Raw genomic sequence first — 92,177 nt, 5'->3', positions numbered from 1 at the left:
CACCCGGTATCCGAGGTCGCGCAGCAGACGCCGCAATGCCAACGTCGATCCGTCACCGGCCAACAGACCGGGCAGCACCAACACCGGATGCCCGTCGCCGGTCGGCAACATCCGCCGCAGTGGGAGCGACGTGAGCAGCAGCCCGAACTCGACCGCCGCACGGGCAGGATCGGTCAGCGACAGTGACCACGGCGGAGCGCCGGAGCGCCGCGGGCGCTCGACGGGTTCGAACATCGGCTCAGACATAACTGCGCTGCTCCTCCTCATCGCTTCGTCCCCAGCTTCGCAAGGACCCCCTGCATCGTCGCCAGCGCGGCGCATGACCGTCAGCCTGCCACTACTTCACCGATTCGCACCGCCGGTTCGCCACAGGTTGCCACGCTGATCGGCGTCACCCGGATAGGACTGACTTTTTCTGGGTATGCCGCCGCGATGAGCAGCGACGTACAGACCGGCACCATCACCACGCAGGTGCCGGCGCGGCTAGACCGACTGCCCTGGTCGCGCTTCCACTGGCGGGTGGTCATCGGGTTGGGCGGGGTGTGGATCCTCGACGGCCTGGAAGTCACCATGGTGGGCAATGTGGCGGCCCGGCTCACCGAGCCCGGCAGCGGGATCACGATCAGCGCCGCGCAGATCGGGGTTGCCGCAGCTTTCTACATTGCCGGAGCGTGCACCGGCGCGTTGTTCTTCGGTCAGCTGACCGACCGCTTCGGCCGGAAGAAACTGTTCGTCCTCACGCTGGTGATCTATCTGGCGGCCACTGCGGCGACGGCCTTCTCGTTCGCACCGTGGTACTTCTTCGCAACGCGGTTCTTCGCCGGCACCGGTATCGGCGGCGAGTATGCCGCGATCAATTCGGCGATCGACGAGCTGATCCCTGCGCGGGTTCGTGGCCGGGTCGATTTGGCGATCAACGGCTCGTTTTGGCTGGGGTCGGCGCTGGGCGCCGCCGGCGCGTTGCTGCTGCTGAACGAATCTCTGTTCCCGGCCAACATCGGGTGGCGAATCTCGTTCGGCATCGGCGCGGTGTTCGGGTTAGCCGTGCTGCTGGTGCGCCGCAGCGTTCCGGAAAGCCCGCGCTGGCTCTTCATCCACGGCCGGGAAGAGGAGGCCGAGCGCATCGTCGGCGGCATCGAGGAGGACATCGAGCGCCAACAGAACGAACCGCTGCCAGAGCCGGAAGGATCGCTGACCGTCCGCCAGCGCAAGACGATTTCTGTCGCAGAGATCGCGAAGGTGGCCCTCAAGCTCTATCCCCGCCGGGCGATCCTGGGCCTTGCGCTCTTCATCGGGCAGGCCTTCATGTACAACGGGGTCACCTTCAACCTCGGCACGCTGTTGCACGGGTTCTACTCGGTGAGTTCCAGCATGGTTCCGGTGTTTTTCATCCTGTGGGCACTGTCCAACTTCGCCGGGCCCGTGCTGCTCGGGCCGCTCTTCGACACCGTCGGGCGCAAACCGATGATCTCGCTGTGCTATCTGGGCTCCGCGGTGCTGGCGACGGTCCTGGCGGCGGTGTTCGTGAGCCAACTCGGCGGCGTCTGGACCTTTCTGGCCGTGCTGATGGCGTGCTTCTTTCTGGCCGGCTCCGGCGCCAGCGCCGCATACCTGACCGTCAGTGAGATCTTCCCGATGGAGACCCGCGCGCTAGCGATCGCGTTCTTCTATGCCGTCGGAACAGCCATCGGCGGCATCAGCGGCCCAGTGCTGTTCGGACAACTCATCGGATCCGGCGAGCGCCACCTGGCTGTCCTGTCATTTCTGATCGGCGCGGTCGTCATGGCGATCGCAGGCGTGGTCGAACTGTTCCTCGGCGTCAAGGCCGAAGGCCAGAAACTGGAGGACCTTGCGCAGCCGCTGACCGCTGCGGACGCGTGACGACGATGTCGTGGGCGTGCCGACTGATGGGCCACAGACCGCGCTTCCATGTCGAGGGCCGCACCATGCATTGGGCATGCGAGCGTGACTGCGGCCACGCCAGCGGCTGTAAGACCTACCCGACCGCCGAGCAGGCGCGCCGATATGCCACGGCCTTTGACCGCCGCAACGAGTTGGGCAAGCGGGCGCCGTTGGTCGGGTTGCTGCCACTTCGGTTATGGCGCGCTATTGCCTTTGCGAGCAAACGTAAAAGGCCCCAAAACCCTAAGTTTTAGGGGACTTTTGCGTCTGCTCGCGGGAGCTGAGCGTCCGTAGGAAAAACATCAGGTTGGCCGGGCGCTCGGCCAGCCGTCGCATGAAGTACCCGTACCACTGGGTGCCGAACGGCACGTAGACCCGGACCCGGTTACCGGTCCGAGCCAGCCGGAGCTGCTCGCCCTCACAGATGCCATAAAGCATCTGATACTCGAAATCGTCGACGCCCCGGCCGGATTCGCGTGCCAGCAGCGGAACCCTCTCGACGATCGCGGGGTCGTGGGACGCGACCATGGGGTAGCCCGATCCTGCCATCAGCACCTGCAGGCAACGCAGATACGAGTCGGTGACCGTAGCGCGGTCCCGGTAAGCCACCGACGCCGGCTCGTCATAGGCGCCCTTGCACAACCGAACCCGGGCCCCGACGGCCGCGCAGTCTCGGCAGTCACCCAGCGTTCGCCGCAGATATGCCTGTAAAACCACGCCCAGCCAAGGGAAGTCAGCCCGCAGGCCAGCCACGATCGACAACGTCGACTCGGTGGTGGTGTGGTCTTCGGCGTCCACCGTCACCCAGCCACCGACCCGTTGAGCCCGTGCGCAGATCGTGTGCAGATTTTCCCGTGCGATCTTCTCGCCGTTGCGCTCCAGGGCCTGCCCGAGCGCCGACAGCTTGACTGACACCTCCAGCGGTCGCACACCGCCGCGCGTCGCGTCGAATCGCCTGCCCAGCGCGTCGAGCAGATCAAGGTAGGCCTGCATGGTCGCGGTGGCAGCGTCGGCGTCGGCGACGTCCTCACCCAGATAGTCGACTGTGACCATGCGCCCCGAAGCCCGCAGTCCGGCAACACTGTCCAGCGCCTGCTCCAGCGTCTCCCCCGGTACAAACCGGTGCACCACCGCGCGGGTAAGCGGTAACCGCTCGATGCTGCGGCGCAACCCATCTGACCTACTGGCCGCCAGGATCACCGGGCGCACCGACTTGGCGAACAGAGCGGACATCACTGCCCCGCCATGTGCGGATAGTTGTGGTCGGTTGCTGTGACGAAGGTCTCTTTGATCGTGCGTGCCGATGTCCAGCGCAGCAGGTTCAGCGCGGAGCCGGCCTTGTCGTTGGTCCCCGATCCGCGGGATCCACCGAACGGCTGGCGCCCCACGACTGCCCCGGTCGGCTTGTCGTTGACGTAGAAGTTGCCGGCGGCGAACCGGAGCCGACGCTGCGCAGCCAGCACGGCGTCACGGTCGTCGGCGATCACCGCACCGGTCAGCGCGTAGCGAGAATCGCTGTCGATCACGTCGAGGATCCGTTCGTATGCGTCGTCGGGATAGACGTGGACGGATAGCAGCGGGCCGAAGTATTCCGTGGTAAACGCCTCGTCGGTCGGGTCGTCGGACAGCAGCACGGTCGGACGTACGAAATACCCGACGCTGTCGTCGTATTCGCCGCCGACCGCGATCGTGACAGCGGCCGCGCCTTTGGCCCGCTCGACAGCCTTGACGTTCTTGGTGAAGGCCCGCCGGTCGATCAGGGCACCGCCGTAGTTAGAGAAGTCGGTGATATCGCCGTAGCGCAAATCAGCGGTCGCGCCCAGGAAGTCGTCGCCGATCTTCTGCCACACCGAGTGGGCGATGAACGCCCGCGACGCAGCCGAGCATTTCTGGCCCTGATAGTCGAACGCCCCACGGATCAAGGCGGTGCGCAGCACGTCGGGTCGCGCCGAGGCGTGCGCGACGATGAAGTCCTTGCCGCCGGTCTCGCCAACCAGCCGAGGATAGCTACGGTAGCGCTCGATGTTGGTCCCGACCTCGCGCCACAGCCGCTGGAAGGTGGCCGTCGACCCGGTGAAGTGGATGCCGGCCAGCCGCGAGTCAGCCAGTGCCACATCGGAAACCGAGTAGCCGTCACCGGTGAGCAGATTGATCACGCCCGGTGGCAATCCGGCGGCCTCCAATAGCTGCATGGTCAGATACGCCGCCAAGGACTGGGTGATCGACGGCTTCCACACCACGGTGTTTCCCATCAGCGCCGGCGCGGTGGGCAGGTTGCCCGCGATCGACGAGAAGTTGAATGGCGTGATCGCGTAGACGAATCCGTCCAACGGCCGATAGTCGGTGCGGTTCCATTCCCCGTGTCCGCTGATCGGCTGCTGCGCCAAGATCTGGCGGGCAAATGCGACGTTGAACCGCCAGAAGTCGATCAGCTCGCAGGGCGCATCGATCTCGGCCTGATAAGCGCTCTTGGATTGGCCGAGCATGGTTGCGGCGGCTATCTTTTCCCGCCACGGCCCGGCCAGCAGGTCGGCCGCCCGCAGGAAGATTGCCGCCCGCTCGTCGAACGGGGTTGCCGCCCAATGTGTCCGGGCTGCCATGGCCGCATCGATTGCCGCCGCGGCATCGGCATGGGTGGCGTTGGTCAGTGTGCCAAGCCTGGCCGTGTGCCGGTGCGGTTGGACGACGTCGATTTGCTCGCCGGCGCCTTGCCGGTGTGTGCCGCCGATGACATGCGGCAACTCGATGGGGTCGGCGGCCAGCGAGGTCAGTGCGGCGCGCAGTCGCGCCCGTTCAGGGGAATTCGGCGCATAGTCGTGGACCGGTTCGTTGGCGGGCAGCGGAACATCGGTGATCGCGTCCATGGTCTCAGGATGCTCGCCGTACGGCCCGCGGTACTTGGCTGATCAGACAGGACAGATGGCACCGAATAGTAGAATCGGACAATATGCGGGTGCCCGGCGTGGGGCTGGGCCAGCTACTGCTGGCGCTGGACGCGACCATGGTGAGCCTGGTCGACGCTCCGCGCGGGCTCGACCTGCCGGTGGCCTCGGCCGCGCTGATCGATTCCGACGATGTCCGGCTGGGATTGGCGACCGACGCGGATCGGGCCCACGTGTTCTTGTTGCTCGGCATCGGCGACGAGGACGCACGGCGATGGCTGGACGGGCAAGTACAGCAGGCGAGTGCGCCGGTGGCCGTCTTTGCCAAGGAGCCGTCCGCGGCCCTAGTGACCCATGCCGTCCGGTTGGGGACGGCGGTGGTGGCGGTGGACCCGCGGGCGCGCTGGGAACGGTTGTACCGCTTGGTCAACCACGTTTTCGAACACCATGGTCCTTCGTCAGCCGATCCACACTATGGCTCGGGCACCGACTTGTTCGGGTTGGCGCAAGCGGTCGCCGACCGCATCCACGGCATGGTCAGCATCGAAGACGCGCAGTCGCACGTGCTCGCCTATTCGGCGTCCAATGCCGAGGCCGACGAGCTGCGACGGCTCTCCATCCTCGGCCGTGCCGGCCCGCCCGAACATCTGGAGTGGATCAGCCGATGGGGCATCTTCGACGCGCTGCGAACCAGCGGACACGTGGTTCACGTCGCCGAACGTCCCGAGTTGGGGCTGCGGTCACGGCTGGCGATCGGAATTCACCAGCCGCCTGCCGACACTCGGCGGGCACCCCGATTCGTCGGTGCCATCTGGGTGCAGCGGGGTTCGAGCGCGTTGGCCGACGACGCCGAGGAGGTACTGCGCGGTGCGGCCGTGATGGCCGCGGGCATCATGTCGCGACTGGCGGCCCGGCCGTCGGCGCATGCTCTGCGGGTGCAGCAATTGCTGAGCCTGGTTGACACGGAGCGGCTCGATACCGGCGACCTCGCCCGCGAGCTGGGCATCGCCGCAGACGGCAACGCCGCGCTCGTCGGGCTGGATGCCGCGGACCGCCACGCCCGGCTGACCGAGATAGTAGCGTTGAGCGCCAACGCTTTTCGGGCCGACGCCCAAGTCACCTCGAGTGCCGCACGAATCTATGTGTTGTTTCCGCACATCGCGAAGCCGACGTCGCTGGCCTCGTGGATTCGCGGCATGATCGGCACCCTGCGTAGCGAGCTGGGCCTACAGCTGCGGGCTGTGGTCGCAGCGCCGCTCGGCGGACTGGCCGAGGCGGCCGCGGCACGCGCCGACGTGGACCGGGTGCTGGATAGCGCTGAGCGCCACCCGGATTCGATCGGTTCGGTCACCTCGCTTGCCGAAGCGCGTACTACGGTGCTGCTCGACGAGATCGTCACGATGGTCCGCGCCGATGACCGGCTCGTCGACGCACGGGTACGCAATCTGCGCGCCCGCCAGCCGGCGATGGCTGAAACACTGCGGATTTACCTCGACGCGTTCGGCGATGTGGGCGCCGCGGCGGGGCAGCTACACGTGCATCCCAACACCGTGCGCTACCGAATCCGCCGGATTGAACAGCTGCTGTCGGCGTCGCTGGCCGATCCCGATGTGCGGCTGGTTCTTTCGCTGAGCCTGCGGGCCACCGAGCACTCGGGTTGATCGTGCGGTCAGCCGCTCACGCGTGGGGAGGGCGCCTCCGGCCGGCCGGCGACTTGTGCGTCATGCCCCGCGCCGGCAGCCATGCTGGCCGCCTCGCCGCGCGCCAGAGCCACCGTCGCGACGATCACCAGCACCGCCGACGCCACCAACAAAAGCCACTCGGGCCCGTCAGCTTCCAGCGTCTCCTTGAGCACGATGATGCCCAGTGTGGTGGCCACCACCGGCTTTGCGACGGTCATCGTCGGCAGTGACGCGGTCAGCGCACCGGCACGAAACGCCGACTGCTGAAAGATCATCCCGGCCACTCCCGCGAGCACCCAGGCGTACAGCTCCGGTGTTCGCACCAACTCGCCGGCACCGTGTTCGAGCACGTCGACGACACCCTTGGTCAGCACCGCGAACAACGCCAACGACGACCCCGACACCGCCGCGAGCAGCACCGCCGCGGCCGGGCGATCCGACCAAATCCGGGCGGCCAGCACACACAACGCCAACGCCGGACCCATCACGACGGCCACCAAAATCCACGTTTCCATTGGGCCACGGGACTGGCCTTCCGTCGGATCCGCGACCGTGACGAGGACCGCCAACGCTACGGCCAGCACTACCGCCCAGATCCACTCCCGGCGGGTTATCCGATGCCGACTGAACCGCGCATAGATGGGTAGGGCGAACAGCAGCACCGTCACCTGCAGCGCCGTGACCAACATGACCGAGCCCTTGTCCAGGGCCGCAGCAAGCAGACAGTAGCTGGCGATGTCGCCAACGCCGCCCAGCCACCACCGACCGTCGCGGACCAGCATGCCGAACAGCTCCAGGTGCCCAACCTGTTTATCGGTGATCTCCTGCGCGCACCGCTGACGCACCACGCTGCCGATCGCGGCTGCCAGTGCGGCGCAGAGGGCGAGAAAGCCCGCGATATCCGTATTCGACATGGGGTGACCTCCTCGCCGACGCTCAGCCCGGAAGCCGCTACGCCCACGCGCTGTTCACCTGGGCTGTTTCGTCCGCGGTAACCCTCGTGTGCACAGAATGCTCAACAGGTCTCGCGCCGAAACCACCCCAAATACTTACCTGAACAATCTAGACGTGGGACCGCGTCGAGTTGCGGCTGTCCGGTCGAGCGGCCGCCGGGTGGCTGCTCAAAGCGGAAATTTGGTGCCGGTGAGCTGCTCGGAAAGCTCCCATAGCGCCTCGGCAGTGGTTGCGCTTTTGGCCGGCCAGTTGCGCCAGGTCGGCTGGGTGCGGCCGTACAGACCGAAGCGCGGGCCGACGAAGGTGTTGCCCGGCAGGTCTTGCGATACCGCATAGAGCGTCTGGCGGGCGCCGAAGTCGGCGTCGGTGGACACCACACGATCGACGGCCAGGACCGCCGCGTCGCCCAGCTTGCGACCGGAGTTGCCCTGCAGGTTGGTGTGCGACCACCCGGGGTGGGCGGCCAGCGCGCGCAACGAGCTGCCGACGGCGTCGAGGCGGCGCTGCAGCTCGCGGGTGAACAGCAGATTGGCCAGCTTCGACTGGCTGTAGGCCAGCCACGCCGAATACGGCCGGGACTGCCAGTTCAGGTCTTTGAGACTGATGTAGCCGAAGTGGTGCATCAGCGAGGACAGCGTCACCACCCGGTCGGTGAGCTTGGGCAACAACAGGTTGGTCAGCGCGAAGTGACCGAGGTGATTGGTGCCGATCTGACCCTCGAAACCATCTTCGGTCAGCGCGTATTTGGTGGCCATGATGCCGGCGTTGTTGACCAGGACGTCGACTCGGTCGATCCCGTCGGCGAAGCGCCGCACCGACGACAGATCCTGAAGGTCGAGTTGCCGAACCTCGACATCACCCTCCATGCGCCCGGCGGCCTCGTCGCCCTTTCCGGTGTTGCGTACCGCCAGGATGACGTGGGCTCCGACCCGGGCCAGCTCGCGGGCCGTCACTTCCCCCAGCCCGGCATTGGCACCGGTCACGACGACGGTGCGTCCGACGAACGACGGCAGGTCTGCTGCGCTCCAGTCAGGCATGGCAGCCACCCTAATCCGAGAGTTGTGCGGGGCTTCGTCGACGGATCGGTCTGTGACACCGGTCATGGGCTCGTCTGAGCCTGAGATACCGCGGGTATCGTGCTGGGATGGCGCGCGAAGGCCCACATGGGCGGATGTATCTCGGCGTCATCGTCAATCCGCAAGCACGCAGGAATCGCGCTGCGCCAGCCGACCGCAGCGCCGAACTGCGTCGCATCGTCGGCCCCTGGGGCGAGGTGCACGAAACCGCGTCGCTGGAGGATCTCCACAAGACCATCGCGGAGCTTCATCCACGGGTCACCCATCTCGTGGGCGACGGCGGTGACGGCGCGCTGCACTGGTTGATCAACGAAATCCAGGACTGCATCCCCGACCCCGAACGCTGGCCGACGTTCGTGCCCACCAACGGCGGCAGTGTCAACGCCGTCGCGCGCAAGGCGCGGGTGCGAGGGCAGGCCGATGCGATTGTCCGGGCACTGGCGGCGGCCGCCGCGAAGGATCAGCCGCCGCCGGAAGGCCGGCTCGACACGCTGCAACTCGACGGTGAGACCGAGGACGGCGCGGCGTTTCATCGGCTGTGCTTCGGGCTGGCCGCCGGAGGTGTGGGCAATCGGTTCTACGACAAGTACTACGCCAATCCGGACCACAACCGGACCGCCGTCGCGCGAACGATCGCTCACACCTTCGGCGACTACGTGACCTCCAAGGTTTCGCCTGGCCACTCCGACCGGACCAACTGGGCGTCGCACCTGTTCGCTCCCACCCAAGCCCGCGTCGTGATCGACGGCGAGGAGGTTCCGACGCGGACGCACCGGTTGCTGCATGCCGGCGCGATCGACCTTCGGATCGCCGGTCCGTTCCGGCTCTTTCCCAAGGCCGCCGCACCCGGTGCGTTGCATTTCCAAGCCGGGGAGACGTCGCCGTCCAGGATCATCGCGCAGCTCCCCGCGGCGCTGACCAACGGCGGGATCAGAGGGAGCCGGGTACGCGATGTCAACGGTCGAGAGATGATCATCGAGGCCGAAGGCGAACCGCTGTCACCGATCATCGACGGCGAGCGCTTCACCGGGATCGTCAAGCTGGTGGCCCATGCCGGCCCCAAGATCCGGGTCCCTCAGGTCACGACCAAGGCATGACGCGCCGCTAGTTCGTGAGGGTCACCGCCGGGTCCGGATCGTGCGGATGATCTGGGAAGCGAGCTTGGGGTCGGCCAGCAGTTGGTCGACGAGGGCGGCGAGGACCTCTTGACCGGTGACGCGCGCCAAGCCGAGTCGGTCGGCGGCGTCGCGCTGCCAAAGGTCGAGGGCCCGGTGCTGGGCGGGCGACAGGTCGACCGTTCGGCGGGTCTTTTGAACGCGGGTACGTCCGACGGAGAACGGTTCGGTGGGCGCGGCCGCGACCGCGGGCGTCAACCGCGGGTGGGACCGCTCGCCGTCAGCGTGGTTGCGGTCGACGTTGCTCATCATGGCGCCCCTACCCTCGGCTGGAGATTTCAGTATGTCAGTATATCAGTCTCAGTAGATGCGGAGATGCTGTTGGCCGTCTCAACCCAAGACGCTGTGGTCCCGGCCACGCCCCGATGCCGGACGACTCGTCGCCGACGGCTCACAGAACGTTGCTGGCAAACGCACCGATTGAGGTAAACGGGCCCGTTGTCGACGCATTTGATGTTTGCCTGTGAGCTAGTTGAAACCCCTGCAGATTAATTGCGCATTACGGCAGCTCAGCACCAAGGTTCCCGCGGTGTCATGGAATACGGATGTCCGCAAACGCGTATCTCAGTATCTACGTGCTGACTATTTGCACTGTTCAGAGCGATATCATGGTTTACTGAAGTACTGATCGCAGTACCTACGGATGTCCGCCCCATTCGCCGCGCCGTCGCCAGATGCCGGGCGGCCACGGGTGGCCTCGAATACAAATTCTTTCGGTAGCTGTATGCATCCTGTGAAGTTGTTGTGCAAAGATGAAAAGGGCGTCTGGAGCTTTGCTTGAGATCCGTCGTACGCGCTACGATCGGGCTTACCGATTCCGGTAAAAGCAGTTGTTCTGTTGATTTCGGCTAGGACTGACGTGGAGAGGGGTGCTCCTACGATGGAGACGCTTATCGACTATCTGGACATGTGGGAAGCACGCAAACCAGACCAAACCCTCTATCGGTTCGTCGACGTCGACGGTCGCGAACTCGAGCAGTACAGCTACCACAGCTTCGCTGAGCGCACGCGCGAGCTGGCCGCCTACCTGTACGCAGAGGCCGGCCTTCGGAAGGGCGACCGGGCGCTGCTGGTCTACCCGCCAGGTTTGGAGATGGTGGCAGCGTTGTACGCCTGCGCGCGGATCGGCGTGATCGCCGTCCCGGTCAGCCCTCCACTGCCGATGGCGTTCGAGGCCGGGCTCGCCAAGCTCAGTTACATCGCGCGCGACTGCCAGGCCAAGGCGGTGCTGTCGACGAAGGAGTTCGAGTACAACTTCCGCCTGCTGCTCGGCCAAGGGCAGGGAGCGTCGGCTTGGCCCGAGGCCGTGCAACCCCCGGAACTGCCGTGGTACGCGACGGATGGCACGCAGGACTTCGGTGGCGGGCCCGTCCCGAATACACCGAACCCGGTTTTGTTCCTGCAGTACACCTCCGGCTCCACCAACGATCCCAAGGGCGTGATCGTCAGCCACGCGAACGCCATCGCCAACAGCGCGGGCTTCGACAACGACGAACTGGTTTGCGTCAGCTGGCTCCCCCAACACCACGACATGGGCTTGATCTCGGCGTACTTCTTCGTCCTTGTCCTCGGCGGCACCACCCACGCAATGTCGCCGGCTGACTTCCTCGTGCGGCCGTCGTCGTGGCTGCGGCTCATCAGTCAGGTGCGCGCCACGCACACGCCGGCGCCGAATTTCGCGCTGGAGTACTGCCTGCGTGAAGACAAGCTGCCCACCTCCGAGCTGGAGGGAGTCGACCTGAGCAGCCTCGAATGCATCGTGGTCGGGGCAGAGCCGCTGCGAGCCAAGAGCTTCACCCGCTTCCGGGAGCGTTTCGCGCCCTACGGGCTGGAGCCCAGCGCGCTGACCGGCGCCCACGGCTTGGCGGAAAACACTCTCTGCGTGTCGCTCAAGGGGCGCCAGACACTGGCGCTGAACAAGCGCGCACTGGACAAGAACCTGGTGCGGGTGGAAAAGGCACTGCCCGAGAACAGCAACCAGGCTCCGGTGGTCAGCTGCGGCAAGCCGCTGGCCAGCAACATCGTCCGCATCGTCGACCCCGAATCGCGTCAGGACCTGGGCGAAGGGCGGATCGGCGAGATCTGGGTGGACGGCCCGTCCAAAGGAGGCGGCTATTGGCGCCGCCCCGACAAGTCCGTCGAAACGTTCGGAGCTCGCATCGTCGGCGACGCCGAACACACCTACTTGCGCACCGGCGACCTCGGCTTCCTGTATGAAGGCGAGCTGTTCTGCTGCGGCCGGACCAAGGACCTGATCATCGTCCGCGGCGTCAACTCCTACCCCAGCGACATTGAGGTCGTCGTCGAACAGGCGGCCGAGATCCGCACCGGCTGCGTCGCCGCCTTCTCGATGGAGCGCGACGACGAAGAGGTGTTGGCCGTGGTCGCCGAGGTGCGCGATGAGAACGTGCTTCCGGACGGTAAGGCCATGGCGCGCGCGATCCGCAGGCAATGCCACATCGATCCGCACACCATCGTGTTCGTCCCGCAGCGCAGCGTTCCCAAGACAACGTCGGGGAAGATCAGGCGGGCCGAGACCCGCAAGCTTTGGCGCAGCGGCGAGTTGCGCGTATTGGCCACCTACACCAACCCGGCCCAGGAGGGCCTGGATGCCGACGCGGGTCCGCTGGATCGTTTCCGCTATCTCGTCGAGAGCTACGACCTCACCGGCGACGAGGATTGCTCGTTCGCCGATCTCGGTATCGACTCGTTGACGCTGGCGGAGCTCCGCACTGACCTGCAACGTCTTCTGGAAGAGCACGGCGCGGGCGAATTGGCCGACGAGGTCAACACGCGCCTGCTTCAGCGCCTGACGGTCGCCGAGTTCTTCCAGCTCATGCGGCAGTTCGGGGAGGGGTCCGAACTGCCGCTCCAAGCCGTGCGGGAACAGCTGGATCAGATTTCCGCTGAGTACGAGGCGTACGAGGCCCAGCAGATGCGCGCCGACGCGCAGCTGTCGTTGCCGGAGCTTCCGCCGGCACGGGCCGGCGCGCCCACCGACATCCTGTTCACCGGCGCCACGGGGTTCCTGGGACCGTTCCTGCTGAGCAACTTGCTCGGCCAAACGGGCTACACGGTCCACGCACTGGTCCGCGCTACCGATGCGGCGCACGGACTGGACCGAATCCTGGCGTCGTTGCGTCGAGCTCAACTGTGGTCACCGGAGCTCGAAGCCGACGTCCGGTCGCGGGTGAACGTGGTCTGCGGGAACCTCGCCGAACCCAACCTGGGGATCGGCGAGGCGGCGTTCGCTGAACTGGCCGACACCGTCCACGCGGTCGTGCACAACGGCGCGTTGGTCGACTATGTGCGGACTTACGACGGCCTGCGGCCCGCCAACGTGCTCGGCACCCGCGACCTGCTTCGGCTGGCCATGACGACCCATCGCAAGGCCTTCCACCTGGTCTCCAGCACGTTCATCTACGGCTGGAGCACGCTGCCGGTGGTCGGCGAGTGGGACGCGAACACGGAGATGAAGGGGCTGGACTTTGGTTACTCGCAGACCAAGTGGGTCGCCGAGCAGCTGACACTGGCTGCCCAGCAGAAGGGCCTCGACGTGCGCATCTACCGGCCATCGCTGATCTCGCCGACCAGCGCGGGGTTCGGCAGCCAGGAGGACATCTTGGTGCGCCTCACCGCGTTCATGATCCAGCACGGCATCGCCGCTGAGGCGTACAACCAGATCAGCCTGCTGCCGGCCGACCTGATCGGCGAACACATCGTCGCGCTGATGGCCCTGCCGGCCGAGGCGGGCACGATATTTAATATGACCGCGGACGGCTACTACAACCTGATGGACGTCACGCGGATCCTGTCCGAGCGGTACGGCTACCGGTTCGACTACCACGACATCCCGTCCTTCACCGAGCAGGTGAATCAGCGGTGCGGCCCACGCGATGCGCTGTATCCGCTGGCCGATTTCCTCACCCGCTCGGCCGACAAGATCTCGGCGATGCGCGACAAGCGCTACGACAACGCCCAGTACCGGTACGCCCGCGCACTGGCCAGGGCCCGGCTGCGGGAGCTGGCGCTGACCGAGACGGTCGACCACCTCGTGCAGTTCCTGCGGCACGAGCGCCTGATCACCGAGTCGGAGGCCGAGGCGCAGTGCAGCGCCTGACCCGCGGCGATCGCAAGCGCGGCGAAGCCGGGCGCAGCGGGTCGGTGCGCAAAGACTGCGGGCGTCTAGATTTGGGTATCAGGATGTCAAGTCAAGGGGTTCACGATGTTCACTGTCGATGACCAGGCAGCCGGTCCGCACGATACGTCGCTCGACCACGAGCGACTCGTGCTTCAGCCTCGTGACGTCGAGTTCGACTGGGCGAAGCTGCCGTTCTACTACGTCCCCAACGAGCCCTTCGCCACCCACTTCTGCAACGTGCTGCACCTGCTGCTGCCGGCGGGCGAGGAGTGGATCGTCGACGTGTTCAAAAAGTCGTTGCCGCTGATCCGCGACGACCAACTGCGGCTGGACGTGCAGGGCTTCATCAGCCAGGAGGCCATGCACTCCCAGGCACACTCGGGGGTGGCCGAGCACTTCGCAGCCAAAGGCGTCGACCTGACCCCGTACACGGACCAAATCCGCTGGCTATTCGGCAAACTCGTCGGCGACCGGCCCAAGTGGAGCCGACGGCGCCAGCAGAGCTGGCTGGTAGAGCGGGTGTCGATCGTGGCAGCCCTCGAGCACTACACCGCGATCCTGGGCGAATGGATTCTCGACACGCCCCAGCACGACGCGCTCGGCACCGATCCGGTGATGTTGGATCTGCTGCGCTGGCACGGCGCCGAAGAAGTCGAGCACAAAGCGGTCGCGTTCGACACGATGAAGCATTTGCGCGGCGGGTACTGGCGGCAGGTGCGCACCCAACTGTTGGTGACGCCGGCGATGTTGTGGTTGTTCGTTCGCGGCGTGCGGTTCATGTATTCGGTCGACCCGTACATGCCCCCCGGAAGCAAGCCACGCTGGCGCGACTACTTCACCGCGGCGCGCCGGGGTTTGGTGCCAGGACCGTTCGAATTCCTGCGCGTCATCCTCGCCTACTACACGCCGAGTTTCCATCCGTCCCAGTTGGGCGGCGTCGGTCGCGCGGTCGACTACTTGGCTCGATCACCTGCTGCCCGCGCGTCGCACTGATGACTCTGATGACTCACACCGTTGCGGCCTCGGACGGCGTTTCGCTGGCGGTGCACGCCTACACCGAGATCGACCAGCGTCGCCCGACCATCCTGGCGATTCACGGCTACCCGGACAACCACCACGTCTGGGACGGCGTAGCCGGAAACCTCAGTGGCCGATACAACTTCGTGGCCTACGACGTGCGCGGCATCGGTGAATCGTCCGCGCCGGATGACCGATCGGGATATCGGCTGCCCCAACTGGTTTCTGATACCGGCGCGGTGATCGACAGTCTCGGGGTCGACGAGGTTCATCTGCTGGCCCACGACTGGGGGTCGATCCAGGCCTGGGCGGCGGTCACCGACGAGTCGGTGATGGGCAAGATCGCCTCGTTCACGTCGATCTCGGGACCGCACCTGAATTACGCAGGCAGGTTTTTGCGGTCGGCGCGCACACCACGGGGCGTCGCCGATGTCGCCAGGCAATTCCTGGCCTCCACCTACATCTGGTTCTTCTTGTGCCCGGGCGCGCCGGAACTGGCGATCCAGTCTCGGGCGACAGCGAAAGTGTTTGAGGCGGTTGCGCGTATCGGCCGATCAAGCACCCGCAGCCAACGTGGTGCGGTGCCCCGCTCGACGCACGACTACCTCAATGGCCTAAACCTGTACCGCGCCAACATGCCCGGACCGCTGTTGTCGCCCGGCGAGCAGCTGCCCCAAACCCGCGTCCCGGTGCAGGTACTCGTGCCGCGCAAGGACTATTTCGTGTCGCCTCCCCTGCAGCGGTTCACCGGCGCGATTCCCGACGGCAGCCGGGTCGTCACTATCGAGGGCGGACACTGGGTGGTCAACTCGCGTCCCGACGTCATCGCCCGGCTGACCAGCGAGTGGATCGACCTTGTCACCGAGGGCGCAGCGCCGACGGGCAAGTCTTCCGTCGTGACCGGCGCTCGTGACGTGCGCGGCAAACTTGCACTGGTGACCGGGGCGGGCTCCGGAATCGGGCGGGCCACCGCAATCGAGTTCGCCCGTCAGGGCGCAGCTACCGTGGTGCTGGTCGACCGAGATCACGCTACGGCCAACGAGACTGCAGAGATGGTCCGGGCGGCTGGCGCCGAGGCCGCGGTCTATCCGCTCGACGTCACCGACGAAGCGGCGATGGAAGACCTTGCGGCCCAAGTACACAACAAGCACGGCGTGGTCGACATCCTGGTCAACAATGCCGGTATCGCGATGGCGGGCCGGTTTTTGGAGACATCATCGGAGCAGTGGGACGCCATCATCGCAGTCAACGTGCGCGGCGTCATCAACGGCAGCCGGGCATTCGGCGGCCAGATGGTCGAACGTGGCCAGGGCGGCACCATCATCAACGTCGCATCAGCCGCGGCGTTTCTGCCGTCGAAATCCATGGTGGCCTACGGAACCACCAAGGCCGCGGTGTTGGCGTTGAGCGAGTCGATGCGCGCGGACCTGGCCGACGAGGGCATCACGGTCACTGCGGTGTGTCCGGGCTTCGTGAACACCAACATCGCCAAAAGCACCATCTACGCCGGTATGTCGGCCGAGGCACAAGAGCGGGCCCGGCAGAGGGCCGACGCGGCTTATCGGCGGCGCAACTACACGCCGGAGGCCGTCGCGAAAGCGATCGTGAAGTCGGTGCGGACCGGGTCGCCGGTACTGCCGATCGCGGCCGAGTCCCGCGTCGGTTACGCGATGCGACGAATCAGTCCCTCGCTGGTCCGGCTGGTCGCGCGGTTCGACATCAGGCAGACATGAGAGACAAAGCGACGCAAAGTATTTGGGCCAGTAGACCGCAAGACCTCTACGGCCGTCGCAAACGCGACCGGATCTACAGTGCGCTGGTCGGCGTGGGCGCACTGTTCGGCGGCTTCGCGTCGGCGTCGCGCTGGACGCCGTCGCGGGTATCGCCGGTGCAGCGCGCCAATACCGCGGTCATCACCAAACGCGAACTGCTGTCACCCGATGTCGTCGGTTTGACGTTGGCTGATCCCGACGGCGGGTTGCTGCCGTCGTGGACGCCCGGCGCGCACATCGACGTTCGGCTGTCCGCGGAGCGCCGCCGCCAGTACTCGCTGTGCGGGCCGCCCGGGCGGCGCACCGACTACCGGATCGCTGTGCGGCGGATCGCCGACGGCGGCGGCGGTTCGATCGAGATGCATGACGGTTTCGACGTCGGCGACACGCTGGTTTTCGAAGGCCCGCGCAACGCGTTCTACCTTGTCACCGACGAACGCGAGGTGTTGTTCGTGATCGGCGGCATCGGAGTGACGCCGATCCTGCCCATGATCCAACTGGCGCACCAGCATGGAATCAATTGGCGCGCCGTCTATGCCGGCAGGAGCCGCCAGTACATGCCGCTGCTCGACGAAGTGGTGGCGGTGGCGCCGGATCGAGTCACGGTGTGGGCCGACGACGAGCGCGGCCGGTTCGCCACCGCGGAGGAGTTGCTTGCCGACGCCGGATCAGAGACCGCCGTCTACGTGTGCGGTCCGACGGGCATGCTTGACTCGGTGCGCACTGCACGCGACAAACACGTCAACGCGGCACTGCACTACGAGCGGTTCAGCCCGCCGCCGGTCGTCAACGGCGTCCCGTTCGAGCTCGAACTCGCGCGCTCGCAGCGGGTGCTCAGCATTCCGGGCAACCGGTCGGCCCTCGACGTCATGCTCGACCACGATCGCACGACCGCATATTCGTGCCAGCAAGGGTTTTGCGGGACCTGCAAGGTCAAGGTGCTCGCCGGAGAGGTCGATCGGCGCGGGCGCACCGTCGAAGACGATGGCGAGATGCTGGTCTGCGTGTCACGGGCGAAAAGCGATCGCGTAGTGATCGACGCCTAGCGGCGATCGCAAGCGCGGCGACGATGCAGTAGGGCGCCCCAGGCGCGCAGCGGCGAGGGGACGCGCAGCGCGATGAGGAGCCGCGCAATCAAACCAAGCACGGCGACGCCGGGCGCCGGGTTCCCGCCGACGCCTGAGTTAACCTGCTTGCCGGATTTCCGCGCGGCTATAGATTTCCGCGAGGAACTGCTCGACGGCCACCGCAGCATGTGCGGCGCGCGTGGATCCGAAGATATCGAAAGCGTGCTGCGCGAACGGTAATTCGGCGTAGACCACCGGGTTGCGACTGACTTCCCGCAGCCGTGCGCTGAAGGCGCGCGCCTGCTCGACCGGGATCAGCGAGTCATTGCGTCCGTGCAGCACGAAAAACGGTGGCGCGTCCTGGGAAACGTAGCTGATCGGTGAGGCGGCACGGAAGGCGTCGGCAGTCTCGGTGCGCGACAGCTTGAACACGTACTTCGCCAGCGACGGCACCATCAGTGGGTGCATCGACGAATCGGTTGCGGTGAAATCGTAGACGCCATAGAACGGGACCGCTGCCCGCACGCTGGTATCGGCACTCTCGAAACCGGGTTGAAACTGCGGATCGTTCGCCGTCACCGCCGCGAGCGCGGACAGGTGCCCACCCGCGGAGCCGCCGGTGATCGCGATCCAATCGGGGTCACCGCCGTATTCGGCGATGTGCTCCCTGGTCCAGGCCAGCGCGCGTTTGACATCGATCAAATGGTCGGGCCACGTCGAGCGCGGACTGAGGCGATAGTTGATCGCCACACACACCCAGCCCAGCTCAGCCAGATGACTCATCAACGGATACGCCTGTTGGCGTTTGCTGCCCACCATCCAAGCGCCGCCGGGAACCTGCAAGAGCACGGGCGCCCGCCCGCCCCGATCCAGATCGGGGCGCCGCCAGATGTCGAGGTGGTTGCGCGAGCCATACGGGCCGTAGCTGATGTCGGTGTCGTGCGCATAGTCGCCGTAGATCCGCATCATCCGGACAACGCCGGGGGTTTTGGCGGTGCCCGCGCCGGCCGGAAGCTTCCACAAGCCACGCGAGTCGGTGCGACGGCCCACGCCCAGCCCCGCGTCCAAGGCGGCGGTCAGTGGCCCGTCGGCCTGACGGCCGATGCGATACAGCCCCACCAGGCCCAGCCATGACAACCCGGATACCAGCCAGGCGAACCAACGCAGCCGCGGGGTGAGCCAACGGGTGATTGCCGCAAGTGTTGCCGCCTGGCTGCCCACCATCGGCAGCGGGAGCTCCGACGCGAACACTCCATAGGCGAACGCCAAAATCGAGGGATAGCCCCGCTTGCTCAGCGGCTGGTAGCCATTGAGGGTGAATGCCAGTCCGGTGAGGGGAGCCAGTATGGCCAGCAATCGCTTCACGATGGCCACTTAACCATCCGCTGGACTGTGCATTCATGAGTGGGGGCCGTGGCCGCAGGCCTCCGCCGAAATCACTTCTGCCACTTTAGCTTCAGTGGTCACACGGCGGCCGTTGTTGTCGGTGTCCGTCGATAGAATTCGAACATGCGTGCGAGTAGTCGTGAGGAGATCGATGAGGTCTTCGATGGGCTGACCGCATACCTCAAGCGGGCCTTGGACTTGTGCTTTGACGGGCTGACCACCCCTGAGCGGCTGGTCATGCTGCAGCGCTGTGAGACGCTGCGCCGCCAGCTGCCCGCCGTCGAACATCCGCTGATTAACCAGCTCGCCGAGCAGGCCGATGAAGCCGAGCTGGGTGGCAAGCTGGGGTTTGCGTTGGCCGAGCGGTTACAGATCACCCGCGCCGACGCCGCCCGGCGCATCGGCGAGGCCGCCGATCTGGGGTCGCGCCGCGCGATCACCGGCGAACCGCTCGAACCGCTCCTGCCCGCGACGGCCGCCGCGCAGCGTGCCGGGACCCTCGGGGCCGGGCATGTGGCGGTGATCCGCAGTTTTTTTCACCGGCTACCCGACACCGTGGACGTGGAGACCCGCGAACGCGCCGAAGCCCACCTGGCCCAGCTGGCCGGCGAGCATCGCCCCGATGACTTGGCCAAGCTCGCCGCCCGCCTCACCGACTGTCTCAATCCCGACGGGGATTTCACCGACACCGACCGGGCCCGACGCCGCGGCTTGGCCCTGGGCAATCAGCACCCCGATGCGATGTCGCAGCTGACCGGCTGTATGAGCCCTGAGCTGCGGGCGGCCATCGAAGCGATATGGGCCAAGCTGGCCGCCCCCGGCATGTGCAACCCTGAGGACCCCACCCCGTGTGTCAGCGGCACCCCGTCCCAAGAGGCCATCGACCGTGACACCCGCAGCACCGCCCAGCGCAACCATGACGCGCTGCTCGCCGCCGCCCGCGCCCTGCTGGCCTCCGGCCAGTTAGGTCAACACAATGGGCTGCCGGCCACCATCATCGTGTCTACCACCCTGACCGAACTGGAATCCGGCACCGGCAAAGCCCGCACCGCCGGCGGCACCCTGCTACCGATGTCCGATGTGATCCGGCTGGCCTCACACGCCCATCACTATCTGTCGATTTTCGACAACGGCAAAGCCATCGGGCTCTATCACACCAAGCGGTTGGCCTGCCCCGGTCAACGGATCGTGCTGCACGCTAAAGACCGTGGCTGCACGTTTCCCCACTGTGATGTGCCTGGCTATCTCACCGAAGTCCACCACGTCACCGACTACGCCCAATGCCGCGACACCAACGTCGACGATCTCACCCTGGCCTGCGGCCCCCACCACAAACTGGTCACCTCCGGTGGCTGGACCACCCGCAAACTCAAAAACGGCGACACCCAATGGATCCCACCCCCACACCTCGACCACGGCCAACCCCGCACCAACACCTACCACCACCCCGAAAAACTCCTCCGCGAGGAAGACGACGACGTGCCCTAGCCGGAACCGAACTAGGGTTGCGGGCTGAGTTCCGGCAAGCATAGGGTTCGAATACCCAAGCGCAGTACTAGTCCGCATTGTGTCCGGAGCAGCGTGATGGCCCAAGCTCCCCAACGGGAACCTCGCATCGCGATCATCGGGGCCGGCATGGCGGGGATCGCTGTCGCCCACACCTTCAAGCAAGCCGGGTTCAGCGACTTCGTGATCTTGGAAAAGGGTTCCGATGTCGGCGGGGTTTGGCATTGGAACCGCTACCCCGGCTTGCGGTGCGATGTGATGTCACATGGCTACCAGTTTGCGTTCGCGCCGAAGCCCGACTGGAAGGACTTCTGGGCTACCGGCGAGGAGATCCAGCAGTATCACCGCGACGTTGTTGGAAGCCTTCAACTCGACGAACACCTCAGGTTGGATTGCGAAGTCATCTCGGCGGCTTTTGGTGACAACCGGTGGCGGCTGACGACCGCCGGCGGTGATGAGATCGACGCCGACTTCGTCGTGGCTGCCACCGGTGTGCTGCACCACCCGTTCATCCCTGACATTCCCGGCATGGACTCCTTCAACGGACCGGTTGTGCACACAGCGCGTTGGACCGACGTCGATACTGCGGGCAAGCGCGTGGCGGTGGTGGGTACGGGATCGACAGGGGTGCAGATCTTTTCGGCACTGCAACCCGGCGCGGCACACATCACACATTTCGTCCGCACCCCACAGTGGGTGATGTGGTTGCCGACAGGGCTACGGCAACCAGGTGTGCTTGACCGACTGCTCGGCGCATTGCCAGGCCTCGGCCGGGTGGTGGGTCTGCTGCAGCGCGGCGGTTCCGATCTCGCCGTCGACATGGTGACCCGGCCGACGTGGCGCCGACGGCTGGCACAGGGCTATGCGCGGTTGTGTTTGCGAGTTCAAGTGCCGGATAAAGAGCTTCGCGCGCGACTCACTCCCGACTATCAACCGTTCTGCAAGCGCCAGGTGATCTCCGGCAGCTATTACCGCGCGATTGCCAAGCCGAACGCCAGTTTTGTCACCGAGCCCATTACAGCAGTCACCCCGACCGGGATACGAACGGCCGACGGGGTCCAGCGCGATCTCGATGTCATCGTGCTCGCTACCGGTTTCCAAGCGCACAACTACATGCGTCCGATGAACCTGCGCGGCCGCGACGGACTCTCCATCGACGATGCGTGGGAAAAAGGGCCTCGCGCCTGGGCGATGACGGCCATCCCCGGATTCCCTAACCTGTTCACGGTCCTGGGCCCCAACTCCCCGACCGGGTCGATCTCACTGCAACTCGTCGCGGAGTTGACGGCCCGCTACATCACCGAGTGGCTGCGGCGGTTCCGCGCCGGAGAAATCAGCACGGTCGAAATCACCGAGGAAGCCACCACCCGGTTCGCCGACGACGTCGCCGAGGCAATGGTGCCGACCGTGTGGAACACCGGTTGCAACTCTTGGTATTTCGCCGACGACAACCACATCGATCTGTGGCCGTTCACCCGCAGACGTCTCACCCGGATGCTGGCCCAGCCTCGCGACGAGGATTACCTCTTCACCAGATGACCGCGGCTAGTGCACTTCCTCGGGCTGTTCCAGCACGACGTACGTCGGGTCGACCATCGACACCGGCCCGTTGCCGCTCTGCCGCGCTTTCCCGGTGATCCGCAGCAGTTGTCCCGGCTGAATGTCGGCGCCCCCTCCCCCGGGGCGGAACGTGACGCGGACGTCGCCGCTGTCGTCGCCAACGACGATCCATCGCAACGTCCGTCGCCGCTTGGCGATGTCTTCAACTTGGCTGACTCGTCCTTCGATCGTGGCGCGTTGCCCGGGAATCAAGCCCTCAACAGCGATCACCGCCGACGGCCGCTCCGGATGCTCGTAGTCGTCGACGTTCTTCTGCTCACCGCGCGACACCCGTGTCTGCAGCTTGTCGACTTCGCGCGCGATGCGCTGCTCGAGCGAGTCGGGAAAGGCTTCCCGGATCCGGGATTGCACGTCGTACGGGACGATCGTCGCGGCAGCGTCCGGGATGCGGCTGACAGCTCGGGCGATCTTGTCGGCGGTGCGGTCATGCAACAGTCGTCCCAGCAGCGGCGCATACGTCCGGCGCGGCAACAGCACCGTCACGTTGGTGTCGGGGTGTTCGCTACCGGCCTTGGCAACCAGTACCTGTGCGGCGCGGGTGATTTGCCGGTCGGGGCAGTCCACCACCCGGAGTCGGGTGTCGAGATCGAAGTGTTCCCACCGTTTTCGTAGCTGCGCGGCAAGAGCAGCGTCGACCATGAAATGCACCGCGATCAGCTCGTCGGACCGCAGTCCCCGCCCGTATCGCAGCGCCTCGATGACCGCCAGGTCGACGGAGTTGACGAAGACGAACACCCGGTGGCGCGCGTACTTGACCAATTCCGGCCGGTCGGTGCGGAACATCTCGAGAATGGCTGCCTCGGCCCGGTATTCGCGGTTCAGCCGGGTCAACGCGACCACCAGCAGCGGGAAAATCACCACCACCAACCAGGCGCCCTCGGTGAACTTCGCCACCGCAAAGATACCGACCACCACCGTCGAAAGAATCCCCGCGGAAAGATTGATCGCCAGCTTGTGACGCCAACCGGTCTGCCGGTGCGTCAGGTGGTGTTTGGTCATTCCGTATCCGGCCATCGAAAACCCGGTGAACACCCCGATCGCGTAAAACGGCACCAGTGCGTTGACCGAGCCGCCGGTCACGATCAACAGCGCCACCGACAGCGCGGTGAGCGCGATGATGCCGTTGGAGAACACCAGACGGTGACCCCGTTTCATCAACTGCCGCGGCAGAAAGCGGTCCTCGGCAACGAAACTGGCCAGCGCGGGAAATCCGTTGAAGCTGGTGTTGGCGCCGGTGAACAAGATGGCCGCCGTCGCCGACTGCACGAGCAGATAAAGGCTGTGCCCGACCAACCCATTGCCGAATACCGCCTGAGCCACCTCCGAGAGCACCGACGGATACTCGTCGAGATAGGGAGTGGCATGCGTGGCGTGCGCGAGATAGGCGACGCCGGCCAGTAAGAAACCGAGGATGCAGGCCATCGTGGTGAGCACCCGACGTGCGTTCTGGCCTTGGGGCTTACGAAAGACATTGACCGTGTTGGAAATCGCCTCCACTCCGGTCAACGACGACCCGCCGTTGGCGAATGCGCGGAGCACCACCAGAATCGTCGCACCCATCACCAGCCCATTGGTGTGGTGCACCGGCACCGCCCCAACAAGATGTTCGGAGTCGTAAACGGGCAGTCCCCAGAAGATCTTTCGCACGACACCGGTGACAATCATCAGCGTGATCATGATGACGAAGGAGTAGGTGGCCGCCGCGAAAGGCAGTCCTGCTTCCCGTAATCCGCGCAGATTCGCATAACAGATGGCGAGCACCACACCGACGGTGATCTCCAGACTGTAGGGGCCAAGAGACGGGATCGCCGAGACCACCGCGACGGTTCCCGCCGCGGACTGCACCGCCACCGTGACCACGTAGTCGATCAGCAGTGCGGCGGCGGCGATCTGCGCCACCCGCGGGCCGAAGTTCTCCCGGGCCACCACGTAAGAGCCGCCGGCCCGGGTGTAGGCCATCACCACCTGGCGGTACGACGCGGCCACCAGCACCAGAATCAGCAGGATGACACCGGTGATCGGGAGCAGCAAAATGAAGGCGGCCAGGCCGGCATGCGGGAGCAACTCCACCAGAATCTGCTCTGGGCCGTAGGCCGTCGACGAGATCGCGTCCGGCGAAAGCGCGCCGAGCGCAACGGGATTCGATAGCCGCTCGGAGCTCAGCTCCTCGGTGATCAAGGGTTTGCCGAGGAAGATGCGCTTGCACACATCGCCGAGGGACATCGGGATGCGCAGCGGACGGGCCGGTGTCGTCACGTGACCAGCGCGCCGTCGACGAGCTCGTCGAACCGCTCGATCGCCTCATCCCCGTCGGCGTCGATCCCGCGCAGCGGACCACGCTCGGCCAAATAGCGCTGGGCGTACAACCGGGCCACCAGTGCTTTGCGTACCGCCCCACGGGATTCCCGCTCCCAGGCCGCCTGCTCGACGAGCAGGGCGCCCGCGTAGACATCGCCCATGAACTGGGTGAGCGCGAACAACCGTGCTTCGGCCACTCCGCCGTCCAGTTTGGTCCAGGCAGTGATCGCCGCCTCGAGGTCTTCGACGCGGCGTGATACCAACCGCGTCGTGTCGTCGTCGTCGGATACCGACACCGCATCATGCAACCGTTCGAGCAGCGGTTTCTGGGCTTCGATGCGCTCGATGCCGCGCCGCACGTCCAGGCACAAAATGTTGTCCGGGCCTTCCCAGATGGTGTTGACCTGTGCGTCGCGGAGCAGCCGTGCCACCGGCCAGGACTCGATATAGCCGTTGCCGCCGTGGATTTCGATCGCGTCCGAGGCCATGGTGATGCCGAGCCGGCACACCTTGAGTTTGGTCACCGGCACCGCGATGCGCTGTCGCACCGGTCTGGGCTGGCGATGGTTGACCGCACCGGTGCCGTCGAACACCAGCGCCTGCGCGGCTTCCGCGTCGACGATCATCTCGGCCAGCTTGCGGCGCATCAGCGGCTTGTCGATGAGCGCGTCGCCGAACGCCTGTCTTCGCCGGGCATAACAGAGCGACTCGACCAGCGCGCGCCGCGCATTGCCCACCGCGAACAACGCGATGCCCAGCCGCGCGGCGTTGGTCAGCTCCATCATCCGGCCCAGCCCCTTGCCGTCGTGGGGGCCTTCGTCAGAAGGTTCACCGGAAAGCAAAAATGCTTCGGCGTCGACGAATTCGACTTCGCCGGAGGCCACCGAGCGGGTGCCGAGCTTGTCCTTCAGCCGACGGATGCGCACGCCGTTGCGCGTCCCGTCGCGCCGGGTTCGCAACACCAGGAAGGTGGCCACCCCGCGGCTGGAGTCGGGCGCCCCCTCGGGTTTGGCCAACACCACGAAAACCTGGCCGTCGCAGTTGGATGCGAACCACTTGAATCCGTTAAGAAGCCAGCCGTCGCCGTGGCGCGTTGCCGTCGTCTCCAGCGCGCCGAGGTCCGAGCCGCCGGTGCGTTCGGTCAACAGTTGCGCGGTCTCGCCCTCCCACTCGCCGGTCTCGAACTTGGCCAGCACGTGCTCACGCACATCGGCGGGCGCGTACGCGGCAACCAGCGACTTGACCATCCCGCCGCCGGTGCCCAGCGCACAGCCCATCCCGATGTCGGCCTGGTTGAGCAGGTAGTTGGCCGCGAACAACGGCAGTGACGGGTTGACACCGGCTTGCCGAGCGTCGTCTTTGAGAGCCCGGTTTGCGTCCAGGACCGCCCGTTTGGACTCGAGGAACGACGTCGGCTGGATCACTTTGCTGACGTCATGTCCCCAGCGGTCGTAACGCTCGAGCCGCGCCGGGTTGCGGTCGGTCTCCTCGGCCCACCGCGCCACCGGCCCGCCCATCAGTTCGCCGATGCGTGTCAGGTGCTTCTCGGCGACGGCCAACGCATCGGGCTGCAAGTAGTAGGCCATGGTGAACTGCAGGCTCGGATCGCTTTGGTACCAGTTGAGTCCGACGGCGCCCTGGTAGTTCTCCGTGCGGTACCGTTCGGACTTCTCGGGCGTGGCGAACGGCAACCGGTCCACGGCCTCCAGGTCGTACTGGGTCATGGTGTGACGGTATTACACGACGCTGGGAATTGAGCCGCGCAACAACCACGAACTGATAGCCTCCGCCACGATCCCTCGACGTGATTAGAGAGGCTGCTGTGGTTGAACGGGCGCATCCGGTCAAGGCTGCCGGAGCATTCGTCGGTGCGCTGACCGTGCTGGGCCTCGTCATGCTCGGCAACGCATCCAGCCCCTCGGTGATGGCGCTGCCGTCGACGGAGGTGCCGTCGCCCGCTCCGAACCGGCCCGCCGGGATTCCCGTGGTCGAAGCAGACACCCTGGCCAAGCTGGACGCGTTGGCCATCAAGGGGCGCGCGCCCAAGACCGGCTACAGCCGCGACCTGTTCGGACAGAGGTGGAGCGACGACGTCACGGTGGCCGACGGCCACAACGGCTGCGACACTCGCAACGACATCTTGCGCCGCGACTTGGTGGACATCACGATCAAACCGGGAACGTCTGGATGCGTCGTGCTGACCGGGACGCTGAACGATCCCTACACCGGCACGACGATCGAGTTCCAACGTGGGCAGGGCACCTCCCGGCAAGTGCAGATCGATCACATCGTGGCGTTGTCGGATGCGTGGCAGAAGGGCGCCCAGCAATGGGACGAGGACAAGCGCCGCAACTTCGCCAACGACCCGCGCAATCTGCAGGCCACCGACGGGCCGGCCAACGAGCAGAAGGGCGACGGCGACGCCGCAACCTGGTTGCCGCCCAACAAGTCCTACCGATGCACCTACGTGACGCGGATCGTCGACGTGAAAGCCGCCTACGGGGTTTGGGTCACCCAGGCCGAGCACGACGCCATCGATCGGATTCTTCGGAGCGGCTGTGGGCCCGCGCTCGAGTAATTCGGCGCCGAGTGTGGACTTAATGCACGCCGCGGGCGATTTCGCGTGACACAAGTCCACACTCGGCGCTAGAGCCGCGCGACGGCAGCGGCGATCCGCTCATCGGTCGCCGTCAGCGCCACCCGCACGTGATGGGTGCCGCCGGGGCCGTAGAACTCGCCGGGCGCGACCAGGATGCCGCGCTGCGCCAGCCATGCCACGGTGTCCCGGCACGGCTCGCCGCGGGTCACCCACAGATACAGCCCGGCCTCGGAATGGTCGACAGTGAAACCGGCCGAGCGGAACGCCGGCAGCAGCGCGGTGCGGCGACGCTGGTAGCAGTCGCGCTGCTTGCGCTCGTGGCCGTCGTCGTCGAGCGCCGCGACCATCGCGGCCTGCACCGGTGTGGGCACCATCATCCCGGCGTGTTTGCGCACGGCCAGCAGTTCGCCGACCACCAGCGGATCCCCAGCGACGAAACCGGCCCGGTAACCGGCCAGCGAGGAACTCTTGGACAGCGAATGCAGCGCCAGCAGACCGGTGTGGTCGCCGTCGCACACCGAGGGATGAAGGATCGACAGCGGCGCGGCGTCCCAGCCCAGACCGAGGTAGCACTCGTCGGACGCCACCAGCGCGCCGCGTTCCCGCGCCCACTCGACGACGGCGCGCAGCTGGTCTGCGGCGAGCACCCGGCCGGTCGGGTTGCTCGGCGAGTTCACATACACCAGCGCCGGCGACTGCGAACCCAGTTGAGACACCGAGTCGGCGTGCAGCACTTCCGTCCCGGCCAGCCGAGCACCGACGTCATAGGTGGGATAAGCCAGTTCGGGCACCACGACCAGATCGGCGGCACCCAGTCCCAGCAGCGTGGGCAGCCAGGAGATGAGCTCTTTGGTGCCGATCACCGGCAGCACGCCCGCCTCCGCCAGTCCGGTGACGCCGAAGCGGCGGCTCAGCGCGTCGATGGCCGATCGCCGCAGCTGGGGAGTACCGGCGGTGGTGGGGTAGCCCGGCGCCGCGCTGGCCGCGGCCAGTGCCTCGCGGATCAGTGGCGCGACCGGGTCGACGGGGGTGCCGACGGACAAGTCGACGATGCCGTCGGGGTGAGCGTTGGCCAGCGCCCGCGCCTCATCGAGGGTGTCCCAGGGGAACACCGGCAACGACGCCGACACGGGCCGCCGGCGGGTGATCTCGCTCAGGCGTCCTCGCCCTGGGGTGGCAGATCTTTGACCACCTGCGGGTCGTTCTCGGTCATGCCGACCTTGGCCGCGCCGCCCGGTGAGCCGAGCTCTGCGAAGAAGTCGGCGTTGAGCTGCGTGTAGTTGCTCCACTGCTCGGGCACATCGTCTTCGTAGTAGATGGCCTCGACGGGGCAGACCGGCTCGCAGGCGCCGCAGTCCACGCATTCGTCAGGGTGGATGTACAGCATCCGGGCACCCTCATAGATGCAGTCGACCGGGCACTCCTCGACGCATGCCTTGTCTTTGATGTCGACGCAGGGCTCGGCGATCGTGTAGGTCACGAAGGTCTCCTCCATGTGCTGTTCAATGACGCGGATCTGTTGGTTACTGATACTAGACGTTGCATATACAAAGCAACTACCGCCACCCCGGTATGCGCCTCAGTGCAGTGCAACTAGTTGCATATGGTGGCGTGTCGTCCCTATGCTGCCCGGGTGGCGTTGCCGCACGCGATCCTGGTGTCCCTGTCCGAACAGTCCGGCTCCGGCTACGAGTTGGCCCGCCGGTTCGATCGCTCGATCGGGTATTTCTGGACCGCCACCCATCAGCAGATCTACCGCACTCTGCGGGCGATGGAGGACGACGACTGGGTGCGCGTGACGCCGGTGGCCCAGCAGGGGCGGCCGGACAAGAAGGTATACACGGTCTCCGACGCCGGGCGCGCGGAGTTGGCCCGCTGGATCGCCGAACCGCTGACGGGGCGGGGCAGTGCGTTGTCCGACACCCGAACCCGTGATGTCGCCGTCAAACTGCGCGGCGCGGCCTATGGCGACGTGACGGCGTTGCGGGCCCAGATCACAGCGCTGCGCGCCGAGCATGCCGAATTGTTGGACACCTACCGCGGTTTCGAGAAATCGCAGTTTCCCGATCCGTCGGCGTTGTCCGGCACCGCCCTGCATCAGTACCTGGTGCTGCGCGGCGGCATCCGGGCCGAGGAAAGCGCGATCGAGTGGCTCGACGAGGTGACCGCGGCACTATGACGTATCCAAACCTGTTGTCGCCGTTGGATCTCGGCTTCACGACGCTGCGCAACCGGGTCGTCATGGGCTCGATGCACACCGGGTTGGAAGACCGCTCCCACGACATCGACCGGCTCGCCGAGTACTTCGCCGAGCGTGCCCGCGGCGGTGTCGGTCTGATCGTCACCGGCGGGTACGCACCAAACCGGACCGGGTGGTTATTGCCGTTCGCCTCGGAGTTGGTTTCGGGTGCGCAGGCGCGCCGCCACCGTCGTATCACCAGTGCCGTGCATGACGCCGGCGGCAAGATCCTGCTGCAGATCCTGCACGCCGGACGCTATGCGTACCACCCGCTGTCGGTGAGCGCCTCGTCGATCAAGGCGCCGATCAATCCATTTCGACCGCGTGCGTTATCGTCGCGCGGCGTCCAGAGCACGATCGCAGATTTCGTCCGCTGCGCTGCGTTGGCGCGCGAAGCCGGCTACGACGGCGTGGAAATCATGGGTAGCGAAGGCTATTTGGTCAACCAGTTCCTGGCGCCACGGACCAACAAGCGCAGCGACGACTGGGGCGGCACTGCTGCGAACAGACGTCGCTTCCCGGTGGAGATCGTGCGTCGGACCCGCGCGGCCGTCGGCCCCGATTCCATCATCTGCTACCGCATGTCGCTGGCCGACTACGTCGAGAACGGTCAGAGCTGGGACGAAATCCTCGCGCTGGCAACCGAAGTCGAAGCCGCCGGCGCCACCCTGATCAACTCGGGTTTCGGATGGCACGAGGCGCGCGTGCCGACGATCGTCACCTCGGTGCCGTCCGGCGCGTTCGTCGACATCAGCCATGCCCTGGCCGGTCATGTCAGCATTCCGGTGGTGGCGTCCAATCGGATCAACATGCCGCAGTCCGCCGAGCAGATCCTGGCCGACACCGACGTAGCGCTGATCTCGATGGCGCGACCGTTGCTGAGCGACCCGGAGTGGGTGGTCAAAGCCGCTGCCGATCGCGCCGACGAGATCAACACCTGCATCGCGTGCAACCAGGCCTGTCTGGATCACGCGTTCGTGCACAAAAAGGTATCGTGCCTGCTGAATCCGCGGGCCGGCCATGAGACGCAGTTGGTGCTGTCGCCGACGCGGCGCGCCCGTTCGGTGGCGGTGGTCGGGGCCGGCCCGGCCGGGCTGGCCACCGCCGTCAACGCCGCGCAGCGCGGGCATGCGGTGACGCTGTTCGAGGCCGGTGACGTCATCGGTGGCCAATTCGACCTCGCCCGGCGGATTCCCGGCAAGGAAGAATTCAACGAAAGCATCCGCTATTTCACGACAATGTTGGACCGGCACGGCGTCACGGTGCGACTGGGCACCCGGGTGTCGGCCGACGAACTGGCCGGCTATGACGACGTCGTACTGGCAACCGGTGTGGCGCCAAGGATCCCGGCGATCCCCGGCATCGACCATCCGATGGTGCTGACGTATGCCGAGGCCATCACGGGCGCCAAACCGGTCGGCGGGCGCGTCGCGGTGATCGGCGCCGGCGGTATCGGCTTCGACGTCAGCGAGTTCCTGGTCACCGACTCCTCCCCCACGCTCAACCTCAAGGACTGGAAGGCCGAATGGGGCGTGGCCGACTCGCGGGACAGCCGCGGCGGGTTGACCACACCGATTCCCGCGCCGCCGGTGCGCGAGGTCTACCTGCTGCAGCGCAGCAAGGGCCCGCAGGGCAAAGGGCTGGGCAAGACGAGCGGTTGGGTACACCGGGCGTCGCTGAAATCCAAAGGTGTGCAGCAACTCTGCGAGGTCAACTACGAACGCATCACCGACGAAGGCCTGCACATCAGCTTCGGTCCCGACCGGCGGCGCCCGCAGTTGCTGGCGGTGGACAATGTCGTCGTTTGCGCGGGTCAGGAGCCGGTCCGTGACCTCGAAGAGGGGTTACGGGACCGCGGGATGAACGTGCACATCATCGGCGGCGCCGCCCTGGCCGTCGAGCTCGATGCCAAGCGCGCGATCCGCCAGGGCACCGAGCTGGCCGCGCGGTTGTAGCCGCTGCCCCGCTTTGCGACGAGCGTGCGTGTTCCCGTCTTGCGCGAGCGTGCGTCCCGTCTGGCGCGAGCGTGCGTGTTCCCGGCCCTCAGCCCGGCGTGTCGCCCGGGGACACGCACGCTCGCGCAGAAACGGGGAGGTGCGCGGAAACGGGGAGGTACGTCGTGGTGCGCTGGCGGGCGGGGCGGCCGATGCCCTCGGCGATCGCCTCTAGCTCTGACACGGTTTTCGCCGACCCGTATTCCGAGCCGGCCATCCGCGAGATGGTCTCCTCCATCAGCGTGCCGCCCAGGTCGTTGGCACCGCCGTTGAGCATGACCTGCGTGCGCTCCACACCAAGCTTCACCCAGCTGGTTTGGATGTGAGAAATACGACCGTGCAGCATGATTCGGGCCAGCGCATGCACAGCGCGGTTGTCCCGATGGCTGGGCCCGGGCCGCGCCGCGCCCGCCAGATACAACGGCGAACTCTGATGCACGAACGGCAGCGGTACGAACTCGGTGAAGCCGCCGGTCCGATCTTGGATGTCGCGCAACACATTCAGGTGTGCGATCCAATGCCGGGGATTGTCGACGTGGCCGTACATCATCGTCGACGACGATCGCAGCCCCACCTGATGGGCGGTCGTCACGATGTCGATCCACTCCGAGGTCGGCAACTTTCCCTTGGTGAGCACCCAGCGCACGTCGTCGTCGAGGATCTCGGCGGCCGTCCCCGGAATGGTGTCCAGGCCGGCCTCCCGCAGACTGATCAGCCACTCCTTGGTCGAAAGCCCGCTCTTGGTCACCCCGTTGGCGATCTCCATCGGCGAGAACGCATGCACGTGCATCGAGGGCACCCGCGCTTTGACGGCCCGCACCAGGTCGGCGTAGCCGGTGACCGGCAGCTCGGGGTCGATACCGCCCTGCATGCACACTTCGGTGGCGCCCGCGACGTGGGCCTCCCAGGCCCGGTCGGCGACCTCGGCCGTCGACAGCGAATAGGCATCGGCGTCGCCCTTGCGCTGGGCGAACGCGCAGAACCGGCACCCGGTGTAGCAGATGTTGGTGAAGTTGATATTGCGGTTCACCACGAACGTCACGTCGTCGCCGACGGCGTCGCGACGCAGCGAATCTGCCAGTGCGGCAACAGCATCCAAGGCGGGGCCGTCGGCATTCGCCAGCGCCAGATACTCGGCGTCGGTGCAACCGGCAGGATCGCGCTCGGCAGCGCGCAGGGCGGCCAGCACGTCGGTGTCGATGCGCTCGGGCGCGCGGGCAGCCAGCTCGTCCACATGCGCACGGATTGCATCCCAATCGCCGAACGCGCTGTCGAGGTCACTGCGGGCCTCGGTGTTGCGGCCCTCGCTGTCGATCGCCGCGTTCAAATCCACCCGGCCCGAGGATCCCACGTCGTCGGGCTCCTGCCACGGCATGCCGGCCGGCTTGAGGTCGCGGGCCAGTCCGGTATCTGAATCGGCCAGCGCCGCAACGTGTCCACGAACCCGGGGATCGATCCACGCCGCGCCGGCCTGGATGTATTTGGGCTGCGCGGTCAGCCGCTCCACCAGGTCGTAACCGGCTTCGGCGGTGACGGCGGCGAGCTCGTCCAGAGCAGGCCAGGGCCGCTCCGGGTTGACGTGGTCGGGGGTCAGCGGGGAGACGCCACCCCAGTCGTCGACACCCGCGGCGAGCAGAGCCAGGCATTCGGCCCGCGACACCAGGTTCGGCGGCGCCTGGATCCGCATACCCGGTCCGAGCACCAGCCGGGCGACCGCCACGGTGGCCAAGAAGTCTTCGATGCCCGCGTCGGGCGCCAACGCCATCGCGGTGTGTTCCTTGGCCCGGAAGTTCTGCACGATCACTTCTTGGATATGGCCGAACTCCTTGTGCGACTTGCGGATCGCGTGCAAGGTGTCGGCGCGCTCGACCAGTGTCTCGCCGATGCCCACCAGCAGACCGGTGGTGAACGGAATCGACAGCCGGCCGGCGTCAGTCAGCGTGCGCAGCCGGACCACCGGATCTTTGTCGGGGCTGCCGTAATGGGCCAGCCCCCGCGTTTCGAACAGCCGCCGCGACGTCGTCTCCAGCATCATGCCCATCGACGGCGCTACCGGCTTCAGCCGGGACAGCTCTGACCAGCTCATGACGCCCGGATTCAGATGCGGCAGCAGCCCCGTTTCCTCCAGCACCCGGATCGCCATCGCCCGCACATAGGACAGCGTGCTGTCATACCCGCGTTCGTCGAGCCACTGACGCGCCTCCTGCCAGCGCTGCTCGGGGCGGTCGCCGAGGGTGAATAGTGCTTCTTTGCAACCCAGTTCGCCGCCGCGGCGAGCGATGTCGAGAATCTCGTCGGGCTCCAGATACATGCCGGCGCCGTGCGCCCGCAGCTTGCCCGGCACAGTCACGAATGTGCAGTAATGGCAGGTGTCTCGGCACAGATGCGTGACCGGAATGAACACCTTGCGTGAGTAGCTGACCGGCAGCCGGCCGTGCGCACCGCGTCGCCCTGCCGATTGCAAGCCCGCGTCGCGTACCCGCGCCGCGCTGCGGCACAACTCAGCCAGATCCTCACCGCGGGCGGTCATCGCGATGGCCACTTCGTCGACGTTCAGCGCCACCCCGTCGCGCGCCCGCCGCAACACGCGGCGCAGCGCAGACGCGCTCGATTTCGGCGGCACTACGGGACTGGGCAGCACGGTCGGCTCGTCGCCGGAGATCAGCGGCACGGTGGTGTAACTTCCCTCCGGCCGGATTTCATCCACGCCCAGCAATCCGAGACCGCGGCATATGCCATACGCGCAACAGTAGCGGCAGCCGGCGCCGCTAAGTCTGGTCCCCTGAGCGACCAGTTCGCTGTCGCCACAGCACCCAGCCCGGCGGCAGCACACCCAGCACAATCAGCAGCAGCGGGCGCACGAACCTCCCGGTGCAGGTGTCCAGAATGCAATCGTCCCCGGGGCCGCCCAACGACATCGCCGCGACCGTCAACAACCACATCCACAGCGGCAATGCCGCTACCTGCGCCGACTTGGTCCACCGGCGGGCCGCCCACACCAGAGCGGCATTGACCAGACCACTGATCAATGCGCTGATGGGAAACGGGATCGAGCCGATATAGGCGGGCAGCAGCAGCGCCCCGACGATTGCGGAGAGGACGCCGTCGACGGCCAGCAGCGTCAGGACGACAATCCGGATAGCGGGATCCGTCGCGCCGGTGTCCTCCGTGGGACCGGCGCTGGGCTCGGTAGCGATCAGGTGGGAACGCTATCCAGCTGAGCGACCAGCGAACCGATCACCCACTGGAAGCTGTCGAGCCGGTCCTGCCAGTGCTGCTGGTTGTAGTCCAGGTCGGGATCCATCTCAGTTCCTTCCGCGGCGGCCTCGCCGGAAAGCCTACCGCGTGGCCGTCTCGCTCACTGAAAGTCCGGCCAGCAGGTCGGTTTCCCAGCCGCGCTCGTCGCGGTCTCCCGCGGTGCCGGCGGCCAGAACGTAGTGCTCCTGCCCCAAAACGGGCAGCGCCAGGTTGTTCGACAGCGCGCATGCCCGCCCGGTGGGCCCGACGGTGACCTGGGTGGCGTGCGCGGCCAGCGCAGCTCGCTTGGCGGGCAGCGCGTCATGGGCATCGACGACGGCGTCGATCTGGTCGTCGGAGTAGACGAGCGCGTCAAATTCATCGCTGTTTGTCGGCACGGCCCATTCGGGTCGCAAATCGTCGGGCTCGAGTGCGGCGACTCCCGCCGCGATGGCGCTCTTGGCCAGCACCGTCCAGTACACCTTCGGAACGGACCAGGGGGTGCCGCCATAGTCCGCGGTGGCGGCGGCCCGCACGGCCGCGGTGGTGACGACATGGACGTGGACGTGGTCGGGGTGCCCATAGCCACCGTTGGGGTCGTAGGTCACCACGACGTGTGGGCGCAGTTGGCGAATGAGCGTGACCAGCGCACCGACCGACTCGCGTTCGTCGGCGTCGATGAACCGTTGCCAGTGCCGCGGCGCGGTCCCGGCCATGCCCGAATCACGCCAGCGTCCCGCGCCGCCGAGAAAGATCGGCGCGCCGACGCCCAGGGCCTGCAGCGCCGCGGTGAGCTCGCCGATGCGGTAGCCACCGAGTTGGTCGGCGTGGTCGACGGCGAGGTGGGCCCAGCGCTCGCCGATGACTTCGCCCTCCTCGCCCAGCGTGCATGTGACGACATGGACCTGCGCTCCTCGAGCCGCGTAGTGGGCGATCGTGGCGCCGGTGGTGAGGCTTTCGTCGTCGGGGTGGGCATGCACGAACAGCAGCCGCGGCGTCTCCTGCATGCACGCACGATACCCACGGAGCGCCGCGTCGTGAATATGTAGTAGACGCTGCCGACGCGCCGGCCGTGTAAGCCCGCGGTGGAATCGCGGAAATGGTTGGGCCGCATGGACAGCCGAACCTACTGGCGCCGCTGAGAAACGCTGGTGACTACTATCAGAGCATGGTTCAGCAGCCCGTCGCCGTCCGCAGCCGGCGGCGTGGCCGAGAACTCGAGCGCGCGTTGTACGACGCGGCACTGGCCGAGCTGGCGGCGGTCGGCTACGGCGGGCTGACGATGGAAGGCATCGCCGCGCGCGCCCGGACCGGCAAGGCCGCGCTGTATCGACGCTGGTCCAACAAACATGACTTGGTGCAGGCCGCGATGCAGTACGCGTTGCCGCCGCTGGCCGAGCCGCGCCCGGACCGGTCGGCACGCGAGAACCTGCTGGCGGTCTTCACCGCGCATTGCGACGTGCTGGCGGGTAAGACGGCGTTTCCCAGCCTGGCCATCATCGGCCAGCTCATTCACGAACCCGAACTGCGGGCCATCTTCGCCGACGCCGTTGTGGAGCCCCGGCTGCAGATCATCGAATCCATTCTGCGGGCCGGCGAACGCAACGGCGACGTCGACCCAGACACGCTCACGCCGCTGACGGCCCGCGTCGGACCGGCGTTGATCAACCATCATCTGCTGCTCACCGGTGCTCCGCCGAACAAGCGCCAGCTGATGCGGATCGTCGATACCGTGATGCCGCTGCGTAGCGAATAACCCTGTGGTACAGGATTATTGGGGTTTTTTCACCCACTCGCCGGCGTCGCCGACGATTCCCACCGGCACCGAACCGGACAGGCTCACGTTTTGCACGCTGGGTCCGGCTGCGACGATCGTGGTGTCCTGAAGGATCGGCAGCACCGCAGACATGTTCCACAGCCGCGGCTCGACCGCATTGATCACGTCGTTGATGTTCTTGGTGCCGTTGAGCGCGGCGTCGATGTTGGACTGGATGCTGCGGTCGCAGATCCCGGTGATGTTCGACGGCGCCTGCACCAGTGCGCCCGGCTCCGGCGCCCGACTCGGTGTCGTCGGCGTCGGCGTCGGGGTCCCCGGCGCCGCCTTGGCTGTCGTGGACTCGTCAGCGTTGGCCGTCGGCGCCGCCGCAGTCGACACCGCCGTCGCCTCCAGGGCAGGGCAGCCATACCGCGAGGCCAGCAGCGTCGCCAAATTCCCGCCGGCCTGACGCCACCCGACAATGGCGTCCACCCGGTTGTCGACCAACGCCTCGCGGTAGAGCGCCACCGGATCCAGCCCCAGCACCGTCGCGGCGATGCCGACGTTGCGTAGCTGGTCGGCGGCGGTGTTGGCCACGGCCACCGACGTCGGGTCGTTGGAGGCCACCCCGATAACCAGTGACAGCTGCTTGCCGTCCTTGCTGACCCGGCCGCGGGTGACCTCCGGCGGCCCGGCGCTCAGCGGTGTGGTCGGCGAATCCGCGTCCGGCGGCGGCACGGCCGCTGACGCGTCGCTTTCGATCTGGTACCCGGCGCTCTGCAGCAGCCCCAACGCCGCGGCATTGCTCATTGCCGGCGGCGCCGTCGGCACGTAGCCGGGGTCGCTGGGCGAGCGGATCTGCGCCTGATCCAGGGTGACGGTGTTGTCGCTGCCGGCCCCCACCGCGGCCAGCAGGTCGACGTCGAGCAGGCCCAGAATCGCCTTGCGCACTTGGGAATCGGCCAGCTTGGGCACATTGGCGCGCAACGTGAGCTGCATGACGCGCGGCGTCACGATCCGGGCGGTCCGCACATCCGGGATCGCCGACAGTTGCGCGAACGCCGCCGACCCGCCGTGCACCTGAGCCACCTGCGTGTCGCCGTTGCGGATGGAGTCGGCCAGCGCAGCGGGCGCACCGGCCCGCCGGAACAGGATCAGGTCGGGTTTGGCCGGCGGCCCCCAATAGCGGTCGTTGCGGGCGAGCAGGATCTCGTCGCGCTGCGGATCGATGGTTTCCACCCGGAACTGGCCGCCGGTCACCGGTAGCGCGCGTACCAGCCCGGCCGGGAAGCCGCCTGGCACATCCTTGACGATGTGGGCGGGCAGGATGTTGCTGAACAACTCCTTCCACGCCGGATACGGCTGGGCGAACGTGACGACGGCCTGCTTGCCGCCGTAGATCGACTGCACACCGGTGATCAGGTCGTAGCCGGCCGGATCCACCACACCGGGCTGGCCGACCATCTGCCGCCACAGATACCAGAAGTCGTCGGCGGCAATCGGCGCGTTATCGGTCCACTGTGCCTCCGGCCGGATCTTGTAGGTGACGGTGAAGGGGTCTTCGCTGGTCACCTCGGCCGACACCAGCAGCGTCGGATCCATCTCCCAGCGCGACCCGGTCGGGGTGTTGGGGTCGGGCACCGGCCGAAAGGCACTCGGCAGTACCAGTGCGCTGATCGCGGCGTTGACCGCCGACAGATCCGACAGCAGGTGCGGGTTGAACCCCGCGCCGATCGAGTCGATACCCATGATGATCTGCGTGACGCGCGGGGGCGGCGGCAAAGCGCTCTTCGACGTCTCGGTGCTCTGCGGCGCCGGCGGTGGGCTCACGGTGCAGCTGGCCAGCACGATTACCAGCGCGGCGATCGCCAGGCGGGCGCGACGGGCTGGTTTCGGCACGCCCAACAGGGTATCGGCTTGCGCCGCGCGTGAAGCTGCTGCGAGATTCCCGGCGATTCTTCGCAATGACTTCACGTTCGGCGACGATTGACGGTCAGGCCCGGGCCTTGGCGCGGGCGCGGCTGCGGGCCCGGCTGGTGGCGTCGAGTTCCACCTTGCGCACCCGCACCACCTCCGGCGTCACCTCGACGCACTCGTCGCTCGCACAGAACTCCATGGCCTGCTCGAGGTCGAGTTCGATGGGCTTGGCCAGCGTTTCGATCACGTCGGCGGTCGACGACCGCATGTTGGTGAGCTTCTTCTCCCGGGTGACGTTGATGTCGAGATCCTCGGCGCGCGGGTTGATGCCGACAACCATGCCCTCGTAGGTGTCCTGTCCGGGTTCGACGAAGAACTGCCCGCGATCGGCCAGCTGAATCAACGCGAACGGGGTGATGACCCCGGACCGGTCGGAGACCAGTGAGCCGGTGTGCCGGGACCGGATCTCACCGGCCCACGGCTTGTAGCCGTCGAACACCGCGTTGCCGATGCCGGTGCCGCGGGTCTCGGTGAGGAAATCGGTGCGCCACCCGATCAGGCCGCGGCTGGGGACCACGAAATCCATTCGCACCCAACCGGTTGCGTGGTTGGCCATCTCGGCCATCCGCCCCTTACGGGCCGCCATCAACTGGGTGATCGCGCCGACGTACTCTTCGGGGCAATCGACGGTGAGCGCCTCGAACGGCTCGTGCAGTTTGCCGTCGATGGTTTTGGTCACCACCTGGGGCTTGCCGACGGTCAGCTCGAAACCCTCTCGGCGCATCTGCTCGACCAGCACCGCCAGCGCCAACTCGCCGCGGCCCTGGACTTCCCAGGCGTCGGGCCGGCCGATGTCGAGCACCCGGATCGACACATTGCCGACCAGCTCGGTGTCCAGCCGCGATTTGACCATCCGCGCGGTCAGCTTGTGCCCGGCCACCTTGCCCGCCAACGGCGAGGTGTTGGTGCCGACGGTCACCGAGATCGCCGGCTCGTCGACGGTAATCCGCGGCAGCGCAATAGGGTTCGCGGGGTCGGCCAGGGTATCGCCGATCATGATCTCCGGGATGCCGGCAACCGCGACGATATCGCCCGCGGTGGCTTCCTCGGTCGGTGACCGCTCGACGCCCTCGGTGGCCAGCAGCTCGGTGATCTTCGCGGACGCGACGACGGGCTCACCGTCGACCTCGCGCAGCCACGCCACCTGGTGGCCCTTGCGTAGCCGGCCGTTGTAGATCCGGATCAGCGCGAGCCGGCCCAAGAACGCCGACGCGTCGAGGTTGGTCACCAGCGCCTGCAGCGGGGCATCCGGGTTGCCGGTGGGTGGTGGAATGTGTTGCAGCAGAACGTCGAACAGCGGGTCGAGGTTGTCGCCGTCGGGTACCTGGCCGTCGTCGGGTTGCACCGTGCTGGCCACCCCGGCACGGCCGGACGCATACAGCGTCGGCAAGCCGAGGGCTTCTTCGGCGGCCTTGGCGGCTTCGTCGTCCAAATCGGCGGCGACGTCGAGCAGCAGGTCGTGGCTGGCGTCGACGACTTCGGCGATGCGCGCGTCGGGCCGGTCGGTTTTGTTGACGACGAGGATCACCGGCAGGTGCGCGGCCAGCGCCTTGCGCAGCACGAAGCGGGTCTGCGGCAGCGGCCCCTCCGACGCGTCGACCAACAGCAGCACGCCGTCGACCATCGACAGCCCGCGTTCGACCTCGCCGCCGAAGTCCGCGTGGCCCGGCGTGTCGATGACGTTGATCACGGTGACGCTGCCGTCGCTGTGATGGCGGTGCACGGCGGTGTTCTTGGCCAGGATCGTGATGCCCTTTTCCCGCTCCAGGTCGCCGGTATCCATGATGCGGTCTTTGGCATCGTCGCCGCGTTCGTGCAGCGCGCCGGACTGCCGCAGCATCGCGTCGACCAGCGTGGTTTTGCCGTGGTCGACGTGCGCGACGATGGCGACGTTACGGAACTGCACCGGGTGATTCTGGCAGTGTGGGGGCCGCTGGCGGAAATCGAGCAGCCCAGCCTGTGGCCCCCGTCACCGCGGTTTCGAGCGCTCAGCGCCCCAGCGAGGCGATGCTGAGCCGTTCCAGCTCTTCGAGGTGTATCGCGGTCAGCGCTTCCAGCCGACCGGAGCCCGCGTCGGTCAGCTGTAGCCGGATCACCCGGTGATCGTCGCTGTCGCGGACGCGCCGGACCAGCCCCGCGGCCTCGGCTCGCTGGGTCAGTTCGCCGGCGCTGTGATGGCGGAGCAGCAGGTAATCGGCGACTTCCCCGATCGTGGGTCCACGGCGGTCGGCGTGTCCACGGATGGCGAGCAGCAACTGGTGCTGCATGGGCGTCAGACCGGCCGCGCGGGCCTGCTCGGCGCTCCACCGCTCGAAGCGGCGCAAATCGGTCCGCAGCCGCAACAACCGTGCGTAGACGTCATCGGGCAGACCCATGTCTGCCACGATATGACGATCGTCGGCCTACCAGCCGCGGCGACGGGGCGCCGACCCCACCAGTTCGTTCTTGTCGCCCGCGTCGCGGGTGCGAACCGCGTCGCGGCTGCGGTAGACCACGTAGGGCCGGAACAAATATCCGATCGGTGCGCTGAACGCGTGGACCAATCGGGTGAACGGCCACAAACAGAACAGCACCATCCCGATGGCTGCGTGCAGTTGGTAGTCCAGCGGTGCGCCGACCATGTTCTCTCCGCCCGGCCGGAAGATGAAGATGCCGCGGAACCATACGCCGACGGTGTTGCGGTAGTGGTACACGTGGGCATGGCCTTCGATTCCGGTGCCCTGCAAGGTGCAGTACAAGCCGACGACGAGGGCCAGCATCAGCACCACGTACATCACTTTGTCGCTGCGGGCGGTGGCCATCCGCACCGGCCCGCGGGTGGTGCGGCGGTAGATGAGCAGCCCGATGCCGGCCAATGTCGACAGCCCGGCGATAAGCCCGAATACGACCGCCTGGACGTGGTAGGTCTCCTCGCCGACCCCCAATGCTTTGGTTGCCGTCGGCGGGACGACCAAACCGATGACGTGCCCGGCGAAAACCGTCAGGATGCCGAAATGAAAGATCGGGCTGGCGATCTGCAGCAGCCGCGACTCGTAGAGCTGCGACGAGCGTGACGTCCAGCCGAACTTGTCATAGCGGTAGCGCCACCAGGTGCCCACGATCAGGATCGCCAAGGTGACATACGGCGAGATGTCCCAGAAAATTGCGGCGCGGTCCAACTCAGCCGCCTCCTTCGCGTCGCGGTGGCACGGTCAATGTGAAGGGTTGCAGTCCAACGGATTCGGCGGGCGGTCCCGCTTCGGCCAGCCGGTGCGCCCGCTGCACTTCCTGGTCGGTGACCGGCGGCAGCGTTTCACACACCGCGGCGACGGCGTGGGCGTACGGGGACTGCGCGCGGGTCAACGCGCCCAACAGCACGTCGATCGGTATCCGGTGCTCGATTAGCAGCCGGCGGCCTGCTTCGGGGTCGACGGTGGCGGCGAATTCGAGCACGACCGGCAGGTGGTCGGGGGCCTCGCTGCGCGGCGGCTCCACCCCCGACTGCCGGTAGGCGCTGGCGAACGCCAGCATTTCGCGGCCGCGGTTGCGGGTGTCTCCGGCGGTCCAGTACGTCAGGTACATCGTCGAACGTCGGCGCATATCAAAGGTTTCGACGTACTCGGTGGCCGCGGTCAACGCATCGGTGGCTCGCAACGCCGCGACGGTGCGCCTCAGCAACTGCGCCGCGGTCCCGTCGACATGGCCCAGCAGCGCCTCAGCGGTGTCGAGGCGCTCGTCGCGCTGTTCGTCGGGATAGGCCAGCAGCAGCGAGGCCGCCTGCCAGATCAATCGATCGGTAAGAGCCGGCCCGCGTGATCTGGTCAGCAGCTTCATTGCTTCTGCTCTTCGGGGAACAGTTGCGGCGACGCATCTTTGCCGTCCCAATTCAGCAGGTTCACCTGCGATCGCGGACGCGTTGCATGGAACGATTCCACCGCGACGGGCACCGGGCCATCGCCGGGTTGGGCGAACGGACCGCCCTCGTACATTCCCGGGCCGCCGTCACCCGACAACGAACATTCCATGTCGTGCGCCGCCGCGGGGATGTCGCCGGTGTAGGCGGTCGGGATCACATAGCGTTCTTCGTATTTCGCGATGGCCAGCAGCCGATACATTTCGTAGATCTGTTCCTCGGTCATCCCGACTGCCGCCGGGATGTGGGGCTGGGTCTCGCGTCCGAGATTGATGTCACGCATATAGGACCGCATCGCGGCCAGCCGCTGCAGCACCTCGTCGACGACTTGGGTGTCGCCGGCGGTGAACAGCTCGGCCAGGTACTGAATCGGGATGCGCAGCGCTTCGATAGCGCCGAACAGGTTGCCGACGTCTTCGCCGTCGTGTCCGTCGCGGCTGACGGCATCGACCACCGGAGACAGCGGCGGGATGTACCACACCATCGGCATGGTGCGGTATTCCGGATGCAACGGCAGCGCCACCTTGTAGGTGTTGATCAGCGCGTAAATCGGCGACCGCTGCGCGGCCTCGATCCACTCGTCGGAGATACCTTCGCTGCGCGCAGCGGTGATGACCTCGGGATCGTTGGGGTCCAGCAGGATTCGCCGCTGCGCCTCGTAGAGATCGGTATCCCGCTCCACCGACGCCGCCTCCAGCACCCGGTCGGCGTCGTAGAGCACCAGCCCCAGATAGCGCAGCCGCCCCACGCAGGTTTCCGAGCAGATCGTGGGCAACCCGACCTCGATGCGCGGATAGCAGAACGTGCACTTTTCGGCCTTGCCTGTCTTGTGGTTGAAATACACCTTCTTGTAGGGGCATCCCGACACGCACATCCGCCAGCCGCGGCAGCGGTCCTGGTCGACCAGCACGATGCCGTCCTCGCTGCGCTTGTACATCGCGCCCGACGGGCAGGACGCCACGCACGACGGGTTGAGGCAGTGCTCGCAGATCCGCGGCAGGTAGAACATGAAGGTTTCTTCGAGCTTGAGCTTGATCTCGTCGCTGACCTTCTTCAGCACCGGGTCGTCGCGCAGCGTTTCCGTTGAGCCGGCGAGGTTGTCGTCCCAGTTGACGCCCCACTCGATCTTCATCGGTTCGCCGCTGATCTGGCTGCGCGGTTGCGCAACCGGGAAGGTGTCGCCCAGCGGCGCCGACGTGAGGTTTTCGTAGTCGTAGGTCCACGGCTCGTAGTAGTCGCCGATGCCGGGCAGTTTCGGGTTGGCGAAGATCCGCAACAGCTTGTGAATGCGGCCGCCGTCGCGTAGCCGCAGCCGGCCCTTCTTGTCGCGGATCCAGCCGCCGCGCCAGCGGTCCTGATCCTCATACGTGCGGGGGTAGCCCACGCCGGGGCGGGTTTCGACGTTGTTGAACCAGACGTATTCGGTGCCGGATCGGTTCGTCCAGGCCTGCTTACAGGTCACCGAACAGGTATGGCAGCCAATGCATTTGTCGAGGTTCATCACCATCGCCATCTGCGCCATTACCTTCACTGGTACTTCACCTCCTGGCTGCGTCGGCGCACCACGGTCACCTCGTCGCGCTGGTTGCCGGTCGGGCCCAGGTAGTTGAACGCGAACGCATGCTGGCCGTAGCCGCCGGCCAGATGACTCGCCTTGATTCGCACCCGAGTCAGCGCGTTGTGGTTACCGCCACGCTTGCCGGTGGTCTCGGTGCGCGGAACGTCGACGGTGCGTTCCTGCACGTGGTAGACGAACACCACGCCGTCGGGCATCCGGTGCGACACGATCGCGCGGCACACGAAGACACCGTTGGCGTTGACCGCCTCGACCCAATCATTGTCCCGCACACTGATTTTGGCTGCGTCAGCCGGACTCATCCACATGGTTGGGCCACCGCGCGACAGCGACAGCATGTACAGGTTGTCCTGATACGTCGAATGGAACGACCACTTGGAGTGCGGGGTCAGATACCGCACGGTCAGGCCGATGCCATCATCCGTCGGGCCGAGCTCGGGGGCGCCGAACAGCCGCGCCATGTCCAGCGGCGGGCGGTACACCGGCAAATGCTCGCCCAGCTCCTCGATCCAGTCATGCGCCAGATAGAAGTGCATCCGCCCGGTCAGCGTGTGGAACGGCTTGAGGTGTTCGATGTTGATCGTGAACGGCGCGTAGCGACGGCCGCCGGTCTCGCTGCCGGACCACTCCGGGCTGGTGATCACCGGGACGGGACGGGCCTGCGTGTCGGCGTAGGTGATTCGGCGCTCCTCGCTGCCTTCGGCCAAGTGGGCCAACTGCTGGCCGGTGCGCTTCTCCAGTTCCCGGAAGCCCTCGACGGCGAGCCGGCCATTGGATGTCCCAGACAGCGCCAGGATCACGTCGACCATCCGATCGGCTTTGGTGATCGCCGGACGGCCCGCTCCCGCACCGGAATTCATCACACCGAATTTGGCGGCCAGTTGCTTGACCTCCTCGAAGGGATGCACGGTGTATCCCTTCACCGTCAAGCCGAACTTGTCGACCAGCGGGCCCAGCGTCGTCCACTTGTCGTAGATCGCGGTGTAGTCGCGCTCCACCACCGTGAGCTTGCCCATGGTCTTGCCCGGTACCGGCGTCTCACCGGTTTGCAGCCAATCACGTTCGGTGCCATCGGGATAGGCCATCGCGTCCGCGGTGTCATGCTGCAGTGCGGTGAGCACCACGTCGCTGCGGGTGCCCAGATGCCGCTTGGCCAGCGTGCTGAAGGTGCGGGCGATTGCGCCGAAAGCGTCGTAGTCGCTGCGGGTTTCCCATGGCGGGTCGACCGCGGCACTGAAAGCATGCACGTAGGGGTGCATGTCGGTGCTGGATATGTCGGCCTTCTCGTACCAGGTGGCCGCCGGCAGCACCACGTCGGAGACCAGCGTTGTCGACGTCATCCGGAAGTCGATCGACATCATCAGGTCGAGCTTGCCCTCGGGGATGTCGTCGCTCGGCGCATCGGCCAGCACGTTGGAGTCGGTGCCCAGCAGGTGGCGCAGGAAGTACTCGCCGCCCTTACCCGACGAGCCGATCAGGTTGGCCCGCCACACGGTGAGCACCCGTGGCCAGTTCACCGGATTGTCCGGGTCGGTGACCGAGAGCTTCAGCTTCCGCTGGGCCAGCTGCTCGGCCACGTACTCGCCGGGATCCTTCCCGGCGGCCCGTGCTTCGTCGGCGACGTCGAGGCTGGACCGGTCGAACTGCGGGTAGAACGGGCTCCAGCCCATCGCCGTCGCCGAGCTCAACACGTCCATCGTGTGCTTGTCGGCGAATCGGCCCCGGCCCACGGGGCTGGACAGTTTGTCGGCGCCGTAGTTGTCGTAACGCCATTGGTCGGTGTGGGCATACCAGTAGGAGGCGCCGGGCACCTGTCGCGGCGGGCGCGACCAGTCGGTGGCCATCGCCATCGTCTGCCAGCCGGTCAGCGGACGCACCTTCTCCTGGCCGACATAGTGGGCCCAGCCACCGCCGTTGCGTCCCATCGACCCGGTCAGCATCAGCAGCGCCAGCACGGATCGGTAGATGGCGTCACTGTGGAACCAGTGGCAGATGCCGCCGCCCATGATGATCATCGAGCGTCCACCGGATTCCTCTGCGCTGCGCGCGAATTCACGGGCGACCCGAACAGCCTGCGCGGCCGACACCCCAGTGATCGGCTCCTGCCAGGCCGGCGTGTTCTGGATGGTGGCGTCGTCGTAGCCGGTCGGCCATTCTCCCGGCAGTCCCGGCCGTGCCACCGCGTAGTGGGCCAGCATCAGGTCAAAGACCGTGCACACCAGGTGGTTTCCCACCCGTCGCACCGGCACGCCGCGCGCCACCATCTCACCGTGGCCGTCGGTGGTGTCAAAACTGGGCAGTGAGACCAGCGCGCTGGTGCGATCACCGTTCAGAGCGTGTGGACGATCCACGCTCAGGGCCGGCACCACGTCACCGAGGTCGAGATTCCACTTGCCGACGCCCTCTTCGCCATAGCGGAAACCCAGCGACCCGTGCGGCACGACGACGGTGTCGGTGACCTCGTCGAGCAAAACCGGTTTGAACGCTGAGTTTTCGACATGCTGACCGATATCGGCGGCCGTCAGGTTCTTGCCCGGCACCAGCGTGTCGCCGCGCTCCTCCAGCTTGATCAAGAACGGCAAGTCGGTGTAGCGGCGCGAATAGTCGATGAAGAACGGAACCTGTTTTTGCACATAGCATTCGGACAGGATCACGTGGCCCATCGCCATCGCCAGCGCCGCGTCGGTACCGGCCGCGCACGGCATCCACTCGTCGGCGAACTTGGTGTTGTCGGCGTAGTCGGGGCTGACCGTCACCACTTTGGTGCCGCGGTAACGCGCCTCGGCCATCCAGTGCGCGTCCGGGGTGCGGGTGATCGGGACGTTGGAGCCCCACATCACCAGGTATGCCGCATCCCACCAGTCGCCGGATTCCGGCACGTCGGTCTGGTCGCCGAACACCTGCGGCGAAGCCACCGGAAGGTCGGCGTACCAGTCGTAAAACGACGTCATCACACCGCCGAGCAGCTCGACGAACCGCGACCCCGCGGCGAACGACACCATCGACATCGCCGGGATCGGCGAGAACCCGGCGACGCGGTCGGGACCGTATTCCTTGATGGTGTGCACGTGCGCGGCGGCGATCATCTCGGTGGCTTCAGCCCAGCTGACCCGCACCAACCCGCCTTTGCCGCGGGCCTGCTGGTAGCGGCGACGGCGCTCGGGATCGGCCTGGATGTCGGCCCAGGCAAGTACCGGGTCGCCGAGCCGAGACTTGGCTTCCCGGAACATCTCGACCAGCACACCGCGCGCATACGGGTAGCGCACCCGGGTCGGGGAATAGCTGTACCAGGAAAACGACGCGCCACGGGGACAGCCGCGGGGCTCGTACTCCGGCCGATCCGGGCCTACCGACGGGTAGTCGGTCTGCTGCGTTTCCCAGGTGATGATGCCGTCTTTGACGTAGATCTTCCACGAGCACGACCCGGTGCAGTTGACCCCGTGCGTCGAACGCACCACCTTGTCGTGGCTCCACCGGTCGCGATAGAACACGTCGGCCTCCCGGCCGCCCCGGCGGGTGACCGTGCGCAGGTCCGCGGAGAAGTCACCGGGTGTGAAGAAGCGACCGCTGCGCTCCAACAACTCCTCGAGAGGACCTCCGACTCGCGGCGTCACAGTCAACGCGAAGACCTCCTCATCAGTGCCGTATGCGGGCAGCCCCAGCGCCGCGTATTTGGGATTGGCCAGCGCCCCGACGGCGATCTCGCCGACCCGTTCGACCAGCGCCGACGAGGCCATCACCATCGGCGGCCCACGCGCTGGTCAGCAACCGCTCATAAGCATAAGTGCTCGCGAGCGCGCCGAGCACGCCGACAACCGGCGGGTTGTTGATAGGCGGTGCCCGGTGGCCGACCCGGCGCCCACCGTTGTCGACCGAAAACGCCATATCCACGGGTTACACGAAACCATTCAGGCTGGCAGCAGCATGACAGGCGCACGTTAATATCCCGTTTAGCTTTGTAAAAACCCGATTACGACGCGTTCCTTCGACAGTTCTGTGGCTTTCCTGGCAAACGGCTGTGCGCGTTTCGGGGCAGCTCTTTGCCGAGCCCGGCCAGACCCCTTCAGTGCCCTTCGAGCACCCGAATCAACGCCGGTAACCACTGCCGATCGGCGGGGACCCAGTCGATGCCGGGCAACTCGACTGCGGTCACCCAACGCAGCGCGCGATGGTCGTGCGGATGGGGTTCGCCGCGCAGCAGACTGACGCGATATGCGCGCAGCGTGGTCGTGGCGTTCAGGGCGATGTCGGCGCCCAGGCGTTGGCCGACCGCGACGGCGTCCGCCTCGACGCCCAGTTCCTCGGCCAGTTCCCGGGCCAGCGCGTCGGGCTCGGTTTCACCGTCCGTCACCTTGCCGCCGGGCAACTCCCACCGGCCGGCCAGTTCGGGCGGCCGCCAGCGCTGGGCTACCAGCAGCGTCGCATCCGAGATGACGGCCCCGGCGACCACGATCTGGTGCGACATCGCGAGTGACGGTATACCGTCGGAAGTATGGCTGTGTTAACCGATGAGCAAGTCGACGCCGCACTGCCCGAACTCACTGGCTGGCAACGTTCCGACGGTGCCCTGCGGCGGTCGGTCAAGTTTCCGGCGTTTCTCGCCGGCATCGACGCCGTACGCCGAGTCGCCGAGCACGCTGAGTCCAAAGATCACCATCCCGATATCGATATCCGTTGGCGTACCGTGTCTTTCGCGTTGGTGACGCATTCCGAAGGCGGGATCACGCAGAACGACATCGCGATGGCTCGCGACATCAACGGAATTATCGGCGAGTAACCCGACCCGGCTCGGCGAGCGTCACGCCAGCGTGACCCTGCTCGCCGAGTGTCACGCCAGCGTGAGGCTCGCTTCGGCGGCCGGCCGCGACGACCCACGCCAGCGTCGCCAGCGTGGCGACGATGTAGACCAGCCCGGCCCAGGCCAGATACCAGGGCCGGTCGCTTTGCCAGATCGTCGGCTGGGCGAAGCTCAGCAGCCACGGCACGCCGATGAGGGTCAGTACCAGCCAGCCCCATCCGAGCAGCCGGGCGCCGCGCTGCCGGCAGAGCGGCCCGTGGATCAGCCAGATCATCAACGGCACCAGCCACACCCAGTGATGGGTCCAGGAAATCGGCGAGAGCAGCAACCCGAACAACTCGACCACCAGCAGTCGGCCGAGCCGGTCGTCGTTCAGCGCTCGCCACGCCAGGATGGCCAGCAAGGCGGTGACGGCGAGCCCGGCCAACACCAGCGGGCCGTAGCCGGCGTCGTGGCCGACGAGACGTGAGATGGCGCCCCGCCACGATTGGTTGAACGACGTCGCGATCGGCCCGACCCGCCGGGTGTCGCGCAGCAAAACGGTGAAGTAGTAGCGAGTTTGATCGCCGACGACCAGCCAGGACACGGCCACAGTGGCGACAAACACGACCGCCGAGAACACCGCCGCGCCCCACCGCCGGACTCCGACGAAGTACAGGCCGGTGATCGCCGGGGTCAGCTTCACTCCCGCGGCCACCCCAACCAGCAGGCCCGACAGCCACCACCGCGTGGTGTAGACCGCGAGCAGGCCGGCCAGCACCAACAGCACGTTGACCTGTCCGTAGTCGAAGGTGCTGCGCAACGGTTCGATCCAGATGGCGACCGCGGTCCAGCACATCGCGACACGATGCCCTGCACCGGCCGGCACGCCGAGCAACCGCTGGCTGATCCGCACCACGCCGTAGAGGGCGGCCATGGTGCCGAGCTGCCAGAAGAACGCGACCAGTCCGAACGGCAGTAGGTGCAGCGGGTAGAACACGACCGCGGCGAATGGTGGATAGGTGAACGGCAGCGGGAAATCCGGGGTCTGGTCGGCGTAGACGTAGCTGTACAGCGTGCCCGGGTGGTCGATGGCGGCTGCGCCGCCGATGTAGACGTGCAGGTCGACGAAGTTGGCGCCGTTGGGCACCAGATAGGTCCAGGCCAGCCGTGCGGCGACGCTCACGATCAACAGCGCCGGCGCGACAGTGGTCAACGAGATCGCGCGCCGGCGGATAGTCGGTGCCGCCGGGGCGGCCGGGGTCGTGTCTATCCGCCCGACTCTAGCGACGGCGCTGTCGAACCGTCAGCACCAGCTGGCCGGATAACCGCAACCGCTCGGGTGCGTAACGATCGAATAACCGCCACACGTGTCACTTGAGTCACTTTGGCATCACGCGAACGATCGGCGTCGACCAGTCGTCGAAACCAGGGAGAACCATGACCATTTGGACGTTGTTACGCGCGGCCGCCGTCGTCGCCGGCGGGTCGGCCGCGTTGCTGGCCGGCGGTATCGCCCACGCCGACCCAGCCGTGCCAGTGCCGGCTCCCAACATCGGGGAGCAGCTCGTCAACACGGCAACTCATGCACCGCAGATGCTGCAGACCCTGGCGACGGCGCTCGGCGCCACCCCGCCGGCGCCGTCCACTCCGCCGCCGCTGGCGGGCGCCACGATCAGGGCGCCGCAGCAGCCCGGCGGCGCGCCCAATGCGGCGTCGAGCGTGCCCGGCGTGAACTCGCTTCTGCCCGGCACCACTACGGGCACCCCGGCGACCGCTCCAGGAGCGTCCACCGGCATCCCGGGGCTCACGCCGACGGCGCCCGCGGCGCCGGCCAGCCCTGCGCAGCTGATGCCGACAGCGCAGCTGGATATGCCGCAGGTGCCGTTCCTGCCGGTGCCGCTGCCGCAGCAGGTGTCGCTGCCCGGCGACCTGGCGTCGCTGGCTCCCGGTGGCCTCCCGGTTCCGCACGGTATGCAAGCGGGCACGCCCGCGGTGTCGGCTCCGGCGGCTACCGCGCCGAGCAATCCGCTGCTGATACCGCTCTCCGCCCTGCCCTGACACGCACGGTTAGCCGGCCAACCCACGTTGGCCGGCTAACCCCACAACCGAGGATCGGGAGAACACCGTGGCACGCACTTCGAAACTGACCATTGGTTTGGCCGCTGGGGCCATCGCCTCAACCACTATGTTCGGGCTCTGCCCGAACGCGGCTGCCGACCCGGCGCCGACGCCACCGCTGCCGTCTCAGCAGTTGCCCGGCCTGCCGGCGCTCAACCAGCTGAGTCCGATCATCCAGCAGGCTGCCGGCGACCCGCAGCAGGCGTCGCAGCTGCTGATGGCCGCGGCGTCGGCGTTTTCGCACAATCCCTCGGTGCCCACGGAATCGAAAAACGTTGCGTCGTCGGTGAATCAGTTCGTGCAGGACCCAACGGCGCATATTCCGCCGGTCGGTGTGGAACCGGGCTTGCAGGCACATCTGCCCACCGGTATCGACCCTGCGCACGCCGCCGGCCCGGGCCCCGTCGCCGCGCCGGCATCAGCCCCGGCCATCGCGCCCGTCGCCGCACCGGTGCCTGCTCCGGCACCGCCCGCCGGCGCACCGGCGCCGTCGGCCGAGGCGCCGGCGCCTACCGCGGCCCCGGCGTACAACCCCGACACTCCGCCCACGCAGGACTTCATGTATCCCTCGATCGGCACCAACTGCCTGGCCGACGGCGGCAATGCCATCGCGACCGCCCTGTCGGTCGCGGGACCGGCCAAGATCCCGACACCGGGCCCGAAACCCGGCCAGACCGCCTACGTGTTCACCGCGGTAGGCACGCCCGGACCCGCGGACGTGCAGAAGCTGCCGCTGAATGTCACCTGGGTCAACCTGACCACCGGCAAGTCGGGCAGTGCCACGCTCAAGCCGCAGGCAGACATCAACCCCGAGGGGCCGACTACGTTGACCGCGATCGCCGACACCGGTTCGGGCAGCATCATGTCGACCATCTTCGGGCAGGTCACCACCAAGGACAAGCAGTGCCAGTTCATGCCCACCATCGGTTCGACGGTGGTGCCGTAGGGCGGCTCAGATCTCGCGCGCGCAGATCTCGCGCGAGCGGGCGCAGTTGTACGGTTGTCTCGGCGTGTCGCTGTACAGACACGCACGCTCGCGCCGGAGCTCAGCCGTCAGTAGGCCATGAACAGGATCGCGTCGCGGTCATACTCCAGACCGGGATGAACGCTGGCAAGGTGCGCCTGGGTCAGTTCGACCAGTTCGTCTTCGTCCTTGCCGACGATGGCCTCTCCGCATGGACACGTCAGATGTGTCTTCACGTTGCCGCCTTTCCCTTCATCCGCTTCTTGTAGGACCGCACCTGGTCGAGTGACCGGGCGTCGACGATGTCGGCAACCGACATGTGTGTACCGGCCTTGCCGTACTCGCCGGCCGCCGCCCGCCATCCGGTCGGGGTCACGCCGTATTGCTTGCCGAGCAGCGCCAGAAAGATGCGTGCTTTCTGCTCGCCGAAACCGGGTAGCGCCTTGAGCCGACGCAGCAACTCCGCCCCGTCCGGGTCGCCGGCCGTCCACAACGCGGTGGCGTCACCCTGGTAGCGATCCACGATGATCTGCGCCAGCGCCTGGATGCGCTTGGCCATCGATCCCGGAAAACGGTGTATCGCAGGCCTTTCCGAGCACAGGGCGGCGAACTTGTCCGGGTCGTAATCGGCGATCTCGGCGGCGTCGAGACTACCGATCCGGTCGGCGATCTTCTTGGGGCCCGCGAATGCGGTTTCGATCGTCACCTGCTGGTCGAGCAGCATGCCGACGAGTAGCGCGAACGGGTTGGCCGTCAGCAGCGCGTCGGCGGCCGGGTCTTGGGCAAGCTGCAGGTTGGGCACTCGCACAGTTTAAAGCCGCGCCGGTAGCACCGCGTCGAGGGCGTCGATAATCCTGGCGGATAGCGACCGCGCGGCAGCAAAAAACCTTGTGACGCAGTAATTATCCGCTCTTACGGCGGAATTCGCGGCGACTTTCGAGGGGACCGTGTGCTCGCGACTGTTTGGCGCCGCCGTCCTTGTGCGCCGACCCGCCTGCTGACTTCGCCTTCTTGCGGTCCAGGGCTTCGCGGAACTTGCGCTTGGTTTCGTCCTCCGACGTCGAATCCGGCTCGGAGTTGGATGCTGCCATGCACGGCAGCCTAGCCGCGACGAGCCTGCGCGACTACCGCATTCCCGGCGGCATGCCGTACACGTGGGCGATCGGCATGGTCAGCACCACGCGCCGGTCGGTGACCATCGCCTGGCGGTACTCGTCCCAGTCCGGGTGTTCGCCTGCGATGTTGCGGTACAAGGCGATCAGCGCCGCGACGGTGTCGTCGTCGGGGGCGCCCGCCGGCGGGGTCAGTTCCGCGGTGCCCTCGGCCACCGCATACGACCAGCCATCGTCGGAGCTGACCAGAAGCGAAGCCCGCGGGTCGCGCCGCAAGTTGCGTGTTTTTGCCCGTGGCTCGGTGATCGGGACCTGAATGGCGTTGCGGCGGGCGTCGAAGTAGTACTGCACGTTGGACAGCTGTGGACGCCCGTCGCGTTTGACGGTGGCCAGCACACCGAGGGAGTTGTCGGCGATCACCGCCAGCAGCTTGTCGTCGAACACTTGGCGCCCCATGCAGGAAGCTTACTCGGTTACCATCGCGACATGGTGGCCGTCCATCCTTGCGATCGCGGGCTTTTCGAGGCGGCCGGATGACCAGATATGCGGCATTCCTGCGCGGCGTGAACGTCGGCGGCGTCAACCTGAAGATGGCCGAGGTGGCGGCTGCGTTGACCGACGCCGGCTTGCACAATGTGCGCACCGTATTGGCCAGCGGCAACGTGCTGTTGGAGTCACCCGATGATGCGGGCACGGTTCGCGCGACCGCCGAGCGCGCGCTGCGACAGAGATTCGGCTACGACGCCTGGGTGCTGCTCTACGAGGTCGATACCGTGCGTGCCATCGTCAACGCTTATCCGTTCGAGGCCGAAGTGGACGGATACCACTCCTACGTCACCTTCGTCACCGACGGCGCGGTGCTCGACGAACTCTGCGCGCTGGAACCCGGGCCGGGTGACAACATCGCTCGCGGCGATGACGTCGTCTATTGGCAGGTGCCCAAAGGCGAAACGCTGGGCAGCACGATCGGCAAGACGATGGGCAAGAAGCGCTACAAATCGTCGACCACCACCCGCAACCTGCGCACCCTGGGCAAAGTAGTGCGCTGAGCAGCGGCCGGTAGGGTTTCTCCGATGAGTCCCGACCGAGAAACGGCCACCCTCACCGGGGTTTCCGAGACGGCCCTGCTGACGTTGCGGGCGCGCGCCCGGGAGGCCGGCCGACCCGACGCGGTCATCGACGACCCGTTGGCGATCAACCTCGTTGACTCGATCGATTTCGACTTCGCGAAGTTCGGTGCGACGCGCCAGGACATGGCGCTGCGGGCGCTGGCGTTCGACACCCAGACCCGCCATTACCTGACTCGCTATCCGTCGGCGACGGTGGTGGCGTTGGCCGAGGGTTTGCAGACTAGCTTCTGGCGTCTCGACGCCTCCCTGCCTGACAGCCAATTTCGTTGGCTGACAGTTGATCTCCCGCCGGTCGTCGAGCTTCGCCGACGGTTGTTGCCGGAATCACCACGGGTGTCGATGTGCGCGCAGTCTGCGCTGGACTACAGCTGGACCGAAAGCGTCGACCCCTCGCGCGGAGTTTTCGTCACCGCCGAGGGCCTGCTGATGTATCTGCAGCCTGACCAGGCGCTCGGACTGATCGCCGAGTGCGCCAAGCGGTTTCCCGGTGGGCAGATGCTCTTCGATCTGCCGCCGGCATCGCTGGCCAGGTATGCCCGGCGGGGGCATCGGATCTCACGGCGCTATAGGTTCCCGCCGATGCCGTTCACGATGTCGGTGGCGCAAGCCGCGGATCTGGTGAACACCGTGCCGGGTGTCCGCGTCGTCCGCGACGTAGCGCTGCCGCCGGGGCGCGGCGTGCTGCTCAACTCCCTGCTGTCGGCCACCCGCCGGTTCCGCGCGCTGGACTCGCTGCGTCCGACGTTGACGCTGCTGGAGTTCGGCTAGTCGCCGAAAGCGTCGCCGAGATAGCGCATCGCCTCCGCCTTGCCGAGTCCCAGCCCGCGAGCCACGTCGGCGTATGCGCGGGCCGCGTCCGCCATCGCGCGATCCGACGGGTCGGCCCTGGCGACGAATGTGCCGAAACGACCCCGCGTTTCGACCACACCGGCCGCCTCGAGCTCGCGGTAGGCGCGGGCAACGGTATTGACTGCCATGCCGAGCTCACCCGCTAGTTCCCGGACGGTGGGCAGCCGGGTGCCCGGCGCAAGCCTGCCTGCGCGGATCGCGTCGATGATCTGCGTCCTGAGTTGGTCGAACAATGGACGACTTGCTTGGTCCTCGATCCGGAGCCACTCCCCCAGCTGCACATGCCCAGTATCGCGCAGTCCAGCTACATTAGTGGTGTGCGAGTAGCGGTGCTCAGTGGCGCGGGTATCTCCGCCGAGAGCGGCGTGCCGACGTTTCGCGACGACAAGAACGGGCTGTGGGCCAAGTTCGACCCCTATGAACTGTCCAGCACGCAAGGGTGGCTGCAGAACCCCGAACGGGTCTGGGGTTGGTATTTGTGGCGGCACTACCTGGTGAGCCGGGTCGAGCCCAACGACGGTCATCGCGCGGTCGCGGCCTGGCAGGACCACGCCGAGGTCACCGTCGTCACCCAGAACGTCGACGATCTGCATGAACGCGCGGGCAGCTCCCCGGTGCACCACCTCCATGGCAGCCTATTCGAATTCCGTTGTGCCGCTTGCGAAGAGCGTTATACCGGCGAACTTCCCGAAATGGCCGAACCGGCGCTGGAAATCGAGCCGCCGATCTGCGCCTGTGGCGGATTGATCCGGCCGGACATCGTCTGGTTTGGGGAACCGCTACCCGAGAAGACGTGGCAAAGCGCGGTCGAGGCCGCCGCGGCGGCGGATGTGCTGGTCGTCGTCGGCACCTCCGGCATCGTCTACCCGGCGGCCGGGCTGCCGGATTTGGCGTTGGCTCGCGGTGCGGTCGTGATCGAGGTCAACCCGGAGCCGACGCCGCTGTCGGCCAGCGCCACGCTCACCGTCCGGGAAAGCGCCAGCAAGGCGCTGCCGTCGCTGCTGCAGCGGCTGCCTGCCCTGCTCAACTAGGCCGAGCCTGCGATAGCGGCGCCGAGACTGCGCACAGATCGCGTTTTGTCCGCAAATCGCACCGCAGTGTCGGTGCAAAGTCAGGAGCGACGTGCGCGGCCCAGCGCGAACTCCGAGACCGGTAACGGCAGCCACGCCGGCATCGTCGTCTCGCGTCGAGCGTCCTCGACTTCGAAACCGGCGCCGACGATCGCTCGCTCGGTGTCCCGATGAGTGTGGCAGTTGCCCAGCAGCCGAGGCCAGATCGTGGCGTCCGCCAGACGCTGCAGCCGGCCCCGAAATCCGCTGCTGGCCACATGCTCGAGATACCGCAGCTGCCCGCCCGGGCGAAGCCGCGAATGTAGTTGGCGGAGAACATCATCGGGGTCACCGACCGAGCACAGCACCAGCGAGCACACCACCGCGTCAAACGGCTCATCGCTGGCGAAGTCTTCGACCGCGTCGTCGGTGACCCGGACCGGGACGGGGGCATCCGCTGCGGCGGCGCGGGCACGCGCCGACAATCGCGGCTCCGGCTCCACGGCCACCACCTGGTCGACGGAGTTCGGGTAGAAGGCGAAGTTGGTGCCGACACCGGCGCCGACTTCCAGCACCCGGCCGGACAGCCCAGACAAATTCTCCCGGCGCAGCGCACGGATCTGCTCGGTTTCGTGCGCGGCGATCGTGGGCCAGATGCGGGCGAAGAACGGATTGTCGACCGTGGATGCCGGTGTCATACGTGCGAACCCTCCGAAGGTATGTCCAAAGCCATCAGCCAGTCCACCATTTGTTGCGGGGTGGCGTCAGTACCAACCATTCCGGCCACCATATGCCCGCAAAAGACTGCCCGCAGATCGCCCGAGCCGGGTGGAGCCCGTCGTCGCCGGAAATCACCCATCGGAACCGTAACCGCCGTCGGCGACCCACCGGGCCGGCTGCCCCGCATCGTTGTGGTGCACGAGCGGTTGAGCCGGCACGACGCTGTCGCGGCGGTGCCGCCCCGCCCGGTGGGCCGCAGTTGCAGGCGTCGCAGTACCGCTTTCGCTGATCCCGAACCGCTCGTGCATCCAGGCCAGCGGTTTGGGCGCCCACCAGTTCCATCGACCCAGCACGTGCATGAAAGCCGGCACCAGCACCATGCGCACCAAGGTGGCGTCCACCAGTACGGCAAGGGTCAGGCCGACGCCGAACATCCGCATGAACGACACCTGCGCGGCGATCAGCGCAGCAAACGATATCGACATCACCAGCGCAGCGGCCGTGATAACTCGGCCGGTGCGGGCCAGTCCAAGCGCCACGCTCTCGTCGTTGGCCGCGCGGGCGGCTGCGGCGGCGGGGCGCGCCAACCGGGCCACCGGGGACTGCAGCCAGTACTCGCGGATTCGGGACACCAAGAACACTTCGTAATCCATCGACAACCCGAACGCGATGCAGAACAGCAACACCGGCATGTTGGCCTCGAGTGTGCCGCTGGGTGTGGTTCCCAGCGCGCCGAGATGTCCGTCCTGGAAGATCCACACCAGCGCACCGAACGCCGCGGTCAGCGACAACACATTGAGCACCAGCGCTTTCAGTGGCAACACCACACTGCCGGTGAGCAAAAACAGCAACGCAAAGGTGATTGCGGCAATCAGTCCCAAGACGAGCGGCAGCCGGGTCATGATCGCGTTCACGCTGTCGCGGTTGATCTGCGCCAGCCCTGCCATCTCGACGGCGTGGCCGGCCGGGCCGGGCACGGCTTTCAACCGGTCCAACTGGGTGGTGGAGGCCTGAGAGAACAGCGGTGCGGTGCTGGCAACGGTCAGAAATGCGCTGCCGTCGGCCATGCCGGTGGCTGCCGCCGGTGGCCCCGCCCGGCTGCCCGCGACGAACGTCCCGGTGGGGGCGGTCACCGCAGCGACGTCGGTCACCCGCGACAGGTCGGCGGCGTAGCGCTCGAGGTCGCGTTGGCTGACTCCGCCGACGTCGGGCACGACGACAGGCACCGCGGTCGTCGAATTCTCGGGGAAGTTGTCGCGTAGCTGATCGCCGACCCGATGCGGCGACGCCCACTGCGGCAGCACCCGATCATCGGGAAACCCCCACTTCACGCCGAGGAATGGGGCCCCGAGCACCAGCAGCAACGCGATGACCGCCAAGCCGATCGGCACCGCGCGGCGCATCACGAACTTCGTCGAGCGATACCAGAACAACTGCTCCACCGGTCTGTCCGCATGCTCTGCGCCGCGCCGTAGCCGGGGCGCCAGCACACCCACCAGTCGGCGCACGTCCAGCGAGTCCAACCGCGGGCCCAGCAGGACGATGGCGGCCGGAGTCACCACCACTGCCGCGACGGCCACGAACGCCACGGTGGCCACGCCGGCGTAGGCGAACGACTTCAGGAAGTACATCGGGAACAGCACCATGAACGCCATCGACAAGGCGACCGTCGTCGCGGAGAACAGCACGGTGCGTCCAGCCGTGGCCATCGTGCGAATCAGCGCCTGGTCTCGAGGTGTGCCCTCGGCCAACTCGTCGCGGTAGCGGCTGATGATCAGCAGCGTGTAGTCGATGGCCAACGCCAGCCCCATCGCGGTGCTCAGGTTGAGCGCGAAGATCGACACGTCGGTGCTGAAGCTGATGAACCGCAACACCGACATCGAGCCCACGATCGCCAGCCCGCCCAGCATCAGGGGCAGTGCCGCCGCCAGCAGCCCGCCGAAGACCCATATCAGCACGACGAAGCTCAGCGGGATCGCGATCGACTCCATCAACAGCAGGTCGCGCTCATTCTGATGGGTGATCTGGGCATACACCATCGCCACCCCGCCGGCTTCGACGCTGACGTCGCCGCGATCGTGGATCACCTCATCCGAGAGCGTCCTGGCGTATTTCTGCGCATTGTTCTCGCCGCCCTTGAGGTTGGTCACGATCAATCCGGCCTTCTGGTCCTTGCTCATCAGGCCGGCGGCAGCCTGCGGCGAGGTCCAGGGCGAGGACACATTGAAGACCAGCGGCGACTGTTGCAAGTGTTCGACGATGTCGGTGCCCACCTGGCGGGCTTGTTCGCTGTCGGCGCCTTCGGGCGCTGTTACCACGACCAGCATCTTCTGATCGCTCTCGCCGAACTTGTCGGTCAGCAACCGGGTGGCTCGCGCCGACTCCGACGTCGGATCCTGGAAGCCGCCCGCCGACAGACTCTTGGGCACGGGGATGCCGAAGATCACGGCTCCCACCAGGACAAGGAGCGCTACCGCGACGATCTTGCCCGGGGCGACGAGCGCCAGTCGAGCGATTCGCTGCAGCATGCGGGTCCTTCCGCCGCCATGCCGGCGGTAACTTATCAGCGGCAAGTTATCGGCGTCGTTTCAGGCCTGCCTTCAATGCCCTAGCAGTTAGGACGTATGGGCATTCGGGATGGTTCACCGCAACGCCGGCCATCGGGACATGCGTGCCCCGAAGCCTATGGCTTTAGACATCTGACAAATAGCGAGTTCCAACAACCCGGACTCTTTGTCCCGCGCTTCGTACCGGCCGAGCGACCACGCCGTCGCGCTGGGAGCGACCCTACCCAGCGGTAAGAATTGCCACCATTTTCCGAATCGTGACTCAACGATTCCTTAATGGTGACCCATACGCTCATAAACATGTGGATCGACGACTCGAGTGCCGACGTCATCAAGGCCGACTTCGAGGCTCTCTACCACGGCGACATGCTGGTAGAGGGCGAGACCTCGGAGCAGGTCGACGACTGGCACCCGCTACCTACCGCGAGCTGACTGTCGCGCAGGGCGTGGCCGTTGCTACGGCCACCCCGCTGATCAGGTGAGTTTGCCCTCGACGTTGATTCTGCTTTTGTTCTGATGCCCCGCTAGGCCCCGCCCTGTTGCCTGACTCCTCCTCAGCCGCCATGCGGCTGCATCGTCGTCAGGCGCCGCCCTAATTGCCTGACTCCTCCTCAGCCGCCATGCGGCTGCATCGTCGTCAGGCGGAGATCTTCTCGTCTTCGTCGCTGCTGACCATGTCACCCAGTCGGCCGGTGATCAGTTCTTCGGCCTCGGCGACGATCCGCGACACCAGCTCTTCGACTGACGGAATGTCGTTGATCAGCCCCATCGCGGTGCCCACCGACCAGATGCCGGCCTCCACGTCGCCGTCGTCGAACACTCTGCGGCCGCGCGCTCCTGCCACCAACTCCTGCACGTCGGGGAACTGGCCGCCCTTGTCGAGGATGTCGACGACCTCACGTGAGACGGTGTTAGACGCCACCCGCGCGGTGTTGCGCAGCGGACGGAAGATCAACTCGGTGCCGCGCTCGTCGCCGGCGACGATGGCTTCCTTGACGTTCTGGTGAATGCACGACTCGACCGTGCACATGAATCGCGAGCCCATGTTGATGCCGTCGGCGCCCAATGCCAGCGCGGCGACCAGTCCACGCGCGTCGGCGAACCCGCCGGAGGCGATCATCGGGATGTCGATCTTGGCCGCGGCCGCCGGGATCAGCACCAGACCCGGGATGTCGTCCTCACCGGGATGGCCGGCGCACTCGAACCCGTCGATGCTGATGCCGTCGACCCCCAGGCTCTGCGCCTTGACCGCGTGGCGCACCGAGGTGCACTTGTGCAGCACCTTGATCCCGTTGTCGTGGAACATCGGCAGATGCGGCGCCGGGTTGGAGCCGGCGGTTTCGACGATCTTGATACCGGCGTCGACGATGACCTGGCGGTATTCGTCGTAGGGCGGCGGGTTGATCGTCGGCAGGATCGTAAGGTTGACCCCGAACGGCTTGTCCGTGAGGTCTCGCGTCTTGGCGATTTCGTTGGCCAAATCGGCGGGGGTGGGCTGGGTCAGCGCGGTCAAGAAACCCAGCGCCCCCGAGTTGGCGACGGCTGCCACCAACTCCGCACGGCCCACCCACTGCATGCCGCCCTGCACGATCGGGTGCTCGACCCCGAACGTCTCGGTGAACTTCGTCGTCAGACTCATCGCGGCGCCATCCGGATCGCGCCGTCCAGCCGGATCACCTCGCCGTTGAGCATCGGGTTTTCGACGATGTGCACGGCCAGCGCGCCGTACTCGTCGGGCTTGCCCAGCCGGCTCGGGTGCGGCACCTGCTGGCCCAGCGACTCCTTGGCCGGCTCGGGCAGACCCGCCAGCAGCGGGGTGTCGAACAGCCCGGGCGCAATGGTGACCACCCGGATGCCCTTGCCGGCCAGGTCGCGGGCAATCGGCAGGGTCATGCCGACCACGCCGCCCTTGGATGCCGAATACGCGGCCTGACCGATCTGGCCGTCGAAGGCCGCGACCGAGGCAGTGTTGATGATGACGCCGCGCTCTTCGCCGAGCAGGTCGGTCTTGGCGATCCGCTCAGCACCCAACCGCAGCACGTTGAACGTCCCGATCAAGTTGATGTCGACAACCTTGCGGAACGCCTCCAGCGGGAAGACACCGTCCTTGCCCAGCACGCGAATGGCGTTGCCGGTGCCGGCGCAGTTGACCACGATCCGCAGCGGGCCCAGCGTCTCGGCCAGGTCGAGCGCGGAGGTGACAGCGTCTTCGTCGGTGACATCGGCCGGGGCGAAGCGGGCGCGCTCGCCGAGCTCGCGAACCACGTCCTCACCTTTGAGGTCAAGCACGACCACCTGCGCGCCCGCGTCGAGCAGCCGCTTGGTGGTGGCCAGGCCCAGGCCCGACGCTCCCCCGGTGACGAGTGCTGCGGCGTCTTTGATCTCCACGCGAACATTTCCTTTCCGGCCGACCGCAGGTGTCGACCTACTGGTTGGTCGGGACTATACCCAGTCGTCGAGGACGGCTTCGGCGTTGCCACGGGGCTGTACCGGTGGGCGCGGCCTGTCGGTGACACTGCGCGAGAACCGCGGCGCCGGTAGCGGCTGCAGTCCGCCGTCGTCCTGGTAGAAGGTGTTGCGCTCGGTGACGTGCGGTTCGGCTTCCACCTCGCCGAACGCCAGGATGGGCGTCACACAGGCGTCGGAATCGGCGAACACCCCGGCCCAGTGATCGCGGTCTTTGGCGGCGAAGGCCTCGGTGAGCCGGGCTCGCAATTCCGGCCAGCGCGCGACGTCGTTTTGCCCCGGCAGGTCGGCGGGGTCCAGGCCGAGGCCGGACAGCAGCGCCGCGTAGAACTGCGGCTCGATGGCGCCCACCGCGACATAGCGGCCGTCGGAGCATTCGTAGGTGTCGTAGTAGGGCGCGCCGCCGTCGAGCATGTTGGTGCCGCGCTCGTCGGACCAGACGCCGGACGCGCGCATCCCCCACATCATCTGCACCAGCACCGACGACCCGTCGATCATCGCTGCGTCGACAACCTGGCCCTTGCCCGAGGTTTGCCGCTCCCACAGCGCAGACAAGATGCCGACCAACAGGAACATCGACCCGCCGCCGAAGTCGCCGACCAGGTTCAGCGGCGGCACCGGCCGCTCGCCCGCTCGGCCGATGGCGTGCAGGACGCCGTTCAGCGAGATGTAGTTGATGTCATGTCCGGCCTGCTGGCTGCGCGGACCGGTCTGGCCCCAGCCCGTCATCCGGGCATACACCAAGCGGTCGTTGACCTTCGCGCAGTCCTGCGGGCCCAAGCCGAGCCGCTCGGTCACGCCGGGCCGGTAGCCCTCGATCAGCACGTCGGCCTTCGCGGCCAGCTTCAGAACCAGGTCGCGTCCCTCGTCGGATTTGAGGTCGGCGGTCACCAGCCGCCGGTTGCGCAGCGTGGACTGCGGGGTTCCCGCGCCGGGCGAGCCCGGCCGTTCGATGCGCACGACGTCGGCGCCGAGGTCCCCGAGGATCATCGCGGCATGCGGGCCCGGCCCGATGCCTGCCAGTTCGACCACCCGCAACCCGGACAGCGGTCCCGCCATCTACGACCTCCTTGTCGAAAACAACCGGCTTGTCACCACGAACAACCCGCCCCTCGCATCTTCGCAGCCGCCCCCGGCTGCCATGCAGCCCGGTCACTTAAGGTGATCCGCATGGTGAATTCAGCCGTCCTCACGCCCGTTGAAGGCCTATCCGTGACGCTGGCCGACGGTGTGCTGTCAGTGACGATTAATCGGCCGGACAGCCTCAACTCGCTAACGACGCCGGTGTTGGCCGGCATCGCCGAGGCCATGGAACGTGCCGCTGTCGATCCGCGGGTCAAGTTGGTGCGGCTCGGGGGCGCCGGCCGGGCCTTCAGCTCCGGCGCCGGGATGAGCGCCGACGACGTGTCCGGTCGGGGCCCGGCGACTGACATCATCGTGGAAGCCAACCGCGCGGTCCTTGCGATCACTGCGGTGCCGCGACCGGTCGTCGCGGTCGTGCAGGGACCGTGCGCCGGTGTCGGGGTATCACTGGCCTTGGCGTGCGATCTTGTATTGGCTTCGGACGCAGCGTATTTCATGCTCGCCTTCACGAAGGTGGGCTTGATGCCCGACGGCGGCGCGTCGGCGTTGGTGGCCGCCGCGATCGGCCGTACCCGGGCGATGCGGATGGCGTTGCTGGCCGAACGCCTCCCCGCCACCGATGCACTGGCCAGCGGCCTGATCAGCGCGGTGTATCCGGCGGCCGCCTTCGACGAGGAGGTCGACAGGGTGGTGTCCGGGCTGCTGTCCGGCCCGGCAGTGGCCTTCGCCAAGACGAAGGAGGCCATCAACGCGGCCACGCTCACCGAGTTGGAGCCGGCGCTACACCGCGAGATGCAAGGTCAGGCGAAGCTGCTGAAGGCCCACGACTTCATCGAGGGCGCGACGGCCTTCCAACAGCGCCGCACTCCGAATTTCACCGATCGCTGAGGTCGGAGCGCATCGCACTGAGCGACGGCTAGAACCCGAACAGCGGTGGCAGCGCGAGTATGACGACCAAGCTCCACACAAAGTGGGTCAGTATCGGTGCCAACACCCCGCCGGTCGCGCGGCGCTCCAATGCGCACACCGCGCCGAGGATGATCGCCGCGAACCCCAGCATCAGATTCTGGCTGGCCAGCGTGGCGACGACGTAGATGACCGTCGAGATGACTACCGGGTGGTGTCGGCCCAACGCGGTGTACAGCGCCCCGCGGTAAAACAATTCCTCAGCGATAGCACCTAACAACGCGATGGCCAAAGTCAGCCGCCACGACCCCTGGTCGGCGAATTGGAAGACCCGGGTGATCAGATCCGAAACGGCCGGAATCTGTTTGGCGATCACTCCTCCGAGCACGAAGACGCCGCCCAGCACCAAGCCGGTGGTGCTTCCGGTGATGACCGGGCGCTGGTTGCGGCCGCGCCAACAGATTCCGCCCAGGTGGAGCGGTCCGGAGGCAAACGCGCCGACCAGCCACACCGCACTCAACGCCAGCGTCAACCAGTAGAAGCTCGCCTCGCCGGGACGCCGGGTCATGGATAATCCCAGCACTACCGCGCCGAGCACCAACACGATCGCGACGACGATGCGCCGCCTGCGCACCACCGAAGGCGGCTCATGGTGCGGCACTGCGACATTGGTGATCGCGCGACGGATCTCCTGCAACGCGCTGGTGTGCGGGCGAGTGCTCAGGTCGGTCATGCAGGACGCCCCTTCGGGGTCAGAGTGATCAGGATGTCGAGACCGGTTCGCAGTGCACCGGCAATCGGACCGGGAACGGCATTCACCAGCCCAAGACCAGACCGGGCGATCGGCGGCGTCACCGCTTTGGCGAGCCGACGGATGCGCAGCGTGTCACCGCCGGCCCACCCCGGATCGCTGTCGGCGAGGTGATGGGGGTCGGCCAGCGCGTTGACCGGCTGCGGCCGGGGGTTGGACAACGCTCGGGTGATGGCTTCGTCGACGCCGATCAGCCCGCCGGGCGGGTCGGGCACCAGCTCCCGCAGGCCGGGGCCACATGCCCGCATCGGGTGATCCAACGACTCGACCAGGTCGGCGGCCAATCCGTCGGGCACCGGCAATGCGATCGCGGTGACGCGGGAGGCCACCGCGGTGTCCACACCTCGCACCGGCAGGCCGGTGTGCCATTTGCCGGAAATGCGCGCATAGGTTTTCAGCAGTTCCCGATACGACGTGGTGTCGGGGCCGGCGATGTCGTAGGCGCCCGCCGGTACTTGTGCCGGGTCAGCGGCGGCGACGAGGTAGTGCAGCACGTCCCGGATGGAGATCGGATCCACCGGGTTGTCCATCCACGGCGGTATCGGCATGAGCGGAAACCGGTCGCCGACATAGCGCAGCATCTCGAACGACGTCGAGCCGGCGCCCAGGATCAGCGCCGCCCCCAGCCACACCACCTCGGGCCCGCCCTCGGTGGTGAGCGCCGCGGCCACCTCGGCCCGGCTGGTCAAGTGCTCGGACAAATTGTCGTCATCGGGTACGAAGCCACCCAGGTAGACGATGCGCTTCACCTCAGCGTCCTTGGCGGCGGCCGCGACATTGGCGGCCGCGCTCTGGTCGGCGTCGCGGAAGCCGGGCTGACCGATCGCGTGCACCAGGTAGTAGATGACGTCGACGGGGCCGGCGACGGCCAGCGCCGCACGCGTCGAGGCAGGATCGGAGGCATCCAGCGCAACCGCAGTGATGTCGTCGACCCAGCCGAACTGGCCCAGCCGTGCCGGGTCGCGCGTCGCGGCGAACACATGATGTCCGTCGGCAAGCAGCGCGGTTACCAGGCGCGATCCGATGTAGCCCGTGGCGCCGGTCACAAGAATCCGCACAGCTCCCAACCTAGCGATGATGACGGTGCCGGTGGGGTGGAAACGTGCGCCGACTAGTCCGCTGATGACTGCTGCGATATTTTCGGGCTGCGCTGCCTGACCCGGTCCGCACAACCGACGCACCGAATTTTGGGTCGCTCTAAATCATCACGCCGCCGTGATTTGCTCCACCTGTCGCACCGCCCCGCTCAGCTGAGTTCGCTTGCGAGACAATGACTTAACCATCATCGCAACGAAGGTTTCCGAGGAACCAAAACGCGCGTCAGCCGATTAAGCGGCGCTTTCGCATTACACACGTGTGCAATTTTTTGGTTGAACTATCAATGCGCCAGTAACGTACTGCCTACATGGATAATGACAGGATGCGCCCCGAGACCTCTGGGCTGCGCGTAACGACGGACAGCACGTCGGCAGCCCCCTCTCTCGCGGCGGTGGCGATCGAGTTTCCGCCGCACTTCAACAGTCAAGACGACATAGCCTCAGCGGTGACCGGCTTCGGCGGCGCCGAATTCGCCCGGTTTACCGCCAGCAGCGGAGTGGCCTCGCGCCACCACGCGCTGCCCCTGTCGCGCTACGCCGAACTGAGCGGCTTCACCGAGGCCAACGACGCTTTCCTCGAGGTCGCCCTGGATCTCGGCGAGCAGGCGTTGCTGTCGGCGTTCGACGCCGCCAAGGTCAAACCTTCCGAGGTCGACATCGTCGTGTCGACGACGGTGACCGGGCTCGCGGTGCCCACCTTGGAAGCGCGATTGGCCACCCGCGTGGGCCTGCGGCCGGACGTCAAACGCCTGCCACTGTTCGGACTGGGCTGCGTGGCCGGCGCCGCCGGCGTCGCCCGGCTATCCGACTACCTGCGCGCTTACCCCGACCAAGTGGCGGCGCTGCTGGCCGTCGAACTCTGCTCATTGACCATTCAGCGAGACGACCATTCGATGGCCAACCTGGTGGCCTCCAGCCTCTTTGGGGACGCCGCAGGCGTCGTCATCGCCAAAGGCTCCGATCGGCCGGCCACTGGGCCGCGGGTACTGGCGAGCCGCAGCCGCATCTACCCCGACACCGAAGACGTGATGGGCTGGAACATCGGCACCCAGGGGTTCCAGATCATTTTGTCCGTCGAAGTTGCCACCGTCGCCGAGAAGTACCTGGGCGAAGACGTCCGCGAGTTCCTCAGCGACCACGGGTTGACTACTTCCGACATCTCGACATGGGTTTGTCACCCCGGCGGTCCGCGGGTGATCGATGCCGTCGAAAACGTCCTGGACTTGTCCGCCGACGCCCTGGATCACACCCGGAATTCGTTGCGCACCAACGGTAATCTTTCGTCGGTGTCTGTGCTCGACGTGCTTCGGGCCAACATGGCCGATCCACCGCCGCCGGGTTCGCTGGGGCTGATGATCGCGATGGGCCCGGCCTTCTGCTCTGAACTCGTGCTGCTCGGCTGGTAGATCGTGTACTACCTGCTGATCCTGGCGATCGGCATCGAACGGCTGGTCGAGCTGGTCATCTCCAAGCGCAATGCACGATGGGCATTGGCAAATGGCGGTAAAGAGTTCGGCCGCAAGCACTATCCGGTCATGGTCGGCATCCATGCCGCCCTGCTGCTCGGCTGTGTTCTCGAGGTGTGGGCGCTGCATCGGCCGTTCATCGGCTGGCTCGGCTGGCCGATGCTGGCGGTGGTGGCGTCCAGCCAGGTCTTGCGTTGGTGGTGTGTGACGACGCTGGGCCGTCGCTGGAACACCTTGGTGATCGTCGTGCCGCACGAGCCATTGGTGCGACGAGGGCCCTACCGGTGGCTGCACCATCCGAACTATGTGGCTGTGATCGCCGAGGGGGTGGCGCTGCCGTTGGTGCATTCGGCGTGGCTGACCGCGGCCGGATTCACACTCGCCAATGGGCTGCTGCTGAGTGTGCGCATCCGGGTGGAGAACCAGGCCCTGGGTTACGCATGACGTACGACGCTGATCTGCTGGTTGTCGGTGGCGGTCCGGCGGGCCTCGCTACGGCGTTACACGCTCGCAGGCAAGGGCTTTCGGTGGTGGTGGCCGAGCCGCGGGAGGATCCGATCGACAAGGCCTGCGGTGAGGGTTTGATGCCCGGCGGTCTGGCCGAACTCACATCGCTCGGCGTGGACCCCGCGGGGCTGCCGTTCCGCGGCATCGCGTATGTGAACGAACACCGGCGGGCCGAGGCACGCTTTCGCGACGGCCCCGGCCGGGGCGTGCGACGCACCACCCTACATTCGGCGTTGACGGCCCGCGCCAAAGAACAAGACACCGAATGGGTTTCGGCGCGGGTCGACAGCATCACGCAGGACGCCACCGGCGTGACCGCGGCCGGTGTGCGGGCAAAGTGGTTGGTGGCGGCCGACGGCCTGCACTCAGCGGTGCGGCGCGCCGTCGGGATCACCGCGGTCGCCGGGCGACCGCGCCGCTACGGCGTACGCCGGCACTACGCGGTGCCGGCGTGGTCGGAGTTCGTCGAGGTGTACTGGTCGCGGTGGGGTGAGGCATACGTGACGCCGGTCGAGCCGGATTTGGTCGGTGTCGCGATCCTGTGCAATGGCCGGCCGCAGCTGGAGTGGTTCCCGCGACTGGCACGTCGACTACACGGCGCCCAACCTGGACGAGCGCGCGGCTGTGGTCCGCTGCGCCAAGTGGTGTCCCGACGCGTCGCCGGCCGGGTGCTGTTGGTCGGCGACGCAGCGGGTTACGAGGACGCCCTGACCGGTGAGGGCGTCAGCCTGGCGGTCAAGCAGGCCGCCGCAGCGATCAACGCCGTCGTCGACGAGACTCCCTGGTCGTACGAACAGGCGTGGCGGCGCATCACCCGCGACTATCGCCTGCTCACCCGCACCCTGGTGCTGGCCACCGTGCCACGCCCGGCCCGGCATGCCATCGTTCCGGCCGCCCAGGCGCTGCCCGGCGTTTTCCGGCACGCCGTCAACACGCTGGCGCAATAGTGGTCGCGGCCCGTCAGCGGGCCTTCCACACTGGTGGGCGCTTCTCGGCGAAGGCCAGCGGCCCTTCTTTGGCGTCCTCGGATTTCAGCAGCGTGCCGAACTCACGAGTGGTCCGCGCCCACGCGGGTTCCTCGTCGGGGATGACCCCGTCGTCGGCGCCGTAGGCGATCCGCTTGCTGGCCTGCACCGACAGCGGCGCGTTCACGGTGACCCGCTCGGCCAGCGCCAACGCGGCCTCCAGCACGGTGCCGTCCGGCACAACCTGGTTGATCAGGCCCCACTTGGCGGCCTCGGCCGCACTGATCGGCTCACCGGTCAACAGCATCTGCAGACCCACTTTGCGGGGCAGCTGGTCGACGATCCGGAACACCCCGCCAGCACCGGCGATCAGCCCCACCTTGACCTCGGGCAGCCCGAACTGCGCGCGCTCCTCGGCGACCACCAAGTCACTGGCCAGCGCCAGCTCGGTGCCGCCGCCCAGGGCGGTGCCGTTGACCGCCGCGATCGTCGGCTTATCGATGAAGTGATGCACGTAGCCGGCGAATCCCCACTCCGCATGGTCAGGGTGGTACAGGTTCTCCCGCCGCGAGATCGCCTTGAGATCGGCGCCGGCGCAAAACGATTTGTCGCCGGCGCCGGTGATGACGACCGCCCGCACCTCTGCGTCGTTTTGCGCCTGCTCCAGCGCGTCACCGACAGCGGTACTCACTGCCCCGTTGACGCAGTTGCGGGCTTCAGGCCGGTTGATCGTGATGATCAATACGTTGCCGCGACGCTCGGACAGCGCAGCCGGTTGGGTCACAGCAATTCCAGAATGGTGGCGTTGGCCTGACCGCCGCCCTCGCACATTGTCTGGAGCCCGTAACGAATCCCGTTGTCCCGCATGTGATATAGCAGCGTCGTCATCAGCCGCGCCCCGGACCCGCCGAGTGGGTGGCCGAGCGCGATCGCCCCGCCCTTGGGATTGAGCTTCTTCTCGTCGGCGCCGATGTCTTTCAGCCAGGCCAACGGCACCGGCGCGAACGCCTCGTTGACCTCGTAAGCACCGATCTCGTCGAGGCTCAGCCCGGAGCGCTTCAGCGCTTTTTGGGTCGCCGGGATCGGCCCGGTCAGCATGATCACCGGGTTGGAGCCGGCCAGCGTCGCGGTGTGCACCTTGGCGATCGGCTTGAGGCCCAACGACTTCGCCTTCTCCGCCGACATGAACAGCAGAGCAGCCGAACCGTCGGAGATCTGGCTGGAGTTACCGGCGTGGATCACGCCGTCCTCTTTGAAGGCCGGCTTGAGCTGGGCCATCTTCTCCATCGGTGTGCCGCGCCGGATGCCTTCGTCTTTGAGCACCGTATTGCCGTCCTGGTCTTTGATGGCAACGATCTCATCGTCGAATGCCCCGGAATCTTGGGCAGCAGCGGCTTTTTCGTGAGACTCCAGGGAGAACTGGTCGAGCGTGGTGCGGTCGAATCCCCACTGCTCGGCGATCATCTCGGCGCCGATGCCCTGGTTGGGGACCGCTCCGTCGTAGCGGTCCAGGAAGCCCTGCGGGAAGGGCCTGCCACCGCCCGCGAGCGACGAGCCCATCGGCACCCGCGACATCGACTCGACACCGCCGGCGACGACGACGTCGTAGTGGCCGGCGACCACACCCGCGGCGGCGAAGTGCACCGACTGCTGGCTGGACCCGCACTGGCGATCGACGGTGACGCCGGGCACGCTCTCGGGCCAGCCGGCCGTCAGCAACGCGGTGCGACCGATGTCGAGGGCTTGCTCACCGGCTTGCATGACACATCCCCAAATCACGTCGTCGACGATCTCGGGGTCGACGCCGGCCTTCTCGACCAGCCCGTTGAGAACCTGGGCGGACAAATCGGCAGGATGCACCCCGGACAGACCACCGTTGCGTTTGCCGATCGGTGAGCGCACTGCTTCGACGATGACGGCTTCAGCCATGACGTTCTCCTTAAGACATGAGGTTGTGTCTCGATTGTTGACCACCCGTCGGACGGCTTGCGACGGGGGTGCTGCGGGGACGGCGAGCAAGCTCGGACAGAATCGCGCCGGCGGTCCGGTCCTCTCTTCGCGCTCGCTCCTTCACCGCCAGCAGGACGTCGTCATGATCGAGAGGGTCGTGCGCATGCATTAGGCGCTTCCGCATCAACTTCATTACGCCGATGCAGGCACGAGGCGCTGCCCGGGGCTGATCACAGTCACCGGCACAGCCGGGGCCAGTTGCTCGGCCGCCCGGACGAAGGCCTGCGGATCGGCCTGCGCTTTGGTCAACAGCCGATCTCCGATCGGCCCGCTGGTGAACGCATAATGGTGCGGTATCGCGACTGCCGGCCGCAGCGCCGCGACCAGCCGGGCCGCGTCATAGGCATCCATCACGACCTTTTTGTTGAACATCGGCCGAATCCGCAGCCCGTTGGTAGGAACGAGCGCCACGTTGATGGTCGGGAAACGATCGGGCAGTTGGTCAAGCTCGGGGATATACAGCGTGTCGCCAGCGAAATACACCGTGTGCTCGTCGCTTTGGATGACAAAGGTAATCTCTTCGACCGCGTGTTTAGCCGGCGCAGCGGTAACGGTCACCGGACCGAGCCGCACCGCTTGCCAGGGTTGCAGCGCCGTTACGTTCGAAAAGCCGCGAGCTGCAGCGCGTTTGGCGACCGGAGTGCAAACCAACAGCGGGACGAACTTGTCGGGATAGCGCTGTAACTCGTCGAGGTCGCAATGGTCGTAGTGATGGTGGCTGATGAGTACGCCGTCCAGTCGCGGGAGCTGGCCGACGCCGAGCGCAACGGGCTCGCCGGGATGGTAGGCCGCTTTTTCGCTGAACCACGGATCGGTGAGCAGGGTGAGTCCGCCGATCTCGATCAGGTGGCAGCTGTGGGTGATCCGGGTGACCGCGAGTATTGACGACATGGCCCCACTCCGTTCTGTAGACGTCTGTCTACTGACTTATGTATACAGACGGGTGTATATATAAGTCAATGGTCACGGCGAAATCCCGGATGCGAAACCCGCGAGGCAAGGGCGCGCAGCTGCGCGAGGATCTCGTCGCGGCGGCGCGACGGCTGCTGGATCGTTCTGGACACGAGTCCGCGGTGACAATCAGGGCGGTAACCCGGGAAGCGGGTGTGGCGCCGCAGAGTTTTTACCTACACTTCCCCACCCGCGACGATCTGTTGCTCGTACTTTTCCGCGATGCGCACCGCCAGCTGTACGACCGGATGCAGTCGGCCGTGGACGGTATCCGAAACCCAAAGCGCCGTTTGCGCGCGATCTGCGCGGCGTATCTTTCCTTTTCACGCGAACAGCCGGCCGCCTACCGCACTTTGATGGGCACCGTTGGCGAGGTGCATGACTGGAAACCGGATGAGCTTCCTGGCATCGAGTCGTTCACCTTGCTGCACAACGCGGTCGCGGATGTGCGCGGCACGCTGGCCGAGGAAGCGCATGTCGTGTCGGCGACGCTGTGGGCCCAACTGCATGGGATCGCCGAGCTGACTCGCACCAGGCCCACCTTCCCGTGGCCGTCCTCCGACAAACTGCTCGATCAAGTGGTGGCAGCTGTCGGCGGGTAGCGTCGGCGGCATGGCACGCATCGTCGTCATCGGCGGCCACGGCAAGGTCGCATTGCATCTGGCCCGAATCCTGACCGAGCGCGGCGACGAGGTGACGTCGGTTTTCCGTAACCCCGACCATGCCGAGGAAGTTGCCCTTACCGGCGCCACACCCGTCGTCGCCGACATCGAGCAACTCGACACCGATGCCCTCGCCGACCTGGTGGCCGGACATGACGCGGTGGTGTTCTCCGCCGGCGCCGGTGGCGGCAATCCGGCCCGCACCTACGCGGTCGACCGCGACGCCGCCGTGCGGGTCATCGACGCCGCCGCCACGGCCAACGTGCGGCGCTTCGTGATGGTCTCCTATTTCGGCGCCGGACCCGACCACGGTGTGCCGCAAGATGATCCGTTCTTCCCCTATGCCGAGGCCAAGGCCGCCGCCGACGCCCACCTGCGCAGCAGTGACCTCGACTGGACCATCCTGGGGCCCGGCCGGCTGACCCTGGAGCCCGCGACCGGGCGCATCGCCGTCGGTGCGGCGCCGCATGGCCGGGAGGTCACTCGCGAAGATGTCGCGCTGGTGGCGGCGGCCGTGTTGCACGACGACGCGACGATCGGGCGAACGATCGAGTTCAACAACGGCGACGTGCCCATCGTCGAAGCACTGGCCGCTGACTAGGCGATCACAAGCGCGGCGAAGCCGGGCGCTGGGGGCACCCCCAGCCGCGAAGCGGCGAGGGGGACGGGTCGCCGCCATCAGACCTAGTAGTCTCGGCTACGCAGCTGGTCTGCCGTCACCCCAAGGTGTCGGCTTCGAGCGAGGCATGTTAGCCGTGCGTCGCGAGAGGGAACCCGGTGAGAATCCGGGACTGTCCCGCAGCGGTATGCAGGAACGACCGCCGTCTACAAGCACTGGTCACCGACCGGGAAGCGACGGCCAGTAGGAGCACCCACCGGGTGCGCGCCTGCGAGTCCGAAGACCTGCCGGCTGTGCCGGACGCGCCGCGTCCGGCGGCTCACCGCCTCGTGGGATGGGCGTTGGCCGTACCGGTTGCCGTGCCCCATGGGCGCCGTGCATCCGATCGGCTGTGCGTCTGTTGGCGGTGACCACCACGTCGAGTGAAGGACGAACACGTGACCGCTCAACCGTTTAGCGCCACCATCACCGGCTCCCCGCGCATCGGCCCGCGCCGCGAACTCAAGCGCGCGACCGAAGGCTACTGGGCCGGCCGGACCAGTCGATCCGAGTTGGAGTCCGTCGCCGCCACCCTGCGTCGCGACACCTGGGCGGAACTGGCGGCGGCCGGGCTGGACTCGGTCCCGGTGAACACGTTCTCCTACTACGACCAGATGCTCGACACCTCGGTGCTGCTGGGCGCGCTGCCGGCCAGGGTCGCCAACATCGCGGACGAGTTGGACCGGTACTTTGCGGCCGCCCGCGGTAACGACGACGTCGCGCCACTGGAGATGACCAAGTGGTTCGACACCAACTACCACTACCTGGTTCCCGAGATCGCGCCCGGCACCCGATTCGAGCTGCATCCCGACAAGGTGCTCGCCGAGCTGAAAGAGGCCCGCGACCAAGGGATTCCGGCACGCCCAGTGGTCATCGGCCCGATCACCTTCCTGCTGCTGAGCAAGCCGGTCGACGGTGCCGGCGCACCGATCGAGCGCCTCGACGAACTGATCCCGGTCTACACCGAGTTGCTGTCGCTGCTGGCCGACAACGACGCGCAGTGGGTGCAGTTCGACGAGCCGGCGCTGGTGACCGACATTGCCGAAGACGCGGCCGCGCTGGCCGAACGGGTCTACACCGCGTTGGGCTCGGTGGGCAGGCGGCCGGCCATCCATGTCGCCACCTACTTCGGCGATCCCGGCGCCGCGCTGCCTGCACTGGCCCGCACGCCGGTCGAGGCGATCGGCGTGGACCTGGTCCGCGGCGCGGACACCGAGCTGGCATCGATTCCCGAACTGGCCGGTAAGACGCTGGTGGCCGGTATCGTCAACGGCCGCAACGTCTGGCGCACCGACCTGGAGTCGGCGCTGAGCCGGCTGGCGACGCTGGTGGAGTCGGCGCAGGCGGTCGCGGTGTCGACGTCGTGCTCGACGCTGCATGTCCCCTACTCCCTGGCCTTGGAAGAGGGCGCCACCGAGCTGGACGACAACCTGCGCAGCTGGCTGGCCTTCGGGACCGAGAAGGTGCACGAGGTCGTCACGCTGGCGCGTGCGCTGCGCGACGGCCGCGACGCGGTGGCCGACGAGATCGCGGCCTCCAACGCCGCGGTGGCGTCGCGCCGTTCGGATCCGCGGCTGCACAACGGCCAGATCCGCGCCCGCATCGACTCGATCGTCGCCTCGGGCGACCGACGCGGTCCCGCGGCCGATCGCCGCAGCAGCCAACAGGAACGGCTCCAGCTGCCGCTGCTGCCCACGACGACGATCGGCTCCTACCCGCAGACCTCGGCAATCCGCAAGGTCCGGGCAGCGTTGCGGGCCGGCGAGATCGACCAGAGCGAGTACGTCGCGCGGATGAAGTCTGAGATCGCCGACGTCATCGCCCTGCAAGAGCAACTCGGCCTCGACGTGCTGGTGCACGGCGAGCCGGAACGCAACGACATGGTGCAGTACTTCGCCGAGCAGCTCGACGGATTCTTCGCCACCCAGAACGGCTGGGTGCAGTCCTACGGCAGCCGCTGCGTACGCCCGCCGATCCTCTACGGCGACGTGGCGCGGCCGGGTCCGATGACCGTCGACTGGATCACCTACGCGCAGTCGCTGACCGAGAAGCCGGTTAAGGGCATGCTTACCGGCCCGGTGACGATCCTGGCGTGGTCGTTCGTCCGCGACGACCAGCCGCTGGCCGATACCGCCGAACAGGTTGCGCTGGCGATCCGCGACGAGACGGTGGATCTGCAATCCGCGGGCATCGGGGTCATCCAGGTCGACGAGCCCGCGCTGCGGGAGTTGTTGCCGCTGCGGCGCGCCAACCAGGACGCCTACCTGCAGTGGGCAGTCGGCGCGTTCCGGTTGGCGACGTCCGGGGTGGCCGACTCGACGCAGATCCACACTCATCTGTGCTATTCGGAGTTCGGCGAAGTGATCGGCGCGATCGCCGATCTGGACGCCGATGTGACGTCCATCGAGGCGGCCCGCTCGCACATGGAGGTGCTCGACGACCTCAACGCGGTCGGCTTCGCCAACAGCGTGGGCCCGGGCGTCTACGACATCCACTCGCCGCGGGTGCCCGGCGAGTCGGAGATCGCCGCATCGCTGCAAGCAGCATTGAAAGCCGTTCCCGCAGAGCGGCTGTGGGTCAATCCCGACTGCGGGCTGAAGACGCGCAGCATCGACGAGGTGAAGGCGTCGCTGCAGCACATGGTGAGCGCTGCGGCGAAGGTGCGTGAAGGCTAGTCGCCCACGTCGGTCACGCTGGCGTGACGCTCGGCGGCGGTCGTCACGCTGGCGTGACGCTCGGCGCGTACACCTGAACCGGTATGTCGTCGTCCCAGGGCTGGCGGGTCACCATGTCGGCGACGCACACGTAGCCGCGCTCGAATTCGCCGGTCGCGGCGTCGACCAGTCGGTACTGCTGGGTTTGGCGGTGGATGGGCTGGGCGTCGAGCATGACGATGCGCACTTCGCCGGGCTCGAAGTGACACCGCTTGTGCAGCGCCGCGACCAGCTGCTCGTTGGAAAAGTGCCCGTCGCCGAAGTTCCAGCCGATTGCGGTGCTGGTGATCCGTTCACCGTCGGTGAGCACGTAGTCGTCCTCATTCTGGCCGGCCATGGCCCGGTGCGCCAAGGTGAACAAGGCCCGTCCGTGGGTGTTGAACGCGCGGAACGCATATCCCATGTACATCGGGATCTGCGCGGCTTCCCTGCTGCCGTAGAACTTTTCCAGCTGAGCGGCGGGCATGCTGGCGATCGCCACGATGCCCTTGCCGATCTTTTCGTCGGCGGAGGGTTTGACGCACCACAGCGTGGTGTCCCAGTTGCCGGCGTAGTAGCGCATGCCGGGCAGGAACGACACCTTGCGCGGGAACAGGTTTCCGAGCACCACGGTCCCCGCGACGACGGCGAACAACAGTATCGGCAGCGGGGTGGTCAGGTCGCTCAGCCCGACGGAGGGATGACCGACGAACAACGCCAGCACGCAAAACATCATGAAGACATTCCACTCCAGCGGCACCCCCATCGGAATCGCCGACAGGATGCCCCAGTGGAAGCACAGCATGATGAATGCGGCGATCGCGGTGGCCCAGCCGCCATGGCTGAAGAACAGCACCAACGGCACCAGTCCCTCGATGGCCGTGGAAAAGTGCGCGAGCCAGCGTGACCGCCGGCCCGGGCGCAGGTCGTCTGGGAAGTGTTCGAAGAACTTCCGTTTGACCGAGCGCGACCGAAACAGCGGGTTGTTGCTCATCATCGTCGAGATGACGAACGGGAAGTGCTTGTTGAGTTTCGACGTCGCCGCACCCAGCCAGATGACCAGGCACACCAGCTTGGCGCCCAGGATCATGTCCACGCCATAGCCGGTGAACAGAAAGGCGACGGTAAACGAGGCGTACACCTCGCCGCGGGCGGCCAGGAAGATGACTTTGTCGCGCAAGCCCAGTACTGCCAGCACGCCCAGCACCGCCCAGATCTGCCAGGCCGGGAGCACCCCGACCGTCGTGCCCAGCGCCGGGGCCGGGCCGGTGCCGTCGGAGAACAGCGCGATGACGAGGAGCACCAGCAGGGCGCCGTAGAGCAGTGCGTCAAACGGGGTGCGTCCGTCACCTTTGGTCAGCGGTATTCGATCCGGCCACGGCGGCAGCCGGATCGTGCCGGGCCGCAGCCAGTACAGGATCGAGCCCATCGGCGGAAAGAACCGGTTGTTCAGCGGACCGAACCCACAACCCAGGCCGACCACCTCGAACAGCATGGTGTACAGCACGACCTTCTCGAACACGATCGGCTCGGCATACCAGTGCGCGACGTTGGCGAACCCTTCGATACCCGTGGTGGTCAACGCGATCAGCCACGCCGCCAGGATGTAGAGGCCGATCTTGACGACGTAGAACAAGTGCAGCAACACCGGCGTGCCGAAGCCGACCTCAGCCCAATGCCGGGCCATCGGGATGATCTTCTCAGCGCGGCTGCCCTTGCTCCACTCCTCGAAGTCGATTTGCGGGGTGTCCTGTTTGAGAAATCCCATGGCCACTAAGACTAGAACGTGTTCTAAGTCGATGGGCCCGGTTCTTGACTACTACTGGGTGTAGTAGTAGAACGGAGGAGGAGCAGGCCGACGGGCGGTGATCGTGATGATCGAACAGATCCAGCAGCAACGGGACGACCCGGTTCGGTACCTGCCTTGCGCCGCACTCGCATTCGCGATCGGCTTTTCGATACACGGCGTCGACCATCTGCTCCGCGGCATGTCGGCGTCACCCCCGTTCATCATGGCCGCCGGCATGGTGCAGGGAGTGTTCGTCGTGCTGGCGATCGCGATGGTGGCAATGAATCACCCTCGTGCGCCGCTGGCGGCGATCGCGGTCGGGTTCGTAAGCGCCGTGGGATTTACCTATGCGCACTTGTTGCCGACAATGCTGCCGGGTTACCAGGACAGCTTCGTCTCGCCGCCGCACATCAACGTAACGTGGTTTTCGTGGTTCAGTGCCCTGGCCGAGATCGGCACGGGCATCGTCTTCGGGATCGTCGCCGTGCAGGAGATGAACAATGCCAGGGACGCTCTTCTTCGACGGTAAGTGCGGAATGTGCACCAGAGCGGTGGATTCCATCGTGAAGTTCGACCGGACGGGAGGCCTGCGGACCGAACCACTGCAGGGCCCGGGAGTCGCTGAACGACTAGGCATTCCGCCGTCGCAACTGCTGGATTCGGCTCGGTGGCAAGGCGAGTCGGGAACGGTTTACTCCGGCGCAGAGGCCATGAACGCGGCGGTGTCGACGGGGCTGGGCACCAGGTTGCCGCTAATGCTCTACCGCCTGCCCGGTATTCGCCAGCTCGAAGACGCCGTCTACCGGTGGGTCGTTACGCACCGCTACCGATTCCCCGGCACCACACCGTACTGCGAATCGCATCCGGCTGGTTGCCGGCCCGCTTAGCCCAGAACGACCAGCAGATCACCGCCTTCGACTTGGGCGGTGGCCGATACGACGACCCGCTCGACGGTTCCGGCTTCTGGTGCAGTGATAGCGGCCTCCATTTTCATGGCTTCGATGGTGGCGACGGTCTGCCCGGACTCGACCGTTGCACCGGCCGTCACGATTACCGTGACGACCCCCGCGAAGGGCGCGGCGACGTGTTTGGGGTTGGCGCGGTCGGCTTTCTCGGCGACCGCCACGTCAGCGGCAATGCTGCGGTCACGCACCAGGATGGGTCGCAGTTGTCCGTTGAGGATGCACATCACGGTGCGCATGCCACGCTCGTCGGCGTCCGAGATCGCTTCCAAGCCGATGAGCAACTCGACGCCCTTTTCCAGTTGCACCCGGTGTTCCTCACCGTAACGCAGACCGTAGAAGAACTGGTTGGCGCTCAATTGTGAGGTGTCGCCGAATTGTTCGCGGTGAGCGAGGAATTCGCGGGTGGGCCCGGGGAACAGCAGCCTGTTCAGCGTTGCCTTGCGCGCGGCGCCCGGCAGCGACAGTCCCGCTGCATCGTCGGCGGACAACTCTTCTTCGTCCATTTTCGCGCGGCGTCCTTCAAGGGCCTTGCTGCGCAACGGCTCCGGCCAGCCGGCTGCGGGCTCCCCAAGTTCGCCGCGTAAGAAGCCGATTACCGAGTCGGGGACATCATGGCGCGTTGGAGCGGCCGCAAATTCGTCGGCCGACACACCGGCGCCCACCAATGCCAACGCCAGATCGCCGACCACCTTGCTCGACGGCGTGACCTTGACCAGTCGGCCCAACAACCGATCCGCGGCAGCATAGTTGGCCTCGATCTCCTCGAACCGGTCGCCGAGCCCGAGTGCGATCGCCTGCTGGCGCAGGTTCGACAATTGCCCGCCCGGGATCTCGTGGGTGTAGACACGTCCGGTAGGGGCCGCCAGTCCCGATTCAAACGGGCGGTACACCTTGCGCAGGGCCTCCCAGTACGGCTCCAGGTCGCAGACGGCCGGCAACGACAAGCCGGTGTCGTAGTCGGTGTGTGCGGCCGCCGCCACGATCGAACTCAATGCGGGCTGGCTGGTGGTCCCGGCCAAAGGCGCAGCAGCGCCATCGACGGCGTCGGCACCGGCGTGCCAGGCCGCTACGTAGGTGGCCAGCTGACCACCTGGGGTGTCGTGGGTGTGCACGTGCACGGGCAGGGCGAAGCGCGACTTCAGCGCCGACACCAGGGTCGCGGCGGCAGGGGCCCGCAGCAGGCCGGCCATGTCCTTGATCGCGAGCACATGCGCGCCCGCCTCGACAATCTGCTCGGCCAGCTTCAGGTAATAGTCGAGCGTGTACAGGTTTTCCGCCGGATCGCTCAGGTCAGCGGTATAGGACATCGCGACCTCGGCAACGGCCGTTCCGGTCTCGCGGACAGCGTCGATGGCCGGCCGCATCGAGTCGACATTGTTCAGCGCATCGAAGATCCGGAAGATGTCCACACCGGTTGCCGCGGCCTCCTCCACAAAGGCCGCCGTCACGCTCGCCGGGTAGGGCGTATACCCGACCGTGTTGCGTCCCCGCAGCAGCATCTGCAGACAAATGTTGGGCAGGGCTTCACGCAGAGCCGCCAGCCGCTCCCACGGGTCTTCCTTCAAGAACCGCAGTGCGACATCGTAAGTCGCTCCACCCCAACACTCGACCGACAGCAGCTGCGGCATCGACCGCGCGATATAGGGCGCTACTTTCAACAGGCCGGTCGTACGGATCCGGGTGGCCAGCAGCGACTGGTGCGCGTCACGGAAGGTGGTGTCGGTGACCCCGACCGCGCGCGAGTCGCGCAGCCACTCCGCGAATCGGTCCGGCCCGAGCTCGTCCAGACGCTGCTTGGATCCGGCCGGCGGGGCCACCGAGATGTCAATATCGGGCAGCTTGTCGTGCGGGTACACGGCCGACGGCCGTTCGCCATGCGGCCGGTTGACCGTCACGTCGGCCAGGTAGTTGAGGATCCTGGTGCCGCGGTCGGCCGACGTGCGCGAGGTGAGCAGCTGTGCTCGTTCGTCGATGAAAGAGGTGGTGATGTCACCGGCCTGGAAGTCCGGGTCGTCCAGAACGGCTTGCAGGAACGGGATGTTCGTCGACACTCCGCGAATGCGGAACTCGGCCACTGCCCGGCGCGCGCGGTTCACGGCGGTGTCGAAATCGCGGCCGCGGCAGGTGAGCTTGATCAGCATCGAGTCGAAGTGCGCGCTGATCTCCGCGCCCAGCGAGGTCCCGCCATCCAGCCGGATCCCGGCACCGCCGGGGGTGCGATAGGTCGTGACGCGACCGGTATCCGGACGGAAATTGTTCGCCGAGTCTTCGGTGGTGATCCGGCACTGCAAGGCTGCGCCGTGCGGGGTGATCGAATGCTGGTCTAGCCCAAGCTCTGTCAACGTCCGCCCGGCGGCGATCTGCAGCTGGGCGGATACCAGGTCGACGTCGGTGATCTCTTCGGTGACCGTGTGCTCCACCTGGATGCGCGGGTTCATCTCGATGAACACATGCCGCCCAGTGCGGTCGAGCAGAAATTCCACGGTGCCGGCGCAGCTGTAGCCGATCTGCTCGGCGAACGTAACTGCGTCAGCACAGATCCGATCCCGCACTGCGGGGTCCAGGTTCGGTGCGGGCGCGAGCTCGATGACTTTCTGATGCCGCCGCTGCAGACTGCAATCGCGCTCATGCAGGTGAATGACGTTGCCGTGATTGTCGGCCAGGATCTGCACTTCGATGTGGCGCGGGTGCACCACCGCTTGCTCGAGGAACACCGCGGCGTCGCCGAACGCCGACTGGGCCTCCCGGCTGGCGGCTTGGATCGCCTCGGGTAGCGCGGCGGCCTCGAGGACGCGGCGCATCCCGCGGCCACCGCCGCCGGCGACGGCCTTGACGAACAACGGAAACTGCATTGACTCGGCGGCTCCCACCAGTTCGTCCACCGATACCGAGGGTTTCGACGAGGCCAGGACCGGTAGCCCGGCGGTGCGCGCCGCCGCGATCGCCCGTGACTTGTGTCCGGCGAGTTCCAGAACCTCGGCGCTCGGGCCGATGAACGTGATGCCCGCGGAGGCGCACGCGAGCGCTAGTTCCGGATTCTCCGACAGGAAGCCGTAACCGGGATAAATCGCGTCCGCTCCGCACTCCGCGGCGGTCGCCACGATCTCGTCGACCGACAGGTAGGCCCGCACGGGATGACCGCGCTGCCCGATTTGGTAGGACTCGTCAGCCTTCAACCGGTGCACCGAGTTACGGTCTTCGTACGGGTAGACCGCGACGGTCGCTACGCCCAGTTCGTAGGCCGCGCGGAAAGCGCGGATCGCGATCTCCCCGCGATTCGCGACGAGAACCTTGGCGAACACAGCGTTAGGACAGGCTGCGCTGCGGCAAGCCGGAGTATTGGGACAGCGGCCGGATGAGCGCGTTGGCGCCGGCCTGCTCGATGATATGAGCGGTCCACCCGGTGATGCGGCTCATCACGAACAACGGGGTGAAGCTGGGGATGTCGAATCCCATGAGGTAGTAGGCAGGGCCGGTGGGAAAGTCGAGATTGGGCTTGATCCCGGTCGCCTGAAACATCTCGGTTTCCAGAATGGAGTAGATGTCCAGCCAGCGCTGGCCGCCGCGCACGGCCGCGACCCGGGCCAATGCCGCTTTCATCGTCGGCACCCGCGAGTCGCCATTCTTATAGACGCGGTGCCCGAAGCCCATGACTTTCTCTTTGCGTGACAACTTGCCCGCGATCCACTCCGAAGCCTTTGCAGGATCGCCAATTTCAATCATGTCGTGCATCACCGCCTCGTTGGCCCCGCCGTGCAGCGGGCCCTTGAGGGCACCGATCGCCGCGGTGACCGCGCTGTAGATGTCCGACTGGGTCGAGGTCACGACCCGCGCAGCGAAGGTCGATGCGTTGAAGCTGTGCTCGGCGTAGAGAATCATCGATTGTTCGAACGCGGACACGACGACCGGTTCGGGGACCTCGCCGAAGCACATGGTCAAGAAATTCTCGGCGTAGCCGAGATGACTGTGCGGTGCAACCGGATCCAGCCCGCGGCGGCGCCGCATGTCGGCGGCGACGATGGTGGGCAGCACGGCGAACATCCGCAGCGACTTGGCGAAGTTCGCCGATTCGGCGCTGTCGTCCTCTTGCGGGTCTTCGGCGCCGAGGTAGCTGATCGCCGTGCGCACCACGTCCATCGGGTGGCAGGTGTCGGGCAGCTTGGCCAGTAGCGAGAGCATGGAACGGTCCAGCCGCCGACTGGCACGCTCACGTTGGTTGAACAACGCCAACTGGGCGTCCGTCGGCAATTCCCCATGCCACAGCAGGTAAGCCACTTGCTCGAAACTGCAGTGGGCCGCCAGATCCTGGACCGGGTAGCCGCGGTAGGTCAGCGAGTTGGTCTGCGGCACCACCTTGGAGATTGCGGTGGTGTCGACGACGACGCCGGCCAGGCCCTTGTGAATCTTCGGCTCGGCGGGGGCCACTGAAATCATTGATCCGCTCCTTTCACGGAGAAGTTGAAGATGTCGTCGTCGAACTGGTTGTAGTCGGCATAGCGCAGCAACTCATAAAGCCTGCTACGGTGCTGCATCTGACCTAGTAGGCTGGCTTGCGTTCCGCTGGAGTCGATTTCACGCAGGCCGGCTTCGACGGCGAACATCGCCAGCCGCAGCGTCGTGACCGGATAGATCACGACGTTGTAGCCGATGTCGGAAAGCTGCCGCACGCTCAGCAGTTCCGACTTGCCGAATTCCGTCATGTTGGCCAGCAGCGGCGTGTCCACCGCGGCGCGAAAGCGTTCGAAGTCCGCGGCGCCGGCTAGCGCCTCGGTGAAGATCAGATCGGCCCCGGCGTCGGCGTAGGCACGGGCACGGTCGATCGCGGCGGGCACGCCCTCGATACCCGCGGCGTCGGTGCGGGCGCAGACGACGAAGTTCGGGTCGCGTCGTGCCGTCACCGCCGCGCGGATCCGCTTGACCATCTCGGCTGTGGACACAACAGCTTTGCCGTCGAGGTGGCCGCACCGCTTGGGGTTGACCTGGTCCTCGAGATGGCAGCCGGCCAAACCGGCGTCCTCCAGGACGGTAACCGTGCGTGCGGCGTTCATCGGCTCACCGAAGCCGGTGTCGGCGTCGATGAAGGTTGGCAGATCAGTGGCCGCCGCGATCTGGGCGCCGCGCGCGGTGACTTCGGTCAATGTGGTCAGCCCGATGTCGGGCAACCCCAGATCGGCCGACAGCGTCGCGCCGGAGACGTAGACGCCCTCGAAGCCGATCTCGGCGACGAGCTTGGCGACCAGCGGCGAGAACGCACCCGGGAAGCGTTGCAGCTGACCGGATTCAAGTCCGGCGCGCAGCGCTGCGCGTTTGTCGGCGGCACTCGACGCCGCCCCCAGCAGGCCGGTCATCGAAAGATCCCGGAAGGAATGGTCGGCGCCTTGTCCAGCACTTCGGGCAGCACCCGCACGTTCAGCAGGCCCAGCTCACCACCCTTCAGGTCGGCGACACCCTCGACGGCGGCCAGGAACCGTTGCCGCTCAGTGGCATCCACCACCGCATCGGCAAGCTTGGTGAATTTGCCCACATACTGTTCGCGCCCGAACGGCCGCGCGCCCAACGGATGCGCATCGGCGACCGCCAGCTCGTCGCTGATCACCTCGCCGCTCTTCAGCGTGACTTCCGCACGTGCTCCGAAGGCCTTCTCGGCAGGGTCGGTCGAGTGATAGCGGCGCGTCCACTCGGGATCCTCGACGGTGGAGATGTTGCGCCACAATTCGACCGTGTCTGGCCGGTGGGCACGTTCGGGTGCATAGGACTGTTCGTGGTCCCAGGTGCCGTCCTGCAGCGCGACCGCGAAGATGTAGGGCAGCGAGTGGTCAAGCGTTTCCCGCGATGCGTCCGGGTCGAACTTTTGCGGGTCACCGGAGCCGGTGCCGATCACGACGTGGGTGTGGTGGCTGGTGTGCAGCACGATCGATGCGACCTGGCTGAGGTCGCCGATGCGGTCGCGCAGCCGGCGGGCCAGGTCGATGGGCGCCTGGCTCTGGTACTCGGCAGAGTGCTCCTTGGTGTAGCTGTCGAGAATGGCACGCTTGGGTTCGCCGGGGGCCGGCAACGGCACCTCGTAGACGTGCTCCGGCCCGGACAGCAACCACGCGATGACGCCGTCCTCGCCCTCCCAGATCGGGGCCGGCGAGCCCTCGCCGCGCATCGCCCGGTCGACCGCCTCGATAGCCACCTTGGCGGCGTGCGCCGGCGCGAACGCCTTCCAGCTGGAGATCGATCCCTTGCGGGATTGACGGGTCGCCGTTGTCAGGTGCAGCGCCTGCCCGATCGCCTGGTAGATGGTGTCGACGTCGAGCCGCAACATGGTGCCCAGCCCGGCGGCCACCGACGGGCCCAGATGCGCGACATGGTCGATCTTGTGCTCGTGCAAGCAGATTCCGCGGACCAGATCGATCTGGATCTCATAGGCGGTCGCCAGCCCGCGGATCAGGTCCGCGCCTCGCACGCCGAGCTGTTGTGCCACCGCCACCAGCGGGGGGATGTTGTCGCCGGGATGCGAGTATTCAGCAGCCAGAAATGTGTCGTGGAAGTCGAGTTCGCGCACCGCGACACCGTTGGCCCAGGCCGCCCACTCCGCCGAATAGCGGCCGTCGACGCCAAACACCGTGGCACCCGGCCGGGCCCGGTGCACAGTGGCCTGCTGGCGAGCTGTGGTGACCGGTCGCCGCAGCACCGAGGCGGCGCTGACTGCCGCGTTGTCGATCATCCGGTTGATCACCATCGCTGCGGTCTCGACAGGCACCGGCACCGGATCAGCGGCGACTTCCGCGATTTTGTAGGCGAGATGCTCGGTCCGCGGAAAATCGTCGGCGCTGCGGTGAGTCCGGACGGAATGGTTCAACATAATTCGCACACTACGCACACATTCCAGCGGGAGAAAGACCCCGTAAATGCGTAATTTTGCGTCCTTATCGCGACCATTTTGCGAATCTTGCGGATACCGGCTGGAGTACAGTGTCGGCGGTGGCAAAGATGTTCTCGGGCGCCCGGTTGCGGCGGTTGCGCGAAGAACGAGGGCTCACGCAAGCGGCGTTGGCCCGCGCGCTGGATTTGTCCACCAGCTATGTCAACCAGCTGGAAAATGATCAGCGGCCCATCACAGTGCCGGTCCTGCTGGCGCTGACCGAGCGCTTCGATCTGCCGGCGAACTACTTCTCCTCGGAGACAGACGCGCGGTTGGTGGCCGACCTGTCGGAGGTCTTCACCGCGACGGCAGCCGAGAACGTCAGCCGGGCCCAGGTCGAGGAACTGGTCTCGCGAATGCCCGAAGTCGGCCGCAGCCTGGTAGCTGTGCACCGTCGTCTGCGCGATGCCACCGACGAAGTGGAGGCCTATCGCTTGCGGGCCACCACGGAGACATCGCTGCCACCCGAGCAGCCGATGCCATTCGAGGAAGTGCGTGACTTCTTCTACGACCGCAATAACTACATCGGTGATCTCGACGTCGCGGCCGAGCAGATGTTTGCCGACAACGAGATGCGCATCGGCGGGCTGGACATCCAATTGCCGAAACTGATGGCCGAAAAGTTCGGCGTCACCGTCGTCGTCGACGCCGATCTGCCCGACACCACCAAGCGCTCCTTCGACCCGGTGACCCGGGTACTTCGAGTCGCCCACCGTCTGCTGCCGGGCCAGCGGGCCTTCCAGATCGCAACCCAGCTCGCGCTGATCAGCCAGTCGGAGCTGATCTCGAGCATCGTGGCCACCGACGACCAGCTCAGCGCCGAGGCGCGTGGCGTCGCCCGGATAGGGCTGGCCAATTATTTCGCCGGCGCATTTCTCTTGCCCTATCGCGCATTCCAAAGGGCTGCCGAAGAACTACGTTACGACATCGACTTGCTTGGGCGGCGCTTCGAAGTGGGCTTCGAGACCATTTGCCATCGGCTCTCGACGTTGCAGCGCCCGGCGTGCCGCGGGGTTCCGTTCATCTTCGTGCGCACCGACAAGGCCGGCAATATCTCGAAGCGCCAGTCGGCCACTGCTTTTCACTTCAGCCGGGTCGGCGGCAGCTGCCCGCTGTGGGTGGTGCACGACGCGTTTGCCCAGCCGGGCCGGATCGTCACTCAGGTGGCCCAGATGCCCGATGGCCGCTCGTACTTCTGGATCGCCAAGACCACCGCCCCGGAAGGCCGCGGTTATCTCGGCCAGCACACCAGTTTCGCGATCGGTTTGGGCTGCGATCTCGCCCATGCCGACAAGCTGGTCTACTCTACCGGCGTCGCTCTCGACGACCCGGGCACCGCCGTGCCGATCGGGGCAGGTTGCAAGATCTGCAATCGCACCGCATGCGCGCAGCGCGCGTTCCCATATCTCGGTGGGCAGGTTGCGGTCGACGAGAACACCGGCAGCAGCCTGCCGTATTCGCCGAGTGTGTGACCAGTCGCCTCCACATCGGCGCTCGCATCGGCGCGCTGGCTCAGGCGAGAGGTGCTGGTATCAGGCGCCGTCAAGGATCTCGTGAACGGCTCTGGGATCGCTTTCCAAGACCGCGATACGCATGTGCTCAAGGGCGTACCCGGAGAATGGAAACTGTTCGCTCAGGCGACAGCCGCTACTGCTCCTGCTTGACCGGCGGCCGGTAGAAGATCACCAGCTGGCCGATGCCGCCGCCCAGTCCGAGCAGCACCGCGATCAGCAGGCCGGTCCAGCCGCCGAACGAGTTCCCGAGGAGTAGCCAATCCAGGCTGTACTGGCCGGGGCCCACGGTGGCCACCGTGACGGCGCCGACCGCCAGCACCATGACGTACTCCCAGCCTTCGTTGATAATGAAGAAGCCGTGCGGCCGGTGTACGGTCCAGGCGGCGACGAACATCAGCGCCACGAAGCCGGCGGCCGGGATGGGGGTGAGCAACCCGGCGGCCAACCCCAGGCCGGCGGAGATTTCGGTGGTGGCCGCGACCACGGCCTGGAACGTGCCGGCCTTCATGCCGATACTCGAGAACCAGCGCGCGGTTCCCGGGATGCGGCCGCCGCCGAAGAACTTGTTGTAACCATGGGCGGCCAGCGTCAGCCCCAGCACCAGCCGCAGAATCAGTAAACCGACATCATAGGCAGTCATAGACGCCAACCTAGATCATCGGGTAGGCAGAAGTATCCTGCCACCCGCTAACAACGCAAGGAGCTGACATCAAGATCGCGATCATTGGCGCCGGCAACGTCGGGCGCACCCTGGGTACGGCGTGGCGGGACCGCGGCCACGACGTCACATTCGGAGTGCGCGACCCCGACGATCCCAAGTACGCGCCGCTGGGCGCGGTCTTGGCCAACGAATCTGCTGCCGCCGCAGCCGATGTCGTGGTGCTGTGCACGCCGTGGCAGGGCACTCAGCTGGCCGTACAGAGCTGCGGCAACCTCGCCGGCAAGGTCCTCATCGATTGCACCAATCCGCTCACTCCCGACTTCACCGCGCTCGAGGTCGGGCTCACCAGTTCCGGCGCTGAACAGGTCTCCTTCTGGGCGCCCGGCGCGCGAGTCTGCAAAGCGATGAATCAGATCGGCGCGGCGCTGATGGATGGGCCGCAACTATCCGGCCAACCGGTGATGTTCATCTGCGGCGACGAGGACCAGGCAAAGTCGGTGGCTGCGGGGCTGGTCGTCGAGTTGGGCTTCGAGGCCGTGGACGCCGGAGACTTGCGGGTGGCGCGGCTGCTGGAACCCTACGCGCTGCTGTGGATTCACGTGGCGTTGCGCCGGGGCTTCGGCGCGAACTTCGGCTTCGGTCTGTTGCGCGGCCAGTCCTGACGATGTCGGGTGAAGCGGTACTGCGTTTGGACGGCCAGGGGAACCATCCGCCCGAACTCTTGGGCCACAAGGGATTCGGCATCGACACCATGCGCCGGCACGGTCTGCCGGTGCCGCCGGGGTTTTGCATCACCACCGCGGTGGGCACCCGGTACCTGGCGGCGCCCGAGCCGACAATGGCCGCGATCTGGGCCGACGTGCTCGAGGCGCTGCGCGAGTTGGAGGCCGCAACTTCGCGCACGTTCGGACGGGGACCACGTCCGCTGCTGGTCAGCGTGCGTTCCGGTGCGGCTCTGTCGATGCCAGGGATGATGGACACGGTGCTGGACGTGGGCATGTGCGACGCCGCCGAACAAGCGCTGGCCAAGGCGCGCGGTGCGGCGTTCGCCCGCGATACCCGGCGCCGGTTCACCGGCTGGTATCAGCGCATCGTCGCCGATGCGGTGCCCGACGACCCGTACTTGCAGTTACGCGCGGCGATCGAGGCGGTGTTTGCGTCGTGGAACTCACCGCGGGCCGTGGCCTACCGTGCTCACCACGGCTTGGACGATCACGGCGGCACCGCAGCGGTGGTGCAGGCGATGGTGTTCGGCAACGCTGACACTAATTCTGGTGCCGGCGTGATGTTTTCGCGCAACCCCATGACTGGCGCCAACGAAGAGTTCGGCGAGTGGCTGGTCGGCGGCCAAGGCGACGACGTGGTGTCAGGCACCGTCGACGTCCACCCGATCACCGAATTGCGCGAGCAGCAACCGGACATCTATGCCGCGCTGACGGCCGCTGCCCGCATGCTGGAGCGGCTCACAGCCGACGTCCAGGAGATCGAATTCACCGTCGAGAGCGGCCGACTGTGGCTGCTGCAGACCCGGGCCGCGAAGCGATCGGCGCAGGCCGCCGTGCGCCTGGCGCTGCATTTGCGGGCTGACGGCCTGATTGACGACGCCGAGACCTTGCGCCGTGTCACCCCGGCCCACGTCGAGGCGCTGCTGCGGCCGTCCCTGCAGCCCGAAACCCGCTTGTCCGCACCACTTTTGGCTTCCGGCTTGCCAGCCTGCCCGGGGGTGGCAGCCGGTCGGGCTTACACGGACGTCGACGAAGCGGTCGATGCCGCCGAGCGAGGCGAAGACGTCATCCTGGTGCGCAGTCACACCAGCCCCGATGATGTGCACGGCATACTGGTCGCGCGCGGGGTCGTCACCGAAACCGGTGGCGCCACCAGCCACGCCGCAGTGGTCAGTCGTGAACTCGGCCGGGTCGCCGTGGTCGGATGTGGCGGCGGCGTGTCCGAATCGCTGGCGGGCAAATTGGTGACCGTCGACGGCACTGAAGGCGAAGTACGCGAGGGCACCCTAGGGCTTGCGGCTTGGTCAGAGGACAACACCCCGGAACTGCGCGAGTTGGCCGAGATCGCACGGCGTCTCAGTCCACAGCATGCCGGGGGGGAGAGCTCACTGCTCGCGATGCTGGCCGAGCTGCGGCGGAGCGAGGGCGATCCCCCATGAGCGAATTGGTGGTGCTGCAAGCGGTTCGGCTGAAGGGCCGGGTGGGCACCGCTGACCTGGCGGCGACGTTAAGCGCCGATCCAGCCGATCTCGCCGGCACCATCGAGCGGCTGACGCAATCGGGTCTGCTGATCGCCGGGACGACCGTGCGAATCAGCCCCGAGGGACGCGCCCGGCTCGGCGAGCTGTTGGCCGAGGAGCGCGCCGGCATCAACGCTGCCGCGGTGGCAGGCGCCTACGACGAATTCAGGTCAGTCAACACAGAATTCAAGGCGCTGGTCACCGATTGGCAAGTCAAAGACGGAGAGTCCAACGCCCACGACGATGCCGCCTACGATGCGGCGATCGTGGCGCGGCTGGAGCGGGTGCATCAGCAGGTGCTACCGGTCATTGCGGCGGCCGCGGCGGAGCTGCCGCGGCTGAGCCGCTACTCGACCAAGCTGCAGGCGGCGCTGGACAAAGTCCGGGCCGGGGAGAACATCTGGCTGTCTCGACCGCTCATCGACTCCTACCACACCGTGTGGTTCGAGCTGCACGAGGAGCTGATCGTCGCTGCCGGCCTGACCCGCGATGCGGAAGCCAAATCTGGTGACGCCCAATGAATTACAACGCAGCGTCTAATCGCTGCAGATAGGCATCGATGTCGCCGATCGCCGATTCTGCCGCATGGACGCTGATCGCGATGGTGTCGCCGATCCCGTGCACGCCGTGGGTAAGGCCCATCGCCGGTGAGAGCGCCGGATATCCGGCAGTCAACAACACCGGTGCACCTCCCAAGCGCAGGTCAGCATGTCCGCGGTAGACGCTGGACACCACGGTATTGCCGGATACTTCGGCGGGTCGTGCATCGGCGTCGAATTGAGCGACGCCCCAGCGCAACAGCGGCGCGGGAACCGCCGCGAATGCTCGGTCGGCGGCCCGTGCCGCTGGATGCTCGGCGCGGCGGCGTGCAGCGGTCAACTCGGCGACAATCCGCTGTGCTCGATCCTCTCGTGGCAGTCCGGGGTACAGCCCCACCGAGACGTTTCGGAAATGGTTATGCGCATGGCGTGCACCGGGTTTGGCCATCGGCACCTCGGCGCCTAGCACGTCGACCGCCGCACCCAGATGTTCGGAAAGCGCAACGGACACTGCGGCCAACACAGCGACGGTAACCGTAGGGCCGGGCAATTGGAAACGGTCGCGCACCAGCGTTCGTACCGCGCGTGATCCGGCGGGACGCGCGTTGGTGCTCAGCACGGGCCGTGATCCCACAGGCTGCTCGACAAGCCCGGCCTGCCGGTCTCGGGCCAGCTGGCGGTGGGTGCGTGCCGCCACCAGAGCACGCCACGGCAGGAAGCCCGGCGAGGGGGCGGCGACGTCGGGCACGGCGGCGTCGCGGCCGAACAGCCAGCCGGCCAACGCCGCGGTGCGGGCGCCGTCGGCCAGCGCATGCGCGACCTGCAGGACCGCAACGGCGCCTGGGCCGGTGCCGCCTGGTATGTCGTGCACCGGCGCGAAAAGGTGGAGCCGCCATGGTGTTCGGCGGGCGTCCAGCTGTTTCTCGGCGAGCCGCACCACCGCGTCCAGACAGCCGCGCCAGGTGTTGTCGTGCAGTTGGTGGCAGTGGGTATGCGCTGGCTCGACGGCCATCGGTACCCACTGCGGGTAGGTGAGCGCGGATCCATCCTTGACGCGGATCGTCAAGGCCGGACACACCTGGGCCCGGCGGCGCAGCTCGTCGGCGAGGCGCTCGATATCCGCGGGTTGGCCGTCGAATGCATAGAGCAAAAACTGATCGTTGGGAATCTTGGCCGACATCCAGTAGAACTGCGCGTCGACTGCCGCCATCCGGGTCGACATGGGTACAACACTAGGGCTGTGGTTTATCCACAGTTAGCGCCTTATCCACAACCAGGATTTTGATGCTCGCGCCGGGTCCTGTCCCGTCGATAGAATTCGAACATGCTTTCTAGTGGTCGTGAGGAGATCGACGTGGTCTTCGATGGGCTGACCGCATACCTCAAACGGGCCTTGGACTTGTGCTTTGACGGGCTGACCACTCCCGAGCGGCTGGTCATGTTGCAGCGGTGTGAGACGCTGCGCCGCCAGCTGCCCGCTGTCGAACATCCGCTGATCAACCAGCTCGCCGAGCAGGCTAGTGAAGCCGAGCTGGGTGGCAAGCTGGGGTTTGCGCTGGCCGAACGGTTGGGCATCACCCGCGCCGACGCCGCCCGGCGCATCGGTGAGGCCGCCGATCTGGGGCCGCGCCGCGCGATCACCGGCGAACCGCTCGAACCGCTGCTGCCGGCCACCGCCGCCGCGCTGCGCGCCGGGACCCTCGGGGCCGGGCACGTGGCGGTGATCCGCAGCTTTTATCACCGGCTACCCGACGCCGTGGACGTAGAGACCCGCGAACGCGCCGAAGCCCACCTGGCCCAGCTGGCCGGCGAACACCGCCCCGATGACTTGGCCAAGCTCGCCGCCCGCCTCACCGACTGTCTCAACCCCGACGGCGATTACACCGACACCGACCGGGCCCGACGCCGCGGCCTGGGTCTAGGCAATCAGCACCCCGATGCGATGTCGCAGCTAACCGGCTGTGTGAGCCCCGAGCTGCGCGCGGCCATCGAAGCAATATGGGCCAAACTGGCCGCCCCCGGCATGTGCAACCCTGAGGACCCCACCCCCTGTGTGAGCGGCACCCCGTCCCAAGAGGCCATCGACCGCGACACCCGCAGCACCGCCCAACGCCACCACGACGCACTGCTCGCCGCCGCCCGCGCCCTGCTGGCCTCCGGCCAGTTAGGTCAACACAATGGGCTGCCGGCCACCATCATCGTGTCCACCACCCTGACCGAACTCGAAGCCGGCACCGGCAAA

General features: G+C 66.6%; 76 protein-coding genes, 4 pseudogenes and 1 riboswitch. Of the genes and pseudogenes, 34 read left to right on the top strand and 46 right to left on the bottom strand.

The annotated features are described in order from the left end of the window. A pseudogene (locus tag A5707_RS14755) lies at positions 1-246 on the bottom strand (alpha/beta hydrolase); the annotation flags it as partial. A 186-nt stretch (positions 247-432) separates the two neighbouring features. Here A5707_RS14755 and A5707_RS14750 point away from each other — a divergent pair. Then, the gene (locus tag A5707_RS14750) at positions 433-1,881 is read left to right on the top strand and encodes an MFS transporter (protein ID WP_065015199.1); all 1,449 of its coding nucleotides are present in this window, start codon (positions 433-435) and stop codon (positions 1,879-1,881) included. 264 nt (positions 1,882-2,145) lie between these two features. On the opposite strand, the gene A5707_RS14745 is transcribed toward A5707_RS14750, so the two are convergent. After that, on the bottom strand, positions 2,146-3,135 hold the full coding sequence (locus tag A5707_RS14745) for a proline dehydrogenase family protein (protein ID WP_065015198.1): 990 nt from the start codon (positions 3,133-3,135) through the stop codon (positions 2,146-2,148). Continuing rightward, a complete protein-coding gene (gene pruA / locus A5707_RS14740; protein WP_065015197.1) occupies positions 3,135-4,766 on the bottom strand; it encodes an L-glutamate gamma-semialdehyde dehydrogenase in 1,632 nt (543 codons plus the stop codon). Before pruA ends, A5707_RS14745 begins: the two co-directional genes overlap by 1 nt. An 83-nt stretch (positions 4,767-4,849) precedes the next feature. Here pruA and A5707_RS14735 point away from each other — a divergent pair, with 83 nt between their 5' ends. After that, complete coding sequence (locus tag A5707_RS14735; RefSeq protein WP_065015196.1) at positions 4,850-6,445, top strand: PucR family transcriptional regulator; 1,596 nt, start codon at positions 4,850-4,852, stop codon at positions 6,443-6,445. 8 nt (positions 6,446-6,453) lie between these two features. Here the strand turns inward: A5707_RS14735 and A5707_RS14730 are convergent, their stop codons facing one another. Both A5707_RS14730 and A5707_RS14725 read right to left on the bottom strand, forming a co-directional pair. Then, the gene (locus tag A5707_RS14730; RefSeq protein ID WP_065015195.1) at positions 6,454-7,380 is read right to left on the bottom strand and encodes a DMT family transporter; all 927 of its coding nucleotides are present in this window, start codon (positions 7,378-7,380) and stop codon (positions 6,454-6,456) included. Between the two features lie 207 nt (positions 7,381-7,587). Next, positions 7,588-8,457, bottom strand: a complete 870-nt coding sequence (locus A5707_RS14725) for an oxidoreductase (RefSeq protein ID WP_065015211.1) — start codon at positions 8,455-8,457, stop codon at positions 7,588-7,590. 134 nt (positions 8,458-8,591) lie between these two features. Here A5707_RS14725 and A5707_RS14720 point away from each other — a divergent pair, with 134 nt between their 5' ends. Continuing rightward, on the top strand, positions 8,592-9,593 hold the full coding sequence (locus tag A5707_RS14720) for a diacylglycerol kinase family protein (protein ID WP_065015194.1): 1,002 nt from the start codon (positions 8,592-8,594) through the stop codon (positions 9,591-9,593). A gap of 21 nt (positions 9,594-9,614) precedes the next feature. On the opposite strand, the gene A5707_RS14715 is transcribed toward A5707_RS14720, so the two are convergent. Then, the gene (locus tag A5707_RS14715) at positions 9,615-9,920 is read right to left on the bottom strand and encodes a hypothetical protein (protein WP_082969472.1); all 306 of its coding nucleotides are present in this window, start codon (positions 9,918-9,920) and stop codon (positions 9,615-9,617) included. Positions 9,921-10,551: 631 nt separating this feature from the next. Here A5707_RS14715 and A5707_RS14710 point away from each other — a divergent pair. From A5707_RS14710 to A5707_RS14695, 4 genes are all read left to right on the top strand, one after another. Further along, entirely contained in the window at positions 10,552-13,791 is a 3,240-nt protein-coding gene (locus A5707_RS14710; RefSeq protein WP_065015192.1) for a thioester reductase domain-containing protein, read from the top strand. A 105-nt stretch (positions 13,792-13,896) separates the two neighbouring features. Then, positions 13,897-14,805, top strand: coding sequence for a metal-dependent hydrolase (locus A5707_RS14705; protein WP_065015191.1), 909 nt, complete (start codon positions 13,897-13,899; stop codon positions 14,803-14,805). Between the two features lie 8 nt (positions 14,806-14,813). Further along, a complete protein-coding gene (locus A5707_RS14700) occupies positions 14,814-16,562 on the top strand; it encodes an SDR family oxidoreductase (protein ID WP_419866430.1) in 1,749 nt (582 codons plus the stop codon). Continuing rightward, complete coding sequence (locus tag A5707_RS14695; RefSeq protein WP_065015189.1) at positions 16,559-17,647, top strand: PDR/VanB family oxidoreductase; 1,089 nt, start codon at positions 16,559-16,561, stop codon at positions 17,645-17,647. Before A5707_RS14700 ends, A5707_RS14695 begins: the two co-directional genes overlap by 4 nt. A 138-nt stretch (positions 17,648-17,785) precedes the next feature. On the opposite strand, the gene A5707_RS14690 is transcribed toward A5707_RS14695, so the two are convergent. Next, complete coding sequence (locus A5707_RS14690) at positions 17,786-19,042, bottom strand: alpha/beta hydrolase (RefSeq protein WP_065015188.1); 1,257 nt, start codon at positions 19,040-19,042, stop codon at positions 17,786-17,788. Between the two features lie 135 nt (positions 19,043-19,177). Here A5707_RS14690 and A5707_RS14685 point away from each other — a divergent pair, with 135 nt between their 5' ends. Beyond that, positions 19,178-20,542: an HNH endonuclease signature motif containing protein gene (locus A5707_RS14685; RefSeq protein ID WP_065015187.1), complete on the top strand. Its 1,365-nt coding sequence runs from the start codon at positions 19,178-19,180 to the stop codon at positions 20,540-20,542. Positions 20,543-20,638: 96 nt separating this feature from the next. After that, entirely contained in the window at positions 20,639-22,099 is a 1,461-nt protein-coding gene (locus A5707_RS14680; RefSeq protein WP_065015186.1) for a flavin-containing monooxygenase, read from the top strand. Positions 22,100-22,105: 6 nt separating this feature from the next. Here the strand turns inward: A5707_RS14680 and A5707_RS14675 are convergent, their stop codons facing one another. Both A5707_RS14675 and A5707_RS14670 read right to left on the bottom strand, forming a co-directional pair. Further along, positions 22,106-24,403, bottom strand: a complete 2,298-nt coding sequence (locus A5707_RS14675; RefSeq protein WP_156657952.1) for an APC family permease — start codon at positions 24,401-24,403, stop codon at positions 22,106-22,108. A gap of 29 nt (positions 24,404-24,432) precedes the next feature. Further along, positions 24,433-26,202: an acyl-CoA dehydrogenase family protein gene (locus A5707_RS14670; protein ID WP_065015184.1), complete on the bottom strand. Its 1,770-nt coding sequence runs from the start codon at positions 26,200-26,202 to the stop codon at positions 24,433-24,435. Positions 26,203-26,372: 170 nt separating this feature from the next. Here A5707_RS14670 and A5707_RS14665 point away from each other — a divergent pair. After that, positions 26,373-27,041, top strand: a pseudogene (locus A5707_RS14665) (HNH endonuclease family protein); the annotation flags it as partial. Between the two features lie 83 nt (positions 27,042-27,124). Here A5707_RS14665 and dapC read toward each other — a convergent pair. Together dapC and fdxA are read right to left on the bottom strand one after the other, a co-directional pair. Continuing rightward, positions 27,125-28,207 carry a succinyldiaminopimelate transaminase gene (gene dapC, locus A5707_RS14660; protein WP_065015183.1) on the bottom strand — a complete coding sequence of 361 codons (1,083 nt, stop codon included), beginning with the start codon at positions 28,205-28,207 and terminating at the stop codon, positions 27,125-27,127. A gap of 23 nt (positions 28,208-28,230) precedes the next feature. Beyond that, positions 28,231-28,557 carry a ferredoxin gene (gene fdxA / locus A5707_RS14655; protein ID WP_065015210.1) on the bottom strand — a complete coding sequence of 109 codons (327 nt, stop codon included), beginning with the start codon at positions 28,555-28,557 and terminating at the stop codon, positions 28,231-28,233. 153 nt (positions 28,558-28,710) lie between these two features. On the opposite strand from fdxA, the gene A5707_RS14650 reads away from it, so the two are divergent. Further along, positions 28,711-29,256, top strand: coding sequence for a PadR family transcriptional regulator (locus tag A5707_RS14650; protein ID WP_065015182.1), 546 nt, complete (start codon positions 28,711-28,713; stop codon positions 29,254-29,256). Further along, positions 29,253-31,271, top strand: coding sequence for an NADPH-dependent 2,4-dienoyl-CoA reductase (locus A5707_RS14645; protein WP_065015181.1), 2,019 nt, complete (start codon positions 29,253-29,255; stop codon positions 31,269-31,271). Before A5707_RS14650 ends, A5707_RS14645 begins: the two co-directional genes overlap by 4 nt. Before the next feature lie 88 nt (positions 31,272-31,359). Here the strand turns inward: A5707_RS14645 and A5707_RS14640 are convergent, their stop codons facing one another. From A5707_RS14640 to mshB, 3 genes are all read right to left on the bottom strand, one after another. Next, a complete protein-coding gene (locus tag A5707_RS14640; protein ID WP_065015209.1) occupies positions 31,360-33,981 on the bottom strand; it encodes a bifunctional FO biosynthesis protein CofGH in 2,622 nt (873 codons plus the stop codon). Between the two features lie 97 nt (positions 33,982-34,078). Beyond that, entirely contained in the window at positions 34,079-34,507 is a 429-nt protein-coding gene (locus tag A5707_RS14635) for a hypothetical protein (RefSeq protein ID WP_065015180.1), read from the bottom strand. 141 nt (positions 34,508-34,648) lie between these two features. Then, positions 34,649-35,554 carry an N-acetyl-1-D-myo-inositol-2-amino-2-deoxy-alpha-D-glucopyranoside deacetylase gene (mshB, locus tag A5707_RS14630; RefSeq protein WP_065015179.1) on the bottom strand — a complete coding sequence of 302 codons (906 nt, stop codon included), beginning with the start codon at positions 35,552-35,554 and terminating at the stop codon, positions 34,649-34,651. Positions 35,555-35,715: 161 nt separating this feature from the next. On the opposite strand from mshB, the gene A5707_RS14625 reads away from it, so the two are divergent. After that, on the top strand, positions 35,716-36,303 hold the full coding sequence (locus tag A5707_RS14625) for a TetR/AcrR family transcriptional regulator (RefSeq protein WP_065015178.1): 588 nt from the start codon (positions 35,716-35,718) through the stop codon (positions 36,301-36,303). Between the two features lie 15 nt (positions 36,304-36,318). Here the strand turns inward: A5707_RS14625 and A5707_RS14620 are convergent, their stop codons facing one another. From A5707_RS14620 to A5707_RS14585, 8 genes are all read right to left on the bottom strand, one after another. After that, complete coding sequence (locus tag A5707_RS14620) at positions 36,319-38,208, bottom strand: ABC transporter family substrate-binding protein (RefSeq protein ID WP_065015208.1); 1,890 nt, start codon at positions 38,206-38,208, stop codon at positions 36,319-36,321. A gap of 88 nt (positions 38,209-38,296) precedes the next feature. Continuing rightward, positions 38,297-40,186 carry a translational GTPase TypA gene (typA, locus tag A5707_RS14615; RefSeq protein ID WP_065015177.1) on the bottom strand — a complete coding sequence of 630 codons (1,890 nt, stop codon included), beginning with the start codon at positions 40,184-40,186 and terminating at the stop codon, positions 38,297-38,299. Between the two features lie 82 nt (positions 40,187-40,268). Then, positions 40,269-40,655: a MarR family winged helix-turn-helix transcriptional regulator gene (locus A5707_RS14610; protein WP_065015176.1), complete on the bottom strand. Its 387-nt coding sequence runs from the start codon at positions 40,653-40,655 to the stop codon at positions 40,269-40,271. A 27-nt stretch (positions 40,656-40,682) separates the two neighbouring features. Continuing rightward, on the bottom strand, positions 40,683-41,438 hold the full coding sequence (gene narI, locus A5707_RS14605) for a respiratory nitrate reductase subunit gamma (protein ID WP_065015175.1): 756 nt from the start codon (positions 41,436-41,438) through the stop codon (positions 40,683-40,685). Position 41,439: 1 nt separating this feature from the next. Then, positions 41,440-42,093: a nitrate reductase molybdenum cofactor assembly chaperone gene (gene narJ, locus A5707_RS14600; protein ID WP_065015174.1), complete on the bottom strand. Its 654-nt coding sequence runs from the start codon at positions 42,091-42,093 to the stop codon at positions 41,440-41,442. Next, a complete protein-coding gene (gene narH / locus A5707_RS14595) occupies positions 42,090-43,703 on the bottom strand; it encodes a nitrate reductase subunit beta (RefSeq protein WP_065015173.1) in 1,614 nt (537 codons plus the stop codon). Before narH ends, narJ begins: the two co-directional genes overlap by 4 nt. Further along, a complete protein-coding gene (locus tag A5707_RS14590) occupies positions 43,700-47,368 on the bottom strand; it encodes a nitrate reductase subunit alpha (RefSeq protein ID WP_065015207.1) in 3,669 nt (1,222 codons plus the stop codon). The genes narH and A5707_RS14590 overlap by 4 nt, the downstream gene beginning before the upstream one ends. A 443-nt stretch (positions 47,369-47,811) precedes the next feature. After that, the gene (locus A5707_RS14585; protein WP_065015172.1) at positions 47,812-48,213 is read right to left on the bottom strand and encodes a (deoxy)nucleoside triphosphate pyrophosphohydrolase; all 402 of its coding nucleotides are present in this window, start codon (positions 48,211-48,213) and stop codon (positions 47,812-47,814) included. 27 nt (positions 48,214-48,240) lie between these two features. Here A5707_RS14585 and A5707_RS14580 point away from each other — a divergent pair, with 27 nt between their 5' ends. After that, positions 48,241-48,525, top strand: a complete 285-nt coding sequence (locus tag A5707_RS14580) for a 4a-hydroxytetrahydrobiopterin dehydratase (protein WP_065015171.1) — start codon at positions 48,241-48,243, stop codon at positions 48,523-48,525. Here A5707_RS14580 and A5707_RS14575 read toward each other — a convergent pair. Continuing rightward, a pseudogene (locus A5707_RS14575) lies at positions 48,512-49,822 on the bottom strand (mannosyltransferase); the annotation flags it as partial. The gene A5707_RS14580 and the pseudogene A5707_RS14575 sit on opposite strands and share 14 nt — an antisense overlap. Before the next feature lie 143 nt (positions 49,823-49,965). Between A5707_RS14575 and A5707_RS14570 the strand changes: the two are divergent. After that, the gene (locus tag A5707_RS14570) at positions 49,966-50,586 is read left to right on the top strand and encodes a hypothetical protein (protein WP_065015170.1); all 621 of its coding nucleotides are present in this window, start codon (positions 49,966-49,968) and stop codon (positions 50,584-50,586) included. Positions 50,587-50,653: 67 nt separating this feature from the next. Then, positions 50,654-51,592 carry a hypothetical protein gene (locus tag A5707_RS14565; RefSeq protein WP_065015169.1) on the top strand — a complete coding sequence of 313 codons (939 nt, stop codon included), beginning with the start codon at positions 50,654-50,656 and terminating at the stop codon, positions 51,590-51,592. A gap of 107 nt (positions 51,593-51,699) precedes the next feature. On the opposite strand, the gene A5707_RS14560 is transcribed toward A5707_RS14565, so the two are convergent. The 4 genes from A5707_RS14560 to A5707_RS14545 form a co-directional block, all read right to left on the bottom strand. Then, a complete protein-coding gene (locus A5707_RS14560) occupies positions 51,700-51,846 on the bottom strand; it encodes a hypothetical protein (RefSeq protein ID WP_007169078.1) in 147 nt (48 codons plus the stop codon). After that, a complete protein-coding gene (locus tag A5707_RS14555) occupies positions 51,843-52,412 on the bottom strand; it encodes an HhH-GPD-type base excision DNA repair protein (RefSeq protein ID WP_065015168.1) in 570 nt (189 codons plus the stop codon). Before A5707_RS14555 ends, A5707_RS14560 begins: the two co-directional genes overlap by 4 nt. Before the next feature lie 100 nt (positions 52,413-52,512). Continuing rightward, a complete protein-coding gene (locus A5707_RS14550; RefSeq protein WP_065015167.1) occupies positions 52,513-52,701 on the bottom strand; it encodes a DUF5302 domain-containing protein in 189 nt (62 codons plus the stop codon). Between the two features lie 33 nt (positions 52,702-52,734). Beyond that, entirely contained in the window at positions 52,735-53,178 is a 444-nt protein-coding gene (locus A5707_RS14545) for a PPOX class F420-dependent oxidoreductase (protein WP_065015166.1), read from the bottom strand. 77 nt (positions 53,179-53,255) lie between these two features. Between A5707_RS14545 and A5707_RS14540 the strand changes: the two genes are divergently transcribed. Together A5707_RS14540 and A5707_RS14535 are read left to right on the top strand one after the other, a co-directional pair. Beyond that, entirely contained in the window at positions 53,256-53,771 is a 516-nt protein-coding gene (locus A5707_RS14540; RefSeq protein ID WP_065015165.1) for a DUF1697 domain-containing protein, read from the top strand. A 24-nt stretch (positions 53,772-53,795) separates the two neighbouring features. Then, positions 53,796-54,620, top strand: coding sequence for a class I SAM-dependent methyltransferase (locus tag A5707_RS14535; protein WP_065015164.1), 825 nt, complete (start codon positions 53,796-53,798; stop codon positions 54,618-54,620). On the opposite strand, the gene A5707_RS24175 is transcribed toward A5707_RS14535, so the two are convergent. After that, positions 54,617-54,982 carry a GntR family transcriptional regulator gene (locus A5707_RS24175; protein ID WP_065015163.1) on the bottom strand — a complete coding sequence of 122 codons (366 nt, stop codon included), beginning with the start codon at positions 54,980-54,982 and terminating at the stop codon, positions 54,617-54,619. The two genes, A5707_RS14535 and A5707_RS24175, sit on opposite strands and share 4 nt — an antisense overlap. A 36-nt stretch (positions 54,983-55,018) precedes the next feature. Here A5707_RS24175 and A5707_RS24170 point away from each other — a divergent pair, with 36 nt between their 5' ends. Beyond that, the gene (locus A5707_RS24170) at positions 55,019-55,732 is read left to right on the top strand and encodes an NAD-dependent deacylase (protein WP_065015206.1); all 714 of its coding nucleotides are present in this window, start codon (positions 55,019-55,021) and stop codon (positions 55,730-55,732) included. Positions 55,733-55,812: 80 nt separating this feature from the next. Here the strand turns inward: A5707_RS24170 and A5707_RS14520 are convergent, their stop codons facing one another. Together A5707_RS14520 and A5707_RS14515 are read right to left on the bottom strand one after the other, a co-directional pair. Next, on the bottom strand, positions 55,813-56,448 hold the full coding sequence (locus A5707_RS14520; RefSeq protein WP_065015162.1) for a class I SAM-dependent methyltransferase: 636 nt from the start codon (positions 56,446-56,448) through the stop codon (positions 55,813-55,815). 153 nt (positions 56,449-56,601) lie between these two features. Further along, entirely contained in the window at positions 56,602-58,998 is a 2,397-nt protein-coding gene (locus tag A5707_RS14515; RefSeq protein ID WP_082969467.1) for an MMPL family transporter, read from the bottom strand. Positions 58,999-59,337: 339 nt separating this feature from the next. On the opposite strand from A5707_RS14515, the gene A5707_RS24775 reads away from it, so the two are divergent. Beyond that, positions 59,338-59,469, top strand: a complete 132-nt coding sequence (locus A5707_RS24775; protein WP_156657945.1) for a hypothetical protein — start codon at positions 59,338-59,340, stop codon at positions 59,467-59,469. A 205-nt stretch (positions 59,470-59,674) separates the two neighbouring features. On the opposite strand, the gene A5707_RS14510 is transcribed toward A5707_RS24775, so the two are convergent. Genes A5707_RS14510 through A5707_RS14500 form a run of 3 tightly spaced genes read right to left on the bottom strand, consistent with a single transcriptional unit; the run spans position 59,675 to position 62,562 of the window. Continuing rightward, positions 59,675-60,676: an NAD(P)H-dependent flavin oxidoreductase gene (locus tag A5707_RS14510; RefSeq protein ID WP_065015161.1), complete on the bottom strand. Its 1,002-nt coding sequence runs from the start codon at positions 60,674-60,676 to the stop codon at positions 59,675-59,677. After that, positions 60,673-61,425, bottom strand: coding sequence for a 3-hydroxyacyl-CoA dehydrogenase (locus A5707_RS14505; protein WP_065015160.1), 753 nt, complete (start codon positions 61,423-61,425; stop codon positions 60,673-60,675). Before A5707_RS14505 ends, A5707_RS14510 begins: the two co-directional genes overlap by 4 nt. 54 nt (positions 61,426-61,479) lie before the next feature. Further along, positions 61,480-62,562, bottom strand: a complete 1,083-nt coding sequence (locus A5707_RS14500) for a CaiB/BaiF CoA transferase family protein (protein ID WP_065015159.1) — start codon at positions 62,560-62,562, stop codon at positions 61,480-61,482. Positions 62,563-62,673: 111 nt separating this feature from the next. On the opposite strand from A5707_RS14500, the gene A5707_RS14495 reads away from it, so the two are divergent. Continuing rightward, the gene (locus tag A5707_RS14495) at positions 62,674-63,474 is read left to right on the top strand and encodes an enoyl-CoA hydratase (protein WP_065015205.1); all 801 of its coding nucleotides are present in this window, start codon (positions 62,674-62,676) and stop codon (positions 63,472-63,474) included. Between the two features lie 28 nt (positions 63,475-63,502). On the opposite strand, the gene A5707_RS14490 is transcribed toward A5707_RS14495, so the two are convergent. Continuing rightward, a complete protein-coding gene (locus A5707_RS14490) occupies positions 63,503-64,225 on the bottom strand; it encodes a CPBP family intramembrane glutamic endopeptidase (RefSeq protein WP_065015158.1) in 723 nt (240 codons plus the stop codon). After that, positions 64,222-65,361 (bottom strand): NAD(P)H-binding protein, encoded by a 1,140-nt coding sequence (locus A5707_RS14485; RefSeq protein ID WP_065015157.1) that lies wholly within the window; start codon positions 65,359-65,361, stop codon positions 64,222-64,224. Before A5707_RS14485 ends, A5707_RS14490 begins: the two co-directional genes overlap by 4 nt. Before the next feature lie 362 nt (positions 65,362-65,723). Here A5707_RS14485 and A5707_RS14480 point away from each other — a divergent pair, with 362 nt between their 5' ends. The 3 genes from A5707_RS14480 to A5707_RS14470 are packed head-to-tail and all read left to right on the top strand — an operon-like array spanning position 65,724 to position 68,320. Next, entirely contained in the window at positions 65,724-66,806 is a 1,083-nt protein-coding gene (locus A5707_RS14480; protein ID WP_065015156.1) for a type III polyketide synthase, read from the top strand. A 3-nt stretch (positions 66,807-66,809) separates the two neighbouring features. Continuing rightward, positions 66,810-67,310 carry an isoprenylcysteine carboxyl methyltransferase family protein gene (locus A5707_RS14475; protein WP_065015155.1) on the top strand — a complete coding sequence of 167 codons (501 nt, stop codon included), beginning with the start codon at positions 66,810-66,812 and terminating at the stop codon, positions 67,308-67,310. Next, a complete protein-coding gene (locus tag A5707_RS14470; protein WP_065015154.1) occupies positions 67,307-68,320 on the top strand; it encodes an NAD(P)/FAD-dependent oxidoreductase in 1,014 nt (337 codons plus the stop codon). Before A5707_RS14475 ends, A5707_RS14470 begins: the two co-directional genes overlap by 4 nt. 13 nt (positions 68,321-68,333) lie before the next feature. Here the strand turns inward: A5707_RS14470 and A5707_RS14465 are convergent, their stop codons facing one another. From A5707_RS14465 to A5707_RS14450, 4 genes and pseudogenes are all read right to left on the bottom strand, one after another. Next, complete coding sequence (locus A5707_RS14465) at positions 68,334-69,122, bottom strand: crotonase/enoyl-CoA hydratase family protein (RefSeq protein WP_197495336.1); 789 nt, start codon at positions 69,120-69,122, stop codon at positions 68,334-68,336. Continuing rightward, positions 69,119-70,267: a thiolase family protein gene (locus A5707_RS14460; RefSeq protein WP_065015153.1), complete on the bottom strand. Its 1,149-nt coding sequence runs from the start codon at positions 70,265-70,267 to the stop codon at positions 69,119-69,121. The genes A5707_RS14465 and A5707_RS14460 overlap by 4 nt, the downstream gene beginning before the upstream one ends. Before the next feature lie 79 nt (positions 70,268-70,346). After that, positions 70,347-70,453: pseudogene (locus tag A5707_RS23875) on the bottom strand (antitoxin); the annotation flags it as partial. Between the two features lie 27 nt (positions 70,454-70,480). Beyond that, positions 70,481-71,239 (bottom strand): MBL fold metallo-hydrolase, encoded by a 759-nt coding sequence (locus A5707_RS14450; protein ID WP_065015151.1) that lies wholly within the window; start codon positions 71,237-71,239, stop codon positions 70,481-70,483. Between the two features lie 68 nt (positions 71,240-71,307). On the opposite strand from A5707_RS14450, the gene A5707_RS14445 reads away from it, so the two are divergent. From A5707_RS14445 to metE, 3 genes are all read left to right on the top strand, one after another. Next, a complete protein-coding gene (locus tag A5707_RS14445) occupies positions 71,308-71,901 on the top strand; it encodes a TetR/AcrR family transcriptional regulator (RefSeq protein WP_065015150.1) in 594 nt (197 codons plus the stop codon). Between the two features lie 10 nt (positions 71,902-71,911). Beyond that, the gene (locus A5707_RS14440) at positions 71,912-72,562 is read left to right on the top strand and encodes an SDR family oxidoreductase (protein ID WP_065015149.1); all 651 of its coding nucleotides are present in this window, start codon (positions 71,912-71,914) and stop codon (positions 72,560-72,562) included. A gap of 112 nt (positions 72,563-72,674) precedes the next feature. Then, positions 72,675-72,887: riboswitch (cobalamin riboswitch) on the top strand. A gap of 130 nt (positions 72,888-73,017) precedes the next feature. Then, positions 73,018-75,294, top strand: coding sequence for a 5-methyltetrahydropteroyltriglutamate--homocysteine S-methyltransferase (metE, locus tag A5707_RS14435; RefSeq protein WP_065015203.1), 2,277 nt, complete (start codon positions 73,018-73,020; stop codon positions 75,292-75,294). A gap of 43 nt (positions 75,295-75,337) precedes the next feature. On the opposite strand, the gene A5707_RS14430 is transcribed toward metE, so the two are convergent. Further along, positions 75,338-77,080: a DUF3556 domain-containing protein gene (locus tag A5707_RS14430; protein WP_065015148.1), complete on the bottom strand. Its 1,743-nt coding sequence runs from the start codon at positions 77,078-77,080 to the stop codon at positions 75,338-75,340. 106 nt (positions 77,081-77,186) lie between these two features. Between A5707_RS14430 and A5707_RS14425 the strand changes: the two genes are divergently transcribed. Both A5707_RS14425 and A5707_RS14420 read left to right on the top strand, forming a co-directional pair. Further along, complete coding sequence (locus tag A5707_RS14425; RefSeq protein WP_156657941.1) at positions 77,187-77,630, top strand: hypothetical protein; 444 nt, start codon at positions 77,187-77,189, stop codon at positions 77,628-77,630. Next, positions 77,602-77,988, top strand: coding sequence for a thiol-disulfide oxidoreductase DCC family protein (locus A5707_RS14420; protein WP_065015147.1), 387 nt, complete (start codon positions 77,602-77,604; stop codon positions 77,986-77,988). Before A5707_RS14425 ends, A5707_RS14420 begins: the two co-directional genes overlap by 29 nt. On the opposite strand, the gene A5707_RS14415 is transcribed toward A5707_RS14420, so the two are convergent. Genes A5707_RS14415 through prpD form a run of 4 tightly spaced genes read right to left on the bottom strand, consistent with a single transcriptional unit; the run spans position 77,985 to position 84,916 of the window. Continuing rightward, the gene (locus A5707_RS14415) at positions 77,985-81,368 is read right to left on the bottom strand and encodes a pyruvate carboxylase (protein ID WP_065015146.1); all 3,384 of its coding nucleotides are present in this window, start codon (positions 81,366-81,368) and stop codon (positions 77,985-77,987) included. The genes A5707_RS14420 and A5707_RS14415 overlap by 4 nt on opposite strands. A gap of 4 nt (positions 81,369-81,372) precedes the next feature. Next, positions 81,373-82,500, bottom strand: a complete 1,128-nt coding sequence (locus A5707_RS14410; RefSeq protein WP_065015145.1) for a bifunctional 2-methylcitrate synthase/citrate synthase — start codon at positions 82,498-82,500, stop codon at positions 81,373-81,375. Continuing rightward, complete coding sequence (gene prpB / locus A5707_RS14405; protein ID WP_065015144.1) at positions 82,497-83,414, bottom strand: methylisocitrate lyase; 918 nt, start codon at positions 83,412-83,414, stop codon at positions 82,497-82,499. Before prpB ends, A5707_RS14410 begins: the two co-directional genes overlap by 4 nt. Further along, a complete protein-coding gene (prpD, locus tag A5707_RS14400) occupies positions 83,411-84,916 on the bottom strand; it encodes a 2-methylcitrate dehydratase PrpD (protein WP_197495335.1) in 1,506 nt (501 codons plus the stop codon). Before prpD ends, prpB begins: the two co-directional genes overlap by 4 nt. A 128-nt stretch (positions 84,917-85,044) precedes the next feature. Here prpD and A5707_RS14395 point away from each other — a divergent pair, with 128 nt between their 5' ends. Beyond that, entirely contained in the window at positions 85,045-86,448 is a 1,404-nt protein-coding gene (locus tag A5707_RS14395; RefSeq protein WP_065015201.1) for a short-chain fatty acyl-CoA regulator family protein, read from the top strand. A 175-nt stretch (positions 86,449-86,623) separates the two neighbouring features. Here A5707_RS14395 and A5707_RS14390 read toward each other — a convergent pair whose 3' ends face one another. Beyond that, positions 86,624-87,130, bottom strand: coding sequence for a DoxX family protein (locus A5707_RS14390; protein WP_065015142.1), 507 nt, complete (start codon positions 87,128-87,130; stop codon positions 86,624-86,626). 68 nt (positions 87,131-87,198) lie between these two features. Here A5707_RS14390 and A5707_RS14385 point away from each other — a divergent pair, with 68 nt between their 5' ends. From A5707_RS14385 to A5707_RS14375, 3 genes are read left to right on the top strand one after another with little or no spacing between them, the layout of a single operon-like run. Continuing rightward, positions 87,199-87,813: an NADPH-dependent F420 reductase gene (locus A5707_RS14385; protein WP_065015141.1), complete on the top strand. Its 615-nt coding sequence runs from the start codon at positions 87,199-87,201 to the stop codon at positions 87,811-87,813. Between the two features lie 2 nt (positions 87,814-87,815). Further along, complete coding sequence (locus tag A5707_RS14380) at positions 87,816-89,315, top strand: pyruvate, phosphate dikinase (protein WP_082969463.1); 1,500 nt, start codon at positions 87,816-87,818, stop codon at positions 89,313-89,315. Further along, positions 89,312-89,917, top strand: coding sequence for a hypothetical protein (locus tag A5707_RS14375; RefSeq protein ID WP_065015140.1), 606 nt, complete (start codon positions 89,312-89,314; stop codon positions 89,915-89,917). The genes A5707_RS14380 and A5707_RS14375 overlap by 4 nt, the downstream gene beginning before the upstream one ends. A gap of 1 nt (position 89,918) precedes the next feature. Here the strand turns inward: A5707_RS14375 and A5707_RS14370 are convergent, their stop codons facing one another. Next, on the bottom strand, positions 89,919-91,157 hold the full coding sequence (locus tag A5707_RS14370) for a WS/DGAT domain-containing protein (protein ID WP_232000725.1): 1,239 nt from the start codon (positions 91,155-91,157) through the stop codon (positions 89,919-89,921). A gap of 102 nt (positions 91,158-91,259) precedes the next feature. On the opposite strand from A5707_RS14370, the gene A5707_RS14365 reads away from it, so the two are divergent. Beyond that, on the top strand, positions 91,260-92,177 hold a 918-nt coding region (locus A5707_RS14365; protein ID WP_065015200.1), incomplete at its 3' end, for a 13E12 repeat family protein.

It is taken from the genome of Mycobacterium kyorinense, assembly GCF_001672775.1.
Lineage (GTDB): Bacteria > Actinomycetota > Actinomycetes > Mycobacteriales > Mycobacteriaceae > Mycobacterium > Mycobacterium kyorinense_A.
The sequence above is the reverse complement of the archived record's forward strand: the minus strand, read 5'-3'. Positions and strand labels throughout refer to the sequence as shown.

Excerpts from the sequence above, each read along its gene's own strand:
- A5707_RS14705 (WP_065015191.1), top strand. The coding sequence starts at position 13,897 with ATGTTCACTGTCGATGACCAGGCAGCCGGTCCGCACGATACGTCGCTC.
- A5707_RS14410 (WP_065015145.1), bottom strand. The coding sequence starts at position 82,500 with ATGATTTCAGTGGCCCCCGCCGAGCCGAAGATTCACAAGGGCCTGGCC.
- A5707_RS14710 (WP_065015192.1), top strand. The coding sequence starts at position 10,552 with ATGGAGACGCTTATCGACTATCTGGACATGTGGGAAGCACGCAAACCA.
- A5707_RS14515 (WP_082969467.1), bottom strand. The coding sequence starts at position 58,998 with ATGCTGCAGCGAATCGCTCGACTGGCGCTCGTCGCCCCGGGCAAGATC.
- A5707_RS14715 (WP_082969472.1), bottom strand. The coding sequence starts at position 9,920 with ATGAGCAACGTCGACCGCAACCACGCTGACGGCGAGCGGTCCCACCCG.
- A5707_RS14700 (WP_419866430.1), top strand. The coding sequence starts at position 14,814 with ATGACTCACACCGTTGCGGCCTCGGACGGCGTTTCGCTGGCGGTGCAC.
- A5707_RS14520 (WP_065015162.1), bottom strand. The coding sequence starts at position 56,448 with ATGACACCGGCATCCACGGTCGACAATCCGTTCTTCGCCCGCATCTGG.
- A5707_RS14695 (WP_065015189.1), top strand. The coding sequence starts at position 16,559 with ATGAGAGACAAAGCGACGCAAAGTATTTGGGCCAGTAGACCGCAAGAC.
- A5707_RS14450 (WP_065015151.1), bottom strand. The coding sequence starts at position 71,239 with ATGTCGTCAATACTCGCGGTCACCCGGATCACCCACAGCTGCCACCTG.
- A5707_RS14380 (WP_082969463.1), top strand. The coding sequence starts at position 87,816 with ATGTCGGGTGAAGCGGTACTGCGTTTGGACGGCCAGGGGAACCATCCG.
- A5707_RS14535 (WP_065015164.1), top strand. The coding sequence starts at position 53,796 with ATGAGTCCCGACCGAGAAACGGCCACCCTCACCGGGGTTTCCGAGACG.
- A5707_RS14580 (WP_065015171.1), top strand. The coding sequence starts at position 48,241 with ATGGCTGTGTTAACCGATGAGCAAGTCGACGCCGCACTGCCCGAACTC.
- A5707_RS14725 (WP_065015211.1), bottom strand. The coding sequence starts at position 8,457 with ATGCCTGACTGGAGCGCAGCAGACCTGCCGTCGTTCGTCGGACGCACC.
- prpD (WP_197495335.1), bottom strand. The coding sequence starts at position 84,916 with ATGTTGAACCATTCCGTCCGGACTCACCGCAGCGCCGACGATTTTCCG.
- A5707_RS14675 (WP_156657952.1), bottom strand. The coding sequence starts at position 24,403 with ATGTCCCTCGGCGATGTGTGCAAGCGCATCTTCCTCGGCAAACCCTTG.
- A5707_RS14570 (WP_065015170.1), top strand. The coding sequence starts at position 49,966 with ATGACCATTTGGACGTTGTTACGCGCGGCCGCCGTCGTCGCCGGCGGG.
- A5707_RS14685 (WP_065015187.1), top strand. The coding sequence starts at position 19,178 with ATGCGTGCGAGTAGTCGTGAGGAGATCGATGAGGTCTTCGATGGGCTG.
- A5707_RS14720 (WP_065015194.1), top strand. The coding sequence starts at position 8,592 with ATGTATCTCGGCGTCATCGTCAATCCGCAAGCACGCAGGAATCGCGCT.
- pruA (WP_065015197.1), bottom strand. The coding sequence starts at position 4,766 with ATGGACGCGATCACCGATGTTCCGCTGCCCGCCAACGAACCGGTCCAC.
- A5707_RS14425 (WP_156657941.1), top strand. The coding sequence starts at position 77,187 with ATGATCGAACAGATCCAGCAGCAACGGGACGACCCGGTTCGGTACCTG.
- A5707_RS14540 (WP_065015165.1), top strand. The coding sequence starts at position 53,256 with ATGACCAGATATGCGGCATTCCTGCGCGGCGTGAACGTCGGCGGCGTC.
- A5707_RS14680 (WP_065015186.1), top strand. The coding sequence starts at position 20,639 with ATGGCCCAAGCTCCCCAACGGGAACCTCGCATCGCGATCATCGGGGCC.
- A5707_RS14730 (WP_065015195.1), bottom strand. The coding sequence starts at position 7,380 with ATGTCGAATACGGATATCGCGGGCTTTCTCGCCCTCTGCGCCGCACTG.
- A5707_RS14670 (WP_065015184.1), bottom strand. The coding sequence starts at position 26,202 with ATGACCCAGTACGACCTGGAGGCCGTGGACCGGTTGCCGTTCGCCACG.
- A5707_RS14430 (WP_065015148.1), bottom strand. The coding sequence starts at position 77,080 with ATGGGATTTCTCAAACAGGACACCCCGCAAATCGACTTCGAGGAGTGG.
- A5707_RS14480 (WP_065015156.1), top strand. The coding sequence starts at position 65,724 with ATGCGCCCCGAGACCTCTGGGCTGCGCGTAACGACGGACAGCACGTCG.
- A5707_RS14460 (WP_065015153.1), bottom strand. The coding sequence starts at position 70,267 with ATGGCTGAAGCCGTCATCGTCGAAGCAGTGCGCTCACCGATCGGCAAA.
- A5707_RS14625 (WP_065015178.1), top strand. The coding sequence starts at position 35,716 with ATGGTTCAGCAGCCCGTCGCCGTCCGCAGCCGGCGGCGTGGCCGAGAA.
- A5707_RS14735 (WP_065015196.1), top strand. The coding sequence starts at position 4,850 with ATGCGGGTGCCCGGCGTGGGGCTGGGCCAGCTACTGCTGGCGCTGGAC.
- A5707_RS14390 (WP_065015142.1), bottom strand. The coding sequence starts at position 87,130 with ATGACTGCCTATGATGTCGGTTTACTGATTCTGCGGCTGGTGCTGGGG.
- A5707_RS14545 (WP_065015166.1), bottom strand. The coding sequence starts at position 53,178 with ATGGGGCGCCAAGTGTTCGACGACAAGCTGCTGGCGGTGATCGCCGAC.
- mshB (WP_065015179.1), bottom strand. The coding sequence starts at position 35,554 with ATGCAGGAGACGCCGCGGCTGCTGTTCGTGCATGCCCACCCCGACGAC.
- A5707_RS14510 (WP_065015161.1), bottom strand. The coding sequence starts at position 60,676 with ATGAGTCTGACGACGAAGTTCACCGAGACGTTCGGGGTCGAGCACCCG.
- A5707_RS24775 (WP_156657945.1), top strand. The coding sequence starts at position 59,338 with ATGTGGATCGACGACTCGAGTGCCGACGTCATCAAGGCCGACTTCGAG.
- A5707_RS14585 (WP_065015172.1), bottom strand. The coding sequence starts at position 48,213 with ATGTCGCACCAGATCGTGGTCGCCGGGGCCGTCATCTCGGATGCGACG.
- A5707_RS14395 (WP_065015201.1), top strand. The coding sequence starts at position 85,045 with ATGTTCTCGGGCGCCCGGTTGCGGCGGTTGCGCGAAGAACGAGGGCTC.
- A5707_RS14420 (WP_065015147.1), top strand. The coding sequence starts at position 77,602 with ATGCCAGGGACGCTCTTCTTCGACGGTAAGTGCGGAATGTGCACCAGA.
- narJ (WP_065015174.1), bottom strand. The coding sequence starts at position 42,093 with ATGAAGCTGCTGACCAGATCACGCGGGCCGGCTCTTACCGATCGATTG.
- A5707_RS14745 (WP_065015198.1), bottom strand. The coding sequence starts at position 3,135 with ATGTCCGCTCTGTTCGCCAAGTCGGTGCGCCCGGTGATCCTGGCGGCC.
- A5707_RS14370 (WP_232000725.1), bottom strand. The coding sequence starts at position 91,157 with ATGTCGACCCGGATGGCGGCAGTCGACGCGCAGTTCTACTGGATGTCG.
- prpB (WP_065015144.1), bottom strand. The coding sequence starts at position 83,414 with ATGACCGGCCTGCTGGGGGCGGCGTCGAGTGCCGCCGACAAACGCGCA.
- A5707_RS14610 (WP_065015176.1), bottom strand. The coding sequence starts at position 40,655 with ATGGGTCTGCCCGATGACGTCTACGCACGGTTGTTGCGGCTGCGGACC.
- A5707_RS14445 (WP_065015150.1), top strand. The coding sequence starts at position 71,308 with ATGGTCACGGCGAAATCCCGGATGCGAAACCCGCGAGGCAAGGGCGCG.
- A5707_RS14500 (WP_065015159.1), bottom strand. The coding sequence starts at position 62,562 with ATGGCGGGACCGCTGTCCGGGTTGCGGGTGGTCGAACTGGCAGGCATC.
- A5707_RS14490 (WP_065015158.1), bottom strand. The coding sequence starts at position 64,225 with ATGACCGACCTGAGCACTCGCCCGCACACCAGCGCGTTGCAGGAGATC.
- A5707_RS14375 (WP_065015140.1), top strand. The coding sequence starts at position 89,312 with ATGAGCGAATTGGTGGTGCTGCAAGCGGTTCGGCTGAAGGGCCGGGTG.
- A5707_RS14470 (WP_065015154.1), top strand. The coding sequence starts at position 67,307 with ATGACGTACGACGCTGATCTGCTGGTTGTCGGTGGCGGTCCGGCGGGC.
- A5707_RS14440 (WP_065015149.1), top strand. The coding sequence starts at position 71,912 with ATGGCACGCATCGTCGTCATCGGCGGCCACGGCAAGGTCGCATTGCAT.
- A5707_RS14550 (WP_065015167.1), bottom strand. The coding sequence starts at position 52,701 with ATGGCAGCATCCAACTCCGAGCCGGATTCGACGTCGGAGGACGAAACC.
- A5707_RS14750 (WP_065015199.1), top strand. The coding sequence starts at position 433 with ATGAGCAGCGACGTACAGACCGGCACCATCACCACGCAGGTGCCGGCG.
- A5707_RS14645 (WP_065015181.1), top strand. The coding sequence starts at position 29,253 with ATGACGTATCCAAACCTGTTGTCGCCGTTGGATCTCGGCTTCACGACG.
- A5707_RS14495 (WP_065015205.1), top strand. The coding sequence starts at position 62,674 with ATGGTGAATTCAGCCGTCCTCACGCCCGTTGAAGGCCTATCCGTGACG.